Genomic DNA, 115,343 nt, shown 5'->3' on the forward strand with positions numbered 1-115,343 from the left:
AATGCTGCTATGCCCCCAAGAAGCCGGATCTCATCCTGGTTCACAAATGGGCTGGACAATGTCGCTATCACGAAGCCTCGCTCGGTGGCGTGTTCACCCAGTGCTGCGAATGCCCGGATAGCGGCCTCTCCGACTTTGGCACTGCTGCCACCACGCAGAAGGCAAATTGCCAGCCGCTCCTCCCTTGTGAAGCGCTTCAAAGGAAGGAAGCGGCTGGACATGGTCAGAACTTCGCGCTGAGGCCGACCTTCACCGCAGTCGGTGAACCTGGCGTGATGTTGTTGTTGCTATGGGCATAGAGATAGTAACGCTTGCCAAGGATATTCTCGACATTCACCTGCAGGCTCAGCTCTGGCGCGATGTCGAAATAGACGGCGCCATCGAGCCGCGTATAGCCGGGCATCGCGACGAAATTGTCGGTCGAGGCGTAGCGCTTGCCCTGGTAGATCACGCCCAGCGCAGCGCCGAGCTGTTCGATCGGATCGAAGCGGGTCCAGAGCGAGGCGCTGTGCGTGGGCATGTTGGGCAGGATGTTCCCTGCCTGGACAGTGCCCGAGACATTGTCGAGGAAGGTGCCGTCGGAATAGGTGTAGGCGCCGACCATGCTGAGCTGCTTGGTAATGCTGCCCGCAGCACTGAGTTCGATGCCCTTGGTGCGCTGCCGTCCGATCGGCACCGTCGGCGAGGCCGCATTATTGGGATCGCTCAGCGCCAGAACATTGTCGCGATCCAGTTGATAGATGGCGGCGGCAAGGTTGAACGTGGGGAGAATGTCCCACTTCGCACCGATTTCGTAGTTCTGGAACTTCTCCGGCGCCAGGCTGGCGTTGGAAAGCGAAAGGCCGGTCAACTGGTCGCCACCACGCGGCTGGTAGGTACGCGAGTAGCTTGCATAGATGGAGGCATTCTCGGCCGGCTTGAAGATGAGGCCGGCGCGCGGAGACCAGAGATTGTCGGTCACGTCATAATATTCGGGAGATATGGTGCTGCCGCTCGTCCGGAAGGCGAGGCTGCGCCGATCGTGCAGCGTGGTCTTGAAATGCTCGTAGCGCACGCCCACGACGATATCGAACATGGGCGAGATGGCGATCTGGTCCTGGACATAGCCGGCCGCGACCTCCGCCACGCCGTTGCTGTTCGTGCTGCTCGAAATCATGGTCCAGCTGGTGGGCAAACGAACATTAGACGCCGAGATCGGCACGGTCACCGAGCTTGCATTGCCTGCAAAACGCCCTTCTTCCCGAATATTGTCGGATTTTTGGTGACCATATTCAGCGCCCACGAGCAGGGTATGCTCAATGGAGCCGGTATTGAAGATCGCATTGAAATCGGTCTGGTTGATGAAATTCTTGCGTTGCGTGGTGGCACGATAGGCCGAGATGCTCACGCTCGTTTCAGCTGCGTTGACCGCGCCGGGGAAGACGTTGGAATAATATTTGTCATAGTCGGCATAGCGGGTGCGGTTGCGGATCGAGACCGTGTCGCTGAACTTATGTTCGATGAACAGCGAACCGGCGTCGGTATTCGTACCGGTAGGGCTCTGGGTCGGATCGCCGAAGAACTGACCGCGCGGCGTGCGAAGCGGGCCAACGATATTGGTCGCCGAAGCGCCGAACCGAGCGGGAACGCCACGATCGGCGACGCGCTCATCCTCGAAATGCTCATATCCAAGCGAAATGGTCGTATCGGGACCAATTTTGAATGAGCCGGTCGGGTTGAAGCCCCAGCGGTTATAGTTGACGCCATCGCGATAGCTGTCGCTGTCCTGATAGACACCGGTCAGTCGGACAGCTGCAAAATCGCTGATCGGCGTGCCCAGATCAAACTGGGCGCGCTTATGCTCGAAGCTTCCGCCTTCCAGTCGGAAGGCACGATGAAGATTCCAGTCCGCAACCTTGGTAACGCGATTGACCACGCCGCCTACGCCGCCCCGGCCGAAGATCATCGCGTTCGGTCCTTTGAAGATTTCCAGCTTCTCGATGTTATAGAGGTCGCGATAGGTCTGGATATCGTCGCGCATGCCATCGACGAAGAAGTCGCCGGTGGTCGAATTGCCGCGGATCACCAGCGTTTCGCGATTACCCTCGCCCTGGGCCGAGAAAACGCCCGGGACATAGCGTATGGCGTCACCGATGCTGTTGGCTGCCTGATCCTCGATCTGCTTGACCGACACCACATTGACCGACTGGGGTACATCGATCAGCGGCGTATCCGTGCGCGTCGCGCTGATGCTGCGGCTGACCTTGTAGGAGCTTTCGGCTTCCCGATCATCGATCGCGGTGTCCGTGACCGTTACGGACCCGAGAACCTGCTCCTGGGCTATTGCGAGTGAGGGGGAGACCAGCGAAAGGAGGATACCGGGCGCAGTCGACGCAAGCAGCGCCGATCGGAAAATCGCTGAATATTGCAAGGTTAGATCCCCTTCATTTAATGCGAATAGTTATCATTCGCGAGGGGGGGTTAGCGCTTCGGTCGGGACGTGCAACTGGCCCAGGGATAAGGTTGGGATGTTGTATATGCCCCCCAATGTTCCGGTAACTTATCGCGCGAGACGAACCTCTACAGCAAAACCGGGCTTGTCCAGAACGGTCGCACAGCCCCCATGGATTTGCGCGACAGCAGAGACAAGGGCCAGGCCCAGACCATGTCCGTCGGTGGTGCGGCTGGCTTCGGTCCGCGTAAAACGGCTGAACAGTCGATCACGCTCGGTTGCCGGAACACCGGGACCATCATCGCAGACTTCAAGAATAACGAAAGCCTCGCTGGCAGTCAGATTGAGCGCGACCGTCGTGCCAGCCGGCGTATGCCGCAGCGCATTATCCAGCAGGTTGGTGATGAGTTGGGACAGCAATCGGGCATCGCCCCGGATGCGAAGCCCCATATGGATGGTGGAATGCAGCGCATGACCTGAAAGCTCGAAATCGGGCGCATAGGTTTCGACCACATCCTCGACCAGATCTCCAAGCGCCAGTTCCTGAAAATCTCGCTTGAGCGTGCCCGCCTCGATTTCGGATATGCGAAGGATGGCCGAGAAGACCTCGAGCAGTTCATGGGATTCTGCTATTGCCGCCTCGATCCCGCGCGTGCGCTTGTCTCCGCTGAAGGCGAGTGCTTCATCCAGACGATTATTCAGGCGCGTCAGTGGCGTTCGAAGGTCATGCGCAACATCGCTCGACACCTGTCGAAGATTCTCGACCAGGGCAGCATTGCGGTCCAGCATATGATTGAGCGACTTGGCGACGCCGTCGAACTCGTTGTCAGATCCGTCCAGCGGCATGCGCTGGGTCAGGTCTCCTCCGATAATGGCCTGGGCCGCATCGTCGAATCGGCGCAATCGACTGCGCGTTACAGCGCCAACGGTCCAGGCGCCCCCGACAGCCAGAAGAAGCATGGCGGCAAATGAGGCCGAAAACAGCTTCAGGATCGTGATGTCCATCTCGTCAATCACCGTGCGATCTGCTGCCACCAGAAGGCGGCTGCCGTCGGGCAGATCGGTGATGAGTGCCTGGGCTATGGCGCCATCCTTCCCGTAGTGCAGTAATTCGAAATATCCTGCCTTTGCCGGAATTTGCGCATCCAGTGCGCCGGCCAGCCGTCGTCCTTGGGGATCGACCAGAATATATCCGAGGCTTGCCGTGCTGTGCCCGGCATCGCGCTGATGAATGAGTTCGGCCAGTGCCGGGGTTCCGCCAGCACCCGCCCGCTCCAGCAAGGCGCTCGTCTCGGTGGCGGTTCGATGGTCCAGTTGCACCTCCATCGCCTCATGGGTCAGCGCATAGGCCAAGAGCCCGATCACAAGCGTCGCCAGAACGAAGGCCAGGCTAACCAGTGCCGTAAGGCCAAAGGTCGTTTTCCATGGGCGGGGCATTAATTGCTCCTGATCATGTAACCCGCGCCGCGAACCGTCTCGATCGCATCGACATCGAAGCCCGCATTCAGCTTCGAGCGAAGCCGACTGAGATGGGTCTCCACGATATTGGTCTTGGGCTCGAAGTCGAAGTCCCATACGCGTTCGAGCAGCATCGTTCGGGTAACCACGCGATGAGAATTGCGCATGAGTTCGGCGAGCAGCGAGAATTCCCGCGGTTGCAAAATGACCTTCTTTCCTCCGCGATGCACTGTGCGCCTGTGAAAGTCGATATCGATGTCGCCAACGGTCAGCCGGGACTGTTCGACTTGCGGTGCCTGCCGTCGACCAAGGGCATTCAAGCGGGCGAGGAGCTCGGAAAAGGCGAAGGGCTTGACCAGATAGTCGTCGGCGCCTGCCTCGAGCCCCTCTACCCGATCCGCTATTCGACCAATTGCGGTCAACATGAGAACGGGCGTGAGGTCGCCGGTCGCGCGCAGCATCTTGAGCAGGGATAGACCGTCCAGTCCTGGCAGCATGCGATCAACGATGATCGCGTCATAATTGCTGTCCGTTGCCTGGAACAGTCCCTCTCGTCCTTCCTCCACAAGGGTCACGGCATGCCCCACTTCCTTGAGGCCTCGGCTGAGGAATTCGCGTGTTTCCCCATCGTCTTCGATAATCAGGATATGCATGCGTTCTTCTACTCCATCACCCTGACCGGATCGAGCGGCTCAGGTGCTCGCTGCCATCCACCGCCCAGCGCACGGAACAGGGAGATATAGGATTGTGCCAGCAGATGATCCGACTGTCCCTTTTGAAGAGCAGCCGTTGCAAGGGTTCGTTCGGCATCGATCACCAGCAATGGCGACGCGTCGCCAATCCTGGCCCGGGCACTGGTTCGACGGGCGTAAAGCCCTGCTGCCTCTCTTGCCCGATCAAGCGCCTGGTTCCGGATGGCTTCGCTTTGTAGGCCTGCAAGTCCGGTTTCGACTTCCCTGAGGGCGCGCAGAACGGCGTTGTCGAACGAAGCCAGCGCAGCGCGTTCGGCTGCCTGCGCCTGCGCGATCTTGGCGCGCGCCGGCGCCTGGTTGGGGAAGGACCAGGAAATTAGCGGTGAGGCACTGGCAGAAAAAGCGCCGGACAGAAGTCCCAATGCGCCGCCCAGCGTGATCCTGGGATAGAGTTCGGCCCGCGCGATGGTGATCTTGGCTGTTGCCGAAGCAAGCTTGCGCTCTGCTTCGCGAATATCGGGCCGACGTGCCAGCAGTGCAGCACCGTCGCCTATTGGCACTTCGCTGCTCGCTCTGGGCAGCAGCGTGCAATCAACCTTGGCCATCTGGGGGGTGGTAGGCGGCAAGCCCTGAAGCGTTGCGAGCCGGAATCTTGCGCTGGCGGCAGCGGCATCGAAAGCCGGGATCGTAGCTCTCGATGCTTCAAGCAGGCTGGCGGCTTGCGCGACCTCAAGGGGAGACACTTCCCCTGCCGACAATTGTTCGCGAACGGCCTTGAGATTGCGTTCCTGCGCATCGACAATCTTGTAGGCCACCGCCCCATTCTGACGCGCCGCACATAGATCGATGTAAGCGAGCACGGTATCTGCCGCCACGGCCACGCGCACACCATCCAGCGCGGCCGCTTGCGCCTGCGCGTCAGCGCGGGCGGCCAGCGCTCCCGCACGCAGCCGACCGAACAGATCGATATCCCAGCTTATGGTTGCTGCGGCATCATAATCACTGCTCGACACATTGGCTGCGCTTGGCTGCCCTGCAGGATTGTCGATCGCTGCGCTGCTTTCGAGGATCGGTTGCGGAAGTCGCGCTGCGTCCGCCTGCCGGGTCGCAGCGCGCGCTGCTTCGAGATTGGCAAAGGCTGCGCGAAGATCGGCATTAGCTGCGAGGCTCGCTTCAACAAGCGCATCGAGTTGGCTGTCATTGAAAAGCTGCCACCAGTTTTCCGGCAAGGGTCGGTCGATCACATGTTCGCCACGCGAAAAGGGAGGCGGAGCCTGGGTAAGGCCCGATGCGGGTGGCGCGCCTTGCTGGGAGACACAGCCGCTTGCCAGGAGTCCAGCAGTCATCAGGCACGCGTGAAGGATGGCCGTTTTCATATTGCTGCTCCCTTCATGCGAGCATCTTGGGGCGAGGGCTCGGCCGGCCCAGCCGCATCCTCGCCGTACCGAGCGTAGAGGGCAGGCATCAGGAAAAGATTGAGGAGCGTGGATGATACAAGTCCACCAAGAATGACGATCGCCATGGGATGTTCGATTTCATGGCCCGGCGCGTTCCCCGCCACGATCAGCGGCACAAGCGCAAGGCCCGCGCAGGCTGCAGTCATGAGGATGGGAACCAGCCGCTCTTCTGCTCCGCGCAGAACAAGCGATGGACCAAAAGCCTCTCCCTCATGAACACGCAAATGGTGATAATGCGACAGGAGCATGATGCCGTTGCGTGCCGCGATGCCGATGACGGTGACGAAGCCGACGAGTGATCCCAGCGACAAGAGGCTGCCGGTGAACGCCACCGCCACAACGCCACCGACCAGCGCGAAAGGAAGGCTGACCGCAACCAGCGCAGTGATCCGGTGAGAGCGGAACTCCATCCACACCAGCACCAATATCCCGACAAGACAGAATAGGCCGGTCGTCCAAAGTCGCTGGCGCGACTCCTTGAGTGCTGCATATTCGCCAAGGACCTTGGCATGATAGCCTTGAGCAAAGCGGGTCCTGGCCACGATGGACTCAACCGCCTGGGCGACTGTGCCCAGGTCCGCACCACTGACGTTGAGCGTCACATCGAGGCGTCGTTGACCATCCTCGCGCTTGATTTCATTGGGAGCAGGCACCACTGCCACGTCCGCCACATCGCGCAGGCGTACCGCACCGCCGTTGGGCGTCTGGATCATCAGATCAGCGAGGGCATGCATGTCGCCTCTGGTCGCTGCCTCTCCCCAGAGCGCCACGTCAAAGGCTTTCTGATCGCGGTAAATCTCGCCAAGCTTCTGTCCGGCAACGAGGGATTGTGCCTGGCGGCGCACCTCGCCCGGCGTCAGGCCGAAGGTTGCCAGATCGCCGCTGCGGGGACGGATGCGGATCTGCGGGACCAGAACCTGCTGCTCGACCTTGAGGTCCGCTACGCCTTCCACTCCGGCTACCTGTTGCTTGATCCGGTCCGCAGCAGCACGAAGCTCATTCTGATCGGGGCCAAAGATCCGCACCACAACCGTCGCGCTTGCACCGGACAGAACTTCCTTGATCCGTTCGCGCAGATAGGTGAGCACATCCCGGAAGAGCCCAGGATAGCCTTCTATCACCTCCTTGATCCTGGCCACGCTGCCGTCATAGTCCGCCTTCTCGTCGAGACTTATCCACAACTCGGTGAAGTTCGGGCCGACCACCTCGTCGGCCGCTTCCGCCCGCCCGATATGTGCGCCGAAATTACGGACGCCCGGGATCGCACGAAGCTCCTTGGAAACCCGGATGGTGATCCGATCCATGGCTTCGATGGAGGCTCCGGGTTTTTCGAGCCAGTGCATGAGGAAATCGGTTTCGCGGAATTCCGGCAGGAACTGATCCTTGAAAGTCGCATAGCCAACACCCGCCAGAAGCAGGCCCGCTCCGATCACGATCATAACCGCACGCGGTGCGGCAATGATACGAGGCAGCATTGCTCCATAACGCCCCTTGAGCGCTCGTACGAAACGCGTGTCACCTTCATGTTTGACCGGAGCATTGGGTAGCAGAAACAGGCAAAGGGCAGGGGTTACGACGAGCGCAACCAGCAGCGATGCTGCGATCGCCAGGACATAGGCAATGGCGAGCGGCTGGAAGAATGTGCCCGCGACCCCGCCCAGGAAGAAGATGGGGAGAAAGACCAACATCACGATCAGCGACGCGAAAACCACCGCAGAGCGCACCTCTAGCGACGCTGCCAGTACGACTTCGAATGGCGTCCTGGGATTATCGGCCTCGCGGTTGAGGCGGAGCCGCCGGGCAATATTCTCGACGTCGATGATGGCATCGTCGACGACCTCTCCAAGCGCGATCACCAGACCGGCAATAACCATGGTATTGATGGTCGCCCCGCTCCAGAGCAGGACGAGCCCGGCACCGAGCAACGACAGGGGAATGGCGACCAGACTGATAATCGCCTGCCGCCAGTCCCGGGTAAAAAGAAACAGAACGACCGCCACGAGGAAGCAACCAATCGCGAGTGCGCGGGTGAGATTGTCGATCGAGCGTTCGATGAAGGTCGCAGGTCGGAAGATGCTGCTGTCGACCTTGACGTCCTGCAAACCGGGCTTGAGCTCCTCCAGGGCAGCTTCGACCGAGCGCGTGAGTTCGAGAGTGTTGCCTGTCGGCTGCTTCTCTACGATGAGCATGATGCCTGGCCCATCATCAATGATCGCGTTCCCGATCGGCGCGGCATAGCTCTCGGTCACCCGGGCAACATCGCCTACGCGGATCGGTGCATCGCCGGTCAATTTGACGACAGTCCGAGCAAGGTCGTCGGCTGTTTGAACGGCGCTTGGCTGCTGCACCGCGAGGCGCTGATTGGCGTTGTCGACAAAGCCGCCGCCTCCCACCAGGACGGCATCACCGGTTGCCAGGCGCAGTTCGTTGAGAGTGACCCCAGCCGCACGTAGCTTGTCAGGGTCGACGAGAACCTGAAGCTGACGATCGCGCATGCCCCACATGGCGACATTGGCGACGCCAGGCACGGACATCAGCCTGGGTCGAATAGTCCAGCGAACCAGTTCGGACAGTTCCATCTGATCGAGCTTTTTCGAGGAAATGCCGATCTTCATGGCGCGGCTGGTCGACGAAAGCGGGGCCAGCATGATCGGAGGGCGTGCGGCAGCAGGCAGTCGAGCCTGTGCCTGGGTAACCCGCTCCTGCACCATCTGCCTTGCACGGAAGACATCCGCGCCGCGCTCCAGGAGAATGACCACGGACGAAAGACCCAGGACCGACTTGGACCTCAGCGTGGCTATACCAGGCACGCCATTCACCTGGGTTTCGATCGGAACGGTAATGAGGCTTTCGACTTCCTCCGTCGAGAGCCCTGGCGCTTCGGTCTGAATCTCCACGATCGGCGGCGCAAATTCTGGAAAGACATCCAGCGGCACATCGGTCGATGCCCGCAGTCCGAGCACGACCAGGATAGCGGCAAGAACAAGAACGATGACGCGCTGCTGAAGTGCGCTGCGGACGAGCCAGGCGAGCATCAGTGCGCCACTCCGAATTCGGTGCCGAACAGTTCCATGGCGCCGACCGAAACTACCTGTGCTTCAGGCGCCAGGCCGCGGATGACGACAGCGCCATCCTGCCCGCTCGACAGGGCTTCGATGCGCTGCCGGATGAAATTGCCCGGCGCCGTCTGGAGATAGACCCATTCTCCGCCGTAAATGTCCCGCACGATCGCACTGGCTGGGACGGAAAGCCCTTCCTGGGTCTTGCCGAGGGGAAGTCGAATGCCGACGCGCTGTCCCACGCGCCAGAATTGGTCGCTATTATCGAGCGCATAATAGAGGTCGACCGTACCAGCTACTGCATTGGCCGACGGCGGGGCTTGAACCGGTGTCCCTTTGCGTCCTCCCTGCGTTGTTCCCAGGGGCGCGACGATGATGGATGCATTGCGGTTGATGGCAGCAACATCTGTGCCGGCGACGGAAACGCGGACCCAGAGACGTGACTGGTTGCCCAACGACGCAACCGCGGGCCCGAGCAAGCGTCGTTGCTCGATCGCAACCTGGGCCTGGGCCTGGGCTGTTGCGAGCGCTGCCGCAGCCTCGTCCCGCGCCCTGACGCTTCCAGCTTCTTCTGCAACGAGCCTGCTGGCGCGTTCCAGCGCAATGCGCGCGAGCCGAACCTGCGCGCGCGTCCGCTCGACCTCGCCGTCGGCGCTCGCCTGGCTGGCACCAATTTGTGCCAGATTGCTGAGAGCACCGGTGGGTACGCCACCAGTCCCATTGGGAACGACGATTTCGCCGCTCGTTTCTCGCGCCAGCGCAGCCGTTCCCGCACCAACCCTGGTCGTCTCGATGCCGAGCCTTTTTACAGCTTCGGGCTTCAGCGTCAGCCTGACCAGTTCGGTCTCATGCGCGACAACCTCACCATGGGATGGAGGCGAAGAAGACTGCTTGCCCTGCTGACTGCAGGCGCCGAGCATTACGAGCGCGCTCAATGGCAGAAATAGGAGAGAGGTCGTTCGGATCATGCTGCTCACCGATAAATGGATCGGTTCGAGCCCTATCGAACTTGTCTGGCGTCCAAATCTCGCCAACTATACCATTTGTCCATCTTTGCTGGAAAAGTGGCTACAGCCCTCAAAATCGCAAAGCCATTGCAATCCCGCCCCCCTGCCCATCGCTCCAGGGAAGCATTCGAATATTGTTGTTGCGCCTGGTCGTGAGAAGCAGGCCTGATGCTTCGCCCAGAAGGGCCCCGGCAGCGACATCATACCAGTGATGTTTGGTACCCTGAACACGAGAGATTCCGACGATGGTCGCAACCAGATGGGCTGGAAGCCCGACTTTCCAGCCGTAGCGGTTCTGGAGCGTTGCAGCTGCCGCAAAGGAAGTGGCGGTATGGGTGGACGGAAAGCTCCGCCGGTCGCTGCCATCCGGGCGGGTTTCGGGAAAGATATCCTTCAGTCCAAGAGACACCAGCGTCGCGGCACCGACACTTCCACTTGCCTGAAGCGCGCCCTGCCAATCCTCCTGAACGAGGGGCGTGCCGAGCGCGGCAATCACCAGCGCGTCTCGACCGATATTACTGGTATCGCGCCACGTCCGGTCGGACGCCTGAGCAAATCGCGGCGTGAGCAGGACACAGCAAAATACTGCAATTACGATGAAAAGCCGCATGAAGATCCCCTGCCAGGCTGGATGCCCGTGCCGGCAGGACGGCGTCATCCAAGGGGTGCCTCAGTCGAGAAATGCCTGTGCAGCGAAAATTATGGGAAATGCTGTTGCGCTCGTTGAAACTAATGGTCCGATAACGATCTGGAGGGCGCCATCCCCCTCTCCTGCCCTACGCTATCAACGATCGTTTCTGAGCGCCCACCATATGATCCTGACCATGAGGGGCCAGCACCGACAGGTGCATTGGCGCTGGAAGGCGGGTTCGAGGGAAGATAGGACGGGATGCTTCTTTTCGGGTTCCACATCGAACCTCACAAGATTTCTGCGGCGGAGGCGGCCGCGCTGTGCGGGCGGTTGGCCGGGTAAGGGCGCCATTTTCGATGCGGAGGTTTCAGGCTGCATGGCGCACAGCAGTTCGCAGCGAGGAATAGGCCTCGAACAGCCAAGAAAAATGCTCGTCCATCGTGGTGACTGAAGCTGCCGCGGTTGCGGCTCGACTACGCCAAATGTCCGGATCGGTAGCTGCGAAATTTTCTATCGCTTCAACCAGACTTGCCGTGTCACCTGCACGGAAACGGAGACCGATTCCTGAACGCGCATGATCAGCAGCGCCTCCTTCATCGGGCACGATCACGGGGACGCCGCTGGCGCGCGCTTCGGCGGCGGTCATGCAGAAGGTCTCTGCCTCGCACCCGTGGACGAGGGCATCGGCGCTTGCCAGCAGGCTCGCGAGTCGCCGCCGGTCGGTCGTCGGCGCCAGCAGATGGATATGCGGGTTGTGCGCGGCTGCACGGCGCACCCGCGCGCTGTCCCGACCATCACCCAGGAGCACCAGGCCGACGGGCCGACGGTAACCGGCGAGCGTCGCAGCCTGTATGACCATTGGCCATCGCTTCTCGGGTGCATGCCGGCCGACCCCCATCAGCAGCAGGCCATTTTCATCCAGGCCGCATCGCGCGAGAAGATGCCGCCTCAAAGCTGCGTCGCGATGCGACGGGGTAAAAATATGGGGCTCTACCCCCATGGGGACGGTACAGACCGAACCGACGCCCCCGGCGCGCAGGCGCGCGGAAAGACTGTCATTTGCGCTCACGACCATGTCGAAAGCCTGTCCGAGCCGTCGCAAATGTCGCCAGTACCAGTCAAAGCCCCGGTCGATGGCTGCCCGCGGCGCAACATTGCCGAACCAGCGATAGGCGTAAGCCGACAGAGGATCTGCATGCATTACCAGTGCGCGCGGGACATCGCCGCGCCAGCGTGCAACCATGGAGGCACTCGACCATGGCGACGATGCTTCGACCAGGTCGGGGGCAAGCGCGTCCAGCATGCGATGCAGCGCTGCCTCATCATCGAAATAATGATAGCGCCGATCCAGCGGAAAACGCTTGGCTGGAATGGTCACGACGCTCCCGCCGCGCGCAGGCCGCCGCGCCAGTTTCTCGCCCGGCGCAAGGATGATTATGTCATGCCCCGCCGCTGCGCCGGCATGCAGTTTCCGCTCTACATAGGTCTTAACCCCGCCGCCCTGCGGCGCATAAAAAGCGCAAACGTCGACAATTCGCATGGGCTAGCGCTCCAAAGGTCCGAAGGAAAACAGGCCGCGCCGGTAATTGAGCCTGATGGGAATATGGGCCGGAGCGGCGCCTACGCGCGCCGATGCCTTTGCCGCTGACGGTTTCGACAATCCGAGTTTGGGATTGCCCGCAAAACCTACGCCGTCGATCGAGAGCGAGAATTTCCGGTTGGCATCGCGATCATGCATCAAGCTGATCGCGTAGACGCCGGGGCCTGGTGCCCGGATGCACAGCGTCACTGACCCCTGGGAGGGGACGGTTTCCTCGACCCGCCGAAACACCTTACCTTCCGAAATCAGGATATTGTCGTCGGCGAGAAAATCGGCGTCATTTGCTGGGTAGAGCTCAAGCTTGAGGCGTCCCCTGCGGTCCTTCAGTCCCTCGACCGACACGAGAAAGGCTGACCCGCTTTCATTTGGCCGACAGAGCCCCTCAGCCTTGCCCAGATCTGGCGATGAAGGGATCGGCGCAGCGGACATCATGGCAAACAGGATCATGTCCGATCCTTGATCAGGCCGTTCATTCCCAGAAGCAGACCGACAACAAGATGCGCGGCAAGAATCAGCGTGGCCATCAAAGCCATCGCCGAAACAATGTCGCTGTCCCGTCCGATCAAGAAAGCGGCCACACCCGCAAAGACGACGTCCTTGTTGGGAAGCAGGGGCAGCCTGGAAAGCAACTGTCTGATCGTTCCAAGGATGATCCACATGCTCAGGTCCACCGAGGGGAGCAGCAGGTGCCACATCATGGCGGCCAGCAATGTCGTGGCCAGGATACGCAGCACGTGAATGGCGGAAATCAGCCACAGTTCGTGCCGAGGCAGCGCGAACAGCCGATTGCGCAAAAGCATGGCAAGCATGGACGTCAGCAGGACGAAGAAGATGGATCCCGATATCTCCCATCTGCCAATCCCCGCGACGCCGCTGCCCAGAAGCGGGAAGGCGAAGATCATCATGATCAGCGTCACGACGTTGCCGGCGAGCGCAGACAGGATGGTGACGTCCTTGAGCGCCGCAAAGGGTGCGGACCTGATGTCGGCGCTACGCCTGGCCCATGCGTAAAAGTAGACCTCGCCAAGATAGCCCAGCAGAATCTCGTTGCTCACCAGCTTGCGAAGAAGCGCGCCGAAGCCCGCCGCTGGAATATGCCAGAGTCGCCGAAAAATGACCCATTCCGAGATCGGGCCGGCAAGATAATAGGCGGCGAACGCGGTCCAGAATATGGGTGTTGTCGGCAGAAGCTGCAGGAGGTGGGCCGTGTCCAGGCCCCTGAACTGCTGCAGGACCGCCAGCAGGATCAGCAGCGAGATGATCGGCCCCGCCCATATCGTCCAGTTGCGCCCTGTCCGTATCAGCGGCTCTGGCGAGATCATGGTGCCAATGGCTGGCACCGTGGGCTGGAAAACGAGATTTGAGGAAAGGACTGAACCACCTGAATTCGGGTCCGTCATGATCGTCTCTTGATAGTTGCGTCACCCATGGGACGGCGCACTCAGGACCGAACCTCAGCTTGCGGATGGCAATTATTTTCGGAGATAGAGTTGTATGTAACATGTTTAAAACAGGTGATATAATCGCCACATGCCTGTTCGATCGTGAAACGTTTCGCCTGGGAATAGCTGGCATCCTCGCATTGATCCATGCGGCGGGCTGCAGCGATCGCAGCAGCCAGATCATAGAGATTGCCGACAGGGACGAGCGTCGCCAGACGTCCATGTTGCGTGAGTTCGGACATGGCGGAACTGCAATCGGTCGCGATGATCGGAAGTCCGGCGCCGAGCGCTTCGATGATCACCGCTGGTACGCCCTCATAATTGGACGATAGCAAGAAAATATCGAATCCGGTGAGGTGCCTCGCCGGATCGGGCACATGGCCCTTGAAACGAACCCGATCTTCTATGCCTAGTTGCAGGGCCAGCGCAGCCAGGCGTTCGCGCTCCGGCCCGTCTCCATATATCGTCAGGCAATCGCGCGTTGTTGCAGCGACGGCGAAGGCGCGAAGCATGAGCCCGAAATTCTTCTGCGGGACAAGCCTTCCGACCGCCACGAATTGAAGGCCCTCATTTTCCTGCCGTCGACGGCCAGTGGCACCGGCTCGTAAAGTCTCGAGTTGGCGCTGGTCGATCGCAGGGTCGGCTATGATGGAGATGCATCTCGATGGGATGTGGATGGCGGAGGATATCTCCCTTTCCATTGCATGTTCCATACCCACGAAATGATCGATGAACCGGGCATGGAGGCGCACCCATAGCCGATACAGCGTGCGGATCGGCATGGGCATATCCCTGCGCTCGAGATCATTGCTGATCTTGGCGACAATAGGGGGACAACGCCTGCCAAGCAGCAATTTCATCGCCAGCGCAACGACCGTGTAGCTGTTGCCGGCACAAAATAGCAGATCAGGCTGGAGCCGCCGAATGACGGCCGGCAGGGTAATCATCATCCACAGCGTCTCGAACCGCCTGGTGGAAAAGGGGGGCTGGCGTGGCTGATGGAATTCGAGCGCGCGGGCGAGTTCGTTCCGCATCGGGCCATCGGACCGACCCATGAAGAGAGGGGCTTCAATACCGGCGCCCCGCCAGGCGCGGACAAGACGCAGCGCGATACGTTCCACGCCGCCGGCTTCGAAGCTGTGAAGAAATGTCAGCACGCGCATATTCGGTTCAATCGTCCAGCAAATGCCCATAGCGGCTCGGCCGGCGGGTCAGGACCGCCCGCTGCAGAACATCATTGATGCTGAGCATGATAGCCGGCTGGGTCGTGTCACCGGGATGGACGGCGACCCTGAAATTCTCCGACCGGTGCAATAGCGGCGGTAGGAGATATGCGACCGCCAGGGATGATGCCATGCGGAGTTTGCTCCGGCTGGCCCATGTCATGACCGGTCCACGCGCCAGAGTTTGCCCAGTCATGGGTGACCAGATCTTCATATGATCTTCCGCAATTGGGAAACCGAGTTCCTCAAGCGCTGTCAGGGCGGGTTCTCCATACAGCCAGGCCGGCGCAACAAAGCCGGCAATCGGTTGACCGGTAATCTCCTCGATCAGGGCCCGCCCGTCTGCAAGCCGCTGACGGGCCGTGGCGAGATCCAGTCCGAGAAATTCTCCCTCGCCAGCTGTCATGTGCTGAGCCTTGAACCGGGCGCCAAGGCCGCCGTGGCTGGCTCCGTCACGGTGAAACCAGCCATGCAGGAAAATCTCCGCGCCGCTTTCCGCCCATCGGCGAACCCGGCCAGCAAAGGGTGAGCGCGCCGAAATAGGATGATCGCCCCAATGGTTGGGGACCACCAGCATCGCGGTCCGGTCAAGCCGCACATAGGGGGCGACATGATCGACGAGGCGATCCACCTGGCCCTCAAAAGCTGGTCCGACGTCGTGGATCGAGAATAGAAGTCGCTTCTCTTTCATAGATGATAGCGAAAGCTGGCCAGGGCGCGCGCATCGTTGACAATGGCTGATCCCTCCAGGCCGGTGAGATCCATTGCGGGGCGACGCATGTCACTGACGCAAAGGCGCCAATCGATCGATCCGGAGACCCCCGGTGCCGGACTGGCAAGGGCAAGCTCAGGGCCAGAACCGGTCAATGGGGCGCCCCCCAGCGTCTCCGCCAGGCGAGTAAGGGCATCATGCCGTGACGGGCGAGAGATGGACCGATAGTCCAAGGAAAGGCGAGAGCCCCGCGCATCGTCGATGGCAAGCCCGATACTGGCAATATTGGTCGACAACCGGCGGGGGTTGATCTCCACGACATGGAGGCGTCGCCCCATATGCGCGTAATCCCCGTTCAGCGACAGGTTCAGCATATCCATCAATGGTATGGCCGCATTGAAGGATATGCTTCTCAAGGACCAGCGATCCTGATCAGCGCTTCCATCCTGATGAACAAAGGATGCGGCACGGTTGGCGGACAGACGCAGGCTGGAAGGACCAAGCAGCAGATTGAGCGAACGGGATCTGACCCGTGCCAGATCGAAATGATCGGTGGGCGTCGCGACGGCAAGCGCGTAGGTCTTGGGGGCGTGCGCAACCGGTATCCCGTGCAAGAGCCTGGCATTGCTCGCTACCAGTAGGGGAGCATAGCGTGGATCTTCATTGGCGGCTCGAGCCGGCATGGCTTCAAAAGCTCCGAATAAGACCAGCGTCACGATCCCGAACGCATGATGCGCAGATATAATCATCAGCTCACATCTCCCCGTTGCGTGCCTCGACGGCGTGGTGAGATGGAGACCTCAGCTTCAAGCCCAGCAATTTTTTCCGTGATGGAAACTGAGGTGCCCGTGCATTCGCATCGTCGCAGGCGGCGAATACGGGAGACACAATTTGCGGACCTCGAAGGCAGTTCTGATCGCAGCTTCGCTCATGGGCATGCTCGGCGCTGCGGCACCGACCCCGTCATCGCCGGATCTGACGCCCAGGCTCCCGCTGCCTTTCGACGGGCATTTGTCCGTGCTGACCTATAATATCCATGGTCTGCCCTGGCCCGTCGCAAGAGGGCGGACACAGGCATTCGCGCAGATTGTGCAGCATTTGCGGACCATGCGCGAGGATGGGACGCAACCTCACATCATCGTTCTGCAGGAAGCCTTTACGACTGACGCTCGGGCGATCGGCCGGGCAGCGGGCTACCGATATGTAGTGGAAGGTCCGGGCGCGCAGATGCCTGGACAGGGAAATCTGCCGTCCGGCTCGCATGCTCTGACAGACGCTGCCGCATGGTATCATGGTGAAACGCTCGGCAAATATGTCGGAAGCGGGCTTCAGATCCTGTCCGATTATCCGATTGCGGGCGTCCGGAAAATGGCCTTCCCGACCTTTGCCTGTGCAGGATTTGATTGTCTGGCAAACAAGGGCGCGCTGCTGGTCAGCGTCGCTCTCCCCGGGCAATGGGACAGGGTCGATATCGTCACGACGCATCTGAACAGCAGGCGTGCGTCACGGGTCCAGGATGACCGATCGCTGGCCGCCTACCGATTGCAGGTCGATTATCTCACCAACTTCATTACGAGCGCGCATGATCCATCGCGGCCCCTGATCGTTGCTGGGGACTTTAATGTGGGCAGCGTTCCAGCGCGCAAGCAAATGCTGCTCTCCAGGGCTCAGTCCAGATGGTGTCAGGATGGCGATATTGACGACGCCTATGGAGAAGCGGCCCGTCATGGCATCGCTCTTTCGGCCGATGCGCGTTTTTCAAGGAAGCGCGCCCGCGACTGGCAGTTTTTCACACCTGGCCGACGTACCGACCTCGAGTTGAGCAGCATCGATGTCCCGTTCGGCCATGAACCGGACGGAACCATGCTGTCTGACCATGTGGGTTATTCTGCGACCTATCAATTGCGCAATCGCCAGCCTCTTACCAGGATCGCGCCAGGGCGAGTGTAAGGGTGCGAGGTCGGATTGGCGTATATTGCGCTTCCTCCCGGATCGCGAAAGGATTGCCGAAGGAGAAGCTGTCACCCCGAATATCGAACAGATTGTCCATATTGACGCTGAGGGTCCAGTGGCCTCGCGTCGCCTCTGCATGGGCGGACGCGGTCGCATAATTGCCCATGCTTCGGTCCAGATCATCGTCGAAGGACAATCTTGCTTTCCCGATATAATTGGCCTGCAGCCCGGTCCTGGCCTGCCAGCCACCGGCCAAGGCGAAGGATTTGCCAAAAGATGCCCGGCCAGCGAAGGCCGGGGCTATGGGAAGGCCGCGATCATCGAGCTTGACGCCATCGGCCGCACGCGTGAGCAAGGCCGACTGCGCGCTGCCACCGGCGGAAATGGTAAAGCCATTGCCCAGATTCCAATCCAGAGCGATCTCGGCTCCGATGATCCGTCCCTTGCCTGCATTGCGGGTAGAGACCAGCCCATCTTCGAGCAGATAGTCCGACTGGATGTCGTTCCAGAGCGTGTAATAGGTGCTAGCTGAAAGGGACCAGCGACCATCAAAGGCAGTCTTGCGAAAGCCAAGATCGAAGGTGCTCAATTCGTCCGCATCGAATTGGCGCGCCGACGTGGTTTCCGCAGGCGCCAGACCTCCAGGACGCATCGCCCTTGCATAGCGGAGATAGACAATACCTGATCCGTTCAATCGATAGGAGATTGCAGCGCTGGGAGACAGGATGGTCTTGCGCGCACGAACGGGCGTGATCCTGGGTTCGTCACCGGTTCCATCGCGCGTGATGCTCTGAAACAGGCGCGCGCCGATCGTCGCATCCAGGCGATTGAAGAGCGGCAAGGTCGCTTCACCGAATATCGCATATTCGACAACCTGCCGATCGTAGATTTCCACTATGGCGGGATCGCCCCCTTCCGGGGTGACGGAAGCCTCCCCTCGAGTGGTCGCCCGAAGGTAGGAAAGGCCAGCAAGCCAATGCTGCTCGCCTTGAGGTGCGATGCGCAGTTCCTGGTTCAGCACCGTATATCGACGATCATCGTCGAACCGGACCTGGCCCGTCAATCCGAACTGGTCGGCAGCGCTGCTGGCATCGAGAATATAGTCGAAACCATGCTCGACATAGCTGGTCGCCGACGTCAGTTCCAGCGTACCGATATTGCCTTTGACGGTGCCATGCCACAGCTTGAAATCATTGTCGGTGGGCTCGGCAATGGGATGATCACGCGACAGCATTTCGTCGGATTGAAGCACATATTGGCTGTCGCGCGCATTGATGTCCTGCAGCATGAAGCCTGCATCGACCGTCCATCGCTCTGAGGGCTGCCATCGCAGCGCTATCCGCGCGCCGACGGTCTCCGTTGAATTGGTCGCCTTGTCGGAACCATCATTGGATATCCAGCCGCCTTCCAGAAGACGATAGCCCACGGCGCGTAATGCCAGGCGGCCATCGACGACAGGCAGGTTCATGATGCCCTCGGCGCCCGTGCCCAATTCGCCATGCTGAACGGCCTGAGCTGACAGTCGCGCCAGGGCATAGCTGTCATCCAGTTCGGCCTTTCTGGTGACGATGTGATAGATGCCACCCAGTGCGCCCGAACCATAGAGCGGCCCTTGCGGTCCCTTGAGGACTTCGATCCGATCGACATCGATGAGCCGGAGATCGGGATCCGGCGCATTGAATGTCACCCTTGCCTCATCGACCTGGACTGCAACCGTCGATTGGCTCAGGCCGTTGAATGGGCTGTCGGCAACCCCGCGGATAAACTGTCGGTTACGCCCTGGTCCCATGTTGGTCATGGCCAGGCCTTCCATGTCGAGGCTGATGTCGCGGGACGTCGGACTTCTCGCTCCCCCCAGCGGATCAAGCGACAGCACGGATACTGATAAGGGGATATTCGCGAGCGGCTGTGGCCGCTTCTGCGCGGTCACGATGATTTCACTTGCCGCAGGCGCCACTGTGGGGGCAGGCGTGCGAGGGGATTGTCGGACTGCGATTACCGCCGGCTTGGGCTCGATACGATAGAGGCGATCACCGATCCTGAGCGCTTGAAGTCCGGTTCCTTCGAGCAACCGCGCCAGGGCTTCCTCGGGCGACAAGCGCCCTTTCACACCACGCGTTTTCAGTTGTGTGACATTGGCCTTGAAGCCGATGGAGATACCCGTCGAGGCGGAGAATTTGTCCATCGCGGCCATGAGCGGCCCGGGCGCGATATCGAGACTGACTACCGGTGCGCGTGCAAGAACCGTTTCCGGGCCAATCTCACCGGCCAGCAGCAATATGCACAAGATCGCCTTGCTGACGCACTTCGAGCCCCATGACGGCCGCCAGGTCGCTGGCAAGTTTCGATCCGTCACCGATGACAAGAATGCCCGAAAAATGCTTGTTCTCCAGCGCGGAATCGACAGAAATCCTCTTGCCCGAATATCGTTCGATGTCGCCAGCCACCATTGCAAGCGGCGCATTCGTATAGGTCAGCCGGCCACTGCGCCAGCTTCCCACTTGGGAGGGCTCTACCGTGCTGAGTGTCAATAGACCATCCTTGCCGACCAACTGATGGCCGGCATCGACCCTGACTGCCGAAGCGGTCTGCGCGCCGGCGACGGAAACCGCCCCCTGTGCGACACCGACCCGCAAGGCAGAGTTTGCAAGATTGACCGAAAAGCGGGTGCCAATATCGGTAACGCGATAGTTGCCGGCCGATACGGTCAGGACGCGCGAGGGATCGTGGCGGACGTCAAAATAGGCCTCCCCCTTCGCAAGCTCGATTTGCCCGTCATTCTTTGCCGATACCAGAATGGCGCTTCCCGGCGACAGGGTGACGCTGGTGCCGCTGGCCAGAGCGATCATGCGCGGCGCCGAGCCTTCGTTGCTGTAGGCAATGGGTCTGGATGTCTGCCAGAATGTCGGGAGCGCAACGGCAAGCGCCAGGCAAGCGGCGAGAGCACCGCCCATCACCAGTCTCGGCTTCCAACGGTGTCTTGGATCGATTTCGGCGACAGGAGGAGAAGGCTCATGGCTCAGAACGTCCCGATGTTCGCGGACAGCAGCATCGACCAGGGCAATCGAATCAAAGGCTTCCCGGTGCCGGGGGTTTGCCTCCAGCCACGCGAGATAGCCGTCCCAATCCGCATCGTCGTGCTCGAGCGCCGCCTGCCAGGCAATCGCCTGGTCAAGCATCGCTTCGTCAAAATCCGCACGCGCCGTCATGGCGATTGCCCTTCCACCTGTTTGATCACTGTGTGACGATATCGTGACGGCATTACCTCAGTCCGTGAGCGCGCGGCGAAGATATTTCATGGCGACGGCCATATGTTTTTCGACGCCGCTCTTGCTGATGCCCAACTGCGCAGCCACCTCGCCATGTGTCAGCCCTCGAAGCTTGTGCAGTTCGAATGCCCTTCTTGCCCCTTCCGGCAGCGTCTCGAGCGCCGTTTTGATGCGCTGCACTTCCTCGCGCGCGATGATCTGGTCCTCGGCGGTTTGCGACCGATCGACCGGGTCGATGCCCGGTGCCGTGAAATCGGTTTCCTGATCGTTCCAGCGCCGCTCCCGAGCCATGCGCCGCTGCTGCTCGCGAAGTCGATCAAGAACGAGATTCTGGGCCATCTTGTAAAGATAGGCGCGACCATTGCCGATCGGCCCTGCCGCCACATTCCTGGCACGCACCCACAATTCCTGAAGCAGATCATCTGCTTCGGCAGCATCTCCGACGCGCGCGATCAGAAAGCGACGTAAATCAGCACGATGAACGCCATAAATGAGCTCAAGATCGCTATCGTCGCTAAGACTCATGATCGCGATTTGACAGATAAACGGACGAACCGGAAAGAGATTCTGGCCCAACGCCTGCTCTGGCGCCCGGCAGCCGATGTGCGATCAGCAACGCCATGGCCGCCCAACTCGCTCCTACACACCATCCCGCTACCACATCGCTCGGCCAGTGAACGCCCAGGTAGATGCGAGAGCTGCCGATCGCCAGGGTGAGGCAGATTGCCACGGAGATGATGTAGATCCGTACTCGAGGAGCCTGCTCGGCTCTGGCCAGCAAGGCGCCGACCGTAAGATAGACGATAGCGGAGTTCATCGCGTGCCCGCTGGGAAAGCTGGCAGAGCTGACCTCCACCAGATGCTTGACGATATCCGGTCTCGGCCTTGCATATTCAATTTTGAAAAGCGCGCTCATCGCGCCGCCAGCCGCAATGGAGATCGGGAGAAAGAGGGCGGTTACCTGCTTTCGCGCAGCAAGAAGATAGCCCGATGCCAACAGGGTGATGAGCGTCAGCAGATTGATGCCACCCAGCGCGGAAATATCCACCATTGCCGATCGGAGCCAGGCGGGGCCGATCGGAATTGCGCTATCCGAACTGCGACGCAGGCACTGGAGAAGATATCGGTCTATCGCGAAGCTGTCGCCCTCCAATATTTCGGATCCAAGCTTCAGGAAGAGCAATATGCCCGCTGCTGCCGCAAGGAACATGACCAGTATATAGCTGTCGATACGATGCCTGGCGGATAATTTCTGCAGGACAGAGGGCATGAGGTTCCTCGCTGAGGTATTTGACGATCAACCCGCAATTTGGCGGCGCGATATCACAAGCACATGGAAACTGCCTGGCATGGGCTGCAGAGGTCCGCTGCCGCTCGGCGGCGATACCATGTTGGCGACCGGAAGATAGATCGTCCCCGTGGCCGGATCTATCGCGCCGGTGCGCGCGCCAATTTCGGTTTCCACGCGGCCAATCCTGCGGACCTCAGGGCCCTCGAGCGAAAAGATATCGAGTACCCCATCCTTGCCGCAAGGAATGAAGGCCAGTCTATGGGTCTCGTCGATCAGGACTGCGTCAGGTCCCCGCCCAATGTCTACAAGCTTGACCAAGCGGCGGCTTCGCGCATCCACTATCGCGGCCTTGCCATTGGCGCAGGCGGCGATCAGTCGGGTGGACTTCCCGTCGAGAGCAAGGCCGCTGGGGCCCTCGCATCCAGGAAGCGGGATCGACTGTCCCATCTTTCCCGTGATGGTGTCGAGCAGTTCGATCTCGCTGAAATCCTCGTTATTGACGAACATGGTGCCGGTCCGGTCGAGTACCGCATATTCCAGGCCCGGTTTCGCCTTGATTGTTCTTTCGATTTTCATGCTCTGGACATCGACGACCGATATCGTGCCGCTTGTCGCATTCATGACGAAAGCGCGCTTGCCATCGTGGGAGAGGATCGCCGCATCCGGCTTCAATCCGACGGTCAAGCGTGCCAGTTGCTTGCCATTGGCACGCTGAAGGAATCTTACGCTTGCATCGTCGCCGCTGGTCACCAGAAGTCGATCGTCCGAGACCGGCACTGCAGAATGACCGTGAGCGATGACGCCTAGCGAGCCGATCATCTTGTGGGTGCGGGTGTCGATTACCGTCACCTCGCGGGCACGGGCGACATAGAGCTGATGTGTCCGGCTATCGACGCGGGCATAGTCCCATCCCCCATCGGGTCCGGCAATTTTATCGGTGATCCGGTAAGGAGGGGGGCTCGCTGCAGCGAGCGCGCTGCCGCTTCCTGCCAGGGCGGCGAGAAGGAGGAGGGCATGTTTCATGGGCTGTTCCTTCAGATGGGCAGATTGCTGCTGGGGCGCTGGCCCTCTTGATATGGTCATGTGGCCGGTAGGGCTCCCGTCCCGGCTTGTGCCGTTTCGCCGCGCGGCAAAGTCAGTCGCACCAGCACTGGCATCGCCAGCAGCACGAGCGGGAACTGAAGCAGCAGGCCAGCGATGATCGCTATCGCCAGCGGCTGCTGGATGCCCGATCCCTGCCCGATAGCCAGCGCCAGCGGCAGGAGTGTCAACATTGCGGCCAGGGTCGTCATCAGGATCGGTCGCAGGCGATTCCGGCTGGCTTCCCGGGTGGCTTGTGCGGCGGGCATTACGCGGCAGAGTTCCTCGAACTCGGACACGTAGAAGATCGCCATTTCGGTGCCGATGCCGATGATCATCGTCATGCCCATGAGAGCGGTGATGTTGAGGTCCACGCCCGCGAGCCAGAGGGCCGTAAAGACGGCGGTGGTCGAAAGCAGGGAACAGCCGATGATGATGACCGGCAGCCAGAAGCGCCGATACAGGATCAGCAGGAGTATGAGTTCGGCGACCAGGGCCATGGCGAACACCTTGATCAGTCCTGCAAAGGCGATCTGCTGCTGTTGATAGAGGCCGCCCATTTCGTAGCGCACGCCGGTGCCAAGTGCCCCCGGCCTGTCGAGCGCCCTGGTTACGTCACCGACGGCTGCGCCGATACCGCGCCCCTGGATACGCCCCGTCACAGCCACCATCGGCTCGAGATTCTCGCGCGCAATCTGCGGTTGGCCGGTGACGGCCTCGATCGTGGCGACCCGCGAGAGCGGAAATATATGACTGTCGCCAGCCCGGATCGGCAGTTGAGACAGGCCATCCTGGCTGAGCGTCATTGTCTCGGCCAAGCGGACACGCACATCGACCGCCTTGCTGGGCTGCGCCAGTGTCGTGGCGATCGCCCCGGTAAGAGCGGTGGAAAGCTGCGCCTCGACATCTGCGGGGGCGACTCCTTCGATTCCGGCGCGAACAGGATCGACATGGACGTTGAGCGCGTCGCCGGCGAGTTGCACGCCGTCCTTCACCTCGATGACGCCTGGGATTTGCCCGATCAAGGCTGCAACTTTGCGTGCCTCGCTCTGGAGAATGCCTGGATCAGCGGCATAGAGCTTTACCTCGATCGGTTGGGGAACAGCCGTCAGATCGCCGATGAGGTCCTCCATCAACTGCGCGACCTCCACTTCGACACCGGGAACTTTGATGGCGATCTCGCTTGCGAACGATGCGGCGAGTTCTTCGGTTGGCGTGCTGTGATCCGGCTTCAGTCGCACAAAATAGTCGCCATGATAGCTTTGTCCGAGATCGCCTCCGAGCCCGGTGCCGAGGCGACGCGAGAAGGTCAGCACCTGGGGATTGGCACGCAGCATCGCATCGATCTGCCCGACCTGTCTGCCGGTCTCCTCGAGCGATGTGCCGGGCGCCGTGAAATAATCCATGATGAAGCCGCCTTCATCGACCTTCGGCATGAACCCGGTGGGAACATTGGAATAGCCGACAAAGCCGATCAGAAGCAGCGGGCCTGCGATCATTGCGAGGAGCCAGGGACGAGCCGAAAGGCGATCGAGCGTACGCTCATGGAGACGCCCAAGACGTCCGTCACCGGCCAGTCCAGGATCATGCCACTGATTGAAATCGATCAGCCAGCGCGCGAGTATCGGAACGACGAAGGCCGTCATCGCCCAGGAAAGAGCCAGTGCTCCGGCCATGGTGATGGAAAGAGCCTTGGAAAAGGCACCGGTCACGCCGGTCAGGAAGGACAGCGGCAGAAACACGATCAAGGTGGCAAGGCTGGAGCCGGTGAGTGGTACCATGAACTCTCGCGCTGCGGGCAGGACGGCGGCGTCGCCGAGTGGCTTCCCATCGCTGCCAAGGGCGCCCGCCCGCCGCGCAATATGTTCGACCATCACGATTACATCGTCGATGAGCAGGCCGACGGCCGCTGCAATGCCGCCAAGGGTCATGATGTTGAAGCTCATGCCGAGCAGCGAAAGCAGCAATATTGTCGCTGCCAATGTGGCGGGGACGACGATCACCGCGATCAGCGTCACGCGCCAACTGCGCAGGAACCACAACAGGACGAGGCCGGCCAGGACAAGGCCGATCAATACGGCATCACGCACGCTTGCTGCAGATTGGGTGACCAGTTCGCTTTGATCATACCAGTTCACCAGCTTGACGCCGGCTGGCAGTTTTACGCCAGCCAGCTTTGCCTGCACTTCACGGGCTATCTGGACCGCGTTGCCATCGGGCTGCTCATAGATATTGAACAGCACCGCAGGCTTGCCGTCGTCGACGATGCGCTGCCAAACCGGAACCGCGCCGTCCTGGACGGTCGCGACATCGCGGACGTGAACGATCCCGGCAGTTGCAGCCTTGATGACGATGTTGCCGACGTCGCCCGCACTGATGATGCTGCGGTCGGCGATGACCAACGACAGACGGCCGCGATCCTGCACCTGGCCGACCGCGCTCAACACATTGCCATTGCGGATTGCGCTGGCCAGGTCGGTCATCGACAGGCCGTGATCGGCTAATCGATATGGGTCGGCGAGCACCTGTACCTCGGCGGTATCACCGCCTTGGACACCGACACGCGCCAGGCCATTGATCGATGAAAGCAGGGGCGTGATCTGATAGGTGGCCAAATCCTGCAAGGCCACCGGGTCGCCATGCTCGGATACCAGCGCATAGGAGATGATCGGAAAGACCGTAGGATCCATGCGACGGACGTCATATTGGGTGCCGGCGGGCAGCGACGGCAATATCCGCCCCAAAGCCGTGTCGACCAGCAAAGTGCTGGCGACCATGTCGCGCCCCCAGCCAAAATCGACCGAGATCTGCGCCGATCCGCGGCTCGTTTCCGAGCGGACATTCTGGACGCCGGGTATGGCGCGGATCGCTTCTTCTGCCGGGCGGGTAATTGTGAGCGCCGTCTGGTCGGCCGGACGGCTTCCGGCGTTGAGATCGACCACCACCCGAGGGAAGGACACCTGGGGAAACAGTCCCGTGGGCAGCGATAGCGATGCAACGACACCTGCCAGCGCAAGCGCCATGGCGATGAGAACCAATGTACGCGCTTGCGTACGGAGCAGATATTCCAGCATCAGTTGCTCCACCGCACGGCGTCGCCGTCACTGACCTGATAGGCGCCCGAGACGATCAGCGGCTTGCCTGGATCAAGTGCGCCCTCGACGACATCGCCCCGGTCGGAGGCAAGCAGGATGCGGATCGGGATCGCCCGGGCCTGGCGATTGGCCACCTGAAACAGGCGGGCCGGGCCGCCAGCCGTCACCACCGACTGATGTGGCACGATCCAGCCGGAAACCTGGCCGGTCTCGATGGCTACCTGCATGGCTTCGCCGGGGAGCAGCGCGCCAGCCGGGAAGCTGACATCAACATCGATCAGTCGGGTGAGTGGGTTAAGAGCGCTGTCTGCCCGAACGACTTGTCCTGCCAGGCTTTGCCCGCCCGAAAGCCGCTTGAGCGATGCAGGCATGCCTACCGCTACGCGGCCATGGACGGCGGGATCGACCCCAACGGTGACGACAATCCCACCGGCCCTGGCAACCGTGACGATCGGGGCGCCAGCCTGCAGGCGATCGCCCTGTGCGACAGATATGCTGGTCACGATCCCGTCAAAGGGCGCGACAAGCGTGCGGGCTGCCTGCCCCGCCCCTTCCGCCTGAAGGGCTGCGAGTGCATGTTGCGCGTCGGAAACCGCCTTGTTCGCCTGGGTGAGCTGATCCTGGGTCGCGAGTTGTTGCGAGAGGAGTTGCGCTGTCGTCGCAGCCTGTTTGCGCGCGGCAGCCAGCCCGCTCGAGGCCTGCTCATAAGCGCTGCGGGCCGAGGGCGCGACCATGAAAGTCGCCAGGGATTGGCCCGCTTTCACGGCCGTGCCGGGCGCTACCAGCAGCGCGGTAACCTGTCCGGGTTGCGCAACGCTCAGGCTCTGTGTTCCATTGATGGCAGGTGCCACGGTGCCATAGCAGTCGAGCGTTGCCGGCAGTGCGCCACGCCGCGCTGTCACTGTGCTGACCAATGTCGTCGGCGCATCGCTCGGCGCCACTGGCGTATTTCCGCATCCTGCAAGAAGCAGGACGATGGGCGCAAGGAAAGCTGCGCCCTTCATCGTGCCGCATCCGGCGCAGTCAGCGCATCTGCCTTGGGCAGGCCCGATCCGATGAGGGTCTGTATGGCGATCTGGCGATCGAGGAGCGCAAGTTCGAGTGTCATGATTTCCTGCTCCTTGGTGAAGCGATTGGAAACGAGGTCGACATAGCCGCGCTCGTCGAGATTGGACGCGCCAAAGGCGGCCTGTGCCCGCTCGGCAGCAAGGCGTGCGGCGGGAAGATCATGCCGGGCCGTCATGAGCTGGGCTGAAAGCTGCTCTGCCTCGCTCAACATGGCTTCGACTGTGCCCATCGTGGCCGCGAGCCGCGCGGAATAATCGGCATGAAGCTGTTCGCGGGTAGCCCGGGCGATGGCGATATTGCCCTGGTTGCGATCAAATATCGGCAGGCCGATCTGAATATTCGGGCCACCATTGATGACCTTGGCATTGTCGCTTGCGACGCTTCCGCCAAGGTTCATGTCGGGAAATTGGGAAAGGATCGCCTGGCGCACTTGCTCGTCTGACGAGGCATAGCCCATGCGCAGGGCTATGAGATCGGGGCGGCGAGCCGGCAAGTTGGGAAGATCGGCCCTGATCGCTGCCATGTCGAATGGTGGGAGATCGACCTGCTCGGCCAATGGAAGCTGCGCGTCGGGCGTGAGGCCCAGCAATGCATTGAGCTGATGCTTGAGACCAAGTTGACGCTGATCCAGGGCATCGAGCGCGGCGCGGGCAGACTGCAAAGCCAGTCGATCGGGCGCGACCGTCACCAGCGTCACGCTATGCGCTGCCAATGCCTTCTCAAGCTTGGTGTTGCGCTCGACCAGAAGCGTGTAGGCTCCAGCATAGCTCGGGCGGGCGCGGTTCCCCATGATGAGGTCGCAGGCGAGTTGGCGCGCCTGGCCTGCAACCTGCCATTCCTGCCAGATGATGTCGGCTGCGACCTGTTGTTCACTGTCGGCGGCGGCACGGCGCCTGGAACGGTAGGTGACCAGGCTCTTGATATCCTGCGCAATGCCCAGATTCCACGCCGGTACGCTGCCGGCGCCGGATAGCAGCGGCAGCAGTGCGCCGCTCAGCGACGGATTGGGCAGAAGGCCGGCTTGCAATGTCTGTCCGGTGGCGATGCCGCGCTTGAACCGGATCGCCCTGAGATCGGGATTGTTCGCAAGGGCAAGGGTAACCACCTGCTCCACGCCAAGCGGTTCGCTGGGGATGGACGGATCCAGCGAGCGAAGATCAGGCGCGAGCGGCGCCTGGGTTGCGAGCGGCAGAGGCGTATAATGCGCGCAGCCAGCAAGCGACAGTGCCAGCAGGCTAAGGCTTGCAGACATGGGAAGGCGACGTGGCATGAGAAGGCTGACCCCTGTTTATGGAGCGACCGGGCCGGTTGGCCTGGCCCGGTACCAGGCGCTCAATCCGGGTTATGGCCTTCAGGCACATTTTCGAGCGGTTTGCCCGTCACGGCGTCTATGCCCACTTCATAGGCCCGTCCCTTGCTCATGATGTCGAAGGAATAGCGCAGTCCGCTGCCGCCCTTTTCCTTTTCCAGTTCCTGATCGGTTATCGTGCCGGGGCGCAGCTTGAGCGCCGCCATCCGCGCAGCAGCGAGCGAGAGCTTGGATTGAGCAGCATATTGGCTGCCCTTGAGTTTTGCAGCGGGCGCGGCGGGCAGCATCGTGGCAATGCTGCCAATCAGGGCAGCCGCCAGGGCGGTTGGCATCCTTTTCATGGCGATATCCTCCTGCGCGAATCTGCGCATTACCCGCTCTAGCGGTCGCCAGTTTCGCGCAGCGTGACGCGAACATTGATAATCCCCAACTTGCGGGGACGAAGGAAGATGAAGCAAAATCCTTCTGTTGAAGACCAGGATCGTGCGATGAGGACGGGCGATGAAGCTGCTGCTGCTCGAGGATGATGAAACGACGCGCGTCCATCTCGAGCGCGTCTTGACTGCTGCCGGTCATGTGCTGGATGTGTGCGACAATGGCCGCGATGCGATCTTCCTGGGATCAAGCGGGGACCATGCCGTCCTCATTCTCGACCGAATGGTACCGGGCCTTGACGGATTGGCGGTCTTGAAAGCGCTGCGCGCAGCTGGCGTGAGAGCGCCAGCCCTGTTCCTCACCGCCATGAATGGCGTCGAAGACCGCGTCGAGGGGCTTGAAGCGGGCGCAGATGACTATCTCGCCAAACCTTTCGCCGCGACCGAACTGCTTGCCCGCGTCAATGCGCTGGCGCGTCGTCCGCCCATCGCCGAAACAGTTTCCGTTCTTGAGGTCTCCGATCTCAGCCTGGACAGGATCAAGCGAACGGTGCTCCGAGGCGGTAATCGGATCGAATTGCAGGCGCAGGAATTCAAGCTGCTCGAATATCTGATGCTGCATGCCGGGGAGATCGTCACAAGGACGATGCTCCTCGAAAATGTCTGGTCATTCCATTTTGATCCGAGAACCAACATCATCGAAAGCCATGTCAGTCGGCTGCGCGCCAAGGTCGATCGCGGATTTGGCAGGGAACTGATCCAGACCGTGCGCGGGGCGGGATATCGTATCGATGACGTTTGAAGCCGTGCTGCGTGCGCCCTTGCGTAGCGCGGCGTTTCGATTTGCCGTGCTGCTGGCCCTGATCTTTGCGATCGGGGCTGGGGCACTTCTGTTCACTGTTCGGAGCCAGATTGGACATTATGCAGCCGAGGCGACGAGCGGCCGATTGAAGGCGGAAGTTGCCATCCTTGGCGGCGAATATGCGCAGCTAGGACAATCGGGCCTGACCGATGCCATCGCGCGCCACCAGAGCGTGGGCGATGACGCGCAATTTCACTATCTGCTGGTCGATGCGCAGCGGCGGCGTCTTGCCGGCGACCTGCCGGTCAGCGCGGCCCGGGTTGGCACATATGCGCTCGAAATGGTTGAGCATGACAGCGGCCCGGTCAGCGGTCGGTTGGAGACGCTGACGGCGCTGGGGACGAGCCTACCGGACGGCCTGACGCTGGTCGTCGCCACCGACAATTTCGATGTGCTGGATCTGCGCAGTCGCCTCCTTGCCTTCACCCTGCTCAGCGGGGTGGGCATTACGCTGTTCGTTCTGGTGGGCGGTTTCCTGGCGGCCGTCCTATTCCTGCGGCGCCTGGAACGCGTAAATCTGGCGGTAAGCCGGATTGTCGAAGGCGAGCGGGAGGAGCGATTGCCGATGATCGGCTTTGGCCCGGAATTTGACGGGCTCGCCCACAATCTCAACATCATGCTCGATCGCAACGAGGCGGCTATGGAGGCCCTCCGCCAGGTTTCCACCGACATAGCCCACGACCTGCGTACCCCCCTCACAAGGCTGCACCAGCAACTGGAGCAGATGCGGGATGCCGATCCGATCGAGCCGGCGGCAGTGGAGGCAGCGCTGGCACAGACATCGGGCCTGCTTGCCACATTCAACGCCCTTCTGCGCATTGGCACCGTGGAGGGAGGAATTGGGCGCAGGCGGTTCAAGGCCGTGGATTTGAGCGAACTCATGGATCGGATCCAGCAACTCTATGAGCCTGTTGCGGAAGATGGCGACCACCATCTCCTTGCCGACCATGCCGGAAATATTCTGATCCATGGCGATGGCGAGTTGCTTACCCAATTGGTGATCAACCTCATCGAAAACGCCCTCGTTCATACGCCTGCCGGCACACGGATCACCTCACGACTCCGCTATCAGGATACTTCGCCTGTCATCGAGATCTGCGATGATGGCCCAGGCATACCAGCAGACGAGCGGGAAAAGGTGTTCGGTCGCTTCTATCGCCTGGATGCCAGTCGCAACACCGAGGGCTCCGGATTGGGGCTGGCGCTCGTGGCCGCGATAGCGAACTTGCATCAAGCACATTGCACAATCTGTGAGGATAGTGCCGGCATGTGTGTGCAAGTCACCTTTCCGACGCTTCAGCCCCAAGGATGATATGGCATCGCCCGTCGATGCGATCAGGTCGGGTCTGCGCAACGGCTTGCCGGATATTCTGCAGGACGGAACGAACGGCGCAAATGGCGGAAAGCAGCAACGCCGGAATGGCATTGAAGGTAATTGCCCGCAGCAACTGACCTTCAAGCTACAGGTCTGAAAGCGCCCTGCTATCAACGGGCCAATCGTACAGAATATGGAGAGAACGAAGCTCCAGATCGCAAAACTCATCGGATGGCGCCTTCCGCAAATATTTTTCGTTCGTGAGCTGAGGTGGCTCCAGTGCCACGGCGTCAGCGCCCCATGCGCATTGGCTTCCTGTTCAACCATGATCAGATCCACCAACTGGCCCACAGCCTGCCCATAGCGATTTCACTCGCTGCGGGCGGTTTTGCCGGCGAGATCATCATCGCAACAACAAATGATCGCCTGGCCCATGAGGTGCGGCGGTTGGCGGGACCGTTACTGGGATCAAGGATCCAGCATGTCGAACTCGGCCTGACGACGCGGTCGGAGCGGCTTGTCGGGATGCTGGGCAGCATGATCCCGGCCAGGAAATTGCTGCTCTATCGGGACAATCTCGAATTTTTCCGTAGCCTGGACATGCTTGTCGTGGCGGAGAAGACATCTCTGCTCCTCAAGAAGCGCTATGGCCTCGACAAGCTCTTCATGATTCATACGCGTCATGGCGCGGGCGATCGTGCGATCGGCTTTGACAAGGCCAGTGCCGGGTTCGACCATGTTCTGTGTTCGGGCGAGAAGATCCGTCGCCGGCTGATCGCTGAAGCCGGGATTGATCCCTCTACCATCAGCATCGTGGGCTATCCCAAATTCGATCTTGTTCGGCAGGCGGGCAGAACCCAGCATTTTTCCCGCGAGCGGCCGATCATTTTATATAATCCGCACTGCTCGCCGCATCTTTCTTCCTGGTACAAGCATGGCAGACAGGTGCTCGATCATTTCGTCGAGCGGGATGCGCAAGAGCTTATTTTTGCACCCCATGTAATGCTCTTCGAAAGGCCGTTCGTAGTCACGATAGACAAGTTGAGCGTCAATCGCCCGGGGACCATCGCGAAGCGCTTTCTGCATGGCGACAATATCCATATTGACCTCGGCAGCCGGGCATCGACCGATATGAGCTATACGCTGATCGCCGATGTCTATCTGGGCGACGCGAGTAGCCAGGTCTATGAATTTCTGCTGCGTCCGCGACCCTGTGTGTTTCTCAACAGCCATGGCATCGACTGGCGGGGGGATCCGAACTTTGCGCACTGGCGAGCCGGCGAAGTCATCTCGGATCCCAAGGATCTTGGCCCGGCTCTCGCCCGCGCAAATGGTCTGCATCGCGATCACTACCAAGCCATTCAGGAGAATCTGTTCGCCGACAGCTTCGATCTGGACGGCCGACCGTCGTCAGACCGGGCAGCGGCGGTCATCACGCAGCTTGCAGACAAGCGCCGAGGCAACGTCGTTGGCTTCAGCAATTTTCGTGCTGCCTGATGTCCTCGCTGACCATCATTCTGCCTTTCTTCAATGAGGAAGGCTGGATCGACAAGACGGTTCAGACCCTTGCGATTCAAAGTGATATTCGTTTCCGACTGCTTCTTATCGACAATGGCTCGACTGACAACGGCACCGAACAAGCGCGCGAGGCAGCCCGATCTCTCGGATCCAGGGCAGAGATATTGTCGTGCCCGACCCCCGGGAAAATTCACGCCATGGCGCTTGGCCTGTCGAGGGTTGAGACCGCCTTTGTGGCGATCTGTGATGCGGACACGGAATATCCGATCGACTATGTAAAGCGCATCCTCGACCTGTTTACGGGCGATCCGGAAGCGGCCTCGGTGATGGCCATCGACCTTTATGCGCCGCTGGAGAGCGCTGAGTCACGAAAACGGACCGATTTCATCCTGCGCAAGAGCCGACGTTTCTCGGCGAAATGTCATGCCGGTGGCTATGCCCAGGCCTATCGCACGGATGCCTTGCGGGCAGCAGGCGGCTTCGACGCCAAACGATGGCCCTATGTCCTTGAGGATCATGAAATCGTGCATCGCGTGATGACGCATGGCCGCGCCATCTACGACCGGGATCATGTCTGTTTTCCCTCAGCGCGGCGATCATGCCGCAAGGCCGTAAGCTGGACACGGGCCGAACGGCTGATCTACCGCTACACGCCGCGATTTGCCCTGGACTGGTATTTCTACACTTTCCTCGGCCGGCGTCTTGCGGCACGCAACGGCACGGGCGATGCCCTGCGCATGAAAGACTGGCCTGCCCAACGCCCATGATCGAACGAGCAACCGTTACAGGGCGTATTTTCAGGGGATTGGGACTTGTGCTCGGCGGCAAGGCCGGCGCCGGGCTCATCAGTCTCGTCTATCTTGTCATCGCCGCGCGCGCCCTGGGGCCGCATGACTATGGCATATTGGTTCTCGTCCATGCCTATGTGACGGCGATATGCGGCATCGTCGAATTTCCGGCCTGGCAGGCGATCGTGCGCTATGGCGCGGAGGCGCGACAGGAAGGGGCATCGCACCGCCTCGCACGTCTGCTTCGTTTCGGTGCCAAGGTCGAACTGGCGGGCGGCGTCGCGGCGATCATCGCCGCCATGCTGCTGGCGCCCTGGGTCGGACCACATCTGGGCTGGCCGCCCGAAACCATGGCTTTCGCCATTCCTTACAGCTTCGCCGTGCTGGGATCGGTGCGCTCTACGCCGGCGGGCTATCTGCAACTGATCGACCGCTTCGACCTTATCGGCCTGCACAATATGGTCCAGCCGCTCGTGCGCCTGTGCGGAGCCTCGCTGGCGCTGCTGTTCGGCTGGGGGCTCAAGGGCTTCCTCGCTGCCTGGCTGCTGGCCGCCATCGCCGAGTTCGCGGTACTCTGGGGCATGGGGCTTATCTGTGCCTACACAAGACTGGGCGCGGTCCTGATCCGTCCACAGGCGGGTAATGTGGCAAGCGAAAATGCCGGCATCTGGCGGTTCCTGGTGGCCAGCAATGCCGATGTCACGCTAGCGGAACTGGCTGGGCGGCTCGCACCGCTGATCGTCGGCTGGGTCATGGGGCCTGCCGTCGCCGGGCTTTTCGCGGTCGCCCAGCGCGCGACCGTGATCATCTCGCAGCCGGCACAGATATTGGGGAACACCGCCTATGCCGAACTGGCAGGGATGGTTGCCTCCGGCCAAGGCGGCGCACCGCTCCGCCGCACGCTTGTGCGCGTCATTCTGATCGCGATCGCCGCGGCCTTGCCCGTGGTCATCCTGGCGGCGCTTTTCCCGACCATGATGGTTACCCTGCTGGCGGGCAGCGCGTTCCAGGCGGCCGGCGCGGTCATGGTGGTTCTGATCATTGCGCGGGTAATCGCGCTGGTCGGACCGCCCTGCAGTTCTGCGCTTTCCGCTATGGGATATCCGGCCCTGTCGATGAGCGCGAACCTCTTTGCGAGCCTCATTTTCCTGCCGGCGCTGCCCTGGTTGCTCGGGTCGTTCGGGCTGATGGGCGCAGGGATACAGGCCGTTGGTCAGGCCCTGATTGCCAGTCTCCTGCTGGGCGGCCTGGCCTGGCACCGGAGCCTGTCGCAGTGAACGGCATGCGCATTGCCTATGTCATCAATTCGGTCGAAGGCGGCGGCGCTGCGCAGCCCGTGCCCGCCATAGCCGACGTGCTGCGCGCCGGCGGCGCGCAGGTGCGGTTGTTCGCGCTTCGGCCAAGCGACAGGCGCGGCTTGCCCGCGATTATCGAGGCGGGGCTGCTTCCGCGCGTTCGGGAAGGCGGGACAGGCGATCATCTGGCGGCCGCCTTGTGGCTACGGCGGGAACTGATGGACTGGGGCGCGACCCATATCTGGACGTCGCTCAGCCGTGCCACGATCCTTGGTCTCATTATCGGGCCTTCCCTCGGACTTCCGGTCGTCTGCTGGCAGCATGCTGCCTTCCTCAAGCCCTGGAATGAAAGGCTGATGCGCCTCCTGGCGCCCAGGGCGGCTTTGTGGGTGGGGGATTCGCAGTCCGTCACCGATCTGACGCAGCATCGACTCCAGGTTCCGGACGAGCGGCTACGCTGCTGGCCCATCTACGCCGTCGATCCAGCCATGCCGCAGGCATCCCCATGGCAGGCCGGCGAGCCGATCCGCATCGGTTCTTTGGGACGGCTTCATCGGGTCAAGGGCTATGACATCTTGATCGCGGCCCTGGCGCAAATCAAGGCTCGGGGCCTTGCCACGCCTCCATTCTCGCTGGCGATCGCGGGTGAGGGGAGCGAGCGCGGTCGCCTGGAGATGCTGGCTCGCAACGCAGGGGTCGATGTCGAATTCGCCGGATTTACCGATGCCCCCAAGAGCTTCCTCGCCGGACTGCATCTCTATGTTCAGCCGTCACGATCCGAAGGCTTTTGCATCGCCGCGCATGAGGCGATGGCGGCCGGGCTGCCGGTGATCGCTTCAGCGGTCGGGGAAATGCCCTATTCGATCATGCCGGGCGTCAGCGGCCTGACCTGCGCACCGGCAGATACTGATGCTCTCGCCCATGCGCTGGAGACCCTGCTTGCTACGCCTTCAAGGCTTGAAGAAATGGGGCAGGCCGCACGAAACCTGGTGAACCAGCGCTACTCAAGAGAGCGTTTCGAAAGAACAGGTACAGCCATTCTCACCCATATCCGCCAAGCGCACGCCTGATTTCCAGCGCCAGCCCGCGTGCGGATCGGTCGATCCGCTTCACATCGACCAGGCTGATCTCCCCGCATGCGGTCAGGCTGTGCATGCCGTCCCGATAGGCGCCGGCGGACAATGGGACCGGCATGGCGTCGCCGGCTTTCGCGCTGAAATTCGCCTCATCCAGCCTGTCGATCCAGAGAGGACGGATGGCTCCGCCATAGGTGCTGCTGCAGTCTTGGACCGGCAGAACGACATGTCCGGACAGGATCTGGGGCGAGCCACCAGGGCGCGATGATGTCACATCGACGCGCACGGGATTGCGCGGATGCACGATCCAGGGGCCCGCCAGGCGCTCGGCCCAGGCGATATGAAGCTGCGATATCTTTGTCTGCTTTGAGGTGGCCGGCGAATAAAAGAGCCACCAGCGGTCTTGATGATGGAGGATCGTTGCATCGACCGGAACGCAGTCCAGTGCGATGCGCAGTTCCGGCCGCCAGTCAGCCAGGCCGCCATGGTCGCGATAAAGCGTCAGCGCGCCCGATCGATGCGCCTCGGGCAGCATCCAGGTCGCACCTTCGCCGGCGAAAATCTGGGGGTAGGACAGGTGCCAGGGCTCACTCAGGCAAAGGCGCCGTTCGACAACCGACAGATGCTCATCGAGCGACAGGCGCATGATCGTGCCATGACGATGGCGATAATCATAATGCTCGGCAAAGATGTGAAGCGTTCCGTCCGCACCTCTCCATCCGAATGGATCGGCAAGAAACTGGAATGCCGGCTCCTCCGGGAGCCATGTCAACGCGCTATCGATCCGGCCCGATGCGATGATTGCAGCCATCGGCTGATGGACGATCCCGCATCTCCATATGTCTTTGCGCCGGGGCATGACTTGCTATGCACATCGGTCCAATATTCCGCTACCCCCTTGCTCTGGGATGATGGCCATGCTCGACGGCAATCGCACGCTTCGTGCCTCGATGATTTCCCACCCGGAACCGGACTGGCAGCTAGTGCATCTCGGCCGACGAGAAGCTGCCATTCCGCAATCGGCCATCCCTCGCATTCCGGGAAACGATCATCAGTGCTTCAGGAACGGCAGGTGTTGGACGGGAACCTGCCGTTCCCGGCGCAGCTCGCGAACGTCGGTTTTGTCCCAGGCCCAGTCATAATCGGGCGGTCCGCTTTCAAGCATCGTAATATTGCGGTCGAACGGCTTGAGTGGGCGCGTAGCGGCCACTTCCGCCGTCGACCCATTGCTGCCGTTCGGAGGTCGATTTTCAATCGCCAAGTGCTGAAGGTCTGCTTGTTAGATTCGATTAAGGCCGTGCTTCTCCCGCAGTGTAAGCTGAAAGGGGGGCACCCAAGGATGCTGGCAGTTTGAACGCACCGCCCTCGAAAAGATGGGCCGCACGTTTTGAAGATGTCGGCCCCGCAGCCTGTTTGTCACATTTCCCCTCTAGCCACTCCCAGAATCGACACTTCGTCATAATAAACGGTCGCGGAACTGGGATGAGCGGAACGGACAGGGAAAGAGCGCGCTGGCTGCTGCGCAATATCTTGCCGCATGAGCCTGCTTTGCGCGGCTGGCTTGCGCGTCGGCCATTGGGCGGCCTCGAACCCGACGATATCATTCAGGAGTCCTACAGCATCTTCGCGGAGATGGATCGGGTGGACACCATCGCCTATCCCCGGGCCTATCTGTTCCAGGTAGCCCGGTCTGTGGTAACCCGCCATGTCCGCCGTGCGCGGATCGTTCCCATCCACGCGGTCGACAATCTTGACTATCTGGACCACCCTGACGATACCGCATCACCCGAGCAGACGGCGATCGACCGGGATGAATTGCGCCAACTGGCCTGCGCGATCGCGGCCATGCCGCTCAAGACGCGTGAGGCGTTCATCCTACGCCGGGTCGAGGGCCTGCCTCAGCGCGCAATCGCGGCGCAGATGGGTATATCGGAAAATACGGTCGAGACGCATATTTCGCGCGGCATCCGATTTTTGATTGACTGGTTCGGTCGTGGTGGAAAGACGCTGCCCCAAACCTCTAGGGATGTGACAACGGAGACGCGCGCAGTTGATGGCCGGACAAGAAGACAGTCGCAGCATTGACCAAACCGCGTCCGATTGGGCGGCGCGGCTGGATCGTGGCGCGCTGTCTGCGGCGCAGGATGCCGAACTGAATCAATGGCTGGCCGCCGATCCGCGCCATAAGGGTGCCCTGCTGCGTGCCCAGGCATTGTCGTTGATGAGTGAGTCCGCGCAGGCGCTGGGCCCAGATTTCGACCCTCGTCTGTTCGAACCGAAAAAACAGCGCGGCCTGTCGCGACGACATTTGCTCGGCATCGGCGGTGGTGCGCTGGCCGCCATGGCGGGCATGGCCGCATTGACCATCGGCATGCCAGCATCGGGCGCGGAAATCCGCACCGGCCGCGGCGAGATGCGACTGGTGCCGCTGGAGGACGGGTCGACCGCCCTGCTTAATACCGACAGCCGCATCCAGATCCTTTATGGTGAAAAGGAACGTCTGGTCTCGCTGCTAGATGGCGAAGTCTATTTCTCGGTCGCACGCGACGAGCGGCGCCCATTCATTGTCGAGGTCGGCGGTCGCCGATTGCGCACAGCGCAGGCCGGCTTTCGCGTCCGCAAGCTGGCCAAGGCGCCTGTCGACATACTGGTGCATCAGGGACTGGTCGAACTGCCTGCGGTCAATCCCATGAGCGGTCAGGTCGTTGCCCTGGCTGGCAATACCCACATGGTCATGGCCAATGCGGCAACCAGCCTGTTCGTCGCGGAACGGCCCGAACCGATCTCGCCCGAGCGCATCAACCGGGAGCTGGCCTGGCGCGACGGGAAACTGGCCTTCGAGGGCGAGACCTTGCAGCAGGCGGCCAATGCCTTTGCCCGTTACAGCGAAACCCGCATCCTTATACCGGACGCGGCACTGGCGCGCGAACCTGTAACGGGTCTGTTTACAGCCAATGATCCCGCTGGCTTCAGTCGCGCCATTTCGACCATCTTCGATGCTCGCCTGGTCCGGCAGGACCATGACCTCATCCTGAGCCGCACAGCGCAGTCGAAAAAAAATTGACCCCGTATTAGCGGAACTGCCGGCCTCCCACCTCTTAGGGTCGAACGCCGTGCAGAGCGCGGCCAGCAGGGGGCTACCAGCTAATGTATTCGCGTCATTCTCTCCTCACTTGTGGGGCTTCTGTCGTTGCGTTTGCCGTCGCCGTGCCGGCCCATGCGCAGGAACGACTCTTCGACATACCCGCCCAGCCCGCCGTCCGTGCCATTCCCGAACTGGCCGGACAGGCACAAGTGCAGATCGTAGCCCCGGCCCGTGATCTGGCCGGCATCAACACGCCCGCAATCAAGGGGCGGATGGACGTGCGCGAAGCGTTGCGCCGCCTGATCGCAGGCACGCCGCTGCGGGTTGGATCGGACGACGGCAATGTCATCACCCTGCGCTCGGCGCGCCCGGAAGCCAGCGTCGGCAATGGCATGGTGCGCGGCCGCGTATTCAACATCGTCACCGGCGAATATCTGCGCAATGCGGAAATTCGCGTAGAAGGCACGCCGATCACCGTCTATTCCGAGGATAATGGCGAATTCCGTTTGTCCAACATTCCGGCCGGTGAAGCGACGATCCTCGTCAAATATGCTGGCCTCCAGACCGAAAGGCTGATTGCCACTGTCAGCCCGCGTGAAGTCGCGACGCTGGACGTGGCGTTGCGCGCACCGACCTTTGCGGGCTCTTCCGCCGACGACGGCTCGGCCATCACTGTCACCGCCCGGCGCGAGGGGCAGGCCGCCGCGATCATGGAACGCCGCGCCGCCACCAATGCCAAGACCGTGGTCGCTGCCGACAATTACGGCCTGTTGACCATGGGTGATGTCGGCGAATTCATGAAGCAGATGCCGGGCATCTCGCTCGACTATACCGAGGTTGATGCCACGGCGGTCCGCATTGGTGGTCTCGACCCCAAATATTCGACCTTCACCACCGACGGCGCCCGCATGGCGACGGCGACGTCCAACAACAATAATGGCCGCCAGAACAGTTTCGAGCAGATGTCGATCACCGGCATTGAGTCGATCGAGCTGAACAACACGCTGACCGCCCGCATGGATGCCGACGCGCCTGGCGGCGCGATCAACCTGCGCAGCAAATATGCGTTTCAGCTGAAGAAGCGCCAACTGCGCTTCCAGGTCGGCGGGGTCGGCACCTCGGACGCCGGGATCGGCGAAATCTATTTGCCCGACAATGACAAGCATGCACGCATCTATCCGTCGGCCAGCTTCAACTATGGCGACGTGTTTCTGGAGGGGCGGCTCGGCGTCGCGCTGAGCGCCAGCTACAATGCCAATTATGTCCAGCAGGATCGCGTCCAGACCGACTGGTCCTATCTCGCCGATGGCCGGGTCATCCCCTATCAGGTCATGTGGCGTCCTGGCCCGAAGAAGACCAGCCGCACCGCCGCCAACCTATCGGTCGACTATAAATTCTCCGACGAACTCGCGCTGTCGTTGCGGGGCAGCTATTCCCTCTACGAGGTCGAATATTTCAACCAATATACCTATCTGATTTTCGGCACTTCGACCAAATCCTATGCCACGCCAGATTCGACCGGTACCCATATCGTCGTCAATCCCAATGGCACCAACACGCGGCTGCACACCCAATATTCGCATCGCTATGCCGGCACCCCGGCAATGCTGCTGGCACCCAAGCTCGAATATAAGAATGACGATTGGGAAGTCGCGCTGCGCGGCAGCTATTCCAGCTCGGAATTCAATTTTCGTGACAATTCCAAAGGCTTCTTCCAGCGCACCGACAGCTGGCTGACGCGGATCGGCTTTACGCTAGACCGGGAGTCGGATAGCTCGAATGCCTGGACGCTGCAGCAGACTGCCGGTCGGTCCTGGAGCGACCCGACCAGCTTCAACCGCGACGACGACATCGGCAACAATATCCGCACGGCTGAATCGGACGCCCGCAATGAAATGTATGGCGGCAATCTGGACATCAAGCGCAAGCTGTTCGTCGGCGACGTGCCGCTGACGCTGATGGCGGGGGCCGGCGCGCGGGTGAATGACTGGCGCACAAATGAGGGGTCTTATGACCAGTTCCAATATGTCGGCCCGAACGGCGATCTGAGCCAAAAGGACCCGGCCGCGGTCATTCCCTGGACCAATCGCTACCAGTTCGAGATCATCGGCTTCAACGCAGGTAACCTCAACGACCAGAATTGGCGCGCCGACAATAATTACGCGATGTACGACATCTACAAGGCGCATCCGGAATATTTCGTTGCCGATACGGTCGGCAATCTGAAGCGCGACCTCGACAACAACAAGCGGGTCAAGGAAGATATCTACGCCGCCTATGTCGAGGCGGAGGCGCGCGTTGGCAAGGCGACCTTTGACCTCGGCCTGCGCTACGAGAAGACCAGGACTGGCGCGCTGGTCGCCAATATCCGTCCGACCAGCGAGGTCGAGGCGGCAGGCTACAAGACCAACACGATCGAGGGGCTGCTCTACCAATATAATGGCGGTACCTATTCAACCCGCCATGGCGAATATGACGACTGGTTCCTGAGCGGGGGCATGAAATATGATTTCAGCCGCCGTCTGGTCGGCCAGATCGCCTTCAGCCAGTCGATCCTGCGGCCCGACTATGGCAATCTGGGCGGCGTGGTGGCGGTCAATGACGATACACAGATCGTCAATGTACCCAATCCCCTGCTAAAGCCCGAACATTCGACCAAATATTTCGCCAGCCTTCAATATTATCTGGAGCCGTCGGGCATCATCGGTCTGTCCTATTATCGCCTCGACATGAAGGACATGCAGGTCACCGGGATCGAGGTCGATCCCGCCGCCGTCGGCTTCGATCCTGATGAATATGCCGGCTACACATTCCGAAGCGCGCAGAATCTTCCGGGGACCAGCACCAATGAGGGGCTGATCTTCGAATATGACCAGCAGCTGACCTTCCTGCCGGGCATCCTCAAGGGGCTGGGTCTGCGCGGTTCCTTCACCCGTCTCTTCCCCGATGCCGAACGTGTGAACACGCCGGAAAAATCGGCCAACTGGGGCCTGCGCTACAGCTATGGCCCGTTCGACTTCCAGCTGACGGGCAACTGGCAGTCGCGATATCGGGTGAGTGCATTGAGCGCCACGCCGACCACCGCCAACAATGGCGTCCTTTATCATACCGATCGCCAGCTATGGAATGTGAGCTTCAGCTACAAGCTGAGCACCAATTTCGAATTTAATGTCGCCGGTCGCAATATCTTCAACGCGCCCGACGTCATCTATTCCAACATCGAAAGCCGGGTGCGCCAGTACAGCATCTACGGCTCGATGTGGAACATCGGCATCAAGGGCAGCTTCTGACCCTCCCCACTGGACGGAGCGGCCTTGGGCCGCTCCGTCCCTTTCCGATCCCATCGAAAAGGCATCATCATGGTAATGCATATCGACCGCCGCAGCATGATCCTGGGCGGAGTCTGGGGCATTGGGGCGCTGGCGCTGCCTGCCGGCCGGGCGCTGGCCGCCGACCTGATCGGCGCGCGCGGCTTCACCCATGCGGTCGCCAGCGGCGAGCCGGGGGCGGATTCGATGCTGCTATGGACCCGCTATGTCCCTGCGAGCGAGGTTGAGAGCGCGCGCCTCGACGTTGAAGTCGCGATCGATCCCGATTTCGTGCGGATCGTCGGCGGCGGCACGGTGCGCACCGGGGGCTATCGTGACTGGACAGCGAAAGTGACAGTGGACGGGCTTCAGCCAGGCACGAGCTACTGGTATCGCTTCGTTGCGCCGGACGGCAGCAAGTCGCCGGTCGGCCGCACCCGGACGCTGCCGCAGGGCGACGTGCCGCGCTTTGGCCTGGGCGTCTTTTCCTGTTCCAACCTGCCCTATGGCTGGTTCAACGCCTATGCCCATGCCGCAGCGCGCGACGATCTCGACCTGTGGCTGCATGTCGGCGACTATATCTACGAATATGGCAATGCTTCGGTACGGCCCGGTCAGGGCATCGTGGGGCGCACGCTGATGCCCGACACGGAAATTCTGGCGATTGCCGACTATCGCCTGCGCTACGCAACCTATCGGGCTGACCCCGACCTGCAACGGCTGCACCAGATGGCGCCGATGGTTGCACTGTGGGACGATCATGAATCGGCCAATGACAGCTGGGAAGGTGGCGCCCAGAACCATCAGGCCGACAAGGAAGGCGACTGGAACACCCGCCGCGCCGCCGCAATGCAGGTCTATCGCGAATGGATGCCGGTGTCGGACGAGCCGTGGAAGGCCTATGATATCGGGACGCTGGCGACGCTGTATCGCACAGAATCCCGCCTGCTCGCCCGTACGCGCCCGGCCGACATCACGGCCGCCGCCAGCGCGCCCGATGCGGACGCCGCGCTAAAGGCCTTCCATGATGGCGTGTGGCAGGACCCATCGGCCACCATGTTGGGCAGCACCCAGGAAAGCTGGCTGGCCCATGCGTTCCGGGCGAACGCCCGCACCACCGCCTGGCAGATGGTCGGCATGGGTACGATCATCGGCCGTACGGTGATGCCGGCCAATGTCACCGACTGGCTCCGTCCCGACGCTAACGCCAAGCTGGTCCAACGCTATCGCAACAGCGTGCGCATGGCGCAAAATGGCCTGCCGATGTGGATGGACCGGTGGGACGGCTATCCCGCTGCCCGCTCGCGCCTGCTCCGGTCGGCACAGGCGGCCGACTCCGACCTCATCATGCTGGCGGGCGACAGCCACAATGCCTGGGCCTACGGCCTGGTCGAGGATGGCCAGCCCGCCGGTGTCGAATTTGCCGGACAGGCGGTCACGTCGGGTGGCATGGAGGGTGACCTGCGCGGCGATCCGACGGCGGTGGCGCGCGGCTTCGTCGCCGCCAATCCCGAACTCAAATGGGCGAACACGCACCAGCGTGGCTATATGATGATAGACATCAGCCGTGATCGGGTGACCGGCGAATGGCTGTTCCTCGATACGATCAAGGCGCGCAGCACGCGGATCGCCAGCACCCATCGCATGTCGGTCGAGCGCGGCCGCCGTGTCTTCAGCGCCTGATCAGGAGATTATGATGCGGTCCGCGATCGTTGCGCTACTTCTGCTTGGCCTTGCCCAGTCTGCTCATTCGGCTACGCCGTTTCCGCCTGCCGACCTGCCGCGCGAACAGGTCGCGGGCCCTTTCGCCTCGGGCCATGTTCAGGGTATCGCGGTCGATCGCAAGGGCGGCTTCATCTATTATTCCTTCACCGACATGCTCGCCAAATATGACTTTGAAGGCCAGCTCGTCGGCACACTGACCGGCTGGTCGGGGCATCTGGGCGACCTGGACTTCAACCCGGTCGACGGACGGGTCTATGGCTCGCTGGAATATGGCAAGCAGGACGCCTTCTATATCGCGATGATCGACGGGGCACGGATCGATCGGGTCGGCATGACGGTTGCCGGCACCGACCTGCTGCGCGCCGTCTATCTGCCCGAAGTGACGCGCGACTATGCCGCCGATCTCGATGGCGACGGCAAGGCGGATCATCGCTATGGCTGTTCAGGCATCGATGGCGTCGCTTTTGGCCCCGCCTTCGGCCGGAGCGACGGCCCGCTCTACCTGACCGTCGCTTACGGCATTTATGGCGACGTCGCCCGCAGCGACAATGATCATCAGGTCCTCCTGCAATATGACGCGACGGACTGGGGCCGAGAGGCGCAGCCGATTGACGAAAAGGCACTGCACCATTCTGGCCCGACTACCCCTCGGGGCAAATATTTCGTCCTTACCGGCAACACCCGCTATGGCGTCCAGAACCTCGCCTATGATTCAAGCCTGCAACGCTGGTTCATGGGCGTCTATCAGGGTGCCAAACCCGACTGGCCCAATTATCTGCTGTTCGCGCTCGATGCCCGCAGCCGGCCACGTCGCCAGGCCTTGCAAGGCCTGGCTTCTCCTCAAGGCATGAATCCGGAAAAAGGCCTGCTACTGCCACTCGCTCAGGATGGGATTCATGATGTGAAGACGGGTGTGCGGGGGTGGTATCAGAAGGCCGATGTCGGAATACAGCCCTTGGGAGATGGCCTATACTATCTCGTCCAGAACGACGGTGTGCGCGGCGCGCAGTCCGCCGTTACGCGGTTGATGCATTGGACGGGCGCCTCTTCCAAGCCCTTTGAGACAATGCCAATGGCCGATCGATGACGTGCTCACCCACTGGCGTTTGATGGAAGTACCCTTACCGCGCGCCGATATCTTGTATGCTTGCCAAGGACGACAACGACCCTTGTCGGTCGTTCAGGGACCACTTTTGCTCTCCCAGGAGCGGACATTCCGCTTTTCTGGCAGCTCTCGACCAAAGCACGAACCCGCTCCGCGGGAGGGTCGCTTGGGGTGACGTAGCGTAGTATTTGTGAGGCTTTCGGCGGTGCGGCGGCGCCCGCCGACGGTGGAGTTCCTTCAACGGAGAGGAACTTACCATGGATGCTATCACGACTGCTGCCCCGACCCATTCGCTGCGTGAGCGGATGCTGCAGGACATGACGATGCGTGGCTTCGGGGCGCACACGCAGAATGACTATATCCGACATGTCCGGAACTTCGCCGCGTTTCTCGGCCGCCCCCCGGACACGGCCACGGTGGAAGACCTGCGGCGTTATCAGGTTGACCAGCACGAGCGCGCCGTTGGTCCAGCCACGATCAATGGCGCGGTATCGGCACTGCGGTTCTTCTTCGGGATAACCCTCAGGCGGCCGGAGATGGCCCTAGCGCTGGTCGTCGTTCGCTTCACACCCAAGCTGCGTGTGGTCTTGAGCGTCGAGGAGACAGCGCGGCTGCTCGAGGCTGCGCCAGGCATCAAGTACAAGGCGGCCCTCAGCGTGGCCTATGGCGCGGGCCTGCGGGTTTCGGAGGTTGCCCACCTCAAGGTCGATGACATCGACAGCACCCGGATGATGATCCGCGTCGAGCAGGGCAAGGGACGCAAGGACCGCAACGCCATGCTTTCACCCCATCTGCTGGATTTGCTCCGTCAATGGTGGCGCGAAGGCAAGCGGCGCGAAGTGATGCTACCTCATGGCTGGCTGTTCCCCGGCCGCAGTGGCACGGATCCGGTCTCGGCTCGCCAGTTGCACCGCGTCGTGCAGGAAGCGGCCGAGCGCGCCGAGATCCACAAGCGGGTAAGCCCGCATACACTGCGCCACTCGTTCGCCACTCACCTGCTCGAGCAAGGCGTCGATATCCGGGTCATCCAGGTGCTGCTGGGACACGTGAACATCAACACGACCGGCATCTATACCCAGGTCTCGAGCAAGACGATGCGGGCAGTGGCCAGCCCGCTCGACCAGATTGTGGCCGTGATGGAAGGCAGGGCACCTCCCGGTTGAGCCGGTGCGCACCTCACTCGAGGTCGCCGATATCTTCCGGAGCAGCGGGCCGGCCTATCGCGCGGCCCATGCCGGGCATCTCAGCCTCGGCCAGCTCAAGGTCATGACGGCCATCGAGAACTGCCGCACCGCCGCGCTGGGCGGTCACGTCGAGGCCTGCGACGACTGCGGGCACTGGCGGGTCGCCTATAACTCGTGCCGCAACCGGCACTGCCCCAAGTGCCAAGGCGCCGCCGCGCGCACCTGGCTGGCCGCGCGCGAGGCTGACCTGTTGCCGGTTGGCTACTTCCACGTCGTGTTCACCCTGCCTAACGAGGTCGCAGACATCGCCTTCCAGAACAAGGCGGTGGTCTATGACCTGCTGTTCCGCGCAGCCGCGGACACGATGCTGATCATCGCCGCCGATCCCAAGCACCTTGGCGCGCGGATCGGCATCACCGCCGTGCTGCACACATGGGGATCGGCACTGACCCACCATCCGCACGTGCACATGATCGTGCCTGGCGGTGGCATCGCGCGCGACGGCACGCGCTGGATCTCGTCGCGCCCCGCATTCCTGCTGCCGGTGCGCGTGCTGGGCGCCTTGTTCCGCCGTCTGTTCGTCACCCGTCTGCTGGCGCTGTTTGACGCCGGCAAGCTGGGCTTCTTCGGCGCTCAGGCTCATCTTGCCGCCCGCAAGGCGTTCCTGCAGCATTTCTCGCCGATCCGGAAGAAGCGCTGGGTGGTCTATGCCAAGCCACCCTTTGCCGGGCCGCAGGCGGTGCTGGCCTATCTCTCGCGCTACACGCACCGGGTTGCCATCTCGAACCGACGGCTCATCACCTTCGACGAGACCGGTGTGACGTTCCGCTACAAGGACTATCGCCGCCCTGCTGCTGAACGCCAGCAGGTCATGACGCTGGCGACGGACGAGTTCATCCGCCGCTTCCTGATCCACGTTCTGCCGCGCGGCTTCCACCGCATCCGGCATTACGGCCTGCTCGCCAGTTCGACCCACAAGGATACCATGGCACTGGCCCGCAGACTGCTGGGCGTTACTGTACCGGTCGAGGAGCCCGAACCCGACGAACCTCCCGACCATCGCCCGCCATGCCCATGTTGCGGCGGGCACATGACCATAATCGAGGCCTTTGCCCGCTGGTGCCAGCCCCGCGCGCCGCCATCATCGGCATCGCCAATCCGGGGGAATGCGCCATGATCCGGCATGACTCAGGCTGCACGACGGTCGCGCCCATGGCGTCCTGGCCGATGACCCAGTGCATGCCCATTCCGGAATCGAGCCCAGCGCAGGGCACACCGACCAGCAAAACCACCACCGTCCGCACTCTGATGCCGCACAAAGTCACGTTGATCCGGCCAGAACCGACACTTGCGGATCAGCGTCGCTTACCCGTCCGAACCACCCCAAAGCCGCTTTACCCATAGACCAGCGCGTGGGGCCCGCGGGTTCCTGCACTGGAGGCTTTCGTACGCAAGCGCCCGAAACCCTTCACAAATCGTGCCATTCAGATGAGGTCGCTGGAGTGTCCGCTGACACCGAAACCGGTCTTTCTCAAGCGAGACAACGGCTGGTCTGCTACGCGCCCGGTCCAAGTCGTAGAACCGAGATTTCACCACGCCTAGGAGCGGACATTCAGATCATGCGCAACGGGCTGTCGGCCGGCGTTGCCGTGAGAGTCTGACGAAAGCCGGTCTCGCGTTCGATGATTCGATTAACCGCGGGAACCCGCTGAATATGCGAGAGGAGCATGTGCGTAATCGTGATCTCGCGCTCAGCGAGCCCCCCTAGAGTTTGCGCATGTTTCAATAAGAAAGACGATATGTCGCTCGAACCGTACGCCCGAATTCTGGCCGGGCCAGGAAATAGCGCGCGTTCATGCCCCCGGCATCAAAGGAACCCATGCGTGGATTGCCTTCGGTCAGCCCAAGGCTGTTGGTCAGGTTGGTGCCATTCAAAGTCAGCGTCGCATGATCGCTGATCTGTGTGCTTACCTCGACATTGATCATCGAAAAGGGAGGCAGGCGCTGCGAGTTCGCGATGTCAGCGAAACGCGCGGAATAACGCGTGAAATCAGCGCTGAGATGCAGGCGGCCCGAGATGAGATCGACGCTAGGGCTTGCGCGCAGGGCGATGCGCGGCACCCGAATAAGCTGATTGCCCGTCACGTCATGGACCGCGACCGTGCCGCCCGACAGTTCGCTGTAGCGAAAATCTCCATAGCGTAAGTCTTGCACCGTCGCCTGCATGTCGATGCTGAGCGGGCCGATCAGCCGAGCATGGGCTGAAACTTCCATGCCAGTTGCGGTTGTGTCGGCAACTGAGGTCTGGCTGACATAGATGCTGGTGGCAGGATCGAAGCGATAGTCGGTGAAGGGCAGCCGCTTGAAATGGGTCCGGAAAAGGACGGCGGAGAAGTTCCAGTTGCGCCGCTGCACGATCAGGCCGGCCTCCGCCATGGCGATCGGGACGATGGCCTCGTCCGTGCGATCGGGGTCGGCATAGAATTCCGACGCGCTCGGCAGGCGGGAAATGCGGGTGGCGCGCAGGAACAGGCCGGTCCCCGGATCGGGATTGAAATTGATGCCCGCCGTCATGCTGAAGCCTGAGAAGTGCCGATCGATAGGTTGGAAAAGACCCGTGCCGGCCAGCACGCTATCGTCCGCCAGGGTCGTCGGATCGCCCAGATCGACCGCCGAGGACAGTTCCATCCTGCCGCCGATCCGCGTCCGTTCCCACCGTCCGCCAAGGTCGATGCGCCAATGCTCGCCCAGCTTCCATTCGTCGGCCGCATACACGGCCAGATTGGCGGTCTTCAGGGTCACGCCGTCGAACAGCGAGCCATAGCGGACGAAGCCGTTGTCAGTCAGCGATCCGACCCGCCGCCCATCCGCATCGACCGCCACGACATCCAGCCGCCGCGCCTGTCCCCGCACGTCGAGCAGCACCGTCCCCATCGTGCGATCATAGTCGAGGCGGCTGTCGGCATAAGTCAGGCCCAGCGCCAGATCATGCTGTCCCCACTGGCTGACCTGCCCGGTCAGGCGCGCGTCGCCGATGAATTCGCGCATCGGCAAGGCGACGGACAGCAGGTTCGCGCCCACGACCAGCCCGTTGCCATTGCTGTCGGGCAGGAAGGCGCGGCCGGTCCCGGCGTCGCGTATCTCGACTTTGGTTGCCATGGGAAAGGCGGCCGCAAGTTGGGGCCAAATGGTCGAGACATAGCTGTCGCCCGATTGCGGGCGGCCGATCGGGAACAGGCCGTCGCGGGAGGTGTCGCCCGTGCGCAGGCGCACCTTCACCTCCAGCGCGGCACCTCCACCAAGCGCCCGCCGCCCGAACAGCGTGTAGAAATCGATGCGGCTGCGCGTTCCCTTCGACAGGTCGAAAAGGCGAGAACCTGAGGGCGTCTTGAACGCGACGCTGGCATTATCGGGGCCTGCCAGCGTGTCGTACAGGGGATCGAAGCCGGGAACGGCGTTGACCCGCCCGGCGCCGTCCACCTGCAAAGGTACCGGCAGGTAAAGGATGACGCGGTCGTCGAGATGCTTGACGTTGAAGGACAGGCGCGTCGTCCCATCGTCATACTGGACCCCGGCCCGAATCTGCCCGCCCCGGTCGGCGGGATAGCCCGGATCGCGCAGGCCGTCGTCGCGGCGGTAGAAGCCGCCGATCGCAATGCCGAGTTCGGGCGTCAGGCGCATCCCCGCATAGCCGTCGATCCGCGCATAGCCGAAATTCCCGCCCGTCGCCGCCAGCGTCACGCCCGGCTTCTGCAGCGGATTGCGGGTCAGGAAATCGATGCTGCCGCCCGGCGCATTGCCGGCGAAGATGGCGGAAGGCCCGCCGCGCACCGCTTCGATATGGTCGATGGTCGCGTCGCTGCGGAAAATCTGGTCGGTGTTGAGATAGCCGAGACCGCCGTCATATTGCACCGGCAGCCCGTCCTCCAGCAACGCGACGGAGGAATAGCCGTCGGTCGGGATGCCGCGCGACCGGATATTGTTGCTCGCTTCGCCGCCGGTGCTTTCCACCCAGAAACCGGGGATCTGCTTGAACAGGTCGGCGGTCGATAGCGGTCCGGCGCGAGCCAGCGTCTCGGGGTCGATCCGGGTCAGCGCATAGCTGAGCTGGGTCGCGGTGACGGGCGTCTGCAGCGCGCGGCCGGTGACGACGATCTCGGCAGGAACAGCAACCGGCGGCGGGGCAGGCGACGGGATGGGGGCAGGCTGCGGACTGCGCCGGGCGCGGGCGGGTGGAGCCGGTTGCGCCGCCCGCAGCGTGACAATCCCTTCGCCGAAGCGCGCGACCGCAAGGCCGCTGCCGCGCAGCAGCCGGTCGAGCGCGCGCCGCGACGGCATTCTGCCCTTCACCAGCGGGCTGCGCAGCGCGGCGGCGCGCGCATAGGGATAGAGGATCTGCACGCCTGCCTGACGCGCAAACTGGTCGAGCGCATCGGCAAGGCTTTGCGCGGGAATGTCGAAACGGGGCTGCGGGGTGGCGGATCGGCTACCCGGCGGCGGCGCTGCCTGCGCGGGCGCGACCATGACCATCGCCATGACAAAGAAAAGGCCGCGACTCCGACGCATCACGCTCCAGTGGCGTTCCTACGCGACAGCTTCGTGTCAGGCGCGGAAAGCGCCCCGGTTTCCGCCTGTCCGGAACAGCATCATCCTGTCTCCTTCCCTGCGGTGACCGATGCCGAAGCCGTCCTGCAGCGCTGTGAGGAAGGATTGCGGATCGGCGGTGCGGAAGGTGCCGCCGAGGCGTGTCGCGCCCAGCCCCTGATCCTGCACGACCAGCTTGACCTTGAGATAGCGGTTGAACTCGCTGATCGCCTGGTCGAGCGCCATGCCCTGGAACATGATCTCGCCCCGCTCCCAGGCCGTCGCGCGCGACAGTGCTTCGGGCGACAGCGCTTCGACATGCACGTCGGCATTGCTGACGGCGAGCATGCTGCCGGCATTCACAGTCTGAGCCGATGTGCCGCGCGTGATCGTCGCCGCCTGTCCCGAGAGCACCAGCAGCCGCGCGAGCGCCGGATCGATCCGCAGGCTGAACTTGCCGCCGCTCAGCCGCCCGTCGATCGGATCGCTGTAGAGGCGAAAGGGCTTTTCGGCGTCCTTCACCAGAAGGGTCGCTTCCCCGCGCTCGATCCAGAAATCGCGCCTGTCATCGTCGAACCGCCACGCCACGCGCGTATCGGTGTTGAGCATCGCCTGACTGCCATTCTGCAGGCGCAGGATGCGCCGCTCGCCCACCGCCGTTTCGGCATAGGCCCGGCGCGGCCAGGCGAGGAAGGTTCCGGCTCCGCCCACGGCCAGCAGCCCGGCGACGCCGCCCGCGACCGCGCGGCGCGACAGCATCGCGGAGGGTGCGGGCACGATCTCTTCCTCCGCTTCTGTCTCTTCCAGCGAGACTGGGTCCAGCATCGCGGGCAGGCGCGGATCGGTCGTCCGCCGCCACGTCGCCGCAACTTGCGCGAAGGCAGCTGTATGGCGCGGGTCCGCGCTGCGCCAGGCTTCAAATGCTTCGGTGTCGGCGGAACCACAGTCGAGCGCGATCAGCCATTGAATGGCCTCGTCGCTCAGACCTGTTCCAACCTGTTCCTGCTCTCGCATTGAGGTGCCTGCTCCGCCTTCGCCGGTCTGTCCGCCTGATTCCGCCGCTCTACCAACAGGCGGAGGGCTCTGACCAGATGGGTTTCCACGGTGGAGACGGAAATATTCATCTTCTCCGCTACAAGCGCCGGAGAAAGTCCTTCAATTCTCCGCAGATACAGCGCCTCACGCATCCGGGGCGGCATGTCCTGCATGACCCGGGCGATATGGTTCAGTTCCGATCGATCCATCGCAACCACGTCGGGTGTCGGCTCCTGATCCGCGATCTCCAGCGACAGCAGCACGGCGCCCTGGTCGATCCGCACCACGTCGGCGCGCCGGAACCGCTCGATGGCCAGGTTGCGGATGATGCGTATGGTGAAGGCGTGCGGGCTGGCGATGGCCGCCCATTTTTCCAGTGCGAACAGCCGGGCATAGGCTTCCTGGACCAGTTCCTCCGCTTCCTCCTGCTGGCGCACGAGGCTCAGCGCATAGCGGCGATGCTCCTGGTGGAAGACGAAGACATGGTCGGCAAACCAGATGTCGATGTCGCGAAGCATGGACATTTCTCGATGCGCTCCATCGGAATCGGCGGGTGGAGCGCGTCACCTAGGGCGCGGTTGTTACATTCGGTTGACACTGGACCGGGCAGGACGATTCGCCGCCATCGGGAAAAATATTTTCGGGTGGAGTAGCGGCGGTGCTCCCCTCCACCGTCTGCGCCCCGACAGTTCAACGCATGGCCATTCGCCCATGCCGGCAGCGCGACACGCTTCCGGCAACGGGGACCGCTGCGCCTGCGCCGGGACTTTCAGGAACGGACATGAAGGGGACATCGACCATGAAATCTTTGCGCATCACCACATCGCTCATCGCTTTATTGTGCGCTGGCGCAACGCCCGCATTGGCGCAGGAGCCGGCCCCCGCCGACAATGCCGTCGATACGCAGGGCGGCAATATCGACGACATCATCGTTACCGGCCGCGCGGGCACCGATGTGCGGACCAAGGCGGAAACCAGCTATTCGGTCACCAACATCAACGAGGAAAATCTGCGCCTCCAAGCCCCGACCAGCGTTACTGAAGCGCTGAAATCCGTGCCCGGCTTCTGGGTTGAGGCGTCGGGCGGCGAAGCGTCGGGCAACGTCCGCGCTCGTGGCGTACCGGTCGACGGCTTCGGCTCGGTCCAGCTTCTGGAAGACGGCATCCCGGTCCAGCATGATCCCGCGCTCGGCTATCTCAACGCGGACCAGGCATTCCGCATCGACGAGACGATCGAACGCATCGAAGTGGTGCGCGGCGGCCCGTCCTCGCTCTTCTATTCCAACGCACCCGCAGGCGCGATCAACTTCATTCCGCGCAAGGTCGGCGACTGGGCCGAGGGTCTTGTCAAGGTGACGCTCGGCGCGGACAGCCTCTATCGCGCCGACTTCTGGATCGGTGCGCCGGTGGGCGACTGGAAGGTCGCGGTCGGCGGCTTCTACCGCTCGGAGGGCGGTGTGCGCGATCCCGGCTTCACCGCGAACAAGGGCGGCCAGATCCGCGCCACCGTCTCGCGCGAGTGGGAGAATGCGAAGTTCAGCGTCGACGTGAAGCGCGTGGACGATATCGTCGCCTTCTACACCGGCATTCCGATGCGGACCTATCCTGATGGCGATATCCGCGCGGTTCCCGGTTTCGACGGGCACAAGGGCACGGTCGCCGGGCCGGAGACGGCGCATATCAAGATGCGTCAGGGCGATGGCAGCATCTATGATTTCGACAACACCGTCGGCACGCAGATCAAGCGCACGCAGATCACCACCAATTTCGAGATCGAGCCGATGGACGGCTGGAAGATCACCAACACCTCGCGCTACAACGACACGACGACGCGCCGCAACGGCGTGTATCCCAACAGCCTGCAGAGCGCCGCGAGCCTGCTGACCGCCAATGCCGGCCTGCTGGCCCAGGCGCCCGGCGCGACCGCGCTGCAGCTGCGCTACACCAATGGAGGCCAAGTCTTCGACACTGCCAACCAGAACGGCAACGGCCTGATCATCAACGGCGGCCTGCGCGGTATCACAATGCCGGTGAAGGAGTTCATGAGCGACACGCGCATTGCCCATCGCTTCGAAATGGGATCGACTACGCACGACGTCACCTTCGGCTATTATTTCGCGACGATCGACCAGTATTTCAGCCGCTATTCCTCCACCGCGCTGCTCGACGTTCAGGACAATGCCCGACTGCTCAGCCTCGTTGCGGTCAACGCGGCGGGCTCTGTGGTGCGCAGCTTCTCCGACACCAACGGCATCTACAAATATGGCTATGAGTGGGAGGACGCGCATGGCGAGCAGACGACGCACGCCCTCTATCTCACCGACGAATGGCAGATCACGCCGAAATTCCGGCTGGACGGCGGCGTCCGCTGGGAAAGCATGAACGCACGCGGATCCGTGGCGCTCAAGCAGACGGTCAATCTGGGCACGCCCTCGACCTCGTCGATCATCACCGGCAGCGGCCTCACCGCCAATTATGACCGGACCTTTAAGCATGCGACGGCGACGGCGGGCGCGAACTATCAGTTCACCGATCGCGCCGGCATGTTCGCGCGCTACACTTATGCCAACCGCATGCCTGGTCTCGGCAATTATATCACCAGCCCGACCGCGACGCCGATCACCCAGACCATGCACCTGGGCGAGGCTGGCCTGAAGTATAACAGCCGGTTCTTCGACGTATATGCCACCGGCTTCTGGACCAAGTACAACAATGTCGGCTTCACCAATTACCGGTTCGACATCAACACCGGCGCGTCGCGGACCGAGGCACTGTTCGCCAATACGCAGACCTTCGGCGTCGAACTGGAAGGCACGGTGCGTCCGGCGCGCTTCTTCGACATGTCGGCCACGCTGACCCTGCAGGACCCGAAGTATAAGGGGCTGGTCTATACGGACTCGGCACAGCGCGTGAACGACTATGACGGCAACCGCCTGATCCGCGTGCCGACCGTCAGCGTGCGCGTCGTGCCCGCAGTCAACCTGCTCGACGATCGGCTGCGCATCCAGGCCGCCTATGAATATCAGGGGCCGCGCTTCGTCGACACGGCCAACTCGGTGCGCCTGCCGGGCTATTCCGCGATCAATCTCAGCGCCCGCGCGCAGCTGACCGAAAGCCTGTCGCTCTATGGCTATGTCGACAATCTCACCAACTCGCTGGGCCTGACCGAAGGCAATCCGCGCGCGGGCGAAGTGCAGAATGCCGATGCCGGCGCGAACACCTTCATCGCGCGTCCGCTGATCGGCCGGAACTTCCGCGCCGCCCTCATGTACAAGTTCTGATCATGAGGAAGGGGATCGCATCGCTCGCCGCCTTCGCTCTTGCTCTGTCGCTGTCCGTGCCTGCATGGGCCGGAGCGCCGGAACCGGCCACGGCCGAGGCGGCAAAGGAAGCGGTCCCCTATCAGACGCTCACCGGCACGATCACCCGATCGGACTATGAGCAGTATCGGCAGGTTCCCTTCGATCTGCCGGCGGGCGTCACGCGCGTCACCATCCGTTTCAGCTATGGCGGCAAGGACAAGAAATCGGTCATCGACCTGGGCCTTGCCGACCCTGAGCGGTTTCGCGGATGGAGCGGCGGGTCGCGCGACCATATGACCTTGAGTACCGAGGATGCCACGCCGGGCTATCTTCCGGGGCCGTTGCCGGCCGGGCGCTGGAACCTGATCCTTGGCGTCCCAAATATCCGTGAAGGCGCGCAGGCGCCGTTCGAGGCCCGCATCTTCATCGATCGCGCTCCGGCGGTGACGGCGTTCGAGGACGCCCCGCTCAACCCTGCGCCGGGCTGGTATCGCGGCGATCTGCACATGCACAGCGGCAACAGCGACGGCAAATGCCTGTCGCAAAAGGGCGAGAAGGTACCATGCCCGGTCTATCGCACGGTCGAGGCAGCGGCAGCGCGCGGCCTCGATTTCATCGCGCTCACCGACCATAATACAACCGCGCATTTCGATGCCCTGCGCGGGTTGCAGGGCGCGTTCGACAGGATGCTGCTGCTGCCGGGGCGGGAGGTCACGACCTTCTTCGGCCATAGCAATGTGTTCGGCCCGACCGACTTTCTCGATTTCCGCACGCTCGCATCCACCTATGCCGAAGCGGCCAAATGGATGGACGCGGTGAAGGCGCAGGGCGGCATCGTCTCGCTCAACCATGCCGGCGCGCCCTCGGGCGAGATCTGCATGGGCTGTGGCTGGCGCATCGCCGACCTGCCCCCCGGCACGGTGCAGGCGGTCGAGGTGGTGAACGGCGGCACGATGGCGGAAACCGGATCGGCAGAAAGTCCGCTGCAGGGGCTCGGCCTGTGGCGCAAGCTGCTCGACAGCGGCCAGCACGTCACGGCGATCGGTGGCAGCGACAATCACAATGCCGACATTCCTGCCGATAAGCCTGGAGCCATCGGAACGCCGACCACCGTCATCTATATGCGCAACCTGTCGACACAGGGATTTATCGACGGCATTCGATCCGGCAGGGCATTTGTCGACATTGACGGGACGCGCAACCGGATGATCGATATTTGGGCGGAGAGCGAAAGCAACAAGATCGCCATGGGCGGCACATTGTTTGCCTGCAGGGGAGCGTCGGTGAGGCTGGTAATCTCTGTTAAGGGCGTATCGGCCGGCATCATCGATCTGCTTATCGATGGTCAGAAACATCAGCTTCGAGTCAATCAGGATCGTCGCGAAAATGTGTTTGACTGGGTGTCCGACGGCGCACAACACTGGATCAGCGCAAACGTTCGCACAAGTGATGGTCGTCTGCTCCTTGTTGGCAATCCGATCTATGTGGATGTTTGTCCGTCGTCACAACATTTAGGCTCAGATTTCATTGATTGATCCAGAAAATCACGGTTGCAGCGATGCAAATTGCGGACAGACTGAGGTGATTTCCAGCAGCCGCATCTGATGGCAACCATCTTGGGCTGCCCGCCACAAACCTGCCAGTCTCTTCTCGGCCAGTCCCGCGCATCCCGGGAACGATCATCAGGGCTTCAGGAATGGCAGGTGTTAGATGGGGACCTGCCATTCCCGGCCCGGCTCGCGAACGACCGTTTTGTCCCAAGACCCGTCATTCCAAGAGGCAAGCGCTATTCGCCAAGGATTCGGTCGCAAATTGCCTTGAGCGACCCGCAACACTGAGATCGGCCGCCGTGACTAAATTTATTCCGGTGCTGGACCGCTTCATCGCAACTTCTCCTTCGGTAAGCCGGACCGCCATCAGAACACGCGGCATGATGACGCTCGCGCCATTGGCGAGGGTTGCCGCCTTTAGGGTTGGATCAGATGAAGTTGTTGGTCCACCGACACTGGCGCGAAGGCGACGTCGAACCTATAAACCCAAAGGATGTGCGAATTTCGCAGCGTCAACTACGTCTGGGGGCAGTTTTGAAGGCGATTTTCGTTCACGTGTCCGATATTCACTTCGGCCAAGAGAAGGATGGCGGCAGTTCTGCGTCAAATGACGAGGCGAAGCGGTGCCTGATCGAGGATGCCGGGGCTGAGGTGAAGAAGCTCGGCGGCAAGTCCGCGGGTGTTATCGTCACTGGGGACATCGCCTATTCTGCCCAGGAAGATCAGTATGCCTCAGCTGGGCAGTGGCTCGCGCAGCTGACCGATGCGATCGGCTGCGAGAGGACCGACGTCCAGATGGTCCCGGGCAACCACGACATAGACCGGAACGCGATCACCAACACGTTGGAGACGGTCCTGTTCGCATTCCATGCGGGCGGGGAGTACTGGCTCGATCGTCATCTCGACCACCCCGAAGACTGCAAGACGCTGTATAAAAGGTTCGATGCCTACAAGGGTTTCGCTCTGGACTACAGGTCCGACCTCGATCTGAATGGCGGTGTGTCGAAGAGCGCGAAGCTCGATCTGGCCAAGGGTCGGGCGATCCGCTTCGTCCGCCTCAACTCCGCGATCGCCTGTTCCAAAAAGGACGACAAGGGCAAACTGTTATTCGGCGCGCGGCAGCGCATCTACGCGGAGGAGGATGGCGTTGAGCTCGTCGTCCTGTCGCACCACCCCCTGAGCTGGTTCCAGGATTCCGAGAAGGCCCGTGGCTTTCTGCGCGGACGCGCCCGTGTGTTCATATCAGGCCATGAGCATTTCCCGAACCTGGATGTTCACAAGGTCGAGGAGGGTCGCGACCTCATGATGCTCGCCGCGGGTGCGACGGCTCCGGACGAGGTCGGCGATGCATTCACTTACAAATACAACATCCTGGCGTTCGAATGGGACGAGGCGCAGGACGCCTTGGCCGTGACCATCAACCCTCGCACCTGGGACGAGGGGATGGCGCGCTTCAAGCGCGATGACGATTTCATGGAGGGGCATGACGAACGGCAGGTCCTCGCCTCCCCGAATTTCAGGAAGTCGCCCACCGCAGGAGCGGTGCTCGTTGATGCGGATCTTGCCACGGCTGAACTGGTGGAGGAGCCCTCGTCTCCCTGCCATGACGCGGAGGCAGTGCAGCACGCTGGTGAAGGCGACGGATCACATGCCGTGGCGGAGGACAAGATCGTGGACGATCAGGAGATCGAGCCCGTCGAACCCATCGATCCGATCGTTGCTGAACCTGAACCAACGCAGGGCACGCGGGATCTGCAGATCAGGTTCTTCCAGGTGCTGAATGACGCTGAGAGGCGGGAGGCGTTCGTCTCCTTCGGCATCATTCGCAACGCCAAAGGGCGAATGGATCACGAGACGGAAAGGCGGCTGTTCCGCAGGGCAGTCAAACAGGGCAACGCCGGAGAGATCGAGCGGATGCTCGTCGCGGCGGAGAATGAAGGCAAGGGGGAGACCGCATGAGCAAGATGGCCAAATACGCTTCGATCATTTGGGCCGAGCCGACCAACGACGACGTTCAGGCGCGAAACGGTGCCGTGGACGCCCTGAAGTTGGACCTGTCGAAACTGACCACCAGGCAGGCCATCGAGGCGGCCTCCACCATTGCCCAAGGCTTCGGTGGTGCAGAGTTGAGCGACCTTCTCGCGCCCAAAGCGGAAAAGGCTATCAGCGACCGGAGCGCCGCATTCGTTCTCAAGGGCAGCGAACAGCAGGCGGTGATCTGCCTGGCGGTCGCCGCGCTCGCATTGGTTCAGGACCCGGTCAAGAGCGCCGACGGCTGGACCGCGGCCGATGCGTTGGCGGCCTCGCTCTGGTCTGCGCTCACATTCCAGAATCAGCTCGAGCATGCCAAGATGGAGGAACTGCGCAAGGATGTGATCGAGGCCTGCAGGTCGCGCGTGCACGCTGTCGCGAAAGCCGCCCGGCTGCGTCAGGACGTTCCGGATGTTGGGACGCTCACCATAGCTGAGAGCGATGTCGGCGGCTCGCGCGCCAATGCCGCCTACAGGAAGGCCACGGCTCCGGTGATCAAGGCTCTGAAGGAGAATCAGGATCTCGATCGCGAGGAGCTGGATTTCCTCTGGTGGGTTTTGAGCGAGTACAGCGAACTGCTCAGTGGCCCGCTCACGGGAGCGAAGCCCCTCTGCCGCGCCATCGCTTCGGGGCTGGAAGGTGCCACGCTCTTGCGGCGGCTGCCAGGCGACGGATTCCGCCATGCCGTCCTTAGGACGGTCGAGCCGACCGATCTCGTTTCCTTGGCCGCGCTCCTGACGGCGCTTGCGGCGGAGCGGACGACGCTGGCGAAGCATCATGAGGGCACATGGCCTGTCACCCTCCCTGCCGTCTTCCCGCTGATCGCCACTCTGGCATCGGGTGATGCCGCGAGCGCCTGCGAGATCGAACTCGACGCAAGGGATTGGGGCGCCAGGGCACTCCTCGAAGCGTCGATCATAGCCATGGAAGGCCGTCAGGCCGGAGCCGCGTGATGCGCGGCCCGTGTCAAAACTCCAGCTGCACCTTCAGTGCCACCAACACGTGCGTCCTCGGCAATCCGCCTGAGGAATGCGAGAACCGCCCCGTCATCGACGGCGACGATGATGATGTCGCCGAGGACGAGCCGGGCATCGAGGACGCCGAGGAGGAAACCCCCGTGTTGGACACCGCCCAGGGATATGGAGGTGTCGGCATGCCGGTGCTCACCGCGCCCGACGACGGGATGCGCAGTCTGCCGGCGAGCCGCACATTGGGCATCACCCAGGTGAACGCCATCATGGAGAACAGGCCGGCGTGTCTGGTCGGGATCGTAGGCCTCGCTGGCGCGGGCAAGACCGCAGCGCTGGTCAGCGCCTACCTTCTCCTTTCGAACGGCGTGTTCGACGGCTTCTCCTACGCTGACAGCGATACGCTTCGCGCGTTCGAGGAAATCACGCGCGCCAGCCGGATTTGGCAGAAGGGAAATCCCCCGGAGCAGATCACGGTCCACACCACCCTATCGAACGACCGGGAGGCGGGCTTCCTTCACCTGCGGCTCCGTCGCGATGCCGATGATCGCATATTCGACATGCTCCTTCCCGATCTTCCGGGGGAATGGTCGCGCGCGCTGATTGACCGCAACGACGCTGAACGGTTCGAATTCCTGAAATCGTCGAGCGTCATCTGGATGATGGTGGATGGCCGGCAATTCGCCAATGCCGCCCGCGTCACGCGTGCTCGATACAGAGCGAAGCTGCTGATCGAACGACTGGCGGACATGTTGGATGGCAGCCGCCCAAGACTGATGATCGTGCCCACTTGGCAGGACAAGATCGCGTTCCCGCAGGCGGAGACCGACACTCTGCGCGAATGCGGAAGGAGTTTCGGCTTCGAGGTCGATGTGGCCCCGATAGCCTCATTCTCATGGGATGAGGACATGGAGCCTGGGCATGGTGTGGCGGATCTCTTCAGCAGGACTTTGACGGCGGGGCCGCCGCCGCCTGACTTCTGGCCGGTCTCCGACCGCAGCGCCGAGGATCGCAAGCTCGCTTCATACCGGAGGGACGCATGAACAAGGGCTCCATAATCCTAGTGGGCGGACCGGCCTCGGGAAAAACCAACTACATCGCTCGGCTGTGGCTGGCCTTCGCTGCCAAGAAGGGCAAGCTGCGCGCGCCGCAACTGCCCGACAACATCGAGTATGTGAATCAGGCAGTCGCCCATCTCCATGCGCGCAAATTCGCTCCTAGAAGCGACAAGAACATGGAGGAGAGCGGAAGGCGCGACTTCACCATCACCGTGCGTGGGGATGAGGGCGCCGGGCCACCGCGCGATCTGACCGTGCCCGACATCACCGGCGAGCTTTGGTCTAGGGCGATCAAGTCCTATGAATTGCCGCAGGATTGGATGGACGCCCTTCAGGCATCCTCGTCGGCCATCCTGTTCATCGGCGCGCATTCCAAGTTCAACCATCAGCCCATGAACTGGGTCACTGCGCGCGACCTCCTCCAGGGGCACGAAGAAGAGGACGATGACGATCTCGACGAAGATGACGACGACTACGGCGATGACGAGGATGAGGATGGCGAACCAATCGCAAACCCCGCTGCACCTGTGGTGGGAGAGGTAGCCGAAACCGACGAGGTCGAGACGATCGTCGTCGACCTGCCGGACGCGGTGTCCACGGTCGATACCGGTGAAGGAATGGATGTACCGGATGTGGTGCAAAAGCGCGATGTCCTGCCAGCGCAGGTGGGCTTCTGCGAACTCGTCCGCTATCTCTCGCTCCTGCTGTCTGACCGAGCCGATGGTGGGAAGCCGCGGGTGGCGATTGTCATAACCGCATGGGATATGCTCGACCCGAAGGCGAAGAGAGCCGGTCCCATGAAGTATCTCGAGGACCAGTTCCCCATGTTCGCGGGTAGGATAAGGACGCCCGGCCGCCTCGACATAGACGTGTTCGGCATGTCCATCGTCGGCGGGAATCTTCGGGGAACGCCGAACAAGCCCTTCAGGGATTCGTTGAAGGGACGTGATCTCTCTGATGTCGGATACACCGCGGTCATGCGCGACGGCGTGATGGTTGAGGATGGAGATGTCACGCTGCCACTCGCCTGGGCTCTCGGCAACTGAGGCGGCAGTGATCATCGAGCAGCAACTTCACGGATATCGGCAAGGACATGAACTTTTGTCCGGCACCATCCGGCTGCCTCCGCGAGATCAGGATCTGGTCGACCGCCTGTCGGATCTGGCGGGCCCCCTCGCGCCGGGAGAGAAGTTCGCGCCGTATCTCACCTGCTACCCCCTACCGAGCGGAACGCATTACGTGCTCGCCAGGACATGGCAGGATCGGGAGGCTCCGCGCGCCGGATGTGTCCGGACGCGATCGCTAGTCATTCCCATGGCGGAGTGGATGTCCGATGTGGACCCGTGGACGCTGTCAGTGGTCGTTACCGAGGTTGGGGCAACTGCTCCCTGCAAGAGGCTGTCGGTCGAAGCGCCGAAAGGCCGTCCACTTCCTCCGGTGGACGGCGCCGGCATCGAACTGCTGGAGGCGCTGTTTCTCGAGGATTCCCCTGCGGTCGCAGTCTTCGGTGCCACTTCTCCGGACACCATAGCGCTTCGCATCCTCACGGCCATCTGGCCTTCGATGAGGCGTCGCTACACTATCTCGACCTTCTGCAATTCCCCTCGAACCATAGCGAAGAAGAGCTTCGATCTCGTCTTCGCGCCGATCGATGCCCGTCCTAACTTTTCCGATTGGAAGGGGCGGCGCATTGACGGCAGCAGGCCGGGCTCCGCACGGCATCCGTGGGCGTCAAGGATCGTGGACGCGGTGTTCCGAGCACCCCACCCTTCATTCTCCGAACTCGATGTGTTCGGAGAGATGGCCGGCGACGATGAGGGAAGCGTTCAGTCCCTGCGCCTCTCCATGCTGTGGGAGGAGCTTTCCCGCAAGGTCGACGCCGAGCCCCATGCGGCACTCGGTCTACTCGATATCGCCAACACGCGATCCTCAAGGCGGGCGGATCTCGTCGCTGGCCTGACACCGACATTCGCGCGCGCGGCGCAGGCGGCGGTCTCGAACTTCCCACCCGCCGAAGCCTGGCGATTCCTGCAGGTGCTGATCTCCAAGTTGGGCAATACCCGCTGGCAGCTGTCATTGGCCCGGTCGATCCGGTCGCTTACGGCCTCTTTCGCTGCCCGGCATCCACGCGATGCAGTCGTCGCGATCCCCTCCTTGCTTGAGGAGGAAGGAGGCGACTTCCTTCTGAGCGGAATCGCACAGGGTCTCTCAGATGCGGTACCGTTCGAGCCGGTCGCGCACATGCTGGCGGAGCTCACCGGACGGAATCTTCTGAAGACGTTGCTGGCGACGCCGGAACTCATACCCATGACGCTTGGCATGGAAACCGGCGTTGAGCGGCCTCTGTTGCATAGCATGGCCGATGCATCGGCAGAAGAACGGTCGCAGGCGCATCGGCGGATGCTGCCCCACCTCGTGGCCGATAGGCACGCGGATCTGCTGAGCGATTGTCTCTCGGAATCAACCGCCGAGCAGGTCGTTTCCGAAGCCGAGCATCTTCTCCGGGCGAATGGGCTTCAAAGGCCAATGCTCAACGACGTAATCGTGCAGGCGGCACGGAGGGTCGGCGCCTCGCGTTCCGTGCTCGATATAGTCGTCCGGGCCAAAAACTCGGACATCATTTACACAATGCTGAAGGATCTGATGCAGCCGACGCCATCTGACGTCGATTGGATCCTCGACACCTTCACGGCTGCAGATCCACGTCGTGCGGCGCTGCTTATCGACACACTCCAAGAAGCGTCGCAGGATGAGTTGCAGCGCATCTTCGACCGAGCCGGTCACCTGCGGCGTGTCATAGCTGTCATCCGTTCGGATGCGCGTTCCACTGAACTTCTGGCCCGCATCGCAGAATCCGTGCCCATGCCGGCGGGCGATCTCCTGACGCTCGTGATCGAAATCCTCCCGGACCTCGCCGGTCGGCGGGGCAGTGTCCTCGCAGCCAAGTGCCTCTATGAAGCGCTCGTTCAGGGTGCAGACCCATCGTATGACAAGCAACTCGCCACCCTGATCGATCGGACGGGCGCTGAGGTGGATGCTCAGCGTGCAATCCGAGTAGGGATCGCCGCCGATCTGGCCACGCCCATCGTGAGCCGAAATCTCCTGCTGTTTGATGCCGCTGCTCCTGTCACCCGAAAGCGTCTCGTCAACGAACCCGAGGCGCTGACGGACATGGTGATGGCTCGCCGCACCTTGGACATCACATACCAGGCTGCGGAGGCTGCTTCGCGAATGCTCTGGGATTCCGCTTCCGTGAACATCAGGGGCTACGTTCGCGCTTCGGCCCGCCTTCTGCCCTATGTCATGGAGCAGCACGGGCCTTCTGCCTCCGCGCTGCTGGTGGCCGTCTTCCCACCTGTCTATCGGGAGCTTCAGCAAGAGAGCCTGCCGGAATTCCTTTCATTCGTTTTCATGTTCCTCGATTGGGATCGCTGCAAGATCGCTCGCAGGGCGCTGGCGCAGGCCGCATTGCATTCGCGATGGCGACCCCGAGACGTGGCGTTTGCCGCCGCAAGGGCAGGAGATGCGGAACGCATCCTCCGAACTATTGCCAAGAGGGATGGAGGAATGTCCTTCCTCACGTCGGTGAGCAACGACATCGCCTCCATTCCCGAGCCGGCGAAAAAGCAGGTGTGGAGAGCGATCAAGGAGATCAGGTCCGACAGTGGCCTCCGTGGGAAATTGCCGTTCGACGTCTAGCCCGCACTATTCATGAGGCCTCCGCTCCGGGTTGGTCCGAGCATGGTTTGTCGGTCGCCGGGTGATCAGAGCAAGCTCCTCCGGCGGGTTTTTTCACCGCGTCAGGATCGATGGGCTTTTCGAGGTTGAAGGACGAGGGCTCGGGCTTTCGGCGGCATTGCCGCGCTGGTTATGTGGGTGCCGGCCGGAGGCCGGTGGCAAGGGTTCTGAACAGGCTGGCATCGGGGCAGGCTGACGCGAAGGCGACGCGGATGCGCGTAGCGGTTTCGATGACGCGGGCGGCGACCTTGAGCAACCGCAGGCGCAGCGTTGCGAACTCGGCGGTGGCGAGCGCGGCAGCCTTCGGGATTTCCTGCTGGATGCGCCACACGAGCCAGTAGGCGGCGGTGTGCAGGATGATGCGCATCTGGTTGGCGTTGGCAGATCGGCACGAGGTACGATCGCTGGCAAGCTGGGTCTTGTGGCGCTTGATCAGGTTCTCGGCGTTGCCGCGAGCGCAGTAGAGGGTGTCGTAGATATGCTCAGCCGAACCTTCGGCCAGCGAGGTGACGACATAGCGGATGTCCATGCCCAGCGTGCTGGCCTCGATCCGGGCGACGACGCGGCGCTGGCACTTCCAGCTCTTCGCGCCGTAGCGGGTCTCGGCATAGTTGCGCAGGACCGGATATTGGCGCTGAGCCCGCTTAACCGCGCAGGCATCGGCGGCAGCGACGATTTCGGGATCAGCACGCAGCGCGGCGTTGGTTGGCAGGCCGAACACGTAATCGACGCCGGCCGCCTCGCAGAAGGCCATGACCTCGGGCCGGCCATAGTGCCCGTCGCCGCGGATGGTGATGTGCGTTTCTGGCCAGTGCCGGCGCAGATGGCGCACCAGGCGCCGGATGTGGCCGGCAGCTTCGGCGCCCGACGGTGTCTTGCCGGTGCGCAGTAGCATCGCCACCGGTCGGCCGGTGGCAGTGTCGTAGACATGGATCGGCAGGAAGCAGCGCTCGCCATGATGCCCGTTCCAGAAGGAGAGCTGCTGATAGCCATGAACAACGTCACAGGTGTCATCGATATCCAGCGTCACCGCCGCCGGCGCGGCGGGGTAGCTGATGCAGTAGATGTCGATCATCGCGGCCATCATCCTGGCCAGCTCGCGTGTGGTCGGCGCATTTTCCCACCGGCTCATCGTCGGCTGGCTGGCCAGCCCCGCGCCCGATCCCGGCAGCTTGTCCAGCGCCAGGCGGAAGCCCGGATCGTCACGCAGAGCGTCGAGATCATCGGCGTCCTCGTAGCCGCACGCGATCGCGAACACGCGGGCACGCAGAATGTCATCAAGGCGATGGATCACCCGCACAGGGTCCCGCGGATCGGCAATGCAAGCCGCAAGCCGCCGGCAAAGCCCCATCGCGCGCTCGGCCTGTGCCAGCAGCAGAACACCGCCATCCGAGGTGAGCCGACCTCCGTCGAACGCGGCTGTGATTTTCTTGCGCCCGATCGCTGGAAACGAAAATCCCGGCGCGCTATCATCGCTCCCGGCGGGTGTGGCCCGTGGCATAAATTGCCTCGCTGCAGGACTGGTCTAGACACCCATTTTCCTACACCAAAGCAATCGCTTACACCACTCCCGCCAATCCTTCTGACCAAGCCCGATGAATAAGCCGGGCTAGGTCATTGCCGGGATCGAGCGCTGACACTTCCAGCAGTGTGATGATGGCTCCCAGCTTTCACGCCGTTCTCCGACTTGACGATTTTTCGGTGCGCTACCGTTAAGTAGCAACCAGCCAGGCTTCAACGGCGCATTAAATAGCACGAGCGCTCCGCGGACTAACATTTAGGGGTGAAACGTTCCGGCTTCGTCGGACGCTTCAACCAAGGAAAAGCTGTGACTTTGGTCAGCAGGGCAATGAAGAAGTTCCGCCTGAAGCTCCCGCACGTGGGCATCAAGGGACTGCCGGTTGGCGCGCCGCGCGAGCCCGTTCAGCCGCTCGGTGCTGCTGGTGTCAGCAGCCTTGCCTCACTGCTGGAAGAACTGGCCTGATAATGATCCGTGGCATGGTCGCGCTTCGCGACCATGCCACCTCGTCGATGACTGAGCGACCACGCCATTCAGCTTGCAGCCCAAGAATGGCGCTGCGCCATATGTCGGCCAGGCGCATTGCCGAGGGCCTTGCGGAACATTGTCACAAAGCTGGGAACGCTCTCGTATCCGATCATATCACCAACAGCGTCGAGCGTTTCGAGCAGAAAGCAGGTGCGGCCCTCCAGCGTATCGGCCGCGAGGACCCACTGGCCATACCGCTTGCATGATCCCGACCTACGCCTCCGATCAGGAATTGCCCCCGGCCAGCCAACTAAAGGAATCGAGATCAAGGCGAGATTTCCGATTAATCACGAAATATCAATCGGAGATGACGTCCGTTTAGTGAAGTCGGAAATATCTAATCGTAGCGTGACGGTTATCGCAAATCGGACGTGAATGTCCGATTTAAAAAATAATCTTCAATTTATTAGTGATAAATATTCCGACATTCATAAAAAACGTATTGATTAATAGATCTCCGTAGCCTCGATTAATGATTTTATATTTTATGATTCTATCAATAACTGCATTTTTTTGTGCAGGCTTTCCGATTTTTCCATCTAATAGAGCGCAATAGCCAAACACGTGAGAGCGAGTGCGGCCAACGGAACTATCGGCCCGTCGATGCCCATCTGTCGCGGTCGAGTGGGTGGTCAACTCGGTGGGCTTGGTGTGCGGAACCTATGAGTTCGGATGTATTGCGGGAGAGCTGGGCAAACGTCTCTGCGACACTGAGCCCAGAGTTTTCTAGTGCGATCGCCGGCTTGGTTGTGTCAAATCTCGATGGTTTGAAAGACTTCATCTGTTTCCTAACCTCCCGAAAAGATGCAAGTAGCACGAGGGTTCTGGCGGCGATGCAAGGCAACGCAGATGCCTTGGATAACACTTCGTTTCAGAGTTACTCGCTCGCATTTCACCAAGCCGCCAATCAGTGGATTACCAACGGCCTCCAAGCGACCCCAACACAAGCTGCGTCAACTCGCCGCTCTCGGGTTGCTATCGGTTGCACGGCCCTTCGGCGCCTGTCTCAATCAGGGGTATCGTGCATACCCTATATCGCTGACGGCCAACTGCGCGTGCCGGTGCATAGGCAAGGGGAAGATGAAGGCCATCGCCCCCTAGGCGAAGCCGAGTGGTGCGAATTGAAGGATATCCCGGCCGACGGGCGTAACAAAATTGCACTCGACTTACTCCGAGCGGAGTATGTAAGGATTTTGGAGAATTACTTCAAGCTATTCGATTACGGTGAAAGAATACTATCTGATCAGGATTTTTATTCTCGTTCTAGGGAAGGCGCCGAGCTCATAAGAACAGCCCTTGAGATGTCTCTCAGGTTGCACCGAAAGAATGCCGCGTACTTGCTGCCCAATGAACGAACCTCACCCGAAGAATCATCGCACTTCAGAACGCAATTCGCGCGTCAGCTTCGTTCTCCAGGATTATGGATGCGTGAGGCGGAGGTCGATCTGAAAGAACTCGGGGTAAACGACAAGTTTCTGGTTCGTAGGCTCCTGCACGCCTGCCTCGGTCCGCCCTTAGCAGCCGTTTCAGCGGCGATGGGCTTCTTCGCGTGCGAAACATACTGGAACAAGCAGCCGATAATCGATCTTCCAGCCGATCCGCTTTTGTTCAAGTCATCGGAAAATTGGTATATCGGTACCGAGAATTTCTTGGCTAGCTTTAAGTCTAGGCGCAATGCTCATGTCTACGCCTATATTACAGATGATGACGAGATTTCGGGTAACAAGCTAGAAAGCGCACAGGGGATTTATACGGAGACGGTCAAAAATTATGACCCCGATCAGAATAATGATGGTCATGCGATAATCAAAAGCCCTTCCTCATCGGGCCACATGAGTTTGGCATTTGTGCTGAACAAATTTGCACACATGCGAAAAGTTGTTCTGGATCGCCATAAAGATATTTGCGGCAAGTCACATCCAGATGCGGGATCATTCTGGCTAACGATAAACCATTTGGGTAAGGTCGTAACGCCTCGCGAATATACGGGAAGCACCCTCGAACGTGAGAAAGATTATGGCATAGAATCAATAGCATCGAGACCAGAATGCACTTATCCCGCAATCCGGACGACTGGTCTCCAACTATCCTTGGGAGATCTTTCTACGGTTTCTAATGTTAGGGCCGTTGCGCAGCACAATGGTTACGGCGTCTTGATGCCGCACTATCTGAACAGCAGCATTGTTAATGCAAAACTTGATGCCGCCGTTAGGGACTTTCAGTACGGCATCGAAGCAATCGTAAGTCGATCGAGAACTCTAAAATCTCTCTCCCTTTGCCTCGACAGGTCGAGCGAGGAATTGATGAAGTCTTACCACTTCACGAAAGAAAGCGGCCTTTTCGCAGCCCTCGGACTAGAGGCCCCACGATCATCTCCGGATGGGATCACTTTTTCATTCGTGCCAAGTCGACCCAATCTAGAGGAGCTCTTTTTGGCACATTGGGCGCTTACGAAGGAACGGACTGAGACGCGTAATCTCCCCCAGTTCACCGTTCTTCACCTTCCTGCACTCGGCATTGTCAAAGCGATTGGACGACAGGTCTGCGCGAAAGGTCTTTCTAAATTTTACTGGCAAGCAGCGAGGGCAGCTTCAGCCAAACTCCGGAATAAGACGATTTGCCTCCCATCTATTGATGAGATCTAGGTCATGAGCCCAAGAGACAAGCACGATGAGATCATGCAAGGTTACGGAGAGGCTCCTCCTTGGTTGCTATCTTCAGCCCTGAACCGCCCAAAGGGAAAGCCACAGAGCGTCGGGCAGCAATCCTTGCTTCACAATTATTGGGTTGTGACTGATGCGCATATTACTAAAGGCCGACCCGCCAAATACACCTTTGATTTTTCCGTTCCAGTTTTGCCGGGAAAAATCCCGTTGAGCGATTATATAGATGACCTAATTATATCGAAAGTAATCGTGGCCGAGACGATGTTCGGAAGAGGAATACTACCTGGAAAAGGTCCGAAGGCGGCGCTTTCTATTTTAACTAACTATACCGCTTTCGTCAGGTGGCGCCTCGATGAAGGGCTCGTCTGTAATGAGGATATAACTCCAAGAGTCCTTGAGCGCTATTTTGATCGTTATGCTCGTGAGGGGCAGTTCGGCCTGATTTCTTTAGAACCAAGGATCGAACAATACTTAGGTAGAGTGGCAGATGGACTTCCGATCCCTGGAAAGATCGTAAATGGCATAATCAATGTCGAAATGATGCAGGTTCATGCAGAACTAGGCTTGGCATCGAAGTATTTGCCACCTGATGCCAGCGCGATGCTGCGCGGTGGTTTGCTTTCGATCAATCCTAACCTTGAGTTCAACAGAAAATTCTTGCGGGCCGGCAAAAAAGTTCCATATCGGGATGCCGAGAAACCGCCGCAGCTGACCGCTGGGAGTGCGGGGCAGGCCTTCAAGGGATTGGAAGCGCTTTGGACGCTTTCGCAATGCAAGGCTATCAGCGACCCGCTCAATTTTGATCCATTCAGGAAGTCATCACGGACGAAGAGAGCTCAGGCCGCCGGCCGGACTGACGGGCAGACAGCCATCATCGAGCCGTCCAGTTGGCTCGCATTGCTTGACCACGGGGCAAAATGGGTTCTGGATCTTGTGGGGCCAGTACGAGCGATCGTGGATGCAGCGCGTTCTGCGGCACTTTCCGTTTACAAGAATTATGGGGGAATGACCCCTACTCAGGATGGTATGAGGAGCGAGTTCAGGGAAAATGTTCAGGTGGCCATTAATAAGTATTGGCCGAATAATCCCAATCTACCGGCAATAATACCGTATTGGTCATGGCCAAGCACATTACCGCGAGATGGCGACAATCGACTCACTTTAAACGATCTGCATTACTATTTAATTTGTGCTTGCTGCTTAATGATAGGTGGATTCTCTGCTCGACGCCGCGGCGAACTCTTGGCTCTTCAAGCTGGATCTACCGAGCGCGACGCTGAGGGGCACTGGTGGCTATCGACATACATCCTGAAAACGCTTCGGGACTATGATCAGATACCGGTTCCGCCAAGCTTGGTGCGAGCCATCAATATTCTTGAGGAGCTGAGTGAGAAGGCGCGCAGCGATGCAGATCAATCATGGATCAGTTTGATTTACAGACCATCTGTATTCAGCACCGACACTCATCAAGACGGGAGGCGCACCCAGCCATATTTCCACTTCGAACCAAGAAATCTCATCAAAGACTTTGCGTCGATGTGCAATTTAGAGATTGCACTATCACGTGATGATTTATCTCTTGCGAATCATCAATTAAGAAAAACCTTTTCTGTATTTTTCTACTACGGCGATCGGCATTCTAACCTTGATGCGCTGAGCCGATTCCTGCGTCATTTCGATCCTGAAATGACACGCCGATACTTGTCCGAAGTTGTTCCGCGGCTCATCGCGCAAATCCGCGAGCGGAGGGACGCGGCGATAAAGCTTGCTGAAAGGACTCGCCAGCCGGCCGATGAGGAAGCTGCGCGCGGGCTGCGAGAAGCCCACCTTCGGCTAATCGACCGCAACAAGGACTTTACTGAGGTGAAGGAGGGGGCAATTGTCGAGCGCTTGATCGATATGGACGCAGGCAATGAGCATCCTATTGGCTACGGCGCTGCTACTTTATACCGAGACCTGGAAGAAATCGTCGAAGCTGTCGCTGTGGACGTTCGTATCCAAAGCCCGCTTGCAAATGACACGAGCGACCTGGCCGGGGCGTATTTTCTCAAGGCGTGCAAAGTATATGCAACGACGAAAAACCTTGAACCGGTGCCCGGGTCCTTCGCGCAGTGCGGCTTTAGTCCGCTAAAAGGCGACGATGTCGCACAATGCGCATGTATCATTCGGAAGTATGGAAAAGCGTATAAGGTGGGGTCCGCTGACCGGCCTGACTACGCCTACTCCAGCATCTCCACTTGTCTAGCATGCATATATGGCGTTGCATTCTCAGAAAATCAGCGCGTCATAGAAGATCGTATAAACGTGGCCGTCGCTGCCGTCGACGCGCCGCAGCACCCGGCCTACCGCGAAGCCGCGGCAGCTAAGGTCGACCGTGCGAAGACGGTCATTCGACAAGCGCGGGTCGCCGCCGAGCGCGGAGTTGCGTGAATGGGACAATCCCCGGCTGAGCGAGCGCGCAATACTAAGGCGGCCTTTGAGGCAAAGGTGTCCCTGCTTGAAGAATGGGCGAAACACGGCGTTCCCGCAGGAGAGCGTAGCCCAAAGGATAATACTGCCCTCCGGCAGTGGGTCGGCCCTTCAACACTCAGCTTAGAGGATGGAACCGCTCTCGGAACTTGGGCAGATCCAATGATTGATCGCCCAGTAGTTGGTAAATATCCTGATCTTACACGCCGTTTTCTGGCTGCTCGCGATTCAATAAAAAAGCAGAAGGGCAAGGAAGAAACACTTGCGCAAGAGTTGACTCGGCTGAAACGCGAGGTCGCCGCTCTGGTAGACCAGAATGCTCAGTTAATCGGTGAGATAATGGCGTTGAAAGAATCGGCGGGCGCAGACGCGGATATCAGGGCTTCAAACGCTAGATCTCCCAAGACGTAGAGCGCGTGAATTCATGCCTGTCAGCACTAATCACGGATATTCTATCAAGAAGGCCGGGAAAGATTTCAAATGGCGAGGAGAGAAAGCGCCCAAACTTCCTCTCATTCAGGCGCCAGATGGATCTTTGTTCGAGCCACTTGTGAAGTATTTTGGAGAATCATTCCGTTATAGACGAGTACAGATATCATCAATGCTCGTAGAGGCCTACATACTGAGAGATTGGTTCATATATCTCAATAGAAATAGCATAGACTGGAAATGTATTTGCGATCAGACTATTGTAGATTGGCGTTCTTATCTCAATGAGGTTGATACAAAATCTATACAGGATGGAGATCGGATCGAAATAGATTCAAAAAATCGTATCAACCGAAAAATCGATGTCATTTTTACTTTTTATTTCTTGTGTGGGCCGGATGACTACGGAATCATGGATTGTCTGCTTGTCGACCTCATCGGGCCGATTACGCTTCAGCGCAGGAATCTTGGGAGCCGTTGGATTTCTCAGAACGGCACCTTCCATATTGATGACGGCGCTAAGAATGTACGGTGGGCATTAGCTGAGCAATCGAAGCAGAAGGTCACCCAGGAGCCAACCCCCGACCAAGCCGCTGTTGCTAAGGTCCTCAGTTATTTAAGGACCCCTCGTCAGGCCAATGAGACTGAGGCCCAAAGCCGAGGTCGGCCAACAGATCCTTTAACTTCAGAGAGGAATTGGTTGGTAGGGATCTGTGCTGTTAAGGGAGGATTCCGCGCACTTGAAATAGAAGCGGCGTCGGTAATTTCAGCCGGGATCGCATTAAAAAATTCGAATATCCAGATTCCGGATGCTCGGTCGATGTCCGATTTCGAAGCGCCTGGATCAAGAGTTAGGCATCCCCTTGACCTCCTCGCCTATAGCAAGATGGGTCAAGCGGCGCTTCTTCGAGAAATTGAACGGAGAGAGCGCCAAGGTTATAGCAATATTTGGATGCCTGTTGATGGCAAAGGAGGGAAACGCCGTGACGTTCCCCTAGCCAATGACGTTTTCCTTGACCTTTTGACCATCGGCATCTGGTTAGTCCGAAAAGCGATCCTTGTGGGGCATGCTCCAAAGCTAGGCTCCGATCCGCTATCCTACTCAATTTTCTTGCCATTTGGCGTTGCGCCCATGGAAGGCCTCAGTAGGAAGACAATTGGCAACATCTTGAAATCAGCGTTTCATGGCGCGGGCGTGCTGGGAAGCGGACATCGACTACGGGCCTATTGGGCCTCGGAGACCTGCGCGCGACTTTGGGACGAGGCTTTCGCTCTCAACGGGTTCAAATGGGATCAAACCGTCGAGAATGCTGTCTTGCATGACCTTGCAAGAGCAATGGGGCATGTGAAGGTAAGCACTACGGTGCGCTCATACCTCGACAGAGAGCTGATCCGTTCTTTAGGACTTAAGGATAAAAGGTCACTCAGCCTTTTGCGAAAGACTGCTAACACGATCGCAGAGAATCAGAACAGTTTGTCAAAGGTTGATTTCGATCGGATAATGATCGTGATCAAGCGCCTTGCCGACTCTGACCTCGAGTTTGGCGCGGTTCTGGACATCCTCCTCAACGATCCCGATTTTAAGAAGCCCTAGCCGGGCGTAAGGCGTTCCTTCAGCTGACTTGATCGCCAAATTTACGAAGCGCCCGCGCCTTTCATTCGGCAGTGGGAACATGCTTCGTCGAAGCGAGGGGCCAAACCGTCACAGAGCGAACTGTGGTCGGCTCAACCAGATCCCTTCGATAAATTTAGAGGGTGAAAAAGCATGGACCGACAGGCGGCGGGGGAGATGCACGCGTTGCAGCACGGCGCGCGCGGCAATGGCGTCGGGCGGCGAGACGATCGCGCCCAGCGCGGCGCAGGCGGCCCAGGGCAGGGACGGCATCAGGGCATGGGCGACGGCGGCGACCACGAGCGTGGTGAAGATCACCGCGCCGATCGCCAGTGACATGATGCCGATCAGGTGGCGGCGCAGATGGCCCAGCGCAATGAACCAGGCGCCGTCCATCAACAGCGGCGGCAGGAAGATGACCAGGACCAGTTCGGGGTCAAGCGAGATGACCGGCAGGCCGGGCACGAAGGCGAGCAAGGTGCCGCCGGTCAGCAAGGCGACCGCCGGCGGCAGGCCCAGCCGATGCGCGGCATAATGAAGCGCGATGATCGCCAGCAGCATGGCCACCAGCAGTTCGAACAATTCCACCGGATGCATCGGCCTGGCCCCTGTCTGTCGATCGCCCTACCCTAATAGGGTCGCCGATCCTGTCCAGCGGTCCGCCCGATCATCGCACCGGACAGGCGGCGAGGGCGGTGGCGATGGCATCATAAAAGGGTTTGGGCCGCAGCGCATCGTCGAAGGGGTTGCCGCGCATGGGCAGGCCATCCGGGCGGCGGCTCTTGGTCGGATAGCTGTCGCGATTGAGATTGGAATAGCGATCGCTGAGGCCCCAGCAGATGACCTGGGAGACATTGCGATGGCTGAGCGTGATGTCGAGATAGCCCTTCACGAAGGCGGCAATTTCGGCATCGCGTCTGGCCGGCTCCTGGTCGCTCAGATGGCGGTCGGCGCAATCCAGTTCGGTGATCAGCACCGTCATGCCCATGGCGTCCAGTTCGGCAAGGAAGCGATTCCAGGCCCGTTCGTCGCGGCCGCGGCCCAGCGTATTGCCCAGATGGCTCTGGATGCCGATGGCATTGACCGGCACGCCGCGCTTGAGCGCCTGTTCCAGCACGCGCAGCACGGCGTCGCGATGATCGGGATTCTGCTCCCAGCTCATATTGCCATTATAGACGCGCTGCGCATGGGGGGCATATTGCGCCATCAGCTGAAAGGCGAGGTCGAAGAAGCCCAGGCCAAGGATGCGGGTGTAGATCGAGTTCTTCAATTGTCCGCTCTGGACGACGAATGCCTCGTTCACGCAGTCCCATGATTCGATCTGGGGGAAGGTGGTCGCAATATAGCGGGCATGATCGTTCATCAGGGCGATGAGCGGGGCGCCACCCTTCTGTGCCAGCGCCGCCTCATTGGCGATCAGCCAGCCGGGCACCCGATCATCCTGGTTCCAGACGAACGTATGGCCCCGCGGCGACATGCGGTGGCGGCTGGCGAAGCGCAGGACGCGCAGCGCCTTTGCCGGGTTGCGCTGTCCCTCCTTGGCTTCGAGATATTTCCATTTGAAATTATTCTCGGCGGTCAGCACCGAACATTCCCGGACGATCAACTGGGCAAAGGCCGGATCGTCCAGATGGGTGGGCGATACGGCGGTGCCAAAGCGCAGGCCCCGGCTGCGGGCGATGGCGTCGAGTCCGGAAGGCGGCGCGACGGCCAGGCCGGGCGCGCAGGACAGGGCCGGGATGGCGCCCGCCGTCAGCGACAGCATGTGCCGGCGGGACAGGGGCGGGCCATGGTCTTTCATGCTGCATTTGTCCGAGCGGAGAGGCGCAGAGGCAATCGGTAATTGGCCGGAGGGGGCTGCCCGCAAAAAAAAAAGGGCCGCCCCATGCGGGACGGCCCAATGCTTCTGTTGCCGGGGAGCTACTGTCAGAAGCGGAATTTGAGTGCGGCGCGATAGCTCTGATAGCTGAGGTTGCCGCGCCAGGCGGTGGTGTCGGCCGACAGGCTGATGTCGACATTGCCGGTGCTGAGGGTCAGGCCGCCGCCCACTTCGCCCCAATTCTTGTCCGAGCCACCCAGCGCGAAGGGCGCGAGCGATCCGGTGCCGCCGACGAAATTGGCCAGGAAATAGGCCGGCTGGTCGCGGAACTCATGGACATAATTGGCGGTCAGATAGGGCTTGAACCCGCCGACATCGATCTTCGCCGTGGCCCCCAGGCGCCCCTGCGCGCTCTGGATCGCATGGCGATGGATCACCAGCGCGGTGTCGCCGCCATATTCAGCGAGGTTGCCGCCGCTGATATAGGCGCCGCGCAGCGAGGCGCGCGGCGTGATGGTGAAGGCGTCGCCACCCAGCGGCGCGCCGATGCCGATCTCACCCGACAGGGCCAGTTGCTGGTCGCTGCCGCGCAGTGTGTAGGGGGTGGTGCCCACCGCAAAGGCGCGCTTGGTCTTGCTGGTGAGGGTGCCGGCGCTGCCGACGCCATCCAGAACGACGCCGCCCAGATCCCAATTGCCATAGACGGTGGCCTGGTACAGGCGGGAACGGGCGGTGTCGCCGATGCCGGTATTGCCCTTGAGCTCGCTGAAGGAGGCGGCCAGGCCGATCACGGCATCGTCGCCGATCATCTTTTCGATGCCGGCCGCACCATACCAGCCGTCGAACTTGTCGCGGCCGGTGGTGATGGCGCCCCGCATCGGATCGCTCTTGCCGTCGATATAGCCGCCGGCGATGAAGGCGCTGACGTCTTCAGGCAGGGCATTTTCCTGGGTGACGGTTTCGTTGCCGCCGCCCTGATCCATGCCCAGGTTCAGATTGTTCATGCTGAGCGCGGCGAGCTGGAGCGGCTGACCGGTCATGGTCAGCGTGCCGCCCATGCTGCCGCCGCTGACGCGTGCCAGGCGATCGCGATAGAAGCGGGCCATATTGTCGTTCAGCACTTCGGACATGGAGGTGCGGAGCGCTTCGGTGCGCGGTGCCATGGCTTCGAGCGACGCCTGGATCGCGGCGACGCTCAGCAGGTCGGCCTCGCCATAGAGGGTGGCATAATTGCCGTAGAGGGCGCGGTTCTGATCGAGCAGGCGGGCAAAGCTGGTCTGCACCTGCGAGCCGCCATTGACGACGCCGGCATAGGTGCCGGCATCGACCGTGACGCTGACGCTGTTGGCGCCATAGGTCAGCACGGGCTTCAGGATGGCGCTGATGTTGGTCGGCGTGTCGAACGTGCCTTCGACGCCGCCTTCCGCAGTCAGGAAGGTGTAGCGGCTGCCATAGCGCAGCTTGGCGCCGGTCGCCGCGCCGAAGACGACCTTGCCATCGACCGCCGCGACGCCTTCGACATCATCGGTGGCCTTGACCGCGAGCAGATCGGAACCGCTGCTGCCAAGGTCGACATGCAGCGTGCTGCCCGAGGAGAGGATGGCATTACCCTCGACCGTGAGCGTGCCGATGGTGCCGATGCCGCCAGGCGCGACCACGCCCATGATGTTGGTGAAATAGGGGGTCCGCAGCGTGCCCTTGCCCGAGAGCAGGCCCGAGAGCAGCAGATAGTCGCCCGGTGTTTCGACCGCGCCATCGACATTCACCACGCCGGCGAGATGATTGATGTCCATCAGGCTGGTGAGCGATCCGGCGCTGGTCACGTCGAGCGTCGAGCCGGTGCCCGAGATGGTGAAGCGATCGACGGTGGCGTCGATGTCGAGCGTGGTCTTGCCGGCGGCGCTGAGCGTGACGTCATAATAGCGACCGACGACGCCCTGCGCAGCGACAGGGTCGATATTGTTCGGCACGAAATTGGTGGCGCCGGGCAGACCGTTGGCCAGGGTCGCGGCGGGCAGGACGGCATCGCCCTCCGCCTGGGCCTCCACGATGGCCTCGTCCGCCAGGCTGGCGGCACCATCAGACGGGCTGCGCTCGGCGATCTCGACCTTGCCCTTGTTGTCGGCGACGGTCTTGCTGCCGCTGGTGGTGGTCGCGTCGGTCGCCTCGACCGGCTCGCCATTGATCAGCAGCGTGTCGGTGCCGACGTCGTAACAGGCGTCGTCCGAGCCATCATTGGGCTGGTAGCAGACCTGGCCGAACTTCTGCGCATCATCCTCGCCAAAGGCGCCGGCGCCGGGCGTGGTCGGCACGCCGTTCACCAACGATCCGTTGCTGTCGATGATCATGTAATTGGGATCGAGCGCCGTCACCCAGTGGCTGGCGTCGCTCCATTTGCCGTCGCCGGCCTTGGCAGTGGCGTAGCGATAGGGATTATTCTGCGCGATCCAGTCCCAGAAGAGGTAGAGCGGTTGATAGAAGGCGGAGCCGCCATAAGAGCTTTGCGGCTGTTCCAGGAAGTAGCGGCTGCCGCCCGACAGGACGCCCAGCACCACCTTCTGGTCAAAGGTCTGGTCGAGGATCAGCGGGCCGCCGGAATCGCCGCCGGCGGTATTGCCTTCATTGGGAAGCGCATCGTCCTTGAAGACATTGAAGTCGAATTCGTTGGTCCGGGTCGGATCGTCGAAGTCGGTCTGGTAGAGATTCTGGGTATAGCCACCGCCTTCGCCGAACAGGAAGATGTCGATATCGTCGAGCGAGCCGAGCATGCCGAGGAAATTCTCGGCCACCTTGCGGCGATAATCGATGCCATAGCTGTTGCCGGTGGTGCCGCTGCCGCTGCGGCCATAGCCGGTGATCGTCACATGATAGCCGGTGCCGGTCGTGTCGCTGATGCTTTCCGGCGCGGGCAGGGCGGAAAAGAGCATCGCCCAGGTCGGCACGTCGCTGGCCGGCGTGTCGAGCGTGGCCATCGCCGTGTCGCCATAGAGGAAGCTGAGCGCCGGCGGATCGAGCGAGTCCGGATTATAGGCGATATTGTTGACGTTATAGACGCTGAGCGCGGTGTTGGTGCGATAGCCGTTGTTGATCCAGTTGACGAGGCCGGGGCGGGCGTTGCTCTGGAAGGCGAAGGCGACCGGAATGCCGTCATTCACCGTGCTGTAGGTGCTGGGGTCATAATCATTGACGCAGTGGGCGGCGAAAATGACGGTGCGCGGATTGATCAGCGTGCCGGTGCAGACATAGCCGTCGGCGCGATACATGATGCCGACGCCGTTCACATCGGTGCCATCGACGATGTCGGCCGGCGTATTATTGTCGTTCGGCACGACGGCATGGGCTGCCGGTGCGATGCTCAGAGCGGACAGAGCGGCCGATGCCAAAAGGGCAGAACGACCGGCGCGTGCCAACAGGCCCGCGCCATTCTTACGAATGCGCATGATGTTAACTCCCCAAAGACCGTTGGCGAGGCTATGCAGCTATCAGGCGCAAGACAATTACCCAAAAATGAAAGTTTCTGTCATGTATCCAAAAAGACACAATGTTATCTTTGCGTTATGAATATCCAACGTTGATTGACTGATCCGGCGGTCATGCCGTTTTCTATGTTAACGGTATCGATTATGTAATTTATGCAAATGTAATGGGTCGAAGAAATGCCGGGGATTTTCGGCTTGTTTCCCGCCCACTTGCGGAAGCGGGCGGTTCCGCTTAAGCATGAAGGCAAGTTCCGATCGGATTTGCGCGATCGGCGATTGATGAAGTGAGATACGGCCTTGGTGCAGCATAGCCGCCCATCGCCGCAGAGTTCCGGCCCGGTTGGCCGCGTTTCGGGCAAGTCCGCCCGTTCCGGTTCGGGTAATGGGAGCAAGGCTGCGGCCATTACGCCCCCGTCGAAGCAACGGGGCCTTTATCCCTACACGGCGCGTGACCGCCGATCCTATGCGGCAATCGATCTGGGTACCAATAATTGCCGTCTGCTGATCGCCAAGCCGTCAGCGGACGGGTTTATCGTGGTCGATGCCTTTTCCCGGATCGTGCGTCTGGGCGAGGGGCTGGCGGCCACCGGGCGGATCAGCGATGCGGCGATCGACCGGGCCATCGCTGCGCTGTCGGTCTGTGCCGACAAGCTGCGGCGGCGCCATGTGACGCTGGCGCGGTCGGTCGCGACCGAGGCCTGTCGGCGGGCGAGCAATGGCGCCGAGTTCATCCAGCGCGTCTATCGCGAGACCGGGATCGCGCTCGACATCATCAGCGCACAGGAAGAGGCGCGGCTGGCGGTGCTGGGGTGCCACGCGCTGCTGGAAGAGGGCAATGGCCCGGCGCTGATCTTCGACATTGGCGGTGGATCGACCGAACTGGTGCTGGTCGATTCCCATTGCGACGGCGCGCCGCGCATCGTCGATTGGGTGAGCGCGCCCTGGGGCGTGGTGTCGCTGACCGAGAGTGAATTGTTCGACCATGCCAATCCGGCCGAGCGGCTGGCCGCCTATGGCCGGATGCGCGCGCGCGTGGCCGAGGCGTTCGCGCCGCTCGCCCGTCGCCTGCCGCAGGGCGAAGCGGGCATCAGGCTGCTGGGCACGTCGGGCACGGTGACGACTTTGGCCAGCCTGCACCTTGACCTGCCGCGCTATGACAGGCAGGCGATCGATGGGTTGATCGTGCCGAGCAGTTCGATGCGCGCGATTTCCGAACGGCTGTCGACCATGGCGCTGGCGGATCGGCAGCGATTGCCCTGCATCGGCACGGAGCGCGCCGACCTGGTGGTCGCGGGCTGTGCCATTTTGGAATCGATCCTCGACATCTGGCCGGCCGAGCGACTGGGCGTCGCCGACCGCGGCATTCGCGAGGGCATATTGCGCGGCCTGATGGACCGCCATGGAGCAACGACGTGAGGGGTTCTGGCGCAGGCAAGGTGCGGGTGAAATCCGCCAAGGGGCGCACCGCGCAGTCGGTGCGCTGGCTGGAGCGGCACCTGAACGACCCCTATGTCCACAAGGCCAAGCAGGAAGGCTGGCGCAGCCGCGCCGCCTTCAAGCTGATCGAGCTGGACGAGAAATTCCATTTCGTGAAGGGATCGCGCGCGGTCGTCGACCTGGGCGTGGCGCCGGGCGGCTGGGCACAGGTGATCCGCAAGATGGCGCCCAAGGCGGCGGTGGTCGGCATCGACCTGCTGCCGGTCGATCCGATTCCCGGCGTCACCCTGTTCGAAATGGACTTCATGGACGACAAGGCGCCGGACCTGCTGCGCGAGGCGCTGGGGCAGGAGCCGGACCTGGTGATTTCCGACATGGCGGCCAATACGGTGGGCCATGCCCAGACCGACCATCTGCGCACCATGGGGCTGGTCGAGGCGGCCGCCGATTTCGCCGTGCAGAATCTGCGCAAGGGCGGCACCTTCGTCGCCAAGGTCTTTGCCGGTGGCACCGACGCGGAGCTGCTGGCGGTGCTCAAGAAGCATTTCACCACGATCAAGCATGCCAAGCCGCCGGCGAGCCGCAAGGGCAGCGTCGAATGGTATGTCGTGGCGCAGGGATTCAAGGGACGGCCGGACGCGCAAGAGTAACGGGGACAAGCGATCGGCCGCCTTCATGGGGGAAGAAGGGGGCGGGGCCTTTGGTAGCGACGGTTTCGACGGTGGCCTATCTGGGCCTGGAAGCGCGCACGATCGAAGTGCAGTGCCAGCTTGTTCCGGGATTGCCGGCTTTCATCGTCGTTGGTCTGCCCGACAAGGCGGTGGCCGAAAGCCGCGAGCGGGTGCGCAATGCGATCGCCGCGATCGGCCTGTCGCTGCCGCCCAAGCGGATCACCGTCAATCTTTCCCCCGCCGACCTGCCCAAGGAAGGATCGCATTTCGACCTGCCGATCGCGATCGCGCTGCTGGGCGCGATGGGGGTGATCGATGCCGAGACGCTGGCGGGCTATATCGTCGTCGGCGAACTGGGGCTGGACGGCCGCACCGCGCCGTCGCCCGGCGTCTTGCTGGCGGCGCTGCATGCCGGCGGGCAGGATCTGGGGCTGGTCTGTCCGGCTGCACAGGGGAGCGAAGCGGCATGGGCGGGGCAGGTGGAGGTGGTGGCGACACCCGATCTTCTGAGCCTGCTCAATCATTTCAAGGGCACGGCCGCACTGTCGCCGCCCCAGCCCGGCGCGGTCGAGCCGCCGATGCGGGCCGCTGACCTGCGCCAGGTGAAGGGGCAGGAAAGCGCCAAGCGGGCGCTGGAGATCGCGGCGGCCGGCGGCCATAATCTGCTGATGGTCGGGCCGCCGGGGGCGGGCAAGTCGCTGATGGCGAGCTGCCTGCCCGGAATATTGCCCGAGCTGACGCCGACTGAGGCGCTGGAAACGTCGATGGTCGCGAGCGTCGCCGGCACGCTGGAGGGCGGACGGATCAGCCGCGCCCGGCCGTTCCGCAATCCGCATCATAGCGCATCGATGGCGGCTCTGGTCGGTGGTGGCCTCAAGGCGCGGCCTGGCGAGGTCAGCATGGCCCATCTGGGCGTGCTGTTCCTGGATGAGCTGCCGGAGTTTCAGCGGGTGGTGCTGGATTCGCTGCGCCAGCCGCTGGAGAGCGGCGAGGTCAGCGTGGCGCGGGCCAACGCCCATGTCACCTTCCCGGCGCGGGTGCAGCTGATCGCGGCGATGAACCCCTGTCGCTGTGGCCATCTGTCCGACCCGGCGCTGGCCTGTTCGCGCGCGCCGCGCTGCGCCAGCGATTATCAGGCCAAGGTGTCCGGGCCGCTGCTCGATCGCATCGACCTGCATGTCGAGGTGCAGGCGGTGACGGCGGCCGATCTGGTGCTGCCGCCGCCGGCCGAGGGATCGGCGGAGGTGGCGGCGCGCGTCGCGGCGGCCCGCACGCTGCAGACTCGGCGCTATGCCGGCAGCAAGGTGCGGACCAATGCGGAGGTTGATGGCGAGCGGCTGGAGGATGTGGCCGGGCCGGACGAGGCCGGGCGGCAATTGCTGGCACAGGCCGCTGCCGCGATGAAGCTGTCGGCGCGCGGCTATACGCGGGTGTTGCGGGTGGCGCGGACGATCGCCGACCTGGCCGGCGCCGAGCAAGTCGGCCGGGTGCATGTGGCCGAGGCGCTGAGCTACCGGCGGCGCGCGCCGGTCAACTGAGCGCTCAGGCTGCGCTGTCGCTGGTGATGAGCTTGAGGTCGGCGGCCGCGACCGGGCCATTATCCTTGTGGGCGAAGCGGCCTTCGACCCGGCTGCCGGCTTCGATCGTGATCCGCTCGTAGGTCACGTCGCCGGTGATGCGGGCGGTGCTTTCGACCACCAGTTCCTCGGCGCTGATCGATCCGTCGACCAGGCCCGCAAGGCGCGCGCTCTGCGCGGTGACATGGCCGATGATGCGGCTGTCGGGGCCCTGGACCAGCGCGGCGCAGCGAATGTCGCCGTCGATCACGCCATCGACATGCAGGTCGACGGTCGCGGCGAGATTGCCGGTAATCGTCACGTCGCTGCCGATCAGCGAGAAGGGGGTGTGCTTAGCCCCGGTTGCCGACATCGGCGAGACGGGCCGTGGCGATTTGCTGGACTTGGAGAACATCTTTGCGGGCCTCGAGGAAACGGCGGGGATTGATGGGATCGCCGTTCACGCGCACCTCGAAATGAAGATGCGTGCCGGTCGAGCGGCCGGTGGAGCCCATGCGGGCGATCTGGTCGCCGCGCGCGACCTGCTGGCCGACACGGGCATTGAAGCCGGACAGGTGGGCGTAGCGGGTCATGATGCCATTGCCATGGGTGACTTCCACGACATTGCCGTATCCGCTGCGCTGGCCGACATAGCTGACCTTGCCGGGGGCAGCGGCCAGAATCGGCTGGCCATAGCGGCCGGGAAAGTCGAGTCCGGCATGGAAGGCGGCGTGGCCGTTGAACGGGTCACGGCGATAGCCATAGGAGCTGCTGAGCATCGGCGTGCCGGTCGGCTGGCCCGATGGAATGCGCAGCAGGCTGGTTTCCAGAAATTCCATGCGCGACAGGGCGGTGGCGAGCTTTTCCAGCTCGGCCGGCATCGCATCTTCGTCCCCATGCCAGGGCACGAACGGGCCACCCTGGGCGCGGGCCGCGTTGCGGGCGAGCGCGTCGGGATTGAGGCCGAAGCTGCGGATCGCGGCGGCCGCCTTCTGCGCGCGGGCTTCCACCGCACCGGTCAGCAGGGCGGCAAAGCGGCGCTGGCGGGCGTCGACCTGCATCAGCGGCGCGGCTTCGGGCGCCATGCTGATCTTGGCGTCGAGCTTGCCCTGGCCGGCCTTGTCCGTGGCGGCGTCCGCCTTGCCGACCGGGGCATTGGCCGCGGCATCACCGGGTTCGCCGAAATGGGTCTTGTAGAGATCGTCGATGAAATCCTGGCGCGCTTCCAGGTCATGGGCGAGGTCGTTCACAGACTTGCGATAGCCGTCGACCTTGCGTGCCTTGCTGGCGACGGCCGCACCCTTGGCGTCCAGCATCGCCCGGTCATGGGCGACGGCGGCGCTGCTGGCGAGCATCGATATGGTGACCGCGCCCCAGCCGACCAGGCCGGTCGACAGGATGCCGAGGGCCATGAGCTGGGCGCGCTTGGAAATGCGGATGAACTTTACCTGGCCGCCCGAGCGCAGGAAGATTTCCCGCTCCGGGCACAAGGCACTGAGCCTGGCCCAGAGGGTGGCGACCCCCTTCTTCTTGCGCTGCGACAATTGCGACCCCGTAACTATTTATTTCGGTGAGTCGGGCCGGTAGCAAAAGAAGATCGGACGCGCGAATCCACAGCCGCGGACTCGTGACGAGTCGAAGCTAAACCGGGACGAAATGATCTTCGTCCCATTTGGTTCCCTGGCTTTGAAAATATTTTTCGCGATCCGCTTCAGCTTCGGCGGGCGAAGCGCGAGGGCTCAAGAAAGCTGGGTAATTGCGATGCCGGAACGGCCGCGCTCCAATAATAGCCCTGGCCATAATGGCAACCACCTGATCGCAAATATTCCAGTTGTTCAATCGTTTCGACGCCTTCGGCGACGGTTTTCACGCCCAGGCTGTAGGCGAGGTTGAGCACGGTGCGCACGATGGCGGCATCATCCGGGTCGGTTTCCAGATCGCGGACAAAGCCCTTGTCGATCTTGATGACGTCGATCGGAAACTGCTTGAGGTGGGACAGCGAGGCGTAGCCGGTGCCGAAATCGTCGAGGGCGATGGCCATGCCCGACTGGCTGAGGCGCTGAAGATTGCGTTCCACCACATCGACATTGCGGCCGAGGAAGACGGATTCGGTGACTTCCAGCTCGATCCGGCGCGGTTCGACATCGGCATGGGCGAGGCGGGCGAGCAGCCGGTCGGGGAAGGCGCGGTCATGCAGTTCGACGCCGGGGACATTGACCGCGACATGGCCGAAATCGATGCCGGCGCTGGTCCAGGCCCGGCAATCGGCTAGCACCTGATCGATCATCCGCTCGGTGATCTTGCGGCCCAGTTCGGGATGTTCGAAGGCGGCCAATATCTGGTCGGGCATCATCAGCGTGCCGTCCGGACGGACGCAGCGCAGCAGCGCCTCGAAACCGATGACGCGGCCGTCCTGCAGGTCGACCTTGGGCTGATACCAAGGCACGGGCTGGGCATGGGCGAGTGCGTCGCGGGCCCGTTCCAGCATCCGCGCCTCGGTCTGCCAGCTTTCCAGCAGACTCGGTTCGAACAGGCAGGCGCGTCCGCGCCCGCTATTCTTCGCCTCATACAGGGCGATGTCGGCATGTTTCATCAGGTCGATCATGTCGCCGGCATGGTCGGGATAGAGGGCGACGCCCATGCTGACGCGGCAATCAATGTCCCGCCCGCCATGGCGCAGCGGCATGTGCAGGCGCGCGATCATGCGGCTGAGGATGGTGTCGAGATCGGCCAGGCCGCGCAGGCGGGTGAGGATGACGGCGAACTCGTCGCCGCCCATGCGCGCGATCATGTCGGCGGGGCGTACCGAGTCGCGCAGCCGTTCCGCCACGGCGCACAGCAGGGCGTCGCCGGCGTCATGGCCGGCGCTGTCGTTGATCCGCTTGAATTCGTCGACATCGGTCAGCACGACCGCCATCTGGCCGCCGGATCGTTCGGTCGACTGGGCCGCCTGCATCAGGCTGGCCATGAAATGGGAACGATTGGCGAGGCCGGTCAGGGCATCAGTCATCGCCAGATGGGCAAGATGGCGTTCGGCCTGCTTGCGGTCGGTGATGTCGACGATGCTGGCAAGGATACATTGTTCGCCGGCGAGCAGGATCGGGCGGGCGCCCAGCAGAACATCGCGGATGATGCCTTCGTCATTGGCGAGGCAGCATTCGTCATTGTCGATGCTGTCGCCCCGCGTCAGCCGATCGAGCAGACGCAGCGGCGGGGCATGGTCGACGATCAGCGCCAGCCGGGCGACATCGTCCGCGGTGCCCAGATTGCGTGTGGCGGAATCGTTCATGCGCAGGACGGTGCCGTCGTCGCGGATGACTATCAGCGGCAGCGGCACGGTCATGAACAGCCGTTCGAGCGCTTCGCCATTGGCGGCGAGCGCGACGCGGGCGGCCTGCGCATCCTGGCTGGCGGTCCATTCCATACGCTGCAACCGGTTGGTGCGGGCGATCGCGATCCACATGCCGCAATGAAGCATCAGCACCGCCATGATCATGCCGGGCATGGTCGGCGATAGAGGGGCAGGGGCCAGATAGCCGATCAGCAGCGCGACGCCGCAGCCCAGGCCGCCGCCGACATTGCCGCGGAAGCTCGTTGGCACCACCAGGTAGAAGACGAGCGGCAGCATCACCAGGACGAAGATGGCGATGTCGCTGCGCGAGGAGACGAGGAAGGCGACGCCGATGGCGGTGACGCATTGCCAGGCAAAGCAGATGCGTTCGACCGCCTTGAAACTGTGCATGTAGCGGCACAGGCCCAGGCTGACGAGCGACCAGAACACCACGACCAGGCGGGCGGGCACCGCGACCCAGAAATGGGCCGTCCCGGCAAAGCGCCAGTCGCTCAGCAGGAAGAGGGTGTTGAGCAGCGCCGACAAGGCGAAGAGCAGATGGGCGTGGCGACGCGATTCGGGCAGTCGATCGGCCTGGAAGGCGGCCTCCCGTTCCGGGCTGTGGAACTCGCCGCTAATGCGGGAAAGTGCAATCACGACTGGTCCATCTGGATATGGGGGCTGCGGGGAAAGATCCCATAATCTGCAGCATGTTAGCAAAATGATAAAATGTCATTCACTATGTGGCGCGCGCATCTCCGCGCGTCTTCGGGTGCTATGCTTGACCCTTCCGTCCCTCGTCGCTATAGGGCCGCTGCCCCGCGCTATGCGTCTGGAAGACTCGTTTTCCCGCCGCTTTCCGGGGCAAGCACTAGAGCTGAACATTATCGGCTGTCCCTGCGGCTCCGGGCGGATCTTGTCCGTCGGGGGCCTTTGCCGTTCGGAATTTTCGTGATTCCGGCCGGTCAGGAACGCAGGTGGCGTCCGGTAAAGTAACTGAAAAGGTGAAGGGCTTCATGCCAACAATCAACCAGCTGGTCCGCAAGGGCCGCGAACTGCAGAAGACCAAGTCCAAGGTCCCTGCGATGGATGCGAACCCGCAGAAGCGTGGCGTTTGCACCCGTGTCTACACGACGACCCCGAAGAAGCCGAACTCGGCTCTCCGTAAGGTGGCGAAGGTGCGTCTGGTCAACCAGCGCGAAGTCATCACCTACATCCCGGGTGAAGGCCACAACCTCCAGGAACACAGCGTCGTGCTGATCCGTGGCGGCCGTGTGCGAGATCTTCCGGGCGTGCGCTATCACGTTCTTCGCGGCGTTCTGGATACCCAGGGCGTCAAGGATCGCAAGCAGAGCCGTTCGAAGTACGGCGCCAAGCGTCCGAAGTAAGGGGAGAACAGTAATATGTCACGTCGTCGTCGCCCCGAAAAGCGCGTTATCCTGCCGGATCCCAAGTTCGGTGATATCGTGCTGTCGAAGTTCATGAACAGCATCATGCAGGACGGCAAGAAGGCCGTCGCCGAGTCCATCGTTTACGGTGCGCTCGATACTGTCGAAGCGAAGTCCAAGAAGGACCCGATCGGCATGTTCCATGACGCGCTGAACAATGTGAAGCCCGGCATCGAAGTCCGCAGCCGCCGCGTCGGCGGTGCGACTTACCAGGTCCCCGTCGAAGTGCGCCCCGAGCGCGCCCAGGCGCTGGCGATCCGCTGGCTGATCACGGCTTCGCGCAACCGCAGCGAAACCACCATGGCCGCCCGTCTGTCGGGTGAGCTGCTGGACGCTGCCAACAACCGCGGCAATGCCGTCAAGAAGCGCGAAGATACGCACCGCATGGCGGAAGCGAACCGCGCCTTCTCGCACTACCGCTGGTAACAGCAGGGCGGGCGCTTATATGCCCGCCTTGTTATTTGGTTTCCAAAATCGGTCCGTTCGCCGTGGGTGGCTACCCATGGCGAACGGATTGGTTTAGGGGCCACGCGCAGAATTAACGAATCCCCAACCGCCGGCGCGCCGGCAACGGAGAAGCATCATGGCCCGCAGCCATCCGCTCGAACGCTATCGCAATTTCGGTATCATGGCGCATATCGACGCCGGCAAGACCACCACGACCGAGCGTATCCTTTACTACACCGGCAAGTCCTACAAGATCGGCGAAGTCCATGACGGCGCCGCGACCATGGACTGGATGGAGCAGGAGCAGGAGCGTGGTATCACCATCACCTCGGCTGCAACGACCTGCATCTGGAACGACCACCGCCTGAACATCATCGACACCCCCGGCCACGTCGACTTCACCATCGAAGTCGAACGCTCGCTGCGCGTGCTCGACGGTGCGGTTGCCGCGTTCGACGGCGTTGCCGGCGTTGAGCCGCAGTCGGAAACCGTGTGGCGCCAGGCGGACAAGTACAAGGTTCCGCGGATGTGCTTCATCAACAAGCTCGACCGCACCGGTGCCGACTTCTATTATTGCGTGCAGACGATCATCGACCGTCTGGGCGCGACCCCGGCCGTCCTGTATCTGCCCATCGGCGCAGAGTCGGACTTCAAGGGCCTGGTCGACCTGGTCGAGAACCGCGCGATCATCTGGAAGGATGAGAGCCTGGGCGCCGAATTCTACTATGAAGAAATTCCGGCCGACCTCGCCGACAAGGCTGCCGAATATCGCGAAAAGCTGATCGAGCTTGCCGTCGAGCAGGACGATGCCGCGATGGAAGCCTATCTGGAAGGCAATCTGCCCGACACCGCGACCCTCAAGAAGCTGATCCGCAAGGGTACGCTGGGTCACGCCTTCGTGCCGGTGCTGTGCGGTTCGGCGTTCAAGAACAAGGGCGTTCAGCCGCTGCTCGACGCCGTCGTCGACTATCTGCCGAGCCCGCTCGACATCGAAGACGTCCAGGGCGTCAAGATGGACGGCGAAACCCCCGACAGCCGTCCGACCTCGGACGACGCGCCCTTCTCGGGCCTGGCGTTCAAGATCATGAACGACCCGTTCGTTGGCTCGCTGACCTTCCTGCGCATCTATTCGGGCACCCTGACCAAGGGCACCTACCTGAACTCGGTGAAGGACAAGAAGGAAAAGATCGGCCGTATGCTCCTCATGCATGCGAACAGCCGTGAAGACATCGACACCGCCTATGCCGGCGACATCGTCGCGCTGGCCGGCATGAAGGAAACCACCACCGGTGATACGCTGTGCGCCGAGCGCCAGCCGATCATTCTGGAGCGGATGGAATTCCCCGAGCCGGTCATCGAACTGTCGGTGGAACCCAAGACCAAGGCCGACCAGGAAAAGATGGGCGTCGCCCTCAACCGCCTGGCTGCCGAAGATCCCTCGTTCCGCGTCTCGACCGATCACGAATCGGGCCAGACCATCATCAAGGGCATGGGCGAACTTCACCTCGAAATCCTGGTTGACCGCATGAAGCGCGAGTTCAAGGTCGAGGCGAATGTCGGTGCGCCGCAGGTGGCCTATCGCGAGTATCTCAAGAAGGCCGTCGACGTCGACTACACCCACAAGAAGCAGTCGGGCGGTACCGGTCAGTTCGGCCGTATCAAGGTCAAGTTGACCCCCGGCGAGCGTGGTTCGGGCTTCGTCTTCAAGGACGAGATCAAGGGCGGTAACATTCCCAAGGAATATATCCCCGCGATCGAAAAGGGCATGCGCGAAACCGCTGCCACCGGTTCGCTGATCGGCTTCCCGATCATCGACTTCGAAGTGCTGCTCTATGACGGTGCGTACCATGACGTCGACTCGTCGGCGCTGGCGTTCGAAATCACCGGCCGCGCCGCGATGCGCGAAGCGGCGCAGAAGTCGGGCATCACCCTGCTCGAGCCGGTCATGAAGGTCGAAGTCGTGACCCCGGAAGAATATCTGGGCGACGTCATCGGCGACATGAACAGCCGTCGTGGCCAGATCCAGGGCACCGATACGCGCGGCAACGCGCAGGTGGTCGAGGCGATGGTCCCGCTGGCCAACATGTTCGGCTATGTGAACTCGCTGCGTTCCTTCACCCAGGGCCGCGCGAACTACTCGATGATCTTCTCGCACTATGACGAAGTGCCGCAGAATGTTGCGGACGAAGTCAAGGCGAAGATGGCCTGACGAGTTTCCCTGTCCGGGCCGTGCAATCGGCTCGGATAGGGGCTGGTAATCTGTGAATATGCTGCTATGGACGCGCCTTCGCGAGGCGCGGCCGAGCGGTCAGACCCAAGCTGATTTTGATTAGAAGGTAGGATAAAATGGCTAAGGCTAAGTTTGAGCGGAATAAGCCGCACTGCAACATCGGCACCATCGGTCACGTTGACCATGGTAAGACCTCGCTGACCGCGGCGATCACCAAGGTTCTCGCCGAAACCGGCGGTGCGACCTTCACCTCGTACGACAACATCGACAAGGCTCCCGAAGAGCGCGAGCGTGGCATCACCATCTCGACCGCCCACGTCGAATATGAGACCGAAGCCCGTCACTACGCGCACGTCGACTGTCCGGGTCACGCTGACTACGTCAAGAACATGATCACCGGTGCCGCCCAGATGGACGGCGCGATCCTGGTTGTTTCGGCCACTGACGGCCCGATGCCGCAGACCCGTGAGCACATCCTGCTCGCCAAGCAGGTCGGTGTTCCCCAGCTGGTCGTGTTCATGAACAAGGTCGACCTGGTCGACGACGCCGAAATCCTCGAGCTGGTCGAGCTGGAAATCCGCGAGCTGCTGAGCTCGTACGACTTCGACGGCGACAACATCCCCGTCATCGCCGGTTCGGCTGTCGCTGCCCTGCAGGACAAGACCCCGGAAATCGGCCACGACGCCGTTCTGAAGCTGATGGCTGCCGTCGACAGCTGGATCCCGCAGCCCGACCGTCCGGTCGACAAGCCCTTCCTGATGCCGATCGAAGACGTGTTCTCGATCTCGGGTCGTGGTACCGTCGTGACCGGCCGCGTTGAAACCGGCATCGTCAAGGTTGGTGAAGAAGTCGAAATCGTCGGCATCAAGCCCACCAAGAAGACCACCGTCACCGGCGTCGAAATGTTCCGCAAGCTGCTGGACCAGGGCCAGGCCGGCGACAACATCGGCGCGCTGATCCGTGGCGTGGGCCGTGAAGAAGTTGAGCGTGGTCAGGTTCTGGCCAAGCCCGGCTCGGTCACCCCGCACACCGAATTCGACGCCGAAGTCTACGTGCTGTCGAAGGAAGAAGGCGGCCGTCACACCCCGTTCTTCGCGAACTATCGTCCGCAGTTCTACTTCCGCACCACCGACGTGACCGGCGAAGTGATCCTCCCCGAGGGCACCGAGATGGTCATGCCTGGCGACAACGTGAAGCTCGGCGTCAAGCTGATCGCTCCGATCGCCATGGACTCGGGTCTGCGCTTCGCAATCCGTGAAGGCGGTCGTACCGTCGGCGCAGGGGTTGTCGGCACGATCTCGAAGTAATATAGGACCGCAGCGGCGCGAATCGCCCGATTCGCGCCGCTGAAGTTTTTTACCCGCCCCGGATCGCCTTTCTCCGGCTCGAATGAGCTAAAAGGGCAAAACGGGGCGGATATTTTTTTGTTGGCGTGTTTTTGTAAATCAACGGCTGCTCCGGCTGATTCATGAAAATGCGCTGGTTATTGGCTCTTTCGCATCGGTACAGGAACAATGGACAGCAACATCCGCATTCGCCTCAAGGCGTTCGATCATCGCGTGCTCGATCAGGCGACCGGCGACATCGCCGAAACCGCCCGCCGCACCGGCGCCCTCATTCGCGGTCCGATTCCTCTTCCGACGCGCATCGAAAAGTTCACGGTCAACCGTGGTCCGCACATCGACAAGAAGTCGCGCGAGCAGTTCGAAGTCCGCACCTACAAGCGTATGCTTGACATTGTGCAGCCGACGCCGCAGACGGTCGACGCGCTGATGAAGCTGGACCTGGCTGCCGGCGTGAACGTCGAAATCAAGCTGGCCTAAGGTCGGCAAGTCCCCGCCTTCCGCAAGGTTGGCGGGGTATCGGGTATTCTGTTCCTCTTCTCTGGAGAGACGGAAGCTCAAACGACACAAGGGATACCGCACGGCCCGCCGGTGAACCGGCTAAGGCGCGTGGTCCTGGTCCCCCGTCGCCTTTCCCGAGAGGGATCGGCATCCAACCCGGACGGGGTGATCTATACATTGGGTTGGGCCGCGAAGCAGAGATGCTGAGCGGTTTTTTCGTTGGATACGCCCGCTGCTATGGCGGGCCTCTATGGGAGTAATCAGTGATGCGCACTGGCGTGATCGCTAAGAAAGTCGGGATGACCCGCCTGTTCCAGGACGACGGACGTCACGTCCCCGTCACGGTCCTCAGCCTTGAGGGTACGCAGGTCGTCGCACGTAAGGAAGTCGAGCGCGACGGTTATGTCGCCCTTCAGCTGGGCGCTGGCGTTGCCAAGGCCAAGAATGTCGCCAAGCCGCAGCGCGGTCACTTCGCCAAGGCGGAAGTTGAACCCAAGGCGCGTCTGGTCGAATTCCGCGTCGCCGAGGATGCGCTCCTCGACGTCGGCGCCGAAATCGCCGCTGACCACTTCGTCGCTGGCCAGCTGGTCGACGTTGCTGGTCACACCCAGGGTAAGGGCTTTGCCGGTGCTATGAAGCGCTGGGGCTTCGGCGGTATGCGCGCCACCCACGGCGTGTCGATCAGCCACCGTGCGCATGGTTCGACCGGTAACCGTCAGGATCCGGGCCGCGTCTTCAAGAACAAGAAGATGGCCGGTCACATGGGTGATCGTGAGCGGACCCAGCAGAATCTCGAGATCGTCCGCACGGACGTCGAGCGTGGTCTGCTGTTCGTCAAGGGTTCGGTTCCGGGCGCCAAGGGCACCTGGCTGACCGTCAGCGACGCCGTGAAGGTTCCCCGTCACGCCGACGCGCCCTATCCCGCCAGCCTAAAGCAGGCTGCAAACAGCAATGCCGCGCCGGCCGAGACGCCCGCGGAAGCGGCCGCTCCCGAAGCGACCGAAGGCCAGGAGGGCTAAACCATGAAGGTCAATGTACAGACCCTCGACGCCGCAGCTGCCGGTGAGCTGGAGCTCAACGATGCCGTTTTCGGCCTCGAGCCCCGCGCCGACATTCTGCACCGCGTCGTCACCTGGCAGCTCGAAAAGCGTCGTGGCACTGCCCGCGGCACGCGCGAGCGTTCGGATGTCGCCCGCACCGGCAAGAAGTTCGGTCGCCAGAAGGGCGGCGGTACCGCCCGTCACGGCGATCGCCGCGCTCCCGTCTTCATCGGCGGTGGTAAGGCTCACGGTGCCCGCGTGCGCGACTTCAACCCCTCGCTGAACAAGAAGGTTCGCGCGCTGGGTCTGAAGATGGCGCTGTCGTCGAAGGTCAAGGATGGTTCGCTGATCATTCTCGACAATCTCGACGTTGCCGAAGGCAAGACCAAGGCGCTGGTCGCCAACTTGGCCAAGCTGAACCTGAACAAGGTTCTGTTCATCGACGGCGACGCCGTGAACGTCAGCTTCGCCAAGGCTTCGGCCAACATCGTCGGCGTCAACCTGCTGCCGGCCGTTGGTGCCAACGTCTACGACATCCTGAAGGCCGACTCGCTGGTGCTCACCCGCGCCGCGGTCGAAAAGCTGGAGGCCCGTTTCAATGGCTAAGAAAGAAGCCGCGACCGTGGACAACCGTCACTTCGACGTCGTTGTCGCGCCGGTCATCACCGAGAAGTCGACCCTTCTCTCGGAAAACAACGCCGTTGTTTTCCAGGTCGCCAACGACGCATCGAAGCCTGAAATCAAGGCTGCCGTCGAGGCGCTGTTCGGCGTGACCGTCAAGGCGGTCAACACGCTGGTGCAGAAGGGCAAGGTCAAGCGCTGGAAGGGCAAGCCCTACAAGCGCAACGACGTGAAGAAGGCGATCGTCACGCTGGCCGAAGGTCAGTCCATCGACGTCACCACCGGTATTTGAGGCGAGATAGATGGCACTCAAGCACTATAATCCGACGAGCCCGGCCCAGCGCGGCCTGATCCTCGTCGACAAGTCGAGCCTGCACAAGGGCAAGCCCGTCAAGGCGCTGACCGAAGGCAAGCGCAAGACCGGTGGTCGTAACAACAAGGGCCATGTCACTTCGCGTGGTATCGGTGGCGGTCACAAGCAGCGCTATCGTATCATCGACTTCAAGCGTCGCCTGTGGGACGTTGAAGGTACGGTCGAGCGTCTGGAATATGACCCCAACCGCACCGCCTTCATTGCGCTGGTCAACTATCCAGACGGCACGCAGGCGTACATCATTGCGCCGCAGCGTCTGGCTCCCGGTGACAAGGTCATCGCGGGCAAGAAGACCGACGTGAAGCCGGGCAATGCGATGGAACTGGGTCAGATGCCGGTCGGCACGATCATCCACAACATCGAGATGAAGCCGGGCAAGGGCGCGCAGCTCTGCCGTTCGGCAGGCACCTATGCCCAGCTGGTCGGTCGCGACCGTGGCATGGTCATGGTGCGTCTGTCGTCGGGTGAGCAGCGCTACATCCGTTCGGACTGCATGGGCACCGTTGGCGCCGTGTCGAACCCCGACAATGGCAACACCAACCTTGCCAAGGCTGGCCGCAACCGTTGGAACGGCATCCGTCCTCTGACGCGCGGTGTTGCGAAGAACCCGGTCGATCACCCGCATGGTGGTGGTGAAGGCCGGACCTCGGGCGGCCGTCACCCGGTCACCCCGTGGGGCAAGCCGACCAAGGGTGCGCGCACCCGTCACAACAAGGCAACGGACAAGTTCATCATCCGTAGCCGCCACGCGAAGAAGAAGAGGTAAGCGAGATGGCTCGTTCCGTCTGGAAAGGTCCGTTCGTGGACCTCAGCCTTCTGAAGAAGGCGGAAGTCGCGCAGGAAAGCAATGGCCGCTCGGGTCCGATCAAGACCTGGTCGCGTCGTTCGACCATCCTGCCGCAGTTCGTTGGCCTGACGTTCAACGTCTATAACGGCCGCAAGCATGTTCCGGTTCTCGTGAACGAGGATATGGTGGGTCACAAGCTGGGCGAATTCGCTCCGACCCGCTTCTTCCCCGGTCACGCTGCCGACAAGAAGGGCAAGCGCTAATGAGCAAGGAAAAGGCTCCCCGTCGCGTCGCCGACAATGAAGCGCTCGCCGTCGGCACGCAGATCCGTGGTTCGGCCCAGAAGCTGAACCTGGTCGCCACGCTGATCCGCGGCCGCAAGGTCGAGGACGCGCTCAACATCCTCGCCTTCTCGAAGAAGGCGATGGCTGTCGACGTGCGCAAGGTGCTGGCTTCGGCCATCGCCAATGCGGAAAACAACCACAATCTGGACGTCGACGCCCTGGTCGTCGCGGAAGCATCGGTGGGCAAGAGCTTCACCCTGAAGCGCTTCCACGCTCGCGGCCGCGGCAAGTCGACCCGGATCCTCAAGCCCTTCAGCCGCGTGCGCATCGTCGTGCGTGAAGCTGGCGAAGAAGCGGAGGCGTAAGCACATGGGTCACAAGAGCAACCCGATCGGTCTGCGTCTGCAGATCAACCGTACCTGGGACAGCCGCTGGTTCGCCGAAGGCGCCGACTATGGTCGCCTGCTGCTGGAAGATCTCAAGATCCGCCAGTACATCATGAAGAACCTGCCGCAGGCCGCGATCTCGAAGGTCGTGATCGAGCGTCCGGCCAAGCTGTGCCGCGTGTCGATCTACGCTGCCCGTCCCGGTGTCATCATCGGCAAGAAGGGTGCAGACATCGAAAAGCTTCGCAAGAAGCTGGGTGCCTTCACCTCGTCGGACGTGTCGCTGAACATCGTCGAAATCCGCAAGCCGGAAATCGATTCGAAGCTCGTCGCACAGGGCATCGCCGACCAGCTGGAACGCCGCGTTGCCTTCCGTCGCGCCATGAAGCGTGCGGTGCAGTCGGCTCTCCGTCTGGGCGCCGAAGGCATCAAGATCACCTGCGGCGGCCGTCTGGGCGGCGCGGAGATCGCGCGTGTCGAATGGTATCGTGAAGGCCGCGTTCCGCTGCACACCCTGCGTGCGAACGTCGACTATGCCGAAGCCACGGCGCACACCGCCTATGGCGTTTGCGGCATCAAGGTCTGGATCTTCAAGGGCGAGATCCTCGGCCATGATCCGATGGCTACCGACCGGCTGATGCTGGAGGCTCAGACCTCCGGCGTGCGCCCGGCGCGCTGAGAATAAGAAGGTAATAGCGTCATGCTGCAACCGAAGAAGATGAAGTTCCGCAAGACCTTCAAGGGTCGGATCAAGGGCGATGCGAAGGGCGGCACTGCGCTGAACTTCGGCGCCTATGGTCTCAAGGCTCTGGAGCCCGAGCGGATCACCGCGCGCCAGATCGAAGCGGCTCGCCGCGCGATCCAGCGCCACCTGCGCCGTCAGGGTCGTCTGTGGATCCGCGTGTTCCCCGACGTTCCGGTCACCAAGAAGCCGGCAGAAGTCCGCCAGGGCAAGGGCAAGGGTTCGGTCGAATATTGGGCGGCTCGCGTCGCTCCCGGCCGTATCCTGTTCGAACTGGACGGCGTTCCCGGTCCGCTCGCAGCAGAGGCCTTCTCGCGCGCCGCGATGAAGCTGCCCATCAAGACGAAGGTCGTTGCCCGCCTCGGCGACACCTCGCACCTGGAGGGTTAAGCTGTGGCCAACGTTGCAGACCTCAAGACCAAGTCGGACGACGAGCTGTCGACCGAGCTGAACAACCTGAAGCGCGAGCAGTTCAATCTGCGTTTCCAGGCGGCCACCAACCAGCTGGAAAAGCCCAGCCGCGTTCGTGAAGTCCGTCGTTCGATCGCGCAGATCAAGACCCTGCAGACCGAGCGTTCGCGCTCGGCCGCGAAGTAAAGGAAACACACGATGCCCAAGCGCGTGCTGACGGGAACGGTGGTTTCCGACAAGACCGACAAGACGGTGGTGGTTCGCGTGGAGCGCAAGGTTAAGCATGCGCTCTACGGCAAGATCATCCGCCGGTCGAAGAAGTACCATGCCCATGACGAGGGCAATGTCTACAAGGAAGGCGAAACGGTCCGTATCGAAGAGACCGCTCCGATTTCCAAGCTCAAGACCTGGAAGGTCATCGAGCGTGTGGACACCCACAAGTCGCCGGAATCGGCGGCCTAAGGGCAGTCACCGACTCTAGAGTCGAAAAAGTTCGGACGCGGGGCTGGCCTTTTCCTTCGGGAGGAGGTACAGGCCCGCGCTTCGTGCATTTCGATTCACCGGGTCGACTCACGAAATTCGGAACCGCCGGGATAGTCCCGGTAGGCCAAATAAGAAGGAACCGGATCCATGATCCAGATGCAATCCAATCTTGACGTCGCGGACAACAGCGGCGCCAAGCGCGTCCAGTGCATCAAGGTGCTGGGCGGCTCGAAGCGGCGTTTCGCCGGCGTGGGCGACATCATTGTCGTCTCCGTCAAGGAAGCTGCTCCGCGCGGTAAGGTGAAGAAGGGTGACGTGCATCGCGCCGTCATCGTGCGCACCGCCAAGGACGTGCGTCGCGCTGATGGCAGCGTGATTCGCTTCGACGGCAATGCCGCTGTGCTTATCAACAAGAACGAGGAGCCGATCGGCACCCGTATCTTTGGCCCGGTCGTTCGCGAACTGCGCGCCAAGAAGCACATGAAGATCATCTCGCTCGCTCCCGAGGTGCTGTAATGAGCGCTGCTAAGATCAAGAAGGGCGACAAGGTTGTCGTCCTGGCTGGCAAGGACAAGGGCCGTACCGGCGCCGTCCTCCAGGTGATGCCCAAGGACGACAAGGTCCTGGTCGAAGGCATCAACGTGCATGCGAAGCATCGCAAGCCCGACCAGTCGAACCCGCAGGGTGGCATCGACCGCAAGCCGGCCCCGATGCACATTTCGAACGTCGCTGTCGCCGACAAGGATGGCAAGCCGACCCGCGTCCGTTTCGAGGACCGCGACGGCAAGAAGGTCCGCGTCGCCGTCAAGTCCGGTGAGGTGCTGTAATGGCCGACAAGTATATTCCGCGCTCGAAGTCGATCTACGACGACGCCATCGTGAAGGCGATGGTCGAGAAGTTCGGCTACAAGAATGTGATGGAAATCCCGAAGATCGAAAAGATCGTGCTCAACATGGGCGTCGGTGAAGCCACGCAGGACAAGAAGAAGGTCACTTCGGCCGCCGAGGAAATGGAACTGATCGCCGGCCAGAAGCCGGTCATCACCAAGGCGAAGAAGTCGATCGCGCAGTTCAAGCTGCGTGAAGGCATGCCGATCGGTGCCAAGGTCACGCTGCGCCGCGAGCGCATGTATGAATTCCTTGATCGCCTGATCAACATTGCCCTGCCGCGCGTGCGCGACTTCCGTGGTCTCAACCCGAAGAGCTTCGACGGCCGTGGCAACTATGCCTTCGGCATCAAGGAGCAGATCATCTTCCCCGAGATCAACTATGACCGCATCGACAAGGTGCGTGGCATGGACATCATCGTGACCACCACGGCGAAGACTGACGACGAAGCGCGCGAACTGCTGCGCCTCTTCGGCTTCCCCTTCCCGATTGAAGAGAAGCAGGCGGCCTAACAGGCCCCGCTTCTCTCCCAACGCTTAAGCTAAGGAAGAGAACTTAAGTCATGGCGAAACTGAGTTCGATCAACAAGAACGAGCGCCGCAAGAAGCTGGTGAAGAAGTATGCCGGCCGCTATGCGAAGCTCAAGGCGATCGCAGCCGATACCGCTCTCGACGACACCGAGCGTCTGATTGCGCGTCTGAAGATGGCGGAAGTCCCCCGCAACGGCAACCCGACCCGCATTCGCAACCGCTGCGAACTGACGGGCCGCCCGCGCGCTTACTACCGCAAATTCCGTCTCTGCCGCGTGCAGCTGCGTGATCTGGCCAACAAGGGCCTGATCCCCGGCGTCACCAAGTCGAGCTGGTAAGGATCATTTGAGATGGCATTGACCGATCCCCTGGGTGATATGCTCACCCGCATCCGTAACGGGCAGCAGGCGAAGAAGGACAGCGTTGTGTCCCCCGCCAGCAAGCTCCGTGCCCGCGTGCTCGACGTGCTGCAGCGCGAAGGCTATATCCGTGGTTATTCCGAGGAAACCCTCGGCAATCACCCCGGCCTGCGCATCGAGCTGAAGTATTTCGAGGGCCAGCCTGCGATCAAGCATGTTGCCCGCGTGTCCAAGCCTGGTCGCCGCGTCTATTCCGGTTCCAAGGAACTGCCGGTGATCCGCAACGGCCTGGGCATCACCATTGTCTCGACGCCCAAGGGCGTTCTGTCCGACGCCGAAGCGCGTGAACAGAATGTCGGCGGCGAAGTGCTGGCGGAGGTGTTCTGATGAGCCGCACTGGCAAGAAGCCGGTCACCGTGCCTGCGGGCGTGACCGCGTCGATCGCTGACGGTCAGCTGTCGGTGAAGGGCCCCAAGGGCACCCTCGCCATGCCGCTGGCCGACGAAGTGACTTACACCGTCGAAGAAGGCAGCATCGCTGTAAAGCCCGCCAACAACGGCAAGCGCGCCCGCGCTTTCTGGGGCATGCAGCGTACCCTGATCCAGAACCTGATCACCGGCGTGACCCAGGGCTTCTCGAAGAAGCTGCTGATCACCGGTGTCGGCTACCGTGCGAACTCGCAGGGCAAGACCCTGAAGTTGCAGCTCGGCTACAGCCACGACGTCGATTTCGAGATTCCGGAAGGCATCGAGATCAAGACCCCGGATAACACCACGGTCGAGATCAGCGGCATCGACAAGCAGCAGGTAGGCCAGGTCGCCGCCGAGATCCGCCGCTGGCGCAAGCCCGAACCCTATAAGGGCAAGGGTATCAAGTACGCCGGCGAATTCATCTTCCGCAAGGAAGGGAAGAAGAAGTAAGATGGCTAAGCTTTCCCTCTTCGCGCGGCGTCGTCGCCGCGTTCGCACCGCGCTCAAGGCTGTTTCGGGCACCCGCCCGCGCCTCAGCGTCCATCGTTCGGGCCGTCACATCTACGCCCAGATCATCGACGACGTCGCCGGTACCACCGTCGCCGCCGCTTCGACCCTGGACAAGGATGTTGGCTCGAAGGCTCTGGGCAAGACCGGCGCCTCTTCCGAAGCCGCTGCCGATGTCGGCAAGCGCGTCGCTGCCGCTGCTACGGCGGCCGGCGTCACCAAGGTCGTGTTCGACCGCGGTGGCTTCCTGTTCCATGGCCGCGTCAAGGCGCTGGCCGATGCCGCCCGTGAAGGCGGGCTGGAGTTCTGATCATGGCTGACGAAAACACCAACGAAGTCGTCGCGCCCGTCGAGGGTGCCGAGGCTCAGACCGAAGGTCGTGGTCCCGGCCGTGGCCGTGGCCGTGGCGGTGACCGCAACCGTGGCGAGCGTGGCGGCCGTGGCCGTCGCGACGACCGCCGTGGCGGCAACCGTGACGAGGAACAGGGCGAAGAGCTGATCGAGAAGCTGGTTCACATCAACCGCGTCTCGAAGACCGTCAAGGGCGGTAAGCGCTTCGGTTTCGCTGCTCTGGTCGTCGTCGGCGACGGCAAGGGCCGCGCCGGTTTCGGTCATGGCAAGGCGCGCGAAGTGCCTGAAGCCATCAGCAAGGCGACCGCTTCGGCCAAGAAGGCCATGGTTCGCGTTCCGCTGAAGGAAGGCCGCACCCTGCACCATGATGGCCTCGGCCACTTCGGTGCTGGCAAGGTGACTGTCCGTTCGGCTCCGGCCGGTACCGGCATCATCGCCGGCGGTCCGATGCGCGCCGTGTTCGAAAGCCTCGGCGTCGCTGACGTCGTGACCAAGTCGAACGGCACCTCGAACCCCTACAACATGATCCGTGCGACCTTCGCGGCGCTGGGCGAGCAGACCAGCCCCAAGTCGGTGGCGCAGCGTCGTGGCAAGAAGGTCGCTGACCTTCTGCGTCGCGGTGGTGCCTCGGCCGAAGTCGCGCAGGCTGACGCCGAAGCGATTGCGGAGTAACTGACATGGCGAAGATCAAGATCAAGCAGATCGGTTCGCCGATCCGTCGCCCCGAAAGCCAGAAGAAGATTCTGATCGGCCTGGGCCTTGGCAAGATGCATCGCGTGGTCGAGCTGGAAGACACGGCGGAAGTCCGCGGTGCCATCAAGAAGCTCCCCCACATGGTGGAAGTGGTCGAGGGCTAAGCCCTTTCGATCTGACGAAATGAAGCGAAAGAGGGGGAAACCCCTCTTTCGTTTTTTCAGCGGAAGCGCTAACGGGCGCTTCCTTTAGATGATCCCGCACGGGATCAGCGCGACAAAAGCGAAAGCGAGTGCGAACATGAAACTGAACGAAATCAACGACAATGCCGGTGCCCGCAAGGGTCGTATGCGCGTCGGCCGCGGTATCGGCTCGGGCAAGGGCAAGACCGCCGGTCGCGGCCAGAAGGGTGCCAAGGCACGCTCGGGCGTCAGCATCAACGGCTTCGAGGGTGGCCAGATGCCGCTCCACATGCGCATCCCGAAGCGCGGCTTCAACAACATCTTCGCCAACGATTATGCGATCGTGAACCTGGGTGAAGTGCAGGCCGCGATCGACGCCGGCAAGCTGGACGCCGCTGCCGTCATCGACCATGCTGCGCTCAAGGCAGCCAACCTGGCCCGTGGTGGCAAGGATGGCGTCCGCGTTCTCGCCAAGGGCGAACTGACCGCCAAGGTCAGCTTCCTGGTCGCCGGTGCCTCGAAGAGCGCCGTCGAAGCGGTCGCCAAGGCCGGTGGCAAGCTGGACGTGATCGAAGTCGTCCCGGCAGCCGAGAAGGCCAAGGCGAAGAAGGGCACCGCCCTTGCCGCCAAGAAGGCCGCCAAGGCCTAAGTCTCGCCCGAGACTTGCAAGCACGGCCCCGCTGCCCGATATGGGTTGGCGGGGCTATGTGTATCGGGGGGAGCATATGTTCGTCGCAACGGCGGCAACTCCCGTTCGACATGGTCTTCCCGCCCCGCTAAGGGGGTAGCGATTCCGCCACGGAGCCCGATGGCTCCGGCAAGAATGATTTGAAGGGCAGCCACAATGGCATCGAGAGCCGACCAGCTCGCATCCAATCTCAGCCTCGCGAAGTTCAGCCAGGCGACCGACCTCAAGAAGCGCCTGTGGTTCACCCTCGGCGCGCTGATCGTCTTCCGCTTCCTCAGCTTCGTGCCGCTGCCGGGTATCGATCCCACCGCGCTCGCGGCCTGGTCGCAGAAGTCGGCCGGTGGCATCCTCGACATCTTCAACACCTTCTCGGGTGGTGCATTGTCGCGCGCGAGCCTCATCACGCTCGGCATCATGCCCTATATCACCGCGTCGATCGTGGTGCAGCTGGCCGCCTCCCTCTCGCCGCAGCTCGCGGCGATCAAGAAGGAAGGCGAGAGCGGCCGCAAGAAGCTGAACCAATATACCCGCTATGGCACCGTCGGCCTGACCGCCGTGCAGGGCTACGCCGCCGCCGCCAACTGGCAGGCGCAGGGCGTGGTCGTGGACCCCGGCATGCTGTTCGTCGTCTCGGCGATCATCTCGCTGATCGGCGGCACCATGTTCCTGCTGTGGCTGGGTGAGCAGATCACCTCGCGCGGCATCGGCAACGGCACCTCGCTGATCATCATGGCCGGTATCGTCGCGCAGCTGCCGGTGACGCTGAGCAACCTGTTCAAGTCGGGCAGCGAAGGCTCGATCTCGGGCCTGGTCATCTTCCTGGTCGTCGTGCTGGGCTTTGGTCTGATTGCCTTCATCTGCTTCATGGAACGGGCGCAGCGCCGGGTGCTGATCCAGTATCCCAAGCGCCAGACGCGCCAGGGCCTGATGCAGGCCGATCGCAGCCACCTGCCGCTGAAGGTCAACACCGCAGGCGTGATCCCGCCGATCTTCGCCAGCTCGCTGCTGCTGCTGCCGCTGACCATCTCGCAGTTCATGGGCGTGAAGGCGGACGATGACAGCCGCTGGAGCAGCATCGTGCTGACGATCAACCAGTATCTGTCGCACGGCAGCCCCTTCTACATGGGCCTCTATGGCCTGGGCATCGTCTTCTTCTGCTTCTTCTACACCGCCGTGGTGTTCAACCCTGAAGAGACGGCCGACAATCTGAAGCGCAATGGCGGCTTCATTCCGGGCATCCGTCCGGGCAAGAATACCGAGAATTATCTCGATTATGTCCTGACCCGGATCACCGTGATCGGTGCCGCCTACCTGGCCTTCATCTGTCTGGTGCCGGAATTTGCCATCGCCCGGGCGGGAATTCCCTTCTACCTTGGTGGGACTAGCCTGCTGATCGTCGTCAATGTTACGGTCGATACCGTGACCCAGATCCAGAGCCATCTGCTTGCCCATCAATATGGGGATCTGATCAAGAAGGCGAAGCTGAAGGGCCGTCTGCGCTAAGGGGGCGCAGACAGGCAAGCGCAAGTACAAGGGGAGAATGCGCGCAATGAATATCATTCTGCTTGGTCCTCCGGGTGCCGGCAAGGGCACCCAGGCCACGCGGCTCGTCGACAGCCGTGGCATGGTTCAGCTGTCGACCGGCGACATGCTGCGGGCTGCGGTCAAGGCGGGGACTCCGGTCGGCCTTCAGGCCAAGGCGCTGATGGAATCGGGTTCGCTGGTGCCGGACGAGGTCGTCTCGGGCATCATCGGCGAAGCGCTTGATGCGCTGGCGGCCGATACCGGCGTGATCTTCGACGGGTATCCGCGGACCGAGGCCCAAGCCCATTCGCTCGACACCATCCTGGCCGATCGCGGCCGCACGCTCGATCATGTGATCGAGCTGGAAGTGGACGAGGATGCGCTGGTCGAGCGCATTACCGGTCGCTTCACCTGCGCGACCTGCGGCGAAGGCTATCATGATGTCTTCAAGCAGCCCAAGGTCGAGGGTACGTGCGACAAGTGCGGCGGGCATGAGTTCAAGCGTCGTCCCGACGACAATGAGGAAACGGTGCGTACCCGCATGGCCGAGTATCGCGCCAAGACCGCACCGATCCTGCCGATCTACGAAGCGCGCGGCATCGTCAGCCGCGTCGACGGCATGGCCGACATGAACGACGTCAGCGGCGCGATCGTCGCCATCTTGGACGGCGTTCCGGCCTGAGCTATTCTCCCTCCCCGGCGACAAGGCGGGGAGGGGACATGGCCTATCCAATCAAATCGATACTGACAGGCGCCGGCATGGCGCTGGCGGCCGCGCCCGGACAGGGTGGGGTGGTTGCCAGCAGCGATGCCGGCTTTGTCGTGCAGGCGAGCGTGGACGTGGCGCTGGCGCCCGACGCGGCCTATGCGCTGCTGGCAGAGCCGGGGCGCTGGTGGAACAGCGCCCACACCTATAGCGGCGATGCGCGCAACATGGTGCTGCAGGCGAAGGCCGGGGGTTGCTTCTGCGAGACCCTTCGCGACAAGAGCGGAAACGGCGCCTCAGGCGGCATCGAACATGCGCGGGTCATCTATGCGGCACCGGGCCAGCGATTGCGGCTGAGCGGGGCTCTGGGGCCGCTGCAGAGCGAAGCCGTGACCGGCGTGCTGGACTTCGCCATTGCGGCCGCGCCGGGCGGCAGCCGTGTGACGCTGACCTATTCGGTGGGCGGTTATATGCGCGCTGGCCTAGCGCCGATCGCGCCGATCGTCGACAAGGTGCTGGTGGAGCAACTCGACGGCTATAAGCGGGCGGCCGACAGCAAGGGCTGACGCGCGACCGCGCCGGCAGGCAATAGCAAATCGGGGTGGAAGCCCGATGGCCTCCACCCCGATGGATGATGCTTAATTCTCGTCGCCCATGCGCAGCGCGGCGATGAAGGCTTCCTGCGGAATCTGGACGCTGCCATATTCGCGCATCCGCTTCTTGCCTTCCTTCTGCTTCTCCAGCAGCTTCTTCTTGCGGGTGATGTCGCCGCCATAGCATTTCGCCGTGACGTCCTTGCGCATCGCCGCGATCGTCTCGCGCGCGATCACCTTGCCGCCGATCGCCGCCTGGATCGGGATCTTGAACAGGTGGCGGGGGATCAGATCCTTGAGGCGCTCGCACATGTGGCGGCCGCGCGCTTCGGCGGCGGAGCGGTGGACGATCATCGACAGCGCATCGACCGGCTCGTTGTTGACCAGGATGCTCATCTTGACGAGGTCGCCCTCGCGCGTGCCGATCTGGTGATAGTCGAACGAGGCATAGCCACGGCTGATGCTCTTCAGGCGGTCATAGAAGTCGAACACCACTTCGTTGAGCGGCAGTTCATAGGTCACCTGAGCGCGGCCGCCGACATAGGTGAGGTTCTTCTGGATACCGCGACGGTCCTGGCACAGCTTCAGGATCGAGCCCAGATATTCGTCGGGGCAGTAGATCACCGCCTCGATCCAGGGCTCCTCGATCATCTCGATATGATTGGGATCGGGCATGTCGGCCGGATTGTGCAGGTGAAGGGTGCGACCATCCTTCATATGCATGTCATAGACGACCGACGGCGCCGTGGTGATCAGATCCAGATCATATTCGCGGCTCAGACGCTCCTGGATGATTTCCAGATGCAGCAGGCCGAGGAAACCGCAGCGGAAGCCGAAGCCGAGCGCGGCCGAAGTTTCCATCTCGAACGAGAAGCTGGCGTCGTTGAGGCGCAGCTTCGAGATCGACTCGCGCAACTTCTCGAAATCATTGGCGTCGACCGGGAACAGGCCACAGAATACCACCGGCTGCACTTCCTTGAAGCCCGGCAGCGGCTTGGCGGCGCCATTCTTCACCGTGGTGATCGTGTCGCCGACGCGGGTCTGGGCGATTTCCTTGATCTGGGCGGTGATGAAGCCGATCTCGCCGGCGGCGAGTTCGGGCAGCGCCTCGATCTTGGGGCGCATGCAGCCGACGCGGTCGATCAGATGCTCGGTGCCGCCGATCATGAACTTGATCGCCTGCCCCTTCTTGATGACGCCGTTGACCACGCGCACCAGGATGACGACGCCCAGATAGGGGTCGTACCAGCTGTCGACCAGCATCGCCTCCAGCGGGGCGTTGCGGTCGCCCTTGGGGGGCGGGATCTTGGTGACGATGGCTTCCAGGATATCGTCGATGCCGATGCCCGACTTGGCGCTCGCCAGCACCGCTTCCGACGCGTCGAGGCCGATCACCTCCTCGATTTCCGCGCGCACCTTTTCCGGCTCGGCGGCGGGCAGGTCGATCTTGTTCAGCACCGGCACAATCTCATGATCATGCTCGATCGACTGATAGACGTTGGCTAGCGTCTGCGCTTCCACGCCCTGCGCGGCGTCGACGACCAGCAGCGCGCCCTCGCACGCGGCCAGCGACCGCGACACTTCATAGGCGAAGTCGACATGGCCCGGCGTGTCCATAAGATTGAGCTCATAGGTCTCGCCATTTTTGGCGGTATAGTCCAGGCGCACGGTCTGCGCCTTGATGGTGATCCCGCGCTCCTTTTCGATGTCCATGTTATCAAGGACTTGCGCGCTCATCTCCCGGTCGGTCAGGCCGCCGGTGCGCTGGATCAGGCGATCGGCCAGCGTCGACTTGCCATGGTCGATATGCGCAATGATCGAAAAGTTTCGGATATGGGACAGGTCGGTCATCGGCGCCCGATAGCAGCAGTTGCGGGCGCTGTCAGCAGGATCACGCTGTGCATGGCACGTGAAATTGCGGTGCGATGACAAGCATCGTCATTAACCCCCTTTGCTTGGAAGCCCCTTGCGGCTGTGTTACGTTCCAGAAAAATATCCGGGGCGCACCAATTTCTCTCGACCAGACAGGAAACGGGGTTTTTGAAAATGCGTGTATTGAAGATGCTGACTGCGGCTGCGGTCTGCCTTGGTTCGGCCGCGCCGATGGCGATGGCCGCCGAAAAGGGTTCGTCGGCCCGTCAGGAACAGTCGCGAAAGCAGGCGGAAATCCCGCGCTGTACCAAGCGCCTTGGCACCGTTGCGATCGTCGAGCCCGACAATCAGTGGTGGCGCGAACTCAATCTGGGCAGCCCCGAGGCGATCCTGAAGATCTTCGTGCAGCAGTCGGGCTGCTTCGGCCTGGTCAATCGTGGCCGGTCGATGGCAAGCCGCAACATGGAACGCGCCATGGCCGACAACGGCGAATTGCAGGCGAACAGCAATCTGGGCCGTGGCCAGGTGAAGGCGGCGGATTATTTCCTGGAGCCGGACATCGTCTCCTCAAACCGCAACAGCGGCGGCAATTCGCTGGGCGGCGTGCTCGGCGGCTTCATGGGTGGCAGCACCTGGGGCCGGATCGCTGGCGGCATCAACGTCAAGAAGAGCGAGGCCAATGTCACCCTCTCGGTCGTCAATGCCCGCACCACCGAGGAAGAGGCACTGACCGAAGGCTATGCCCGCAAGTCGGACCTGAGCTTCAACGCCAGCGGCGGGTCGAGCTGGTGGGGCGGTTTTGCCGGCGCCGGTGGCGGTGGCTATCAGAATACCGAGATCGGTCAGGTGATCGTGCTCGCCTATCTCGACGCCTATACGAAACTGGTGACGCAACTGGGCGGCCTGCCCGAAAATGCGGCCGCTGCCGCGCCGGTCGCGCAGCCCTGATGACAAGGGGGCGCTGCCGCTGCGGCAGCGCCCTCATCCGCTCGGCGCGATTTCCGCGAGCGGGCCGGGCGCCCGTCGCCGCTTCTTCCACCAGCGCAGGATGATCTCTCCTGCTGGTCGCTCGACCAGGCGGTTGATGAGCGTGCCGAGCGTCAGCGCGACCAGGAAGGCGGCGGCAAAGCCGATCCAGGGACTGTAGCCGGCCCTGGCGATTTCCAGCATGACGACGAAGCCGACATGCTGGTGGATCAGGTAGAAACTGTAGCTGATCCCGCCCATCCAGACGAGCGGCCGGATCGCCAGGAAGCGCAGATGATTGCGGATCAGCGCTGCGAAGGTCGCCATCAGCACCAGGCCGACAATGGTCACGTCCCATGTTTCCATGGTCGCGATCGACAGCAGGGCGAGCGCGGCATAGGGGGCCTGCTGCTGCCAGCTGCGTTGCCCAGCCCATATGCGGTAGGCCAGCATGCCGATGATGAAGAAGGGCGTATAGCGCAGCACCAGCAGCATCACGACCCGTTCGGGCACGATGTCGGGCCAGAGCTGCATGACCCAGCGCAGGATCAGCCAGACCACCAGCGTCGGTTCCAGATGCCGCAGGCCGATCCATTTCCAGATCGAGACCATGCAGAAATAGAAGGCGATCTCCACCGTCAGCGTCCAATAGGCGCCGTCCACTTCGGGAATGAAGGCAAAGCCCTGGAGCATCGTCAGATTGGCGAGAATCGCAAAGGGGCCGACCAGCAACTGGGTCGCCTGCGCCAGATATTCGATCGACAGCGTCACCAGCATCGCCACCAGATAGGCGGGGTAGAGGCGGGCGAAGCGGTTGACGATGAAGTCGGCGACCGTGCCGATCCGGTCCAGCGTGAAGAAGATTGCAAAGCCGGAAATGGTGAAGAACAGCAGCACGCGGTAATTGCCGCCGGGAAAGCTGAAGGGCACATGGCTGGCCTGCGGGAACAGCTCATGGAAACGGGTCGAATAATGGAAGACCAGCACGCACAAGGCGCCGATGCCGCGCAACGCGTCCAGCTCCGTCAGCCTTGTCCGTTTCGGCTTCGTTTCAACCATGATGCTTCATAGCAATGATGGAGCAACGAATGGGATATTTTCTTGGTTAACGCGCAATGCGCAAATGGCGGATACGGGCGCTGTCGGTCCCAATCTGGAACGTCCCGCCTTTGCCCCCGTGCGGGATCGCGGTCTTAGCCGGCCGCGCACCAGTCGATTGGCTTGGTCGACCAGGGGCGGGCATAGCGTTTGAGGATGAGGAGTTGGCCCAGCGAGACACCGTCGCGCAGCAGGATGCGGGCGGTCGGATCACTGTCGGCGGGATCGGCATGGGCTTCGAAGCTGCCGCCGTTCAGCATGCCCTGCAACGCGGTGCGGCCGGCGCGGGCAAGGGCGGCTTCCTGCGGGCAGGCAGCGCCTTCGAGTCGCGGCGCGCTGATGTCGGCGAGATGGTAGCGACGGCCCTGATAGGCATAGGCGTCGGTGGCGAGGACACAGGCCTGGCCGTCCAGATCGTCACAAGCGGCAAAACGGGTGGATATGGTGGCGGGGGCGTCGATGGATGGTGCTGAAGCCGTCGTCGACGCGGGCAGCACATGGCGCATCAGGACCAGCAGCAGCGCCCCCATCAACAGGGCGATGAGGATGAGGCGAAGCGGCACGATGGCGCGGCGCTGATCCTGCTTGTCATTCAGCCAATGGCCGGAACGGTCCCGGTCTTCGTCACCAATATCATGCAGGCTATAGGCCATGATTCATCCCCAATCGGAGGCCATCGCTAGTAAATATTGGGAAATTTTTGGTTAACCATGACGCTCGCACAGGGGGCGGCGGACGGCGCCTTGACGCCGCGCCGGGGCCATGGTGAAAAACCGCTGGAGCCAGACGAGGGAGACGGCGTGAGCGAAGCATGGCTATATGACGAGCATCCGGCGATGGTCCGGGCGCATCCCTTCCTGTTCCTGCTGCTGCTGGTTTCGGTGGTCGGCATATTGGCGATCGGCGTGTGGTGGGTGATGCACAAGGGCGAGCGGCTGGCGCTGAGCGAGCGCGAAGTGCTGCTGGAGCGTGGCTTGCTGGCCAAGCAGCGGACCGAGATCGCGCTGTCCAGCATCCGCAGCGTGCGCATCACGCAGACCTTCGGCCAGCGGCTGTTCAATGTCGGCAATGTCGAGCTGTTCAGCGCCGGTGACGTAGCGGAAATCGCGATCCGCAACATGCCGCGACCGGGCCGGATTCGGGCGATTGCGGCGGCCCGCAACCTGGACCTGCTGCCCCAGCGCTGAGCGGTCGAGCAGGGGCGGTGCGCACGGAAAGCGCACGAAATCCGCCATTTTCTTGTCGAACATAATGTCTAGGCCCTTGACTTGGGCGCATTTATTTTAACCAATAGGAGCCCAGGGGCCGGCAGAGCTTTCCACCCGCACGAGGACGCCAGGAACAAGCAACGTCGATCCGCATCAGGCGGACGGCGGGAAAAAGGGGGCGCCTTGATGGTGGGTTTGCGCGTAATGCCGCTGTTGCCGGAACTGACGGCCGATCAGCGGGCCGAGATTCGGCAGTCCTGCGGCTTTGCCTGCGTGCGCTGCGGGGTGACCATCTATCGTTATCTGGGGCTGCCAGACGGGCCGGGGGCGACGCTGCTCTGCCCGACCTGTCACGGGCTGGTGGAGGAAGGGCGGCTGACCGCGAATCAGGTCCACAGCTTCCATGCCAATCCGGTGGTGCGCCAGCGCCACTTCGCGCGCGATCGCCTGCCCTTCTCCAACGAATTGCCGCAATTGATCGTCGGTGGATCGCGGATGCTGCGCGATACGCCGATTCCCATCACCCTGGACGGCGAGCCGATCCTGATCTTCGCGCCGCCGCGCCGATCCATGGGGGCGACGCGGATCAGCGTCAGGCTGGGCGCGGCCGACGGCACGCCGATGCAGGTGATCGATGGCAATGAATGGAAGCCGCATGACGGCAGCTGGCATTTCCTGTTGCGTGGCGACCGCTATTCGATGATGGCGGCGCGGGGCGACGGATTGTGCGTTTTGCGTATCGTTGCGCGCAACCGGCTTGCGGTCGAGCATCTGCGGACCACGATCAACGGGCGCCGGCTGGAAGTGACGCCGGACTGGCTGGAGGTCGATGGCAAGCGCTATGTCGACCGGATCGGCAGCGGTACGCTGATCGGCTTGGAACTGTAGACGGCGCCTTTCGGGGCGCTATCCGGGCTCCCGATTGCAGCTATTGCGGATCGAGTCATGTCATGACTGGATTCCGTAACGGAAACAGGCGATGCCCACAGGCGTCGCCTTTTTCGTCTCACCGATATGGATGAAGTGTATCTGATATAAATCAATGGCTTGGCCGGCATCATAAAAAATTGATCATAGAAGAAGTTTACATCCGTTCCGGGGCATGATTCCCTGTGGGCGATCAGAGGGGTTGGAATGTCGAATGCGGTTGCCAGTCTGGACGATAATCAGCGGGCATGCCTGCGGCTGGTGGCACAGGGCTATACCTCCAAGCAGATCGCGCAGCGCACATCGCTGACCCCCGGCACGGTCGACCAATATGTCTATCGCGCGACCGTGGCGCTGGGCGCCAAGGATCGGCGCGAAGCCGCCCGGATATTGGTAGAGGCCGAGAAAAACGCGCAATTCAAGCAATTTGAATTAAAGCCGGAGCCGCTTGTTGAACCGGCGATGGCGGGTGAGAAGGAGGCGTCGGCACCAAGCAGGCCGACCCGGACCGGCGACATCCCGGCTGGTGCAGAGCGGCAGGAAAAGGGTCGTTTGCGCCAATTGGGTAACCGGATTCTGGCAACCATGGGAGGGGAACCGCATGGGCTGAATCGATGGCAGATCCTGACGACCATCTTCCGGGTCGCGTTATGGGCAGGGGGTTCCCTGGCCGCGCTGATCACGATGGGATATTGGCTCAATCATCTGTTCGGCTGACGGTCTCCAACAATCCAACCATCTGATGGGCCAGCGAGCGCTGGCCTAAAAAGGGAGCCTTGCCATGTCCAATGCCCGCCGCGCCGAGCGCGCCGCCAAGAGCGAAATGCACATGTCGGACGACACCTTCTTCAACCTGAGCGGCCAGGTCCGCGATGCCTATGTGAAGCTGGACGATGTTCTGGCCCATACGCTGCGGATGAGCGCCGACATGATCGACACCGCCCGCACCATCGGCCTGGCCCCCGAACAGGGACAGAAGCTGTTCAAGCGCTTCCATGGCTGCATCGACACGATGATGCAGAGTCGCGAGCAGCTGCTGGGCGCCCATCTGGAAGCGACCAAGATCCGCATGAAGACCAATCAGGCCGAACGCGCCGACGGCTGCTACAGCCCGTGGAGCGCGCTGGAAGAAAAGCAGGCCGACGCCCTGCGCCTGGTCGCCTGACGCGACCGGACCGGAAGGCAGGATCGTGCAGATCTTCCTCGCTTATACGATCGCGCTGATCGCCACCTCGATCTTCGTGGTGCGCTATGGCGGCGCGACCGGGCGCTGGAGCATCGTCGGCGTCTGGGCAGGGTTCATCCTGGCCCAGACGGCGGTCCTGACCATCCGGCCGGAGGCGGTGCTGATCCGCACGATCCTGGCGATCGAATGCGCCTCGCTGCTGTTCAAGATCATCATTTCGATGCTGAGCAGCCGGCGCTGGCCGATCATCGTCGCCGCCTTCCAGCTGAATGTGGCGGCGGTTCAGGTCGCGGTGATCGTGTCACCCGCCTACCTCACCAAATTCTTCTACGCCATGTCGACAATCTGGGCGGTGCCGGTGCTGGTCGTGATGGCCATGGGCACGCAGATGGACCGGAAACACGCGTTTCCGGCCTGAGCAAAGGAAACAGGATGCGGAAATGCCCGTCATTCCCTCTTGAAGCCGTCCCGTCCCGAGGAAGGCATGTTGCTTCTGTTTTTGTCCGATTGATGGAGGGCCGATAATTATGGCATCAAGGGACATGACCCAGCGCGTTACGCGCCATCTGAACCCAGTAGGGAGTGATGGAATGGAGGGAGAGGGTGGTTATCCGGCCGAAAGTCCGGTCGTCACCGCGGCCGACCTGGTCCGCGGCTTTTCCGAATGTCGCGACATGGCGACACGCACGCCGCTTTACATCACCCATCATGGCCGGGCGACTCATGTGCTGCTGGGCGTCAACGAATTCCGGGCGCTGAAAGCCCAGTCGGGCAGCGCCGGTCAGGAAAGCGCCGAGGAGAAATTGTTCGCGCTGGCCGACTGGGTCGATCAGGCGGTGATCATCTGCGACCAGGACATGCGCGTCGACTTCGTCAACCGGGTCGCCAGCGCCATCTGTCGCAAGCCGGTGGGGCAGATGGTCGGCCCCAAGCTGGACGTCGTCCTGCCGTCCATCAGCGGCAGTCTGATGGAGGTGCATGTGCGCCGCACCGTGAGCGGCGGCGAGCCGAGCGCAGCCGATATTCCCTCCCCCTTTGCCGACGGCGCCTGGCTGCGGCTGCAGAGTTTTCCCCTTGGAAGGTCAACCGTCATCATGTTCCGCGACATTACCGAGGATGTGCGCCGCCATCGGCTGGCCGATGCCAAGGCCGCGATCATCGAGGCGATGACCGCCCATGGCGATGTCGGCTATGTCCGCCTGTCGGTGCGCGGCACGATCGACGCGGTCGATGTGCCCTTCACCGACATGCTGAGCCTGCCGCGCGAGCGGGTGATGGGCGTGCAACTGACCGATCTGGTGCTGACCCATGGCCGCGCAGCATTCCGCCAGGCGCTGGAGCGGGCGATGCAGGGGCAGGGCGCGCAATGCGTGCAGACCATGCTGCTGAGCAATCGCGGCGAGGCGGTGGCCGTGAAGGCCTCTATCGTCGCCCTGCACGGCGCCTATGGCGCCGAGGGGGCGGTGGTGCTGATCACCGCGCTCGATGGGAGCACGGTAGTGGAGTTGCCGCGCGCCGCCGAATGAGGGCGCGCGCGGGTCAGCCGCAGCGGGCGCTGGTGACGACCATCTGATCGTCATAGCTGACGGTCAGCCGGTCAGGGCGGAAGTCCATGGTCATGGCCATATTGGGGCCGCCCCAGCGCAGCGTCTTCGCGCCCGATGCCTTGAGCAATTCCGCGCCCAAATCGGCCGTCGCCTTCTGGCCGGTGAAGCGGTCGAGCCCGTCATGGCTGCACGGCCCCTGCGCCATGGCAGGCGGCGATGCGGAGTCGGGGCCTTCACCATTGGTCCCGGCACAGGCGGTCAGGGGCAGGAATATCATCGCCATCATCGTCATCCGCATCGTCCGTCTCCTCATTCGGTCCGCGTCATTTTCAGCCGGCCATTCTTGACGGCAAAGGCCAGGCGCCCTTCGACCAGGTCCACCGCATCCCGGCCGAACTGGTCATAGCGCCAGCCTTCCAGGATCGCGAGATCGTCGCGCACGCCAGCGGCCAGCGCCTCGATATCGTCGGTGCGGGCGAGCAGGCGCGGGGCGACATTGATGTCGCGCGAGCGGATCTTGAGCAACAGCTTCAACAGGTCGGCGACCAGTGCGCCATCCTTGCCCAGGCCCGGACGCTTGGGATCGCGTTCGGGCATCTCGTCCTTGCCGAGCGGCTTGTGCGCGCCCAGCGCCGCCATCAGCCGGCCGCCAATGTCGTTGCTCTTCCAGGTGGCGGACAGGCCGCGCACCTTGCCCAGATCCTCCTGCGCGCGCGGCGGGTGGCTGGCGATGTCGGCCAGCGTCTCGTCCTTGACGATGCGGCCGCGCGGCAGATTCTTGTCCTGGGCTTCCTTCTCGCGCCAGGCGGCCAGCGCCTTGAGGCGACCCAGGACATCGGCCTTGCGGCTGGCGATGCGGACGCGCTTCCAGGCTTCGGACGGATCATTCTCGTAATTGGAGGGATCACTGATCCGCTCCATTTCCTGGTCGAGCCAGTCGCCGCGCCCGGTCTTGCGCAGTTCTTCCAGCATCTTGGGGAAGATTTCGATCAGATAGGTGACATCGCCGATCGCATAGTCGATCTGGCGCTTGTCGAGCGGGCGGCGCGCCCAGTCGGTGAACCGTGCGCCCTTGTCGAGTTGCACGCCGAGCCAGGCGTCGACGAGGTTGCCATAGCCGATCTGTTCGCCAAGGCCGAGCGCCATGGCGGCGATCTGGGTGTCGAACATCGGATGCGGCGTCTTGCCGGTCAGATTATGGACGATCTCGATGTCCTGGCCGCCGGCATGGAAGACCTTGAGCACGTCCTCATTATTGACCAGCAGGTCGAGCAGGGGCGTAAGGTCGATCCCCGGCGCCTTGGGGTCGATCGCCGCGGCCTCGCTGGAGTCGGCGACCTGGACCAGGCAGAGTTCGGGCCAGTAGCTATTCTCGCGCATGAACTCGGTATCCACCGCGACATAGGGGGATTTGGCCATGCGGGCGCAGAAATCGGAAAGCGTCTTGCTGTCGGTAATCAGCGGATGAATTTGCATATGGTCTTCGATCTTATTATGGGCTGGCCCGCGTCCTGCGGGCTGGTCGATAGTCGACAAGGCAAGCCCATAGCCGGGCCGCAACAATTTGTCATTTCCGTAAAACGAATTTGAAAGATCGAAACGCCATGCACGCCTATCGCACCCACAATTGCGGCGCCCTTCGTGAAGCCGATGTCGGCGCGAATGTGCGCCTGTCCGGCTGGGTGCATCGCAAGCGCGATCATGGCGGCGTTCTCTTCATCGATCTGCGCGACCATTATGGCCTGACCCAGATCGTCGCC

At 61.8% G+C, this 115,343-nt stretch carries 107 protein-coding genes (2 of these 107 cut by a window edge); 67 read left to right on the forward strand and 40 right to left on the reverse strand.

Annotated features, from left to right (window positions below; translation table 11 throughout):
- The 14 genes from ACUCV3_RS06995 to ACUCV3_RS07060 form a co-directional block, all read right to left on the reverse strand.
- A protein-coding gene (locus ACUCV3_RS06995) for a type IV toxin-antitoxin system AbiEi family antitoxin domain-containing protein (protein WP_010338376.1) crosses the window boundary here: on the reverse strand, positions 1-221 show its start. Its footprint begins 373 nt before the window's first position; 221 of the gene's 594 nt are visible here — the first part of the coding sequence; the start codon lies at positions 219-221; the stop codon falls past the left edge of the window.
- Positions 222-223: 2 nt separating this feature from the next.
- Complete coding sequence (locus ACUCV3_RS07000) at positions 224-2,410, reverse strand: TonB-dependent receptor (protein ID WP_010338375.1); 2,187 nt, start codon at positions 2,408-2,410, stop codon at positions 224-226.
- A gap of 129 nt (positions 2,411-2,539) precedes the next feature.
- Complete coding sequence (locus ACUCV3_RS07005) at positions 2,540-3,868, reverse strand: sensor histidine kinase (protein ID WP_482240465.1); 1,329 nt, start codon at positions 3,866-3,868, stop codon at positions 2,540-2,542.
- The gene (locus tag ACUCV3_RS07010) at positions 3,868-4,542 is read right to left on the reverse strand and encodes a response regulator transcription factor (protein WP_010338372.1); all 675 of its coding nucleotides are present in this window, start codon (positions 4,540-4,542) and stop codon (positions 3,868-3,870) included. Before ACUCV3_RS07010 ends, ACUCV3_RS07005 begins: the two co-directional genes overlap by 1 nt.
- Positions 4,543-4,550: 8 nt before the next feature.
- Positions 4,551-5,957, reverse strand: coding sequence for an efflux transporter outer membrane subunit (locus ACUCV3_RS07015; RefSeq protein WP_029547837.1), 1,407 nt, complete (start codon positions 5,955-5,957; stop codon positions 4,551-4,553).
- The gene (locus tag ACUCV3_RS07020) at positions 5,954-9,073 is read right to left on the reverse strand and encodes an efflux RND transporter permease subunit (protein WP_010338370.1); all 3,120 of its coding nucleotides are present in this window, start codon (positions 9,071-9,073) and stop codon (positions 5,954-5,956) included. Before ACUCV3_RS07020 ends, ACUCV3_RS07015 begins: the two co-directional genes overlap by 4 nt.
- Positions 9,073-10,065 carry an efflux RND transporter periplasmic adaptor subunit gene (locus ACUCV3_RS07025; protein WP_010338369.1) on the reverse strand — a complete coding sequence of 331 codons (993 nt, stop codon included), beginning with the start codon at positions 10,063-10,065 and terminating at the stop codon, positions 9,073-9,075. Before ACUCV3_RS07025 ends, ACUCV3_RS07020 begins: the two co-directional genes overlap by 1 nt.
- A gap of 109 nt (positions 10,066-10,174) precedes the next feature.
- Positions 10,175-10,714, reverse strand: coding sequence for a phosphatase PAP2 family protein (locus ACUCV3_RS07030; protein ID WP_010338368.1), 540 nt, complete (start codon positions 10,712-10,714; stop codon positions 10,175-10,177).
- 388 nt (positions 10,715-11,102) lie between these two features.
- Positions 11,103-12,275 (reverse strand): glycosyltransferase, encoded by a 1,173-nt coding sequence (locus ACUCV3_RS07035; protein ID WP_037509339.1) that lies wholly within the window; start codon positions 12,273-12,275, stop codon positions 11,103-11,105.
- Between the two features lie 3 nt (positions 12,276-12,278).
- Positions 12,279-12,782 (reverse strand): DUF2141 domain-containing protein, encoded by a 504-nt coding sequence (locus ACUCV3_RS07040; protein ID WP_037509337.1) that lies wholly within the window; start codon positions 12,780-12,782, stop codon positions 12,279-12,281.
- Complete coding sequence (locus tag ACUCV3_RS07045; protein WP_230588555.1) at positions 12,779-13,735, reverse strand: hypothetical protein; 957 nt, start codon at positions 13,733-13,735, stop codon at positions 12,779-12,781. Before ACUCV3_RS07045 ends, ACUCV3_RS07040 begins: the two co-directional genes overlap by 4 nt.
- Before the next feature lie 41 nt (positions 13,736-13,776).
- Positions 13,777-14,940, reverse strand: coding sequence for a glycosyltransferase (locus tag ACUCV3_RS07050; protein ID WP_051887075.1), 1,164 nt, complete (start codon positions 14,938-14,940; stop codon positions 13,777-13,779).
- A gap of 7 nt (positions 14,941-14,947) precedes the next feature.
- The gene (locus tag ACUCV3_RS07055) at positions 14,948-15,691 is read right to left on the reverse strand and encodes a DUF2334 domain-containing protein (protein WP_037509333.1); all 744 of its coding nucleotides are present in this window, start codon (positions 15,689-15,691) and stop codon (positions 14,948-14,950) included.
- Positions 15,688-16,461, reverse strand: coding sequence for a hypothetical protein (locus ACUCV3_RS07060; protein WP_037509331.1), 774 nt, complete (start codon positions 16,459-16,461; stop codon positions 15,688-15,690). The genes ACUCV3_RS07055 and ACUCV3_RS07060 overlap by 4 nt, the downstream gene beginning before the upstream one ends.
- 142 nt (positions 16,462-16,603) lie before the next feature.
- Here ACUCV3_RS07060 and ACUCV3_RS07065 point away from each other — a divergent pair, with 142 nt between their 5' ends.
- Entirely contained in the window at positions 16,604-17,662 is a 1,059-nt protein-coding gene (locus ACUCV3_RS07065) for an endonuclease/exonuclease/phosphatase family protein (protein ID WP_482240466.1), read from the forward strand.
- On the opposite strand, the gene ACUCV3_RS07070 is transcribed toward ACUCV3_RS07065, so the two are convergent.
- From ACUCV3_RS07070 to ACUCV3_RS07110, 9 genes are all read right to left on the reverse strand, one after another.
- Complete coding sequence (locus tag ACUCV3_RS07070) at positions 17,634-19,952, reverse strand: TonB-dependent receptor (protein WP_482240467.1); 2,319 nt, start codon at positions 19,950-19,952, stop codon at positions 17,634-17,636. The genes ACUCV3_RS07065 and ACUCV3_RS07070 overlap by 29 nt on opposite strands.
- Positions 19,927-20,874 (reverse strand): FecR family protein, encoded by a 948-nt coding sequence (locus ACUCV3_RS07075; RefSeq protein ID WP_017183064.1) that lies wholly within the window; start codon positions 20,872-20,874, stop codon positions 19,927-19,929. The genes ACUCV3_RS07070 and ACUCV3_RS07075 overlap by 26 nt, the downstream gene beginning before the upstream one ends.
- Before the next feature lie 57 nt (positions 20,875-20,931).
- Positions 20,932-21,459, reverse strand: coding sequence for an RNA polymerase sigma factor (locus ACUCV3_RS07080; protein ID WP_010335880.1), 528 nt, complete (start codon positions 21,457-21,459; stop codon positions 20,932-20,934).
- On the reverse strand, positions 21,449-22,204 hold the full coding sequence (locus ACUCV3_RS07085; protein ID WP_010335879.1) for a phosphatase PAP2 family protein: 756 nt from the start codon (positions 22,202-22,204) through the stop codon (positions 21,449-21,451). Before ACUCV3_RS07085 ends, ACUCV3_RS07080 begins: the two co-directional genes overlap by 11 nt.
- Positions 22,205-22,231: 27 nt before the next feature.
- Positions 22,232-23,248, reverse strand: a complete 1,017-nt coding sequence (locus ACUCV3_RS07090; protein WP_010335878.1) for a YncE family protein — start codon at positions 23,246-23,248, stop codon at positions 22,232-22,234.
- Between the two features lie 56 nt (positions 23,249-23,304).
- A complete protein-coding gene (locus ACUCV3_RS07095; protein WP_010335877.1) occupies positions 23,305-26,379 on the reverse strand; it encodes an efflux RND transporter permease subunit in 3,075 nt (1,024 codons plus the stop codon).
- The gene (locus ACUCV3_RS07100) at positions 26,379-27,404 is read right to left on the reverse strand and encodes an efflux RND transporter periplasmic adaptor subunit (protein ID WP_017183061.1); all 1,026 of its coding nucleotides are present in this window, start codon (positions 27,402-27,404) and stop codon (positions 26,379-26,381) included. Before ACUCV3_RS07100 ends, ACUCV3_RS07095 begins: the two co-directional genes overlap by 1 nt.
- Complete coding sequence (locus tag ACUCV3_RS07105) at positions 27,401-28,720, reverse strand: TolC family protein (RefSeq protein WP_010335874.1); 1,320 nt, start codon at positions 28,718-28,720, stop codon at positions 27,401-27,403. Before ACUCV3_RS07105 ends, ACUCV3_RS07100 begins: the two co-directional genes overlap by 4 nt.
- An 80-nt stretch (positions 28,721-28,800) precedes the next feature.
- Positions 28,801-29,118, reverse strand: a complete 318-nt coding sequence (locus ACUCV3_RS07110) for a PepSY domain-containing protein (protein WP_010335873.1) — start codon at positions 29,116-29,118, stop codon at positions 28,801-28,803.
- A 160-nt stretch (positions 29,119-29,278) separates the two neighbouring features.
- Between ACUCV3_RS07110 and ACUCV3_RS07115 the strand changes: the two genes are divergently transcribed.
- The 7 genes from ACUCV3_RS07115 to ACUCV3_RS07145 all read left to right on the forward strand — a co-directional run bounded on the left by ACUCV3_RS07115 (position 29,279) and on the right by ACUCV3_RS07145 (position 35,999).
- Positions 29,279-29,953, forward strand: a complete 675-nt coding sequence (locus tag ACUCV3_RS07115) for a winged helix-turn-helix domain-containing protein (protein WP_010335872.1) — start codon at positions 29,279-29,281, stop codon at positions 29,951-29,953.
- A complete protein-coding gene (locus ACUCV3_RS07120) occupies positions 29,943-31,325 on the forward strand; it encodes a sensor histidine kinase (RefSeq protein WP_010335871.1) in 1,383 nt (460 codons plus the stop codon). The genes ACUCV3_RS07115 and ACUCV3_RS07120 overlap by 11 nt, the downstream gene beginning before the upstream one ends.
- A 1-nt stretch (position 31,326) precedes the next feature.
- Positions 31,327-31,485: a hypothetical protein gene (locus ACUCV3_RS07125; protein ID WP_170319009.1), complete on the forward strand. Its 159-nt coding sequence runs from the start codon at positions 31,327-31,329 to the stop codon at positions 31,483-31,485.
- Between the two features lie 143 nt (positions 31,486-31,628).
- Positions 31,629-32,825 (forward strand): hypothetical protein, encoded by a 1,197-nt coding sequence (locus ACUCV3_RS07130; protein WP_010335870.1) that lies wholly within the window; start codon positions 31,629-31,631, stop codon positions 32,823-32,825.
- On the forward strand, positions 32,825-33,613 hold the full coding sequence (locus ACUCV3_RS07135; RefSeq protein WP_010335869.1) for a glycosyltransferase family 2 protein: 789 nt from the start codon (positions 32,825-32,827) through the stop codon (positions 33,611-33,613). Before ACUCV3_RS07130 ends, ACUCV3_RS07135 begins: the two co-directional genes overlap by 1 nt.
- 47 nt (positions 33,614-33,660) lie before the next feature.
- On the forward strand, positions 33,661-34,911 hold the full coding sequence (locus ACUCV3_RS07140; protein ID WP_010335868.1) for a lipopolysaccharide biosynthesis protein: 1,251 nt from the start codon (positions 33,661-33,663) through the stop codon (positions 34,909-34,911).
- A 5-nt stretch (positions 34,912-34,916) separates the two neighbouring features.
- Complete coding sequence (locus ACUCV3_RS07145) at positions 34,917-35,999, forward strand: glycosyltransferase family 4 protein (RefSeq protein ID WP_017183057.1); 1,083 nt, start codon at positions 34,917-34,919, stop codon at positions 35,997-35,999.
- Here the strand turns inward: ACUCV3_RS07145 and ACUCV3_RS07150 are convergent.
- Together ACUCV3_RS07150 and ACUCV3_RS07155 are read right to left on the reverse strand one after the other, a co-directional pair.
- Positions 35,971-36,816 (reverse strand): glucosamine inositolphosphorylceramide transferase family protein, encoded by an 846-nt coding sequence (locus tag ACUCV3_RS07150; protein WP_010335866.1) that lies wholly within the window; start codon positions 36,814-36,816, stop codon positions 35,971-35,973. The genes ACUCV3_RS07145 and ACUCV3_RS07150 overlap by 29 nt on opposite strands.
- A 240-nt stretch (positions 36,817-37,056) precedes the next feature.
- Positions 37,057-37,266 (reverse strand): hypothetical protein, encoded by a 210-nt coding sequence (locus ACUCV3_RS07155; RefSeq protein ID WP_138984408.1) that lies wholly within the window; start codon positions 37,264-37,266, stop codon positions 37,057-37,059.
- A 221-nt stretch (positions 37,267-37,487) separates the two neighbouring features.
- On the opposite strand from ACUCV3_RS07155, the gene ACUCV3_RS07160 reads away from it, so the two are divergent.
- The 7 genes from ACUCV3_RS07160 to ACUCV3_RS07190 all read left to right on the forward strand — a co-directional run bounded on the left by ACUCV3_RS07160 (position 37,488) and on the right by ACUCV3_RS07190 (position 47,589).
- Complete coding sequence (locus tag ACUCV3_RS07160) at positions 37,488-38,090, forward strand: RNA polymerase sigma factor (RefSeq protein ID WP_010335864.1); 603 nt, start codon at positions 37,488-37,490, stop codon at positions 38,088-38,090.
- A complete protein-coding gene (locus tag ACUCV3_RS07165; protein ID WP_010335862.1) occupies positions 38,059-39,069 on the forward strand; it encodes a FecR family protein in 1,011 nt (336 codons plus the stop codon). The genes ACUCV3_RS07160 and ACUCV3_RS07165 overlap by 32 nt, the downstream gene beginning before the upstream one ends.
- A gap of 143 nt (positions 39,070-39,212) precedes the next feature.
- Positions 39,213-42,380: an outer membrane beta-barrel protein gene (locus ACUCV3_RS07170; RefSeq protein ID WP_010335861.1), complete on the forward strand. Its 3,168-nt coding sequence runs from the start codon at positions 39,213-39,215 to the stop codon at positions 42,378-42,380.
- A gap of 69 nt (positions 42,381-42,449) precedes the next feature.
- Positions 42,450-44,081, forward strand: coding sequence for an alkaline phosphatase D family protein (locus tag ACUCV3_RS07175; RefSeq protein ID WP_029547437.1), 1,632 nt, complete (start codon positions 42,450-42,452; stop codon positions 44,079-44,081).
- 10 nt (positions 44,082-44,091) lie between these two features.
- Positions 44,092-45,210 carry a hypothetical protein gene (locus ACUCV3_RS07180; protein WP_010335859.1) on the forward strand — a complete coding sequence of 373 codons (1,119 nt, stop codon included), beginning with the start codon at positions 44,092-44,094 and terminating at the stop codon, positions 45,208-45,210.
- Between the two features lie 275 nt (positions 45,211-45,485).
- The gene (locus ACUCV3_RS07185; protein ID WP_010335858.1) at positions 45,486-46,391 is read left to right on the forward strand and encodes a tyrosine-type recombinase/integrase; all 906 of its coding nucleotides are present in this window, start codon (positions 45,486-45,488) and stop codon (positions 46,389-46,391) included.
- A 4-nt stretch (positions 46,392-46,395) separates the two neighbouring features.
- On the forward strand, positions 46,396-47,589 hold the full coding sequence (locus ACUCV3_RS07190; RefSeq protein WP_010335857.1) for an IS91 family transposase: 1,194 nt from the start codon (positions 46,396-46,398) through the stop codon (positions 47,587-47,589).
- 605 nt (positions 47,590-48,194) lie between these two features.
- Here the strand turns inward: ACUCV3_RS07190 and ACUCV3_RS07195 are convergent.
- From ACUCV3_RS07195 to ACUCV3_RS07205, 3 genes are read right to left on the reverse strand one after another with little or no spacing between them, the layout of a single operon-like run.
- Positions 48,195-50,978 (reverse strand): TonB-dependent receptor, encoded by a 2,784-nt coding sequence (locus ACUCV3_RS07195; RefSeq protein ID WP_010335856.1) that lies wholly within the window; start codon positions 50,976-50,978, stop codon positions 48,195-48,197.
- A gap of 36 nt (positions 50,979-51,014) precedes the next feature.
- Positions 51,015-52,010 (reverse strand): FecR family protein, encoded by a 996-nt coding sequence (locus ACUCV3_RS07200; protein WP_010335855.1) that lies wholly within the window; start codon positions 52,008-52,010, stop codon positions 51,015-51,017.
- Complete coding sequence (locus ACUCV3_RS07205; RefSeq protein ID WP_010335854.1) at positions 51,977-52,555, reverse strand: RNA polymerase sigma factor; 579 nt, start codon at positions 52,553-52,555, stop codon at positions 51,977-51,979. Before ACUCV3_RS07205 ends, ACUCV3_RS07200 begins: the two co-directional genes overlap by 34 nt.
- 275 nt (positions 52,556-52,830) lie before the next feature.
- Here ACUCV3_RS07205 and ACUCV3_RS07210 point away from each other — a divergent pair, with 275 nt between their 5' ends.
- The 7 genes from ACUCV3_RS07210 (at position 52,831) to ACUCV3_RS07240 (ending at position 64,638) form a co-directional block, all read left to right on the forward strand.
- Positions 52,831-55,311, forward strand: a complete 2,481-nt coding sequence (locus ACUCV3_RS07210) for a TonB-dependent receptor (protein WP_029547435.1) — start codon at positions 52,831-52,833, stop codon at positions 55,309-55,311.
- Between the two features lie 2 nt (positions 55,312-55,313).
- Positions 55,314-56,867 (forward strand): CehA/McbA family metallohydrolase, encoded by a 1,554-nt coding sequence (locus ACUCV3_RS07215; RefSeq protein WP_010335852.1) that lies wholly within the window; start codon positions 55,314-55,316, stop codon positions 56,865-56,867.
- A gap of 447 nt (positions 56,868-57,314) precedes the next feature.
- On the forward strand, positions 57,315-58,841 hold the full coding sequence (locus ACUCV3_RS07220) for a metallophosphoesterase (protein WP_010335851.1): 1,527 nt from the start codon (positions 57,315-57,317) through the stop codon (positions 58,839-58,841).
- The gene (locus ACUCV3_RS07225) at positions 58,838-59,866 is read left to right on the forward strand and encodes a GTPase-associated system all-helical protein GASH (protein WP_010335850.1); all 1,029 of its coding nucleotides are present in this window, start codon (positions 58,838-58,840) and stop codon (positions 59,864-59,866) included. Before ACUCV3_RS07220 ends, ACUCV3_RS07225 begins: the two co-directional genes overlap by 4 nt.
- Entirely contained in the window at positions 59,866-60,924 is a 1,059-nt protein-coding gene (locus tag ACUCV3_RS07230) for a TRAFAC clade GTPase domain-containing protein (protein ID WP_010335849.1), read from the forward strand. The genes ACUCV3_RS07225 and ACUCV3_RS07230 overlap by 1 nt, the downstream gene beginning before the upstream one ends.
- A complete protein-coding gene (locus ACUCV3_RS07235; RefSeq protein WP_010335848.1) occupies positions 60,921-61,985 on the forward strand; it encodes a TRAFAC clade GTPase domain-containing protein in 1,065 nt (354 codons plus the stop codon). The genes ACUCV3_RS07230 and ACUCV3_RS07235 overlap by 4 nt, the downstream gene beginning before the upstream one ends.
- A 7-nt stretch (positions 61,986-61,992) precedes the next feature.
- Positions 61,993-64,638, forward strand: a complete 2,646-nt coding sequence (locus ACUCV3_RS07240; RefSeq protein ID WP_138984406.1) for a GAP1-N1 domain-containing protein — start codon at positions 61,993-61,995, stop codon at positions 64,636-64,638.
- 169 nt (positions 64,639-64,807) lie between these two features.
- Here ACUCV3_RS07240 and ACUCV3_RS07245 read toward each other — a convergent pair whose 3' ends face one another.
- Positions 64,808-66,178, reverse strand: a complete 1,371-nt coding sequence (locus tag ACUCV3_RS07245) for an IS1380 family transposase (protein WP_482240468.1) — start codon at positions 66,176-66,178, stop codon at positions 64,808-64,810.
- A 282-nt stretch (positions 66,179-66,460) separates the two neighbouring features.
- Here ACUCV3_RS07245 and ACUCV3_RS07250 point away from each other — a divergent pair, with 282 nt between their 5' ends.
- The 6 genes from ACUCV3_RS07250 (at position 66,461) to ACUCV3_RS07275 (ending at position 73,882) form a co-directional block, all read left to right on the forward strand.
- Complete coding sequence (locus ACUCV3_RS07250) at positions 66,461-66,661, forward strand: hypothetical protein (protein WP_482240469.1); 201 nt, start codon at positions 66,461-66,463, stop codon at positions 66,659-66,661.
- Between the two features lie 14 nt (positions 66,662-66,675).
- On the forward strand, positions 66,676-66,930 hold the full coding sequence (locus ACUCV3_RS07255; RefSeq protein WP_170319008.1) for a hypothetical protein: 255 nt from the start codon (positions 66,676-66,678) through the stop codon (positions 66,928-66,930).
- A 456-nt stretch (positions 66,931-67,386) separates the two neighbouring features.
- A complete protein-coding gene (locus tag ACUCV3_RS07260; protein WP_482240470.1) occupies positions 67,387-69,369 on the forward strand; it encodes a hypothetical protein in 1,983 nt (660 codons plus the stop codon).
- 3 nt (positions 69,370-69,372) lie between these two features.
- The gene (locus ACUCV3_RS07265) at positions 69,373-71,820 is read left to right on the forward strand and encodes a site-specific integrase (protein WP_482240471.1); all 2,448 of its coding nucleotides are present in this window, start codon (positions 69,373-69,375) and stop codon (positions 71,818-71,820) included.
- Positions 71,821-71,877: 57 nt separating this feature from the next.
- Positions 71,878-72,270 carry a bZIP transcription factor gene (locus tag ACUCV3_RS07270; protein ID WP_138984443.1) on the forward strand — a complete coding sequence of 131 codons (393 nt, stop codon included), beginning with the start codon at positions 71,878-71,880 and terminating at the stop codon, positions 72,268-72,270.
- A 13-nt stretch (positions 72,271-72,283) separates the two neighbouring features.
- A complete protein-coding gene (locus ACUCV3_RS07275; RefSeq protein ID WP_138984444.1) occupies positions 72,284-73,882 on the forward strand; it encodes a site-specific integrase in 1,599 nt (532 codons plus the stop codon).
- 108 nt (positions 73,883-73,990) lie between these two features.
- Here ACUCV3_RS07275 and ACUCV3_RS07280 read toward each other — a convergent pair whose 3' ends face one another.
- From ACUCV3_RS07280 to ACUCV3_RS07290, 3 genes are all read right to left on the reverse strand, one after another.
- Complete coding sequence (locus tag ACUCV3_RS07280; RefSeq protein ID WP_010337281.1) at positions 73,991-74,497, reverse strand: cation:proton antiporter domain-containing protein; 507 nt, start codon at positions 74,495-74,497, stop codon at positions 73,991-73,993.
- A 70-nt stretch (positions 74,498-74,567) separates the two neighbouring features.
- Complete coding sequence (locus ACUCV3_RS07285; RefSeq protein ID WP_010337282.1) at positions 74,568-75,701, reverse strand: endo-1,4-beta-xylanase; 1,134 nt, start codon at positions 75,699-75,701, stop codon at positions 74,568-74,570.
- Positions 75,702-75,826: 125 nt separating this feature from the next.
- Positions 75,827-79,159, reverse strand: a complete 3,333-nt coding sequence (locus ACUCV3_RS07290) for an autotransporter domain-containing protein (RefSeq protein WP_122928367.1) — start codon at positions 79,157-79,159, stop codon at positions 75,827-75,829.
- A 336-nt stretch (positions 79,160-79,495) separates the two neighbouring features.
- Here ACUCV3_RS07290 and ACUCV3_RS07295 point away from each other — a divergent pair, with 336 nt between their 5' ends.
- The 3 genes from ACUCV3_RS07295 to ACUCV3_RS07305 are packed head-to-tail and all read left to right on the forward strand — an operon-like array spanning position 79,496 to position 82,844.
- Complete coding sequence (locus ACUCV3_RS07295; RefSeq protein WP_010337284.1) at positions 79,496-80,614, forward strand: Ppx/GppA phosphatase family protein; 1,119 nt, start codon at positions 79,496-79,498, stop codon at positions 80,612-80,614.
- Positions 80,611-81,285 (forward strand): RlmE family RNA methyltransferase, encoded by a 675-nt coding sequence (locus ACUCV3_RS07300; protein WP_004208734.1) that lies wholly within the window; start codon positions 80,611-80,613, stop codon positions 81,283-81,285. The genes ACUCV3_RS07295 and ACUCV3_RS07300 overlap by 4 nt, the downstream gene beginning before the upstream one ends.
- A 50-nt stretch (positions 81,286-81,335) precedes the next feature.
- Positions 81,336-82,844, forward strand: a complete 1,509-nt coding sequence (locus tag ACUCV3_RS07305; RefSeq protein WP_048938086.1) for a YifB family Mg chelatase-like AAA ATPase — start codon at positions 81,336-81,338, stop codon at positions 82,842-82,844.
- 4 nt (positions 82,845-82,848) lie between these two features.
- Here the strand turns inward: ACUCV3_RS07305 and ACUCV3_RS07310 are convergent, their stop codons facing one another.
- From ACUCV3_RS07310 to ACUCV3_RS07320, 3 genes are all read right to left on the reverse strand, one after another.
- Positions 82,849-83,235, reverse strand: a complete 387-nt coding sequence (locus ACUCV3_RS07310) for a bactofilin family protein (RefSeq protein ID WP_010337288.1) — start codon at positions 83,233-83,235, stop codon at positions 82,849-82,851.
- The gene (locus ACUCV3_RS07315; RefSeq protein ID WP_010337289.1) at positions 83,216-84,406 is read right to left on the reverse strand and encodes a M23 family metallopeptidase; all 1,191 of its coding nucleotides are present in this window, start codon (positions 84,404-84,406) and stop codon (positions 83,216-83,218) included. The genes ACUCV3_RS07310 and ACUCV3_RS07315 overlap by 20 nt, the downstream gene beginning before the upstream one ends.
- Before the next feature lie 167 nt (positions 84,407-84,573).
- The gene (locus ACUCV3_RS07320) at positions 84,574-86,850 is read right to left on the reverse strand and encodes a putative bifunctional diguanylate cyclase/phosphodiesterase (protein WP_048938085.1); all 2,277 of its coding nucleotides are present in this window, start codon (positions 86,848-86,850) and stop codon (positions 84,574-84,576) included.
- A gap of 359 nt (positions 86,851-87,209) precedes the next feature.
- On the opposite strand from ACUCV3_RS07320, the gene rpsL reads away from it, so the two are divergent.
- The 28 genes from rpsL (at position 87,210) to ACUCV3_RS07460 (ending at position 104,752) form a co-directional block, all read left to right on the forward strand.
- Entirely contained in the window at positions 87,210-87,581 is a 372-nt protein-coding gene (gene rpsL, locus ACUCV3_RS07325; RefSeq protein ID WP_004208728.1) for a 30S ribosomal protein S12, read from the forward strand.
- A gap of 15 nt (positions 87,582-87,596) precedes the next feature.
- On the forward strand, positions 87,597-88,067 hold the full coding sequence (gene rpsG, locus ACUCV3_RS07330; RefSeq protein WP_004208727.1) for a 30S ribosomal protein S7: 471 nt from the start codon (positions 87,597-87,599) through the stop codon (positions 88,065-88,067).
- Between the two features lie 157 nt (positions 88,068-88,224).
- Positions 88,225-90,297, forward strand: coding sequence for an elongation factor G (gene fusA / locus ACUCV3_RS07335; RefSeq protein WP_004208726.1), 2,073 nt, complete (start codon positions 88,225-88,227; stop codon positions 90,295-90,297).
- Positions 90,298-90,434: 137 nt separating this feature from the next.
- A complete protein-coding gene (tuf, locus tag ACUCV3_RS07340; RefSeq protein ID WP_004208725.1) occupies positions 90,435-91,625 on the forward strand; it encodes an elongation factor Tu in 1,191 nt (396 codons plus the stop codon).
- A 207-nt stretch (positions 91,626-91,832) separates the two neighbouring features.
- Complete coding sequence (gene rpsJ, locus ACUCV3_RS07345) at positions 91,833-92,141, forward strand: 30S ribosomal protein S10 (protein ID WP_004208724.1); 309 nt, start codon at positions 91,833-91,835, stop codon at positions 92,139-92,141.
- 287 nt (positions 92,142-92,428) lie between these two features.
- A complete protein-coding gene (rplC, locus tag ACUCV3_RS07350) occupies positions 92,429-93,181 on the forward strand; it encodes a 50S ribosomal protein L3 (protein ID WP_004208723.1) in 753 nt (250 codons plus the stop codon).
- Between the two features lie 3 nt (positions 93,182-93,184).
- The gene (gene rplD, locus ACUCV3_RS07355) at positions 93,185-93,808 is read left to right on the forward strand and encodes a 50S ribosomal protein L4 (protein ID WP_004208722.1); all 624 of its coding nucleotides are present in this window, start codon (positions 93,185-93,187) and stop codon (positions 93,806-93,808) included.
- A complete protein-coding gene (locus tag ACUCV3_RS07360; RefSeq protein WP_004208721.1) occupies positions 93,801-94,115 on the forward strand; it encodes a 50S ribosomal protein L23 in 315 nt (104 codons plus the stop codon). Before rplD ends, ACUCV3_RS07360 begins: the two co-directional genes overlap by 8 nt.
- 10 nt (positions 94,116-94,125) lie before the next feature.
- On the forward strand, positions 94,126-94,962 hold the full coding sequence (gene rplB / locus ACUCV3_RS07365; RefSeq protein ID WP_004208720.1) for a 50S ribosomal protein L2: 837 nt from the start codon (positions 94,126-94,128) through the stop codon (positions 94,960-94,962).
- A 5-nt stretch (positions 94,963-94,967) separates the two neighbouring features.
- Complete coding sequence (rpsS, locus tag ACUCV3_RS07370; RefSeq protein ID WP_004208718.1) at positions 94,968-95,246, forward strand: 30S ribosomal protein S19; 279 nt, start codon at positions 94,968-94,970, stop codon at positions 95,244-95,246.
- Complete coding sequence (gene rplV / locus ACUCV3_RS07375) at positions 95,246-95,632, forward strand: 50S ribosomal protein L22 (protein WP_004208717.1); 387 nt, start codon at positions 95,246-95,248, stop codon at positions 95,630-95,632. The genes rpsS and rplV overlap by 1 nt, the downstream gene beginning before the upstream one ends.
- 4 nt (positions 95,633-95,636) lie before the next feature.
- The gene (rpsC, locus tag ACUCV3_RS07380; RefSeq protein WP_004208716.1) at positions 95,637-96,332 is read left to right on the forward strand and encodes a 30S ribosomal protein S3; all 696 of its coding nucleotides are present in this window, start codon (positions 95,637-95,639) and stop codon (positions 96,330-96,332) included.
- A gap of 21 nt (positions 96,333-96,353) precedes the next feature.
- A complete protein-coding gene (rplP, locus tag ACUCV3_RS07385; RefSeq protein WP_004208715.1) occupies positions 96,354-96,785 on the forward strand; it encodes a 50S ribosomal protein L16 in 432 nt (143 codons plus the stop codon).
- A 3-nt stretch (positions 96,786-96,788) separates the two neighbouring features.
- The gene (gene rpmC, locus ACUCV3_RS07390; protein ID WP_004208714.1) at positions 96,789-96,992 is read left to right on the forward strand and encodes a 50S ribosomal protein L29; all 204 of its coding nucleotides are present in this window, start codon (positions 96,789-96,791) and stop codon (positions 96,990-96,992) included.
- A gap of 12 nt (positions 96,993-97,004) precedes the next feature.
- Positions 97,005-97,268, forward strand: coding sequence for a 30S ribosomal protein S17 (rpsQ, locus tag ACUCV3_RS07395; RefSeq protein ID WP_004208713.1), 264 nt, complete (start codon positions 97,005-97,007; stop codon positions 97,266-97,268).
- A gap of 168 nt (positions 97,269-97,436) precedes the next feature.
- Entirely contained in the window at positions 97,437-97,805 is a 369-nt protein-coding gene (rplN, locus tag ACUCV3_RS07400) for a 50S ribosomal protein L14 (protein WP_004208712.1), read from the forward strand.
- The gene (gene rplX, locus ACUCV3_RS07405; RefSeq protein ID WP_004208710.1) at positions 97,805-98,116 is read left to right on the forward strand and encodes a 50S ribosomal protein L24; all 312 of its coding nucleotides are present in this window, start codon (positions 97,805-97,807) and stop codon (positions 98,114-98,116) included. The genes rplN and rplX overlap by 1 nt, the downstream gene beginning before the upstream one ends.
- Complete coding sequence (rplE, locus tag ACUCV3_RS07410) at positions 98,116-98,688, forward strand: 50S ribosomal protein L5 (protein ID WP_010337292.1); 573 nt, start codon at positions 98,116-98,118, stop codon at positions 98,686-98,688. The genes rplX and rplE overlap by 1 nt, the downstream gene beginning before the upstream one ends.
- 50 nt (positions 98,689-98,738) lie before the next feature.
- Positions 98,739-99,044, forward strand: a complete 306-nt coding sequence (rpsN, locus tag ACUCV3_RS07415) for a 30S ribosomal protein S14 (protein WP_004208708.1) — start codon at positions 98,739-98,741, stop codon at positions 99,042-99,044.
- 12 nt (positions 99,045-99,056) lie between these two features.
- A complete protein-coding gene (gene rpsH / locus ACUCV3_RS07420; RefSeq protein WP_004208707.1) occupies positions 99,057-99,452 on the forward strand; it encodes a 30S ribosomal protein S8 in 396 nt (131 codons plus the stop codon).
- Positions 99,452-99,985: a 50S ribosomal protein L6 gene (rplF, locus tag ACUCV3_RS07425; protein WP_004208706.1), complete on the forward strand. Its 534-nt coding sequence runs from the start codon at positions 99,452-99,454 to the stop codon at positions 99,983-99,985. Before rpsH ends, rplF begins: the two co-directional genes overlap by 1 nt.
- Before the next feature lies 1 nt (position 99,986).
- The gene (gene rplR, locus ACUCV3_RS07430; protein WP_004208705.1) at positions 99,987-100,352 is read left to right on the forward strand and encodes a 50S ribosomal protein L18; all 366 of its coding nucleotides are present in this window, start codon (positions 99,987-99,989) and stop codon (positions 100,350-100,352) included.
- Positions 100,353-100,354: 2 nt separating this feature from the next.
- The gene (gene rpsE, locus ACUCV3_RS07435) at positions 100,355-101,065 is read left to right on the forward strand and encodes a 30S ribosomal protein S5 (RefSeq protein ID WP_004208704.1); all 711 of its coding nucleotides are present in this window, start codon (positions 100,355-100,357) and stop codon (positions 101,063-101,065) included.
- A gap of 5 nt (positions 101,066-101,070) precedes the next feature.
- Complete coding sequence (rpmD, locus tag ACUCV3_RS07440) at positions 101,071-101,250, forward strand: 50S ribosomal protein L30 (protein WP_010337294.1); 180 nt, start codon at positions 101,071-101,073, stop codon at positions 101,248-101,250.
- A gap of 136 nt (positions 101,251-101,386) precedes the next feature.
- Positions 101,387-101,917, forward strand: coding sequence for a 50S ribosomal protein L15 (rplO, locus tag ACUCV3_RS07445; RefSeq protein WP_004208702.1), 531 nt, complete (start codon positions 101,387-101,389; stop codon positions 101,915-101,917).
- 195 nt (positions 101,918-102,112) lie between these two features.
- Positions 102,113-103,459 (forward strand): preprotein translocase subunit SecY, encoded by a 1,347-nt coding sequence (secY, locus tag ACUCV3_RS07450; RefSeq protein WP_004208701.1) that lies wholly within the window; start codon positions 102,113-102,115, stop codon positions 103,457-103,459.
- A gap of 46 nt (positions 103,460-103,505) precedes the next feature.
- Positions 103,506-104,162: an adenylate kinase gene (locus tag ACUCV3_RS07455; RefSeq protein ID WP_004208699.1), complete on the forward strand. Its 657-nt coding sequence runs from the start codon at positions 103,506-103,508 to the stop codon at positions 104,160-104,162.
- A 38-nt stretch (positions 104,163-104,200) separates the two neighbouring features.
- Positions 104,201-104,752 (forward strand): SRPBCC family protein, encoded by a 552-nt coding sequence (locus ACUCV3_RS07460; RefSeq protein ID WP_048938083.1) that lies wholly within the window; start codon positions 104,201-104,203, stop codon positions 104,750-104,752.
- Positions 104,753-104,824: 72 nt separating this feature from the next.
- On the opposite strand, the gene lepA is transcribed toward ACUCV3_RS07460, so the two are convergent.
- On the reverse strand, positions 104,825-106,630 hold the full coding sequence (gene lepA, locus ACUCV3_RS07465) for a translation elongation factor 4 (RefSeq protein ID WP_010337296.1): 1,806 nt from the start codon (positions 106,628-106,630) through the stop codon (positions 104,825-104,827).
- A 195-nt stretch (positions 106,631-106,825) separates the two neighbouring features.
- Here lepA and ACUCV3_RS07470 point away from each other — a divergent pair, with 195 nt between their 5' ends.
- A complete protein-coding gene (locus ACUCV3_RS07470; RefSeq protein ID WP_029547675.1) occupies positions 106,826-107,599 on the forward strand; it encodes a CsgG/HfaB family protein in 774 nt (257 codons plus the stop codon).
- 33 nt (positions 107,600-107,632) lie between these two features.
- Here ACUCV3_RS07470 and ACUCV3_RS07475 read toward each other — a convergent pair whose 3' ends face one another.
- Together ACUCV3_RS07475 and ACUCV3_RS07480 are read right to left on the reverse strand one after the other, a co-directional pair.
- Complete coding sequence (locus tag ACUCV3_RS07475; RefSeq protein ID WP_010337298.1) at positions 107,633-108,676, reverse strand: acyltransferase family protein; 1,044 nt, start codon at positions 108,674-108,676, stop codon at positions 107,633-107,635.
- Positions 108,677-108,810: 134 nt separating this feature from the next.
- Positions 108,811-109,368 carry a hypothetical protein gene (locus ACUCV3_RS07480; RefSeq protein ID WP_010337299.1) on the reverse strand — a complete coding sequence of 186 codons (558 nt, stop codon included), beginning with the start codon at positions 109,366-109,368 and terminating at the stop codon, positions 108,811-108,813.
- Between the two features lie 147 nt (positions 109,369-109,515).
- On the opposite strand from ACUCV3_RS07480, the gene ACUCV3_RS07485 reads away from it, so the two are divergent.
- The 6 genes from ACUCV3_RS07485 to ACUCV3_RS07510 all read left to right on the forward strand — a co-directional run bounded on the left by ACUCV3_RS07485 (position 109,516) and on the right by ACUCV3_RS07510 (position 113,562).
- Positions 109,516-109,902, forward strand: coding sequence for a PH domain-containing protein (locus ACUCV3_RS07485; protein ID WP_029547676.1), 387 nt, complete (start codon positions 109,516-109,518; stop codon positions 109,900-109,902).
- 225 nt (positions 109,903-110,127) lie between these two features.
- Positions 110,128-110,811: a hypothetical protein gene (locus tag ACUCV3_RS07490; RefSeq protein ID WP_010337301.1), complete on the forward strand. Its 684-nt coding sequence runs from the start codon at positions 110,128-110,130 to the stop codon at positions 110,809-110,811.
- 246 nt (positions 110,812-111,057) lie between these two features.
- A complete protein-coding gene (locus ACUCV3_RS07495) occupies positions 111,058-111,567 on the forward strand; it encodes a helix-turn-helix domain-containing protein (RefSeq protein WP_010337302.1) in 510 nt (169 codons plus the stop codon).
- 64 nt (positions 111,568-111,631) lie between these two features.
- Positions 111,632-112,015, forward strand: coding sequence for a hypothetical protein (locus ACUCV3_RS07500; RefSeq protein WP_004208690.1), 384 nt, complete (start codon positions 111,632-111,634; stop codon positions 112,013-112,015).
- Between the two features lie 25 nt (positions 112,016-112,040).
- Positions 112,041-112,454, forward strand: coding sequence for a hypothetical protein (locus tag ACUCV3_RS07505; protein WP_004208689.1), 414 nt, complete (start codon positions 112,041-112,043; stop codon positions 112,452-112,454).
- A 172-nt stretch (positions 112,455-112,626) separates the two neighbouring features.
- Positions 112,627-113,562 (forward strand): PAS domain-containing protein, encoded by a 936-nt coding sequence (locus tag ACUCV3_RS07510; protein WP_010337303.1) that lies wholly within the window; start codon positions 112,627-112,629, stop codon positions 113,560-113,562.
- 13 nt (positions 113,563-113,575) lie between these two features.
- On the opposite strand, the gene ACUCV3_RS07515 is transcribed toward ACUCV3_RS07510, so the two are convergent.
- Both ACUCV3_RS07515 and rnd read right to left on the reverse strand, forming a co-directional pair.
- The gene (locus tag ACUCV3_RS07515; protein ID WP_010337304.1) at positions 113,576-113,881 is read right to left on the reverse strand and encodes an I78 family peptidase inhibitor; all 306 of its coding nucleotides are present in this window, start codon (positions 113,879-113,881) and stop codon (positions 113,576-113,578) included.
- Positions 113,882-113,892: 11 nt separating this feature from the next.
- On the reverse strand, positions 113,893-115,059 hold the full coding sequence (gene rnd / locus ACUCV3_RS07520) for a ribonuclease D (protein WP_010337305.1): 1,167 nt from the start codon (positions 115,057-115,059) through the stop codon (positions 113,893-113,895).
- Between the two features lie 128 nt (positions 115,060-115,187).
- Between rnd and aspS the strand changes: the two genes are divergently transcribed.
- Positions 115,188-115,343: the 5' portion of an aspartate--tRNA ligase gene (aspS, locus tag ACUCV3_RS07525; RefSeq protein WP_010337306.1), read on the forward strand. 1,629 nt of this gene lie beyond the right edge of the window; the window shows 156 of its 1,785 coding nt (coding positions 1-156); the start codon lies at positions 115,188-115,190; the stop codon falls past the right edge of the window.

This window comes from Sphingobium sp. VMM, assembly GCF_056790315.1.

Bases quoted from the DNA above. Each gene is read 5' to 3' on its own strand.
- ACUCV3_RS07125 (WP_170319009.1), top strand. From the start codon at position 31,327: ATGGCATCGCCCGTCGATGCGATCAGGTCGGGTCTGCGCAACGGCTTG.
- ACUCV3_RS07475 (WP_010337298.1), bottom strand. From the start codon at position 108,676: ATGGTTGAAACGAAGCCGAAACGGACAAGGCTGACGGAGCTGGACGCG.
- rplN (WP_004208712.1), top strand. From the start codon at position 97,437: ATGATCCAGATGCAATCCAATCTTGACGTCGCGGACAACAGCGGCGCC.
- ACUCV3_RS07005 (WP_482240465.1), bottom strand. From the start codon at position 3,868: ATGCCCCGCCCATGGAAAACGACCTTTGGCCTTACGGCACTGGTTAGC.
- rnd (WP_010337305.1), bottom strand. From the start codon at position 115,059: ATGCAAATTCATCCGCTGATTACCGACAGCAAGACGCTTTCCGATTTC.
- rpsC (WP_004208716.1), top strand. From the start codon at position 95,637: ATGGGTCACAAGAGCAACCCGATCGGTCTGCGTCTGCAGATCAACCGT.
- ACUCV3_RS07255 (WP_170319008.1), top strand. From the start codon at position 66,676: ATGGTCGCGCTTCGCGACCATGCCACCTCGTCGATGACTGAGCGACCA.
- ACUCV3_RS07055 (WP_037509333.1), bottom strand. From the start codon at position 15,691: ATGAAAGAGAAGCGACTTCTATTCTCGATCCACGACGTCGGACCAGCT.
- ACUCV3_RS07165 (WP_010335862.1), top strand. From the start codon at position 38,059: ATGGCCGGACAAGAAGACAGTCGCAGCATTGACCAAACCGCGTCCGAT.
- rpsG (WP_004208727.1), top strand. From the start codon at position 87,597: ATGTCACGTCGTCGTCGCCCCGAAAAGCGCGTTATCCTGCCGGATCCC.
- rplC (WP_004208723.1), top strand. From the start codon at position 92,429: ATGCGCACTGGCGTGATCGCTAAGAAAGTCGGGATGACCCGCCTGTTC.
- ACUCV3_RS07285 (WP_010337282.1), bottom strand. From the start codon at position 75,701: ATGAAAGACCATGGCCCGCCCCTGTCCCGCCGGCACATGCTGTCGCTG.
- ACUCV3_RS07290 (WP_122928367.1), bottom strand. From the start codon at position 79,159: ATGCGCATTCGTAAGAATGGCGCGGGCCTGTTGGCACGCGCCGGTCGT.
- ACUCV3_RS07215 (WP_010335852.1), top strand. From the start codon at position 55,314: ATGAGGAAGGGGATCGCATCGCTCGCCGCCTTCGCTCTTGCTCTGTCG.
- ACUCV3_RS07200 (WP_010335855.1), bottom strand. From the start codon at position 52,010: ATGCGAGAGCAGGAACAGGTTGGAACAGGTCTGAGCGACGAGGCCATT.
- ACUCV3_RS07265 (WP_482240471.1), top strand. From the start codon at position 69,373: ATGAGCCCAAGAGACAAGCACGATGAGATCATGCAAGGTTACGGAGAG.
- ACUCV3_RS07245 (WP_482240468.1), bottom strand. From the start codon at position 66,178: ATGCCACGGGCCACACCCGCCGGGAGCGATGATAGCGCGCCGGGATTT.
- ACUCV3_RS07080 (WP_010335880.1), bottom strand. From the start codon at position 21,459: ATGAGTCTTAGCGACGATAGCGATCTTGAGCTCATTTATGGCGTTCAT.
- ACUCV3_RS07235 (WP_010335848.1), top strand. From the start codon at position 60,921: ATGAACAAGGGCTCCATAATCCTAGTGGGCGGACCGGCCTCGGGAAAA.
- ACUCV3_RS07030 (WP_010338368.1), bottom strand. From the start codon at position 10,714: ATGCGGCTTTTCATCGTAATTGCAGTATTTTGCTGTGTCCTGCTCACG.
- rpsL (WP_004208728.1), top strand. From the start codon at position 87,210: ATGCCAACAATCAACCAGCTGGTCCGCAAGGGCCGCGAACTGCAGAAG.
- ACUCV3_RS07225 (WP_010335850.1), top strand. From the start codon at position 58,838: ATGAGCAAGATGGCCAAATACGCTTCGATCATTTGGGCCGAGCCGACC.
- ACUCV3_RS07500 (WP_004208690.1), top strand. From the start codon at position 111,632: ATGTCCAATGCCCGCCGCGCCGAGCGCGCCGCCAAGAGCGAAATGCAC.
- ACUCV3_RS07090 (WP_010335878.1), bottom strand. From the start codon at position 23,248: ATGAAACATGCCCTCCTCCTTCTCGCCGCCCTGGCAGGAAGCGGCAGC.
- ACUCV3_RS07045 (WP_230588555.1), bottom strand. From the start codon at position 13,735: ATGACGGACCCGAATTCAGGTGGTTCAGTCCTTTCCTCAAATCTCGTT.
- ACUCV3_RS07185 (WP_010335858.1), top strand. From the start codon at position 45,486: ATGGATGCTATCACGACTGCTGCCCCGACCCATTCGCTGCGTGAGCGG.
- rpsQ (WP_004208713.1), top strand. From the start codon at position 97,005: ATGCCCAAGCGCGTGCTGACGGGAACGGTGGTTTCCGACAAGACCGAC.
- rplF (WP_004208706.1), top strand. From the start codon at position 99,452: ATGAGCCGCACTGGCAAGAAGCCGGTCACCGTGCCTGCGGGCGTGACC.
- ACUCV3_RS07230 (WP_010335849.1), top strand. From the start codon at position 59,866: ATGCGCGGCCCGTGTCAAAACTCCAGCTGCACCTTCAGTGCCACCAAC.
- rplP (WP_004208715.1), top strand. From the start codon at position 96,354: ATGCTGCAACCGAAGAAGATGAAGTTCCGCAAGACCTTCAAGGGTCGG.
- rpmD (WP_010337294.1), top strand. From the start codon at position 101,071: ATGGCGAAGATCAAGATCAAGCAGATCGGTTCGCCGATCCGTCGCCCC.
- secY (WP_004208701.1), top strand. From the start codon at position 102,113: ATGGCATCGAGAGCCGACCAGCTCGCATCCAATCTCAGCCTCGCGAAG.
- ACUCV3_RS07135 (WP_010335869.1), top strand. From the start codon at position 32,825: ATGTCCTCGCTGACCATCATTCTGCCTTTCTTCAATGAGGAAGGCTGG.
- ACUCV3_RS07150 (WP_010335866.1), bottom strand. From the start codon at position 36,816: ATGGCTGCAATCATCGCATCGGGCCGGATCGATAGCGCGTTGACATGG.
- rplE (WP_010337292.1), top strand. From the start codon at position 98,116: ATGGCCGACAAGTATATTCCGCGCTCGAAGTCGATCTACGACGACGCC.
- ACUCV3_RS07160 (WP_010335864.1), top strand. From the start codon at position 37,488: ATGAGCGGAACGGACAGGGAAAGAGCGCGCTGGCTGCTGCGCAATATC.
- ACUCV3_RS07515 (WP_010337304.1), bottom strand. From the start codon at position 113,881: ATGCGGATGACGATGATGGCGATGATATTCCTGCCCCTGACCGCCTGT.
- ACUCV3_RS07035 (WP_037509339.1), bottom strand. From the start codon at position 12,275: ATGCGAATTGTCGACGTTTGCGCTTTTTATGCGCCGCAGGGCGGCGGG.
- rpsJ (WP_004208724.1), top strand. From the start codon at position 91,833: ATGGACAGCAACATCCGCATTCGCCTCAAGGCGTTCGATCATCGCGTG.
- ACUCV3_RS07455 (WP_004208699.1), top strand. From the start codon at position 103,506: ATGAATATCATTCTGCTTGGTCCTCCGGGTGCCGGCAAGGGCACCCAG.
- ACUCV3_RS07210 (WP_029547435.1), top strand. From the start codon at position 52,831: ATGAAATCTTTGCGCATCACCACATCGCTCATCGCTTTATTGTGCGCT.
- rpsH (WP_004208707.1), top strand. From the start codon at position 99,057: ATGGCATTGACCGATCCCCTGGGTGATATGCTCACCCGCATCCGTAAC.
- ACUCV3_RS07180 (WP_010335859.1), top strand. From the start codon at position 44,092: ATGATGCGGTCCGCGATCGTTGCGCTACTTCTGCTTGGCCTTGCCCAG.
- rpsN (WP_004208708.1), top strand. From the start codon at position 98,739: ATGGCGAAACTGAGTTCGATCAACAAGAACGAGCGCCGCAAGAAGCTG.
- ACUCV3_RS07075 (WP_017183064.1), bottom strand. From the start codon at position 20,874: ATGACGGCGCGTGCGGATTTTGACGAAGCGATGCTTGACCAGGCGATT.
- rplO (WP_004208702.1), top strand. From the start codon at position 101,387: ATGAAACTGAACGAAATCAACGACAATGCCGGTGCCCGCAAGGGTCGT.
- ACUCV3_RS07130 (WP_010335870.1), top strand. From the start codon at position 31,629: ATGCGCATTGGCTTCCTGTTCAACCATGATCAGATCCACCAACTGGCC.
- tuf (WP_004208725.1), top strand. From the start codon at position 90,435: ATGGCTAAGGCTAAGTTTGAGCGGAATAAGCCGCACTGCAACATCGGC.
- ACUCV3_RS07480 (WP_010337299.1), bottom strand. From the start codon at position 109,368: ATGGCCTATAGCCTGCATGATATTGGTGACGAAGACCGGGACCGTTCC.
- ACUCV3_RS07105 (WP_010335874.1), bottom strand. From the start codon at position 28,720: ATGTCTGCAAGCCTTAGCCTGCTGGCACTGTCGCTTGCTGGCTGCGCG.
- ACUCV3_RS07145 (WP_017183057.1), top strand. From the start codon at position 34,917: ATGCGCATTGCCTATGTCATCAATTCGGTCGAAGGCGGCGGCGCTGCG.
- ACUCV3_RS07025 (WP_010338369.1), bottom strand. From the start codon at position 10,065: ATGATCCGAACGACCTCTCTCCTATTTCTGCCATTGAGCGCGCTCGTA.
- rpsE (WP_004208704.1), top strand. From the start codon at position 100,355: ATGGCTGACGAAAACACCAACGAAGTCGTCGCGCCCGTCGAGGGTGCC.
- rplV (WP_004208717.1), top strand. From the start codon at position 95,246: ATGAGCAAGGAAAAGGCTCCCCGTCGCGTCGCCGACAATGAAGCGCTC.
- ACUCV3_RS07085 (WP_010335879.1), bottom strand. From the start codon at position 22,204: ATGCCCTCTGTCCTGCAGAAATTATCCGCCAGGCATCGTATCGACAGC.
- ACUCV3_RS07050 (WP_051887075.1), bottom strand. From the start codon at position 14,940: ATGCGCGTGCTGACATTTCTTCACAGCTTCGAAGCCGGCGGCGTGGAA.
- fusA (WP_004208726.1), top strand. From the start codon at position 88,225: ATGGCCCGCAGCCATCCGCTCGAACGCTATCGCAATTTCGGTATCATG.
- rplX (WP_004208710.1), top strand. From the start codon at position 97,805: ATGAGCGCTGCTAAGATCAAGAAGGGCGACAAGGTTGTCGTCCTGGCT.
- ACUCV3_RS07195 (WP_010335856.1), bottom strand. From the start codon at position 50,978: ATGCGTCGGAGTCGCGGCCTTTTCTTTGTCATGGCGATGGTCATGGTC.
- ACUCV3_RS07060 (WP_037509331.1), bottom strand. From the start codon at position 16,461: ATGATTATATCTGCGCATCATGCGTTCGGGATCGTGACGCTGGTCTTA.
- ACUCV3_RS07220 (WP_010335851.1), top strand. From the start codon at position 57,315: ATGAAGTTGTTGGTCCACCGACACTGGCGCGAAGGCGACGTCGAACCT.
- ACUCV3_RS07175 (WP_029547437.1), top strand. From the start codon at position 42,450: ATGGTAATGCATATCGACCGCCGCAGCATGATCCTGGGCGGAGTCTGG.
- ACUCV3_RS07510 (WP_010337303.1), top strand. From the start codon at position 112,627: ATGGAGGGAGAGGGTGGTTATCCGGCCGAAAGTCCGGTCGTCACCGCG.
- ACUCV3_RS07495 (WP_010337302.1), top strand. From the start codon at position 111,058: ATGTCGAATGCGGTTGCCAGTCTGGACGATAATCAGCGGGCATGCCTG.
- ACUCV3_RS07275 (WP_138984444.1), top strand. From the start codon at position 72,284: ATGCCTGTCAGCACTAATCACGGATATTCTATCAAGAAGGCCGGGAAA.
- ACUCV3_RS07470 (WP_029547675.1), top strand. From the start codon at position 106,826: ATGCGTGTATTGAAGATGCTGACTGCGGCTGCGGTCTGCCTTGGTTCG.
- rpsS (WP_004208718.1), top strand. From the start codon at position 94,968: ATGGCTCGTTCCGTCTGGAAAGGTCCGTTCGTGGACCTCAGCCTTCTG.
- ACUCV3_RS07020 (WP_010338370.1), bottom strand. From the start codon at position 9,073: ATGCTCGCCTGGCTCGTCCGCAGCGCACTTCAGCAGCGCGTCATCGTT.
- ACUCV3_RS07490 (WP_010337301.1), top strand. From the start codon at position 110,128: ATGCCGCTGTTGCCGGAACTGACGGCCGATCAGCGGGCCGAGATTCGG.
- ACUCV3_RS07260 (WP_482240470.1), top strand. From the start codon at position 67,387: ATGAGTTCGGATGTATTGCGGGAGAGCTGGGCAAACGTCTCTGCGACA.
- ACUCV3_RS07110 (WP_010335873.1), bottom strand. From the start codon at position 29,118: ATGAAAAGGATGCCAACCGCCCTGGCGGCTGCCCTGATTGGCAGCATT.
- ACUCV3_RS07205 (WP_010335854.1), bottom strand. From the start codon at position 52,555: ATGTCCATGCTTCGCGACATCGACATCTGGTTTGCCGACCATGTCTTC.
- ACUCV3_RS07280 (WP_010337281.1), bottom strand. From the start codon at position 74,497: ATGCATCCGGTGGAATTGTTCGAACTGCTGGTGGCCATGCTGCTGGCG.
- ACUCV3_RS07360 (WP_004208721.1), top strand. From the start codon at position 93,801: ATGGCTAAGAAAGAAGCCGCGACCGTGGACAACCGTCACTTCGACGTC.
- ACUCV3_RS07040 (WP_037509337.1), bottom strand. From the start codon at position 12,782: ATGATCCTGTTTGCCATGATGTCCGCTGCGCCGATCCCTTCATCGCCA.
- rplD (WP_004208722.1), top strand. From the start codon at position 93,185: ATGAAGGTCAATGTACAGACCCTCGACGCCGCAGCTGCCGGTGAGCTG.
- ACUCV3_RS07115 (WP_010335872.1), top strand. From the start codon at position 29,279: ATGAAGCTGCTGCTGCTCGAGGATGATGAAACGACGCGCGTCCATCTC.
- ACUCV3_RS07460 (WP_048938083.1), top strand. From the start codon at position 104,201: ATGGCCTATCCAATCAAATCGATACTGACAGGCGCCGGCATGGCGCTG.
- rplB (WP_004208720.1), top strand. From the start codon at position 94,126: ATGGCACTCAAGCACTATAATCCGACGAGCCCGGCCCAGCGCGGCCTG.
- ACUCV3_RS07100 (WP_017183061.1), bottom strand. From the start codon at position 27,404: ATGAAGGGCGCAGCTTTCCTTGCGCCCATCGTCCTGCTTCTTGCAGGA.
- ACUCV3_RS07095 (WP_010335877.1), bottom strand. From the start codon at position 26,379: ATGCTGGAATATCTGCTCCGTACGCAAGCGCGTACATTGGTTCTCATC.
- ACUCV3_RS07010 (WP_010338372.1), bottom strand. From the start codon at position 4,542: ATGCATATCCTGATTATCGAAGACGATGGGGAAACACGCGAATTCCTC.
- ACUCV3_RS07120 (WP_010335871.1), top strand. From the start codon at position 29,943: ATGACGTTTGAAGCCGTGCTGCGTGCGCCCTTGCGTAGCGCGGCGTTT.
- ACUCV3_RS07310 (WP_010337288.1), bottom strand. From the start codon at position 83,235: ATGTCGGCAACCGGGGCTAAGCACACCCCCTTCTCGCTGATCGGCAGC.
- rplR (WP_004208705.1), top strand. From the start codon at position 99,987: ATGGCTAAGCTTTCCCTCTTCGCGCGGCGTCGTCGCCGCGTTCGCACC.
- lepA (WP_010337296.1), bottom strand. From the start codon at position 106,630: ATGACCGACCTGTCCCATATCCGAAACTTTTCGATCATTGCGCATATC.
- ACUCV3_RS07015 (WP_029547837.1), bottom strand. From the start codon at position 5,957: ATGAAAACGGCCATCCTTCACGCGTGCCTGATGACTGCTGGACTCCTG.